The organism is Aureimonas sp. AU12 (genome assembly GCF_001463705.1).
Classification (GTDB): domain Bacteria; phylum Pseudomonadota; class Alphaproteobacteria; order Rhizobiales; family Rhizobiaceae; genus Aureimonas.
The window spans coordinates 55,730-158,282 of sequence record NZ_BBWH01000010.1 but is presented as its reverse complement, the minus strand read 5'-3'; the positions used below and the strand labels follow the sequence as shown (position 1 = coordinate 158,282).

Below are 102,553 nucleotides of genomic sequence, written 5' to 3'. Positions count from 1 at the left end.
CGGCTATTCAGCCGCCCTTTTGCGTCGTGGGGCCCGGGTCGTCGGCATCGACCGCGACCCGACCGCCATTCGCGCCGCCGGCCCGATGCTGGCGGCCCACCCAAAGCTGGCGCTGCACGAGGGCCGGTTCGGCGACCTCGAATCCATCGTCGCGGCGCGCGGGGAGGGGAAGCTCGACGGCGTCGTCCTCGATATCGGCGTGTCCTCGATGCAGATCGACGATGCCGAGCGCGGCTTCTCGTTCCAGAGGGACGGGCCGCTCGACATGCGTATGAGCCGTGACGGGCCGTCGGCGGCCGACGTGGTCAACCGGCTGAAGCTCGGCGATCTCGCGCGCATCCTCAATTTCCTCGGCGAGGAGCGGCAGGCCGGGCGCATCGCCCGCGCCATCGAGGCGCGGCGTGCGGAGCGCCCGTTCGAGCGCACGCTCGATCTCGCCAACCTCGTCGCCAAGACGATCGGGCGCAATCCGAAGGACCGGATCGACCCGGCGACGCGCACCTTCCAGGCGCTTCGCATCTTCGTGAACGATGAACTTGGCCAGCTCGTGCACGCGCTCGTCGCCGCCGAGCGGGTGCTCAAGCCCGGCGGGCGGCTGGCGGTGGTGACGTTCCATTCGCTCGAGGACCGGATCGTCAAGCGCTTCCTGCGCGATCGCTCGGAAGGAGCGACGGGCTCGCGGCATTTACCGGATGTTCAGCATAAGGACCGCACATTCGAGTCTCGCAACAGACCCGTCACGGGCGAGGACGAGGAGATCGCCTCCAACCCCCGCGCGCGATCGGCCAAGCTGCGATCCGCGGTGCGGACGGACGCCCCGGCTCGGGCGGCCGCCGAGGCTGCGGACTTCACCGATCTGCCCTCGTTGGCCGACCTGCCGCCGTCCGGAGTCTGAATGCCCATCTCGAAGACGCTCGACGTCCTCCTCGTCCTCATCATGCTCGCCGGCGCCGCCTGGACCTTCGGCCAGAAGTATCAGGCCGAAGCGGTGGAGACCGAGGTCACGCGGCTCGACCGCAAGATCGCGCTCGAGCGCGAGACCATCCAACTGCTCGAAGCCGACTGGAGCCTGATGAACCAGCCCAACCGGCTGGAGGAGCTGGCGAAGGTCTTCGAGGGCGACCTGCGCCTGCGCCCGACGCAGCCCGAGCAGATCGTCGAGCCCAACGAATTGCCGGCCCCGCCGGTGCAGATCATTCCCGAGCCCGTCGCCCACTCGTCCGACAAGTTCGCCGCCGTCGCTGGAGCCAAGGCCCGATGATCGATCCTCGCAAGCTCCTTCGACGCGCCGCCGCGCCGAAAGCGGCCGAGATGCCCACGGGCTTCCGGCGCCGCAAGGCCGAGGCGCCGCGCAACAAGCCGCGCTTCCTCATCGCCACCGGACTGTTCTGCGCGATCTATCTCCTGATCGGCGGGCGGCTGGTCATGTGGGGCGTGGTGTCCGATCCCAGCGACACCTATCGCGCCTCGGCGCAGGCCGGGCCCGTGACGCGGCCCGACCTCGTCGACCGCAACGGCGAGGTGCTGGCCACCGACATCAAGACCGCCTCGCTCTTCGCCGAGCCCAAGCGCATCGTCGATGCCGACGAGGCGACCGAGTCGCTTCTCACCGTCCTGCCCGACCTCAACCCGAAGGTTCTCTACGCGCGCCTCTCGTCGAAGGCCGGCTTTGCCTGGCTGAAGCGCGAGCTGACGCCGCGCCAGCAGCAGGAGATCCTCGCGCTCGGCATTCCCGGCATCGGCTTCCGCACCGAGAAGCGGCGCTTCTACCCCGGCGGTCCCACGGCCGCCCACATCGTGGGCGCCGTGAACATCGACAACCAGGGCATCGCCGGCATGGAGAAGTATGTCGACGATTCGGGGTTCCGCGACCTCCAGTCGAGCGGCTTCGCTTCGAACGACGCGCTTCAGCCCGTCAAGCTGTCGGTCGACCTGCGCGTCCAGCATGTCCTGCGCGACGAGCTGATGGCCGGCATCCAGCGCTATCAGGCGATCGCCGCCGGCGGCGCGGTGATCGACGTCGAGACCGGCGAGGTCGTCGCCATGGCCTCGGTGCCCGACTACGATCCCAACACGCCCGGCGACGCCCTGAAGAAGGACAACCTCAACCGCATGTCGGCGGGCACGTTCGAGATGGGCTCGACCTTCAAGATCTTCACCACCGCGATGGCGCTGGACTCGGGCAAGGTGAAGATCACCGACGTCTTCGATACCCGCCCCTTCCGCGTCGCCGGCTTCACGATCAAGGAATTCCACGGCAAGGGACGCCCGCTCTCCGTTCCCGAGATCTTCGAATACTCCTCCAACGTCGGCTCGGCGCGCGAGGCCGATCTCGTCGGCATCGACGGGCACAAGGAGTTCCTGACGCGCATGGGCCTCCTGTCGCGCATGAAGACGGAGCTGCCGGAGGTGGCGACACCGACGCAGCCCAAGGTCTGGAAGAAGATCAACTCGATGACGATCGCCTTCGGCCACGGCGTCTCGACGACCCCCCTGCAGACGGTGGTCGCCGCGGCCGCGATCGCCAACGGCGGCTGGTACATTCCCCCGACCTTCCTGCCGCGCACGAAGGAGCAGGCCGACGCGATCAGGACGCGCGTCATCGCCCAGCAGACGTCCGACGAGATGCGCGGCATCTTCCGGCTGAACGGAGAGCAGGGCTCGGGTCGACGCGCCAACGTGCCGGGCTACCATGTCGGCGGCAAGACCGGCACGGCCGAGAAAGTCGAGAACGGTCGCTACTCGAAGGACAAGCGCTTCAACGCCTATATCGGCGCCTTCCCGATCGAGAAGCCGCGCTACGTCGTGGCCGTGATCATCGACGAGCCCAAGCGGTTCGAGAAGGATCCGAATGCGACCGCAGGCTTTAACGCCGGCGTTATGGTCGGCAACGTGGTGCGCCGCGCCGCGACCTTCCTCAACGTGAAGCCGGACTTCGGCGACGTCGGACGCCAGCTTCTCGTCTCCTACTGACGCCAAAATGCTTCATTCGGCCGGCTTGGTGTTCTAAGCACGAGACGATCACGAAAACGAAAGGCCGGCGGCCGACGCCGGCTTTTTCATGCGACGCGGAAGATGCCGAATGAAGCTTTGCGACCTTGCCGAGGGCATAGCCACGGGCGCCGAGGACAGCGCCGTCGAGATTTCCGGGCTGACGTCGGACTCCCGGCAGGTGAAGTCCGGCTTCCTCTTCGCCGCCCTGTCGGGAACGAAGAGCGACGGCGCGGCCTTTGCCGCGCAGGCGCGTGCCAACGGCGCGGTGGCCGTGCTCGGCTCCGGTGTCGAGGGTGAAAGCGGACGGGACCTGCAGGCCGCCGACCCCCGCCGGGCGCTGGCGCTGATGGCGGCTCGCTTCTACGGCGCGCAGCCGGCCCATGTCGTCGCCGTCACCGGCACCAGCGGCAAGACCTCGATCGCCGCCTTCACCCGCCAGATCTGGACCGCCGCCGACAAGGCCGCCGCCTCGATCGGCACCACCGGCGTCGTCTCGCCGACGCGCGACGACTACGGCACGCTGACGACGCCCGAGCCCGTAGCGCTCGCCCGCCTGATGAGCGAACTTGCCGGCGAGGGCGTGACCCATGCCGCGATGGAAGCCTCCAGCCACGGCCTCGAACAGCGTCGGCTCGACGGCGTCGTGCTCAGTGCCGCCGCCTTCATCAATCTTGGCCGCGACCACATGGACTATCACGCCACCGTCGAGGACTACTTCCAGGCCAAGATGCGCCTCTTCGACACCCTCCTGCCGAAGGGCGCTCCGGCGGTGATCTTCGCCGACGATCGCTGGTCGGAGCGTGCCGCAACGATCGCGAAAGCGGCGGGCGCCGAGGTCTTGACGGTCGGGCGCGCGGGCTCGTTCCTGCAGCTCAAGCGGCTGGAACACGAGCGCCATCGCCAGGTCGCCGAGATCGAGGCGGGCGGTCGCATCCACCGCATCGTGCTGCCGCTGGCCGGCGAGTTCCAGATGGCCAATGCGCTCGTCGCCGCCGGGCTGGCTCTCGCGACCGGGATCGACGCCGCCGGGGCGCTCGCGGCGCTCGAAGGCCTGAAGGGCGCGCCAGGACGGCTGGATCTCGCCGCCACCACGGCGGCCGGCGTTCCCGTCTTCGTCGACTACGCCCACAAGCCCGAGGCGCTGGAAAACGTGCTGGCCTCGGTGCGCCCGTTCACCACTGGCCGCGTCATCTGCGTCTTCGGCTGCGGCGGCGACCGCGACACCGGCAAGCGTCCGATCATGGGCGAGATCGCCGGACGCCTCGCCGACGTGGTCATCGTCACCGACGACAACCCGCGCTCCGAAGTCCCCGCGCGCATCCGCGCCGCGATCCTCGAAGCCGTCCCGACCGCCGAGGAGATCGCCGACCGGCGCGAGGCCATCCGCCATGCGGTGGCGATGTCGCAAGCCGGCGACACGGTCATCGTCGCCGGCAAGGGACACGAAAACGGCCAGACGGCGGGCGGCGTCACGCTGCCATTCAGCGACCATGAGGAAGTGCGAGCCGCCGTCGCGGGGGCGGCGCGATGACCGCCCCGCTCTGGACCGGCGAGGCCATCGCCGCGGCGACGGGCGCGCGCCCGATCGGCACGCTGCCGGCCGCTGTCACCGGCGTCTCGATCGACACGCGCTCGCTGCAGCCGGGTGACGCCTTCTTCGCGATCCGCGGCGACCAGTTCGACGGTCATGCCTTTCTGCGCCAGGCCACCGCCGCCGGGGCCTCGCTCCTCGTCGTGTCGAAGGAACGCCTGCCGGCACTCGGCGCGCTCAACATCGCGCTCCTCGTCGTCGACGATGTGCTCGGCGCGTTGGAAAAGCTCGGCGCCGCGGCGCGGGCCCGCACCACGGCGCGCGTCGTCGCCGTCACCGGCAGCGTCGGCAAGACCACGACGAAGGAAGCTTTGCGCCACGCGCTGGAGCCGCAGGGCAGCGTCCATGCCTCCGCCGCCTCGTTCAACAATCACTGGGGCGTACCGCTGTCGCTCTCGCGCCTGCCGGCCGACGCGCGCTTTGCCGTGTTCGAGATCGGCATGAACCATCCCGGCGAGATCCGGCCGCTCGTCAAGCTCGTGCGCCCGCATGTCGCCATCGTCACGCTGATCGCGCCCGCCCATCTCGGCTTCTTCCGCGATCTGCAGGAGATCGCCGAGGCCAAGGCCGAGATCTTCGAGGGCCTCGTGCCCGGCGGCACCGCCGTCCTCAACGCCGACGATCCGCTGGAGCCGCTGCTGCGGGCCATGGCCGAGGCGGAGGGCGTGACGCGCATCACCACCTTCGGCGAAGCCGAGGGGGTGGACTATCGGCTGCAACGCTTCGAGACGGCGGGCGAGGGCTCGGCCTTTGCCGCACGCATCGACGGCACCGACGTGCGCCTGCGCCTACCGTCGGCCGGGCGCCATCTGGTCCAGAACGTCCTCGCGGTGCTCGGCGCCGCCGATCTTGCGGGCGCGGACGTCGTCGCCGCCGCCGAGGCGCTCGGTTCATGGCGCGCCGGCAAGGGGCGTGGCGAGCGCCACCGCCTCGCGCTGCCGGACGGCGGCGAGGCGGTGCTCATCGACGAGAGCTACAACGCCAACCCGACCTCGATGCACGCCGCGCTCTCGCTGCTGGCCGGCGCGTCGCCGGGCGAGGGCGGGCGGCGCATCGCGGTCCTCGGCGACATGCTCGAACTCGGCGCCTTCTCGCGCGATCTCCACGGCGAACTCGCGGAGGCGCTGATGGCCGCGCGCCCCGATCTCGTTCTGTTGGCTGGCGAAGAGATGCGGGTCCTCGACACCGCGCTCGAACGCCTCGTCAGGCACGAATGGCTCGGCTCGGCCGACGAGGTTCGGACAAGCCTGCGCCGCCATCTTCGCGCCGGCGACGTCGTCATGATGAAGGCGTCCAAGAGCATCGGCTTCTCCAAGGTGGTGGACGACCTGATCCGCGAATTCGCCCCGCCCGTTCCGGGTGAGCCTGCCCCACACGCATTTGGGCAGGGAGCCTGAAACCTATGTTCACCTATCTCGCGGCCCTCGCCGAAGACGCCCAGTTCTTCAACGTCTTTCGCTACATCACCTTCCGCACCGGCGGCGCCCTGATCACCTCGTTCATCGCCGTGTTCCTGTTCGGGCCGTCGATCATCTCCAACCTGCGGATCCGCCAGGGCCGCGGCCAGCCGATCCGCGCCGACGGGCCGCAGACCCATTTCAAGAAGGCGGGCACGCCGACGATGGGCGGCCTGATGATCCTGTCGGGCTTCCTCGTCGCGACCCTTCTCTGGGCCGATCTCACCAACATCTATGTCTGGACGGTGCTGGTGGTGACGATGGGCTTCGGCGCCATCGGCTTCTACGACGACTACCTGAAGGTGACGAAGCAGAGCCACATGGGCTTCTCCGGCAAGCTGCGGCTCGCCTTCGAGTTCATCATCGCCGCCGCCGCCGCCGTGATGATGATCTACGCGCAGACCGGCACCTTCGCGACCTCGCTTTCGATTCCGTTCGTCAAGGCGCTGCTCGTCGATCTCGGTTGGTTCTACGCCGTCTTCGCCGCCTTCGTGATCGTCGCCGCCGGCAACGCGGTGAACCTGACCGACGGGCTCGACGGCCTCGCCATCATGCCGATCATGATCGCGGCGGGCGCCTTCGGCCTCATCGCCTATCTCGCCGGCAACACCAACTTCGCCAACTACCTGCAGATCCACTACGTCATCGGCACCGGCGAACTCGCAGTGGTCTGCGGCGCGGTGATCGGCGCGGGGCTCGGCTTCCTCTGGTTCAACGCGCCGCCGGCCGCGATCTTCATGGGCGACACGGGATCGCTGGCGCTCGGCGGCCTCGTCGGCACGATCGCGGTGGCGACGAAGCATGAACTGGTGCTCGCCGTCATCGGCGGTCTCTTCGTCATCGAGGCGCTGTCCGTGATCATCCAGGTGGCTTCGTTCAAGCTCACCGGCAAGCGCGTCTTCCTCATGGCGCCGATCCACCACCACTTCGAGAAGCTCGGCTGGACCGAAAGCCAGGTCGTCGTGCGCTTCTGGATCATCGCGTTGCTTCTGGCCTTCGTCGGCCTTTCCACCCTGAAACTGCGCTGAGGGCGGCCGGATGATCGCAGCGAGCACCTTCAAGGATCGATCCGTCGCCCTGTTCGGCCTCGGCGGCTCGGGCCTTGCGACGGCGCGCGCGCTGCAGGCCGGTGGCGCCCGGCTCGTCGCCTTCGACGACAATCCGAAAAGCGTCGCGGCAGCGGCAGCCGAGGGCCTGCCGACGGGCGATCTGCACGAGATCGACTGGTCGCGCATCGAGACGCTCGTGCTCTCGCCCGGCGTGCCGCTGACGCATCCTAAGCCCCACTGGGCGGCGGATCTGGCGCGCGAGGCCGGCGTGCCGATCATCGGCGACATCGAGATCTTCATGAGGGAGCGCGACGCGGCCGGGCCGCCCCGCGCGCCCTTCGTCGCGATCACCGGCACCAACGGCAAGTCCACCACCACGGCGCTCATCGCCCATTGCCTGCAGCATGCAGGCCGCGACACGCAGCTCGGCGGCAATATCGGCGTCGCGGTGTTGACGCTCGATCCGCTCGCGCCCGAGCGGACCTACGTCGTCGAGTGCTCCTCCTACCAGATCGACCTGACGCCCTCGATCCGCCCGACCGTCGGCATTCTCCTCAACCTGACGCCCGACCATCTCGACCGGCACGGCACGATGGAGAACTATGCCGCGATCAAGGCCCGGCTGCTGAAGGACGCGGGAACCGCGGTGATCGGCGTCGACGACGATCTGTGCGCGGGGATCGCCGACTGGCACGAGAGCGAGGGCAACGTCGTCGTGCGCATCTCGAAGGACAAGGTGCTGGAGACCGGCATCTTCCTCCAGGGCTCGACCATCGTGGTCGCGGAAGAGGGCGCAACGCTCGCCGAGTTTCCGCTCGACGGTATCGGCTCGCTACGCGGGCGCCACAACGGCCAGAACGCGGCCGCCGCGGTCGCGACGCTGCGCGCGCTCGGGCTTGGCGACGCCGAGATCCAGGCCGGCCTCGCCAGCTTTCCCGGCCTCGTGCATCGCATGGAGGAGATCGGGCGCCAGGGCCGGGTCCTCTTCGTCAACGATTCCAAGGCCACCAATGCCGATGCCGCCGCCCCGGCGCTGGCGAGCTTCGAGCGCATCCACTGGATCGCCGGCGGTCTGCCCAAGGAGGGCGGCATCGCCACGCTTGAGCCGCTCTTTTCGCGCATCGCCAAGGCCTACCTGATCGGCGAGGCCGCACCCGCCTTCGCCGCCAGTCTTGGTGAACGAATTCCTTACGAAATATCGGGTACGTTGGACGTCGCGGTCGAGAACGCGGCGCGCGACGCCGCCCGGTCGGGCGAGGAGGAGGTCGTGCTCCTGTCGCCGGCCTGCGCGAGTTTCGACCAGTTTCGCAATTTCGAGGTTCGGGGCGAAAGCTTCCGCCGCGCGGTGGAAGAGCTCCCCGCGATCCAACTGTTCCGCAAGGGGTAGACCATGGCCAGCCGCGCCAAGAAGGGCCTCATCACCGACTGGTGGTGGTCGATCGACCGCTGGTTCCTGGCGGCGTTCCTCGTCCTGATGATCGGGGGCATGGTGCTGTCCTTCGCCGCCAGCCCGCCGGTGGCCGAGAAGATCGGGCTCGAGCCGTTCCACTTCGTCAAGCGGCACGCGCTCTTCCTCTTTCCCTCGATCGTCGCGATGCTGGCGACCTCGCTCCTGTCGCCGCGCGGCATCCGCCGCATGTCCGTGATCATGCTCGGCGGCGCGCTGCTGCTCATGGTGCTGGCGCTGTTCTTCGGCATGGAAGTGAAGGGCGCCCGGCGCTGGATGAGCTTCGGGCCGCTGACGATCCAGCCCTCCGAGTTCATGAAGCCGTCCTTCGTCGTGGTCTGCGCCTGGCTCTTCGCCGAGCGCTCGCGCCGCAAGGACGTGCCCGGCAACCTCTTCTCGATCATGCTGCTCTTCGTGGTCTGCGCGCTGCTGGTGGCGCAGCCCGATCTCGGCCAGACGATCCTCACCACCGGCGTCTGGGGCGGCCTGTTCTTCATGGCCGGCCTGCCCTGGCTCTGGATCGTGGTGCTCGGCGGCATCGGCGTCGCCGGCTTCGGCCTCGCCTACTTCGTCTTCCCGCACGTCGCCTCGCGTATCGACCGCTTCACCACGGGCGAGGGCGACACGTTCCAGACCGACACGGCGAAGGAGGCGATCATGCGCGGCGGCTGGCTCGGCCAGGGGCCGGGCGAGGGCACCGTTAAGCGCCTGCTGCCCGACAGCCACACCGACTTCGCCTATTCGGTCATCGCCGAGGAGTTCGGCATCATCTCCTGCATGGCGCTGACGGCGGTGTTCTGCTTCATCGTCATTCGCGGGCTCAACGTCGCCTTCCAGCAGCGCGACACGTTCTGCCGGCTCGCCATCTCCGGGCTGGTGATGCTCTTCGGCCTGCAGTCGATCATCAACATGGCCGTGAACCTGCAGCTGATGCCCGCCAAGGGCATGACGCTTCCCTTCATCTCCTACGGCGGCTCCTCGATGCTGGCGGTTGCCATCGGTGCCGGCTTCGTGCTGGCGCTCACCCGCAAGCGTCCCGAGAACGCCTCGCAGACCGACCGCCTCGTGGACCGGACCCTCGTGTTCCACGGCGCGCCGGCCGCCGCCCGCTGAAAGCTCCGGTTCGCCCATGAGTTCTCCGATCCTTCTGTGCGCCGGCGGAACCGGCGGCCATCTCTTTCCGGCCGAGGCGCTGGCGCACGAGTTGAAGAGCCGCGGCTTCACGGTTCATCTGGCGACCGACGAGCGGGCTGGGCGCTATGCCGGCGCGTTTCCGGCCGATGCGGTCCACGTCATTCCCTCCGCCACCTTCGGCTCGCACAACCCGCTGAAGGTTTTGAAGGCCGGGCGCACGCTCTGGCGCGGCTACCGGGCTGCGATCGTGCTGATGAAGGAGCTGAAGCCGGCGGCTGTCGTCGGGTTCGGCGGCTATCCGACGATCCCGCCGATGATGGCGGCGGTGCAGCAGCGCCTGCCGACACTCATCCACGAGCAGAACGCGGTGATGGGGCGCGCCAACCGCTTCCTCGCCTCGCGCGTGCGCCGGATCGCCGCCGGAATCCCGCAGATCCATCCCGACCCCGCACTGAGCGCCAAGACCACCGTGACCGGCAACCCGGTGCGCCCCGCCGTGCTGGAGGCCGCGGCAACGCCCTATCATGCGAGCCGGGGCACGGCGCCGTTCAACCTCGTGGTTTTCGGCGGCAGCCAGGGCGCGCAGTTCTTCTCCAAGGCCGTGCCGGCGGCGATCGAGCTGATGTCGCCCGAGCTTCGCGCCCGGTTGCGCGTGACCCAGCAGGCCCGAGCGGAAGACGAGGCGCAGGTTCGCGCCTTTTACGAGACGGCCGGCATTCCCGCCGAGGTCTCGCCCTTCTTTTCCGACATGGCGGCGCGCATCGGTGCGGCGCATCTCGTGGTCAGCCGCTCCGGGGCCTCGACGGTCTCGGAGATCTGCGTCATCGGCCGGCCCTCGATCCTCGTGCCGTACCCCTATGCGCTGGACCACGACCAGGCCGCCAATGCCGCGCGGCTGACGAGCGAGGACGGCGCGACGCTCGCCCGCCAGTCGGAGCTGACGCCGGCCAAGCTCGCCGGCTTCATCCGCGACGTGGCGGAGGATCCGTCCTTTGCCGAGACCACGGCGCAGGTGGCCCGGTCGAACGGCATCCCGGATGCCGCGCGGTTGCTCGCCGACCTCGTGGCGTCTATGCCGGGCGCGGCTTTCACCCGCTGACATTTCCAAAAGTTTGAAGGAGCGCGCCATGAAGATGCCGCCCAATATCGGCCCGGTGCATTTCATCGGCATCGGCGGCATCGGCATGAGCGGCATTGCCGAAGTGCTCGTCAATCTCGGCTACACCGTGCAGGGTTCGGACGCGAGCGAGAACGCCAACGTCACGCGGCTGCGCGAGCTCGGCGTCACCATCCATATCGGCCACGCCGCCGAGAACCTGGGTCTCGCCGAGGTCGTCGTCGTCTCCACCGCGATCAAGCGCTCCAATCCCGAGCTCGCCTCGGCGCGCGAGCGCCTGCTGCCGATCGTGCGGCGCGCCGAGATGCTGGCCGAGCTGATGCGCTTCCGGCAGGCGATCGCCATCGGCGGAACGCACGGCAAGACCACGACGACCTCGATGGTCGCAACGCTGCTCGATGCCGGCGGCATGGACCCGACCGTCGTCAACGGCGGCATCATCAACGCCTACGGCACCAACGCCCGCATGGGCGAGGGCAACTGGATGGTGGTGGAGGCCGACGAGAGCGACGGCACCTTCCTCAAGCTGCCGGCCGATGTCGCCGTCGTCACCAATATCGATCCCGAGCATCTCGACCATTACGGCACCTTCGACAAGGTGCGCTCGGCCTTCCGCGCCTTCGTCGAGAACGTGCCCTTCTACGGGTTCGCGGTAATGTGCCTCGACCATCCGGAGGTGCAGACGCTCGTCTCCGAGATCGAGGACCGCCGCATCATCACCTATGGCGAGAACCTGCAGGCCGACGTACGTTTCCAGAACGTGCGCGCCAAGGGATCGACCTCGACCTTCGACGTGACGATCCGCGACCGCATCACCGGCGAGACCACGACGCTCGATGATCTCGTGCTGCCGATGCCCGGCCGCCACAACGTGTCGAACGCCACCGCCGCGCTCGCCGTCGCCTACCGCATCGGCATTTCCGACGAGGCGATCCGCAAGGGGCTCGGGGGCTTCGGCGGCGTCAAGCGCCGCTTCACCCACACCGGCCAGTCCGGCGGCATCGACATCTACGACGACTACGGCCACCACCCCGTCGAGATCCGCGCCGTCCTGTCGGCAGCGCGCTCGGCCACGGGCGGCCGCGTCGTCGCCGTGGTGCAGCCGCACCGCTACACGCGCCTGCAGAGCCTGTTCGCCGACTTCGCGGCCTGTTTCAACGATGCCGACACGGTGATCCTCGCGCCGGTCTATGCGGCCGGCGAGGAGCCGATCGAGTTCGTCAATTCCGAGATGCTGGTGGAACGCCTGAAGCTCGGCGGCCATCGCGACGCGCGCCTCATCGACGGCCCGGCGGAACTGGCGCCGCTCGTCCATTCGATCGCCCGGCGGGGCGACATGGTCGTGTGCCTCGGGGCCGGCTCGATCACGCATTGGGCCTATGCCCTGCCTGGAGAACTCGACGCGCTGGAGGCGGGCCGGACCTCATGACGCCGGCCGAGCTTCAAGGCCATCTCTCGGACCCCGCGCTCGGCTTTCGCGGCAAGCTGACGCCGGCCGCCGATCTCGCCAAGATCACCTGGTTCCGCACCGGCGGCCCGGCGGACCTCATGGTCCAACCGGCCGACGAGGCGGATCTGGCGGCGGTCCTCTCCGCACTTCCCGCCGAGGTGCCGCTGACCGTGGTCGGCATCGGCTCCAACCTGCTCGTGCGCGAGGGCGGGGTGCGCGGCGTGGTGCTGCGCCTGCCCGCCAAGGGCTTCGGCGAGGTCGAGGCGATCGGCGACGGGCGCATCCGCGCCGGCGCGGCGGCGTCCGACAAGCGCGTCGCGGCGGTCGCGCTGGAGGCGGGCATCGGCGGCTTCCACTTCCTTCATGGCATTCCCGGCTCGATCGGCGGCGCCATTCGCATGAACGGGGGGGCCAATGGCGTCGAAACGGCGGACCGGCTGGTGGAGGCCCGCGCGCTCGACCGCCAGGGCCGCCTCCATGTGCTGAGCCGTGCGGACTTGGGCTATTCCTACCGCCACGCCGATGCGCCGGAGGACCTGATCTTCGTTTCGGCCGTCTTCGAGGGGCCTTTGACCGCCCCGCACGAGATCCGTGCGGCGATGGTCGAGGTGCAACACCACCGCGAGACCGTGCAGCCGGTGCGCGAGAAGACCGGCGGCTCGACCTTCAAGAACCCGGCGGGCACGTCGGCGTGGAAGGAGATCGATCGGGCGGGGTGCCGGGGCCTTCGCATCGGGGGCGCCGAGATGTCGGCGCTCCACTGCAACTTCATGATCAACGCGGCCGACGCCACCGGCCATGATCTCGAACAGCTCGGCGAGACCGTGCGCCAGCGCGTTTTCGAGACCTCCGGCCTTCTCCTCGAATGGGAGATCAAGCGGCTCGGTACCTTCGCGGAGGGCGCGGCGGTGGATCCCTTCACGCCCTGAGGGTGAACCGCGTCACCATTTGAGCCCGTTCTTGTTGGGCCCGAGCTGGCCACCGGGAATGCCCTTCGCCGGCCAGGGCCCGACCGAATGCACGTCGCGCCCCAGCGCGAACACCTCGCCCCGGCGCGGCCGCTCGCGGGGGCCGCGCACCAGCACCTCGACGCGATCGGTATCCTCGACCCCGATGGACGAGCGCGCCGTGACCGCGAGGCCGTGCAGCCCCTCCGCCATGGGGCCGGACGGCGCCGACCAGACGCCGTCGCCCTGCGACACCAACTCGATCGTCGCCCCGCCAATTTCAGCGCGAACCGAGGCCACGTCCCGGCCGAAGACCTTGGCGCGGATCGTGAAGCCGCCGTCCGGCACTTGGCCCCGCGACTGCGGGTCGGTGACGAGCCTGAGATCGGCCGGTGCGGTGATCAGCGTGAAAGGCCAGGGTGTCTCGAGCGGCTTGAAGCGCCAGCTCACGACGTCGCCGTCGAGCGCGCCGAGCGAGAAGCCGGGCCCGCCGGGCTCTTCGATCTCGCCGGTCGAGCGCGTCGCGGCGTAGACGACGCGACCGTCGTTCAAGAGTTCGTTGTAATGGGTGTGGCCGGTGCCCACAAAGCGCACTCCGCCTGCGGCCAGCAGCCCCGCCACCTCGTCCGCCCCGGCATGCAGATCGCCGGGATAGGCATGCATGAAGACGACCGCCGGCTGCCCGGCATCCTGCGCCCCGTCCAGTTCGCGCCGCAGCCAGCGGGTCTGCGCCGCGCCGAGCCGGAAATCCGGCCCGCCGCTGCCGGCCGAGACGATGTCGAAGAACAGGACGCGCGTTCCCGCGACCGTCTCGCCATAGGGGAGGGGACGGTGCGCCAGATGCCGCTCGAACTCTTCCAGCGTGCCGGTCTCGAAGTCATGGTCGCCCGGTAGCGCATGCAGCGGCAGCTTGAGCCGGCGCGCCACCTCGCCAATGCGCCGGAACTGCTCTTCGGTCGCATGATTGGCGTTGTCGCCGGGTAGCACCGCGAGATCGACGAGGCCGGGCAGTTCGGAATTGGCCGCTTCCACCAGCCGCTCGAAGAGATGGAAGCTCGCCCAGTCGTCTTGCTCGCAGGCGTGGAGATCTCCGAACTGCATCCAGCACAGCATCAGGCCCGTCCCTCCATCATCAAGTCCGCGTGAGCGCGGCGGCTTCGAAACATGGGCGTTTGTTCATGGTTCCCTTCGTCGCCCTCGACGCCCGCAAAATCGCCGCGTTTGCGCGTGGACGAAGAAGGTGAATCCCGCCTTTCGGAACGCCCTTACGATTTTCTTTCGCAGGCTTCGTCCGGTTAACCACCGCTTAACCATCGACGGGCGATGAATGGTCTTCGAGTTGGGTCGAGTGGGAATTTGGGTCGATGACCTTGCATGTCGCGGTGTTGTTCGGAGGCGTTTCGACGGAGCGGCCGGTGAGCCTCGCCTCGGGAACAGCCTGTGCCGACGCGCTCGAGGCCGAAGGCTTTCGCGTCACGCGCGTCGATGTCGATCGCGACATCGCGCGGGTGCTGACGGAGCTGGCGCCGGACGTCGCGTTCAACGCGCTGCACGGGCCGTTCGGCGAGGACGGCACGATCCAGGGCATCCTCGAATTCCTTGAGATTCCCTACACCCATTCGGGCGTTCTGGCCTCCGCCCTGTCGATGAACAAGGAAAAGGCCAAGATCATCGCGCGCGCCGCGAAAATCCCGCTGGCCGACTCCAGGCTTGTCGACCGCCGCGTCGCCGGGCGCGCCCACGCCATGCCAACCCCCTACGTCGTCAAGCCGGTGGCGGAAGGCTCGTCCTTCGGCGTCTTCATCGTGCGCGCCGACCACGCCCATCCCCCGCAGGAGCTGATGTCCTCGGACTGGAGCTTCGGCGAGACCGTGATGGTCGAGCGCTACATTCCCGGCCGTGAACTGACCTGCGCCGTGATGGGCGACGTCGCGCTCGAGGTCTGCGAGATCACCTCTAACGACCATGCCTTCTACGATTACGACGCGAAATACGCGCCGGGCGGCTCGAACCACGTGATCCCCGCGGGCATTCCCGCGCCGGTGGCGCGCAAGGTTCAGGAACACGCGCTCGCCGCCCACAAGGCGATGGGCTGCCGTGGCGTCTCGCGCTCGGACTTTCGCTACGACGACAAGTCCGGCGAACTCGTCTGGCTGGAGATCAACACGCAGCCCGGCATGACCGGAACCTCTCTGGTGCCCGACATCGCGCGCGCGGCGGGCCACAGCTTCGGCGAACTCTTGGCTTGGATGGTGAGGGACGCATCATGCCGTCGTTGAACCACCGCCTCGCCATGCCCGATTTCCGCCGCGTCAGCCCGATCGTGCTGCGCCTGCAGCGCGCCGGCCGCAAGGTCGTGTTCTGGGCCCGCAACATCCACCGCGTTCCGCTGCCGCGCTTCGGCTACCTTGCCACGGGGCTCCTGGGCTCGACCGCGCTCTACGGCATGGTGCTGGGCGCACACACGGCCTCGGTGGTCGATTTCGTCGCCGAGCCGCTGGGCCTGTCGATCGACAGCGTCGACGTCACCGGCTTCTCCGAGACGAGCGAGATCGACCTTCTGCAGACGCTCTGGATGACCGGCGCGCAAACGCTGCCGGCGCTCGACGTCGACGCGGCGCGCCAGGCGATCGAGGCGATGCCCTGGATCGAGAGCGCGACGATCGTCAAGGAATACCCCAACCGGGTCCGTATCGCCGTGGTCGAGAAGCAGCCCTTTGCGCTCTGGCAGCGCGACAAGGATCTCTGGATCGTCGATCACGAGGGCAAGGAAATCGTGCCCTACGCCACCACACGCTTCACCGACCTGCCCTTCGTGGTCGGCCCGGGCGCAGCGCGCGAGGCCTCCGACATCCTCGACAAGATGGCGCTCGTCCCCGAGCTCGATACGCGCGTCAAGGCGTATGTGCGTGTCGGCGACCGGCGCTGGGACCTGCGCCTCGACAACGGGGTCGTGGTGCGCCTGCCGGAGCTGGAGCCGATCGAGGCGGCCGCCGCCGTGATGCGTCTCGACCGCGCTGAGGGTCTTCTGTCCCGCGAGATCGTCTCCGTCGACATGCGCATCGAGGACCGGGTCGTGGTCAAGCTGACCGCCGCCGCCAAGGAGCGCCGCGACAAGGCGCTGAAGGAACGGGACAAGATCGTGAAGCAGGCCCGCAAGGAAAACCCCGTATGAGCCTCTTCTCCAAGCCCACCGACGACCTGCCGCGCCTGAAGAAGCCGTCCGACCGGCGCACCCGCACGATCTCCGTGCTCGACGTCGGCTCCTCGAAGGTCACCTGCCTCATCGCCCGGCTGCGGCCGCGGCCCGAGAGCGAGGTCCTGCCCGGCCGCACCCATGTCGCCGAGGTCATCGGCATCGGCCACCAGCGCTCGCGCGGCGTGAAGTCCGGCGTCGTCGTCGATCTCGACGCGGCAGAGAAGTCGATCCGCTTCTGCGTCGACGCCGCCGAGCGCATGGCGGGCCTGACGATCGAGTCGCTCATCGTCTCTGTGGCGGCCGGCCGGCTGAAGACCCATCGCGGTTCGGCCCGCGTGCCCGTCGAGGGCGGCGAGGTGTCCGATCTCGACCTTCGCCAGGTGCTTGACCGCGCCGCCCGGATGCCGCTGCGCGAGGGCCGCATCGCGCTCCACCGCGTGCCGTTCGATCTCGTGCTCGACGGCGAGGGCGGTCTGGAGAACCCGGTCGGCATGACCGGCTCCGAACTCGGCGCCGAGCTGCACATCCTTTCGGCGGAGGAAACCCCGCTGCGCAACCTCGAGACGGCGATCAACCGCGCCCATCTCGTGGTCGAGGCCTTCGTCGCCACGCCCTACGCCTCCGGCCTGTCGACGCTCGTCGACGACGAGGCGATCATGGGCTCGGCCTGCATCGACATGGGCGCGGGATCGACCACGATCTCGATCTTCCAGAACGGCCATTTCGCCTATGCCGACGCCGTGGCGCTCGGCGGCCACCACATCACGATGGATCTGGCGCGCGGCCTGTCGATCCGGCCCGAACAGGCCGAGCGGCTGAAGGTCATGCACGGCAACGCCCTGCCAAGCCTCCTCGCCGACGGCGAGACGGTCTCCGTCGCCCCGCTCGGCGACGAGGGCGGCGACGCGCCGATCCAGGTCTCGCGCTCGCTCATCGCCCGGATCATCCGTCCGCGCGTCGAGGAGACGCTCGAACTCATCCGCGACCGGCTGGCGGCGTCCAACATGGGGCACGTCATCGGCAAGCGGGTGGTGCTGACCGGCGGCGCGAGCCAGCTGGCGGGCCTCAACGACGCGGCGCGCACGCTTCTCAACCGCAACGTCCGGCTCGGACGTCCGGTCGGGGTCGCCGGCCTCTCGGCCTCGAACAAGAGCCCGGCCTTCGCCACGGCGGTCGGTCTCCTCATCTATCCGCAGGTCGCCTCGCTCGAGCACATGCCCGAGCACTCGGTCCTCGACTTCGCCTTCGACCAGCGCACGCGGGTCGGGCGGTTCGGCTCTTGGCTCCGCCAAAGCTTCTAGACAATTTGCGGTGGCAAGGTTCGAGCCACCGCCAGCCACTACGATGCATGCCACGCATCGCTTGAAGATCGATGAAATAGAACGGCCAACGCGGCGAGGCGGCCGGCCTTGAAAGGAAACGACGATGAGCATCACCCTGCAGAAGCCCGACATCACCGAGCTGAAGCCGCGCATCACCGTGTTCGGTGTCGGCGGAGGCGGCTGCAACGCCGTCAACAACATGATCAACGCGGGCCTCGAAGGCGTCGAGTTCGTCATCGCCAACACGGACGCGCAGGCGCTCCGCTCGTCTCGCGCTGAACGTGTGATCCAGATGGGCGTCGCCGTGACGGAAGGCCTGGGCGCCGGCTCGCAGCCGGAAGTCGGCCGCGCCGCCGCCGAAGAGTCGCTCGACGAGATCTGCGACCACCTTCTCGGCTCGCACATGTGCTTCGTCACCGCCGGTATGGGCGGCGGCACCGGCACCGGCGCGGCTCCGGTCGTGGCCCGCGCGGCGCGCGAAAAGGGCATCCTCACGGTCGGCGTCGTCACCAAGCCGTTCCACTTCGAGGGCCAGCGTCGCCTGCGCATCGCCGAGCAGGGCATCGAGGATCTTCAGAAGAACGTCGACACGCTCATCGTCATCCCGAACCAGAACCTGTTCCGGATTGCCAACGACAAGACGACCTTCGCCGACGCCTTCGGCATGGCCGACCAGGTGCTCTATTCGGGCGTCGCCTGCATCACCGACCTGATGGTCAAGGAAGGCCTCATCAACCTCGACTTCGCCGACGTGCGTTCGGTGATGCGCGAGATGGGCAAGGCGATGATGGGCACCGGCGAAGCCTCGGGCGAGGGCCGCGCGATGGCCGCCGCCGAGGCCGCGATCGCCAACCCGCTGCTCGACGAGACCTCGATGAAGGGCGCCAAGGGCCTCCTGATCTCGATCACCGGCGGGCGCGACCTCACCCTCTTCGAGGTGGACGAGGCGGCGACCCGCATCCGCGAGGAAGTCGACCAGGATGCCAACATCATCCTCGGCGCGACCTTCGACGAGAACCTCGAAGGCGTGATCCGCGTCTCCGTCGTGGCGACCGGCATCGATAAGGCCGCCATGGAGGTCTACAACCGCTCGCCCGAAGCCCGCCCGGTCTCCGGCATCCGCAATGCCCCGGTCGAGCAGCCGGTGCAGGTGGCGGCGCCCGTCGCCCCGCCGGTCCAGGCGCAGCCCGCCATGCAGGCGCAGCCCGTGGTTTCGGCTCAGCCGGCCTACGCGGCGATGCCCGACATGGAGGACGACTTCACCGCCGCCCTCGAGGCCGAGATCGCGCAGGTCGCCCCGCGCGCTCCCGCCCCGCGCCAGCCGGTGACGCAGGCCGCCCAGTCCCGCATGCCCCGCGTGGAAGACTTCCCGCCGGTGGTGCAGGCCGAGATCGAGCGTCGCGGTGCGGCTCTCGATGCGTCCGGCGACGAGCGCGGCCCGATGGGTCTGCTGCGCCGCCTGACGACCGGCCTGTCGCGCCGCGAGGAGGACGAGGCCATCCTGGCCGATCCGGTTCGCCCGAACCGCGCTGCGGCCGACCCGCGCCGCGCTGGCGAACCCAACCCCTACGCGCCCCGCCGGCAGGCGGCGGACTCGGCGGCCCGTCCGCAGTCGCTCGGCCGGCCGGCCGGCGAGGAGGATCAGCTGGAGATCCCGGCCTTCCTGCGCCGCCAGTCGAACTGACCTTCACAAAGAGTCCACGATTGGACCGAGGCCCGCCCCCGAAAGGGGCGGGCTTTTTCGTTTAGAGTATTGATTTCGAACGGAAAAATCTTTCCTTAACCGATGTTGCGGTAACACTGGGTAAGAAAGCGTGATTTGGTCACAATCCGTGTGGGACCTACCTTGTCGGCATAATGGAAGCACCCGTGTGCCCTCGGAGTTAAACCTCCGGACCGCCGCGACGCTTCAGCCTCCGAGGATCGCCATCCGGATCAGGGATGCAGCGGTCCGGTGAGCCCGGTGAGTAGGAACGCGTAACGTGGTGACGAGACAGCAGACGATCGGCGCACGCATCGGCTTCGAGGGCGTGGGCGTCCACAGCGGTGCCCTCGTGGAGCTGTCGCTTCATCCGGCCGAGGCCGGCACCGGCATCGTCTTTCACGTCTTCGAGGCGTCTGGCCTCATCCACGAGATCGCGGCTGTCTCCGGCAATGTCTCGTCGACCGATCTTTCCACGATCGTCGGGGACCGTAAAGGGGCCCACGTCGCGACGATCGAACATATCATGGCCGCCCTCTACGCCATGGACGTCGACAATGTCGTCGTGCAGATCGATGGTCGCGAGATCCCCATCATGGACGGCGGCTCCGACGTGTTCGTGCGGGCCATCGAGCAGGCCGGCGTCGTGACGCAGCGCGCTTCGCGCCGGTTCCTGCGCGTTCTCAAGCCGGTCCGCGTCGAGTTGAACGGTGGCTTCGCGGAGTATCGCCCCTACGAGGGCACCCGGTTCGAGGTCGAGATCGAGTTCGCCAATGCCGCGATCGGCCGCCAGCGCTTCGCGGGGGATCTCAGCCCCGCGATGTTCCGCGACGAATTGGCCCGCGCGCGCACCTTCGGCTTCATGAAGGATGTCGAGCGGCTTTGGGCGTCCGGTCACGCGCTCGGCTCCTCGCTCGAGAATTCCGTGGTGATCGGCGACGACGAGACCGTCATCAATCCCGGCGGCCTGCGCTTCGTTGACGAATTCGTCCGCCACAAGACGCTCGACGCCGTGGGCGATCAGGCGCTGGCCGGCGCGCGCGTTCTCGGCTGCTACCGCTCGTTCCGCGGCGGTCATCGCCTCAATGCGATGGCGCTCGAGGCTCTCGTGGCCGACCGGTCGGCGCATGAGTTCATCGAGGCGCCGAGCCGCCGGATGGACCCGATCCGGCAGGTGCCGCTCGTCGCCGCGGCGGCGCCGGCCCTCGGCCCGCAGGTTCTCTGAGAGCGTTCGGCAAGGGGCAACGCCTTAAAAAAGGCTTTAAGAACGGCCCTGAAGCGTTGTCGAAGATCACGCCCTCGGGGTAGAGGGACGGAGCGTGTCGCGACGAGACGTCCGGGATACCAGGGGGAAGCAGTTCGATGGGATACAAGATGCCGCTGTCCGGCCGTCGTCAGGCCGTGTCGATGGCGCTGGCCTTCGCCTCGACCCTCGCCTTGTCCGGCTGCATGTCGTCGAAGGACACCGACATCGACGCTCTCGCCCTCGCGTCTCAGACCGAGCCGGCGGACGTCCTCTATAATCAGGGCCTCGCCAATCTCGAAGGCGGCCGTCTCGGTGAGGCCGCCAAGAAGTTCGAGGCGATCGACAAGCAGCATCCCTATTCGGAGTATGCCCGCAAGGCGCTGGTGATGCGCGCCTTCGCCAGCTACCGCTCGGGCGACTACGACGAGGCCGTCAGCTCGGCCCGGCGCTATCTCGGCACCTATCCCGGCTCCGAGGATTCGGCCTACGCGCAGTACATCATCGGCTTGTCCTACTTCCGCCAGATCCCCGACGTGACGCGCGACCAGACCGACACTGCGCGCGCCGTCCAGGCGATGCAGGAAGTCATCGATCGCTATCCGACGAGCGAATATGTCGAGGACGCGCGCACCAAGGTTCGCGTCGGCAAGGATCAGCTCGCCGGCAAGGAGATGCAGGTCGGTCGCTACTACCTGGAGCGCCGCGAATACATCGCCGCGATCAACCGCTTCAAGAACGTCGTCGACACGTTCCCACAAACCACCCACGTGGAAGAAGCGCTGGCACGTCTCACCGAGGCCTATTACGCGATGGGCCTGACGCAGGAAGCCCAGGCGGCGGCCTCCGTGCTCGGCCAGAACTTCCCGGAATCGCAGTGGTACAAGGACAGCTACGCGCTGCTCCAGTCGAACGGGCTGCAGCCGCGCAGCGCCGGCGCGACGTCGTGGTTCACGAGCGCGGCTCGCCGTATCACCGGCGCCAACGAGCCGCCGGCGGCTTCGGGCACGGCGCAGGTCAGCGGCGAGCTGCAGCCGCCCCGCGCCTGAACCCCGAGGCAAATCCGAAGCGATCGAATCGAAGAGGCCGGCATTGCCGGCCTTTTTCATGTCGCCTCGTCTCCAACCGTGAGGCGCGCTCCGCCGATCACCGAGGGCGAACCTTACGAAACGCTGCGAGCGACCCTATCTTCGCGCCTCGCGATTGCCATTCCCCGCTGCCCGGTCTAGCTCTTCACCTGCATGCTTGTTCACCTTTCGATCCGCGACATCGTTCTCATCGACCGGCTCGACCTCGCGCTGAACGACGGCCTGTCGGTGCTGACGGGCGAGACGGGCGCGGGCAAGTCGATCCTGCTCGACGCCCTGTCGCTGGCGCTGGGCGGGCGGGGCGACGGCGGGCTCGTGCGCCATGGCTCGAAGCAGGGCGAAGTCTCCGCCGTCTTCGACCTGCCGAGCGCCCACCCCGCACGCCGGGCGTTGACTGAAAACGGCTTCGACGACGACGGCGACCTGATCCTTCGCCGCGTCCAGAGCGCGGACGGACGCACGCGGGTCTTCATCAACGACCGGCCTTCCAGCGTCTCGCTGATGAAGGAGATCGGCGCGACGCTCGTCGAGATCCACGGCCAGCACGACGACCGGGCGCTCGTCGACGCCGACGCGCATCGCCAGCTGCTCGACGAGTATGGCGGGCTCACGGGCGAGGCGGCGGCGGTCGCCCGTGCCTTCGAGGGCTGGCGCAAGGCTGAGAGCGAACTCCTGAAGAATCGCAAGCGCGTCGAGGCGGCCGCCCGCGAGGCCGACTATCTGCGAGCCTCCGTCGAGGAACTGAGCGAGCTTCAGCCGGTCGTCGGCGAAGAGGCCGAGCTGGCCGAGACCCGCCAGCGCATGATGCGCTCGGAGAAGATCGCGACCGACGTCAACGACGCGCACGAGGAACTGGCAGGTCACGCCTCGCCCATTCCCGGTCTTGCCGGCCTGTCGCGCCGGCTCGACCGCAAGAAGGACGAACTGCCCGGCCTTCTCGACGAGGCCCTGACCCGGCTCGACACGGCGCTGGACGCGTTGTCGGACGTGCAGATGAGCCTGCAGGCGGCGCTGCGCACGCTGGAGTTCGATCCGCGCGCGCTGGAGCAGACCGAGGAGCGCCTCTTTGCGCTGCGCGCCGCCGGCCGGAAATACAATCTGCCGGTGGACGATCTCGCCGCCCTCACCGAGAAGATGGTCGCCGACCTCTCCGAACTCGATGCGGGCGAGGATCGTCTGGCCAAGCTCGAGATCGAGGTGACCGAGCGCCGTGACGCGTTTGACGCACTGGCTTTGGCGCTCTCGGTCAAGCGCCACGACACCGCGCGGCTTCTGGAAGACGCCGTGATGATCGAACTGCCGGACATGAAGCTGGAGCGCGCCGCCTTCATCGTCGAGATGGCGAGCGACCCGGCAGCTCGAACCGCCGCGGGCATCGACACCGCCGAGTTCTGGGTGCGCACCAACCCCGGCACCCGCGCCGGGCCGATGATGAAGGTCGCGTCCGGCGGCGAACTCTCGCGGTTCCTTTTGGCGCTGAAGGTGGCGCTGGCCGACAAGGGTTCGGCGCCGACGCTCGTCTTCGACGAGATCGACACCGGCGTCGGTGGTGCCGTGGCCGATGCGATCGGTCGGCGGCTGGCGCGGCTCGCGACCCGTGTGCAGGTTCTCTCCGTCACGCATGCGCCGCAGGTTGCCGCCCGCGCGACGACGCATCTCCTCATCTCGAAGGCCGAGGCGGTGCCTGGCGAGGAGCGCCTGTCCACCCGCGTCGCGGCGATCGACGTGCCCGCGCGGCGCGAGGAGATCGCCCGCATGCTAGCCGGCGAGAGCGTGACCGACGAGGCACGTGCGGCCGCGGCGCGGCTGATCGGCGCGGCGAGCTAAGGTCTTTTTCGTCCCTTGGCGAAGACTTGCAGGCGACCCGGCGCTAGAACTCGGGCGACCCCATCTCGAAGAGACCGGCCGCTTCCCATGCCCGAACTGATGCCCGTCGATGCGCTGACCCCCGACGCTGCCGCCGGCGAACTCGAACGCCTCGCCCGCGAGATCGCCGACCATGATCGCCGCTACCATGAGCGTGACGCCCCGACGATCTCGGACGGCGCCTACGATGCGCTGCGTCGGCGCAACGCCGCGATCGAACGGCGGTTTCCCGACCTCATTCGCGCCGATTCGCCCTCGGTGCGCGTCGGCTCAGCGCCTTCCGCCAAGTTCGCCAAGGTCGTCCACGCGCGACCGATGCTCTCGCTCGACAACGCGTTCTCCGACGAGGACGTCGCCGATTTCGCCCGGCGCGTCCGCCGCTTCCTGAAGCTGGCCGACGACGCCCCGCTCGCCATCACCGCCGAGCCGAAGATCGACGGCCTGTCGCTGTCGCTGCGCTACGTCGATGGTGCGCTCGTCTCTGCGGCGACGCGCGGCGATGGCGCGGTGGGCGAGGACGTGACCCGCAACGCACTGACCATCGACGACATCCCGCACCGCCTCAGCCATATCCGGCCGGCGGTCTTCGAGGTCCGCGGCGAGGTCTACATGACCCATGCCGACTTCGCCGCGCTGAACGCCGGGCTTGCCGGGCTCGGCGGCGAGAGCGCAGCGGTCGAGGACGGCGACGAGGGCGAGGCGGAAGCGGGCGAGAGTGGGGGTGGGCCAAAGATCCGCCAGTTCGCCAATCCGCGCAACGCGGCGGCCGGCTCGCTGCGCCAGAAGAACCCGGAGATCACCCGCTCGCGGCCCCTTCGCTTCTTCGCCTATGCCTGGGGCGAGGCCAGCGAGGTGCCCGGCGCGACGCAGACCGACGTCGTCGCAGCGCTCGGCCGCATGGGCTTTCGAACCAACCTCGAAACGGAGGAGGGCGGCGCCCCCCTGATGGCGCGCTTCGACACCGTGGAGGGGCTGGTCGAGCACTACCGTCTGATCGAGCGCCAGCGCGCCAGCCTCGGCTACGATATCGACGGCGTCGTCTACAAGGTCGACGATCTCGCGCTGCAAGACGAGCTCGGCTTTGTCTCGCGTTCGCCGCGCTGGGCGATCGCCCACAAATTCTCGGCCGAGCAGGCAACGACGGTGGTGAGGGCGATCGACATCAATGTCGGCCGCACCGGCAAGCTGGCGCCGCTGGCGCGACTGGAGCCGGTAACCGTCGGCGGCGTCGTCGTCTCCAACGTGACGCTGCACAACGAGGACTACATTGCCGGGCGGGACGCCGACGGCGAGCCGATCCGGGGCGGGCGCGACGTGCGCGTCGGCGACACCGTGCTGATCCAGCGCGCCGGCGACGTGATCCCGCAGGTGGTCGACGTCCTCGAGGACAACCGCGGCCCCGAGCCCTTCCGCTTTCCCGACCATTGCCCGGTCTGCGGCTCGCGCGCGGTGCGAGAGATCAACCCGCGAACCGGACGGCTTGATTCGGTGCGTCGCTGCACGGCAGGCCTGACCTGCCCGGCGCAGGGCAAGGAGGGGCTCAAGCACTTCGTCTCGCGCAACGCCTTCGACATCGAGGGCTTCGGCGAGACCTACATCGAGACCCTTTTCGATGCCGGGCTCGTGCGCCAGCCCGCCGATATCTTCCGGCTGGAGTTCGAGCCCCTGCGTGAAGCCATCGAAGCGCGGCGAGCAGAACTCGCATCGGCGAAGGTCGGGAACGAGGCCGGGGCCGCCCCGTCCAAGGCAGCGAAGAAGGACGGCGACAAGCCGACGCAGGCCATCCACAATCTCCTGGCCGGCATCGAGGCGCGCCGCCGCATCGCGCTCGATCGGTTCATCTTCGCGCTCGGCATTCCCGAGATCGGCGAGACCACGGCCAAGGCGCTGGCGCGGGCCTTCCCGGATATCCCCGCTCTCGTCGAGGCCGGTCTCGCAGCGGCGGCCGACCAGCCGGGCGAGCCCTGGTCGATCTTTCTCTCGATCCCGAAGATCGGCGGCATCACCATGGAGCGGCTCGCCTCGGTGACGCCGGAGGAACTCGCCGATCCCGCATTCGACCCGACGCGGGCCGAGCGCCTGCGGCTCAACAGCGCGCAGCGGCTCTCGCTGCGCGAGCGCTTTCCCGAGACGGCGGATCTTCGCGCGGCGCTGGCCGCCGCCGTCGAGGCCCAGCCGGGGGCGGCCTACGAGACGCTGGCGGGCCTTCCGGATGTCGGGCCGGTCGCCGCGCTCTCGCTCGCACATTTCTTCGGCGAAGGGCACAACCGCGAGGCAGTCGAGGCGCTGCTGGCGGCTGGCGTCGAAACCGAGGCCCTGGCGCGGCCGAAGACCGAGGGCTCGCCCGTCGCCGGCCAGACGGTAGTCTTCACGGGAACGCTGGAGAAGATGACGCGCGTCGAGGCGAAGGCGCGAGCGGAAGCCCTGGGCGCGAAGGTCTCGGGCTCGGTGTCGAAGAAGACCGACCTCGTGGTGGCGGGACCCGGCGCCGGCTCCAAGCTGACGGATGCCGAGAAGCACGGGGTGAAGGTGATCTCGGAGGATGAGTGGCTGGCTCTCGTCGGCGAGGCTTGATGCTGCGATTCCCAGACTCTAGGTTGCCGGCCTGACCGGAGTTCGCCTCGCATGACCGTCGTCGCCATCGATTTCGAGACCGCCAACGCGGCGCGCTCCAGCCCTTGCGCGATCGGTCTCGCCTTCGTCGAGGCGGGCGAGATCACGCGCCGCGAGTACCATCTGATCCGCCCGCGCGACATGCGCTTCGACGCCATGAACATCCGCGTCCACGGCATTCGGCCGCGCGACGTCGCGGGCGCTCCGGAGTTTCCGGAAGTGTTCGAGCGCTATCGCGGTGTGCTCGACGGCGCGCTCGTGGTCGCCCACAATGCCAGCTTCGACATGGGCGTGTTGCGCGAGACGCTGGCGCTCTACGGACTGGCGCAGCCCGCCTTCGCCTCACTCTGCACCGTGTCGGTGGCGCGCCGCCTCTGGCCGGACGAGCCGAGCCGGCGGCTTTCGGCGCTGGCGGCGAAGTTCGGCGTCGGCTTCACCCATCACCATGCCGGCGAGGACGCCTATGCCTGCGCCCGCATCGCGCTCGAAGCCGTGCGCCACACCGGCGCAGCCGACATCCGCGATCTCGCGCGCGCGACGGGCTTGGCCAAGCCCGTCGCGGCGACGCGGGCGCGGGTGAAGGGCGGCATCGCCGAGCGAGCCCTGCAGGCGCGGGCCGCGGTGCCCGTCGACGACGGCATCTGCCGCCTCGTCGTGCGCGGGAGCAAGGGCACGCCTTACGACGTGACGCTGAGCCCGACGCGTCAGGGCGGCTGGCGGCTCGCCTGCTCCTGCGTCGGCGCGCGCTTCCGGCCGGACTGCCGGCATGTGCGCGAGCTGACCGCCGGCGACTTTCGAAACCTTATGAGCGCCGGCGCCAACGAGATCCTGCGTCTGCGCGCTTTCGTGGGCGGTGCGGGCCGCATCGCGCTTCGCGGCTAACGTGTCCGTGATAGTCTGAGGGACGACGCCGCGACTCGCGCGGCCGGATGGTCTAAGCGGGATCCTCTCCATCATGCACCGAGTTCGATTGCGATCCTGCCTTTCCGCCTTGGCGCTTGTAACCGGCGCGACCGGCGTCGCGATAGCCGCCGCGCCGGCGCTGGTCGATGCCACCGATCCCGCCCTCATCGCCGAGTTGATGCGCGGCTACGGCTCAGCCCGGCTCGACACCGCCGAGGACGGCACGCCGATGGTGCGCGGGCGGATCGACGGCGACGGGTTCACGCTGTTCTTCTACGATTGCGACGACGACGGAAAAGCGTGCCAGTCCGTCGGCTTCTCCTCCTTCTTCGACAAGTCGGGTGTCCCGGCGGAGGCCGTCAGCGGCTGGAACGCCGCCAGCCGGTTCGGTCGCGCCTATCTGCGCGACGATGGCAAGCCGGTGCTGGAGATGGACGTCCAGCTCGGCGGCGGCGTCACGGCCGACAATTTCGAGGGCTGGCTCGATCGCTGGGCGGAGATCCTGCAGGACTTCGGCGAGGGCGTCGTCAACCGCGCGGGCGCGGGGATCGAGCGTCCCTGATGGCCGGCCTCGACGCGCCCACGGCGTCGGCGTAGAAGCCGGCGGACGTAAGACGCCGAGACCCCGACGCGCCTTCACGCGCACCGATCCCATCTCCCGCGCATGGTGGCTGGCCTGAACGAGGCCGCGCCGCGCGACTGCCGCAGGCCGAGCCGTCCGTGACCCGATCCTCCGATATCTCGACGGCCGCCTCGCAATGCTTGCCGCTTCTCGTGGCGCTCGTGCCGTTCGGCGCAGTCTACGGCGCCTTCGCCGTCACCAACGGGCTGACGGTCTGGCAGACGCTCGGCTTCTCGCTGACCGTCTATGCCGGCGCGAGCCAGTTCCTGGCGCTGCAGATGATCGGCGCCGGTTCGCCGGTCTGGGCGATCCTCGTGGCGGTCGTCGCGCTCAACGCCCGGCACATCCTCTATTCGGCCTCGGTCGGGCGCCATCTCGTCCGCTTCGGCGGGCCGGCGAAAGCCTTGGCCTTCTTCCTCCTCGTTGATCCCTCCTTCGCCGCCGCCGAGGCGCGGGCGGCCGAAGGCCCGATCAGCCGGACCTACTACTTCACCTTCGCGGTGCTGCTCTATGTCGGCTGGGCGCTGGCGAGCCTCGTCGGCGCGCTGTTCGGCGGGCTGATCGAGGATCCCGCGCGCTTCGGGCTCGACTTCGCCATTCCCGTCTACTTCCTGGCGCAGACAATGGCCTTCCGCCATCGGCCCAACTTCCTGCTCGTCGCTGGCGTCTCGGGTCTCGTCGCCCTCGTGGCGGCGGCGGCGCTCGGCTCGCCCTGGCACGTCACGCTCGGCGGCATCGCCGGCGTCTTCGCCGCGGCGCTGCGCACGCCGACCGCCGAGATACCCGCCGGAGAGGCAGGGGCTGGGGAGGCGAGGGCCAAGGGGGCCAGGATATGAGCGACATCTGGTGGCTGATCCTGGCGGCGGCCGGGCTCACCTATCTCACGCGCATCGGCGGCCATCTGGTGCTCGCCCGCTTCGAGCGCATCCCGCCCAGACTCGACGCTGCGTTGAACGCGGTGCCGGCGGCAGTGCTCACGGCCATCGTCGCGCCGGTGCTGGTGGACGGCGACTGGGCCGAGCGGCTCGTGATCGTCCTCTGCGGTTTCCTCGCCTTCCGTCTTGCGCTGTTGCCGACCGTGGTGATCGGCACCGTGTTGGTGGCGCTCCTGCGGTGGGTCGGGGTCGCATGAAAAAGGCCGCGGCGCTCTGATGAGCGTCGCGGCCTCTGGCCTTACGGAGGGGATGGAAGCGGTCAGGCTTCCTGGATCGCCGAAAGCTTCCACTCGGCGCCGCGCTCGCGCACGAAGGTCCAGACCTCGGTCGATTCCACCGGGCTCGTCTCGTTGCCCTCGACCACGCGGTCGCTGCCCCGGTCGCGCATCGTGTCGATCATCGAGTACCGCATCGCCACCGTCGCGAAGTCGCGCGTGCCTTCGCGCCAGCTTTCGGCGACGTCACCCTGCAGCAGCGAAACGTCGCGCACGTCGTTGCGCACGCCGCGCGCGGTGTTCTGCGCCAGCTCTTCCGAAAGGTAGGACATGACCTCGGGCGTCGTGATCTCGCGAAGCCCCGCGTAATCCTCGCGCGAGAAGGAGGCCTGCAGGCTCTGCAGCTTGCGCTCGAAGATGTCGAGATCGGCCTGGCCGATGCCGACCGCATCCGTACCCGGCTTGCCGCTGACCGCCGGGCCGCTGCCGGAGCCGCCACGCGCCGCGCCCTGTGCCCCGCCCGCCTTGGAACCAAAGCCCTCGAACATCTGGCGGGCATTGGTCATGCCGCCGCCCATGCCAGCGCCATTCGGCGTCGGTGCACGGCCGGCCATGGCCGGGCCGCCGTTCGAGCGACGGCGGAACATGCGCACGAGGAAGACGGCGACGAGCGCGAGAAGCGCGAACTGGACGAGGAAGCCGAGCATGCCGGCAAGGCCGCCGAAGCCGTGGCCCATGAGCATGCCGAACAGGCCGCCGATGAGAAGGCCGCGCATCATCGCGCCGCCAAAGCCGGCGCCGAACATGCCGGACCGCGCGCCCGAGGTGGCGGCGGCGGCGCTATTGGCCTGCGTCGGCGAGGTCATCGAGCGCTGCACGGGCGCGGCGGCCGGCGCCGTGTTCGTCGCAGGAGCCGACTGGTAGGTGCGCGTGCCCCGGCTGCCGAAGCTGCCGCCGCGACGGGCTTCGGCGTGATCCACCACCACGGTCGAAAAGGCCAGCGTCATCGCCGCCAGGGCGACGACGAAGCGGCGGGTTCTCGTGGTCTTCATGTCGGCGATTCCTTGAGGCATGGGATGTCGAACGGTCAGTCTCCATATAGGGATGCCCGCCCGCGAAGTTGAAGGCCCGCGAGCCAAGGATCGTGGCTTCGCCGATCAAGATTTCGCCAGTTCGGCGCGTGCGACCGGACGTCGGATCTTCGCCGACGAGCCGCGGCGTTACCGACGATCGTCTTTTCGCACTGCGATATGGCCGCTATAAGCTAGGCGAACAGTTCCGATCCGCCGGTCGCCCGCACGGCTTGTTCCGCGTCGTCGGCATCCTCTCAGCCCTCCCGCATGGGTCCCGCCGTGACCGCCACGTCTTTCCCCGACACCGCCGCGGCGCCAGCCCTGTCGCGCGCGACCACCATCCTGATGGCGGTCGCCGCCGGGGTGCTCGCCGCCAATCTCTACTATGCCCAGCCGGTGGTGGCCCTGATCGGCGCCGATCTCGGCATGAGCGTCGCTGCCGAGAGCACGATCGTGACGGCCTCGCAGATCGGTTATGCGCTGGGTTTGGTGCTCCTCGTGCCGCTCGGCGACGTCCTCGAGAACCGGCGCCTCATTCTGGCGACGATGAGCGCGGCGGCGATCGGGCTCGTCGGGTTGGCCTTCGCGCCCAACATCGCTGTTCTCTACGCGATGACGCTCGCAGTCGGCATCGCTTCGGCTGCCGCGCAGATGATCGTGCCGCTGGCCGCGAGCTTCGCGCCGCCGGAGCGCAGGGGCAAGGTCGTCGGAGAGGTGATGACGGGCCTTCTCGGCGGCATCCTCATCGCCCGGCCGCTGTCGAGCTTTCTGGCGGGCCTCATGGGGTGGCGCGCCATCTTCGCGGTCTCGGCGGTGGCGGTCGCCGGCCTGACGCTGGCCGGGCTAAGACTCTTCCCCACGCGCCGCCCAGTCCATCGCGCGCGTTACGGCGAGCTGATCGCCTCGCTCGGCCGGCTCTTCGTCACCCAGCCGGTGCTGCGTCGGCGCGCGCTCTATCATGCCGCGATGTTCGCGGCTTTCGGCATCTTCTGGACCGGCGCCCCGATCGTGCTGCTGCGCGAGCCCTTCTCGCTCTCTCCACAATGGGTGGCGCTGTTCACGCTTGGCGGCGTCCTCGGCGTCTTCGCCGCGCCCGTCGCCGGACGCCTCGCAGATGGCGGCCATTCGCGCGCTGGCACGCTTGCCGCCATCGCACTGGCCGCCAGCGCCATGGCCTTGGCTTTTGCGGGGGCTCGCTCCTTCACGGCGCTGCTCATCGCCGGCATTCTCCTCGACCTCGGTGTGCAGGCCAATCTGGTGATCGGCCAGCGCGAGATCTTCCAGCTCGACGACACCATCCGCAACCGCCTGAACGCGGTCTACATGACGACTTTCTTCCTCGGCGGCGCGCTGGGGTCGAGCCTGACGAGCCCGGTGCTCGAACGTTTCGGCTGGCACGGCGTGGCGGCGATGGCCTTCGCTTTTCCAGCCGCGGCGCTGCTCTACTTCCTGGCGGCGGAAGGGCGGCGATGACGTCCTTTGCCGGGCCTCCCGCTTTGCTGTAGGACGCGGCGACGACGAGGAGTGCTGCCGCGATGACCGACGATCCCAAGACCACCGCCGCGCGACGCCGCCGCACATCCGTGCTGCGTCTGGCGCTCTGGTTTCTCGTGGCCGCAATTCTGGCGCTGATCGTCCTCGTCTACGTGTTCGGGCGGCAGGAGACGGCGGTCGTGCGCAATGCCGCCGCCTACGGCTCCTCGTTCCAGCTCGTCAACCAGAACGGCGAGCCGGTGACGGAAGCGGTTCTGCGCGGCCGCCCGACCGCGCTTTTCTTCGGCTTCACCCACTGCCCCGACGTCTGCCCGACGACGCTCTACGAACTCGCCGGCTACCAGTCGGCGCTGAAGGCGGAGGGGCGCGACCTGAATATCGTGTTCGTCACCGTCGATCCCGAGCGCGACACGCCCGAGATCCTCAAGACCTATGTCGGCTCGCTCTCGCCCGACATCACCGCCGTCACCGGCGAACCGGCGCTCGTCCAGAAGATGCTCGACGGTTTCGGCGCCTATGCCAAGAAGGTGCCGCAGGGCGACGACTACACGATGGACCACATCGCCTCGGTCATCCTTCTTGATCGGACGGGAGACTTCAAGGGCACGATCGCCTATGGGGAGGCACCCGCGGCCGCTAAGGCCAAGCTCGAGCGGCTCTCGGCCTCCTGAGCGGGGCCGCGCCCCACCGAACGACGACGAGAGAAAGACGAAGCGCTTGGGTCAGGTCCGTTTCCATGCCCGCGGCCCGCGCCGCGACGCCGCCCCGCTCTACGAGCGCCTCGACGTGCGCTTCGGCGAGGACGGCTCGCCCGTGGCGATCACCGAGATCGACGAGGCCGCCGACATCCACGAGGTCTCCGTCTATTTCGAGGATGCCGACGCGGTGGACGAATGGGCCGTCACCGATGCCTTCGCCGGCTTCGAGGTGGCGCGCGAGGATCTGCCCGAGATCGACTGGATGGCGCAGGTTCTGGCCGAGCTGAAGCCGGTGCGCGCCGGGCGCTTCCTCGTCCACGGCGCGCATGACCGCGAGCGCGTTCGCGCCAACGATCTGTCCATCGAGATCGAGGCGGGGCAGGCCTTCGGCACCGGTCATCACGGCACCACGGCCGGCTGCCTGTCGATGATCGAGACGGTGATCCGCCGTCGCCGCCCGGCGGTGGCGCTCGATCTGGGCACCGGCAGCGCGGTTCTGGCCATCGCCGTCGCCAAGCTGGCGCGCATTCCCGTGCTGGCTACCGACATCGATCCGGTAGCCGTCGCCGTGGCGCGCGAGAACGTGCGGGCGAACGGCGTCCACGACTTCGTCTCGCTGGCGACAGCGACCGGCTTCTCTGCGCCGGCCTTCCGCGAGTTCGCGCCGTTCGACTTCATCGTCGCCAACATCCTTGCGGGACCGCTGATGAAGCTTGCTCCGACGCTGGCCCGGCACCTGACGCCGGACGGCGACGTCATCCTGTCGGGAATTCTGGCCCGGCAGCGCAACGCGGTCCTGGCGGCCTATCGCCAGCAGGGCCTCTTCCATCGCCAAACGCTGCGGCGGGAGGAATGGGTGACGCTGCATCTCCGGCGCAACCGCAATCCGCTCGCCTGATCCCTGCAGGGGCCGGCGCGCTGAGGACACGGCGGCCATCCTGCTCGCGGATGCGCCCATTCCGCGCGCTCGACAGCAAAAAGGCCCGGACGGGGGGGCGTCGGGCCTTCGACATTTCGTACGAACAGCGGCGCGCGACCGGCCTTACGGCTGACGGCGCGCGGGATCGATCAAGCGCGGTGGGGGGCGCCGGCTTCGAACATCGAACCGCGGATGGCGGCGAGGCTCGTCAGCGGATCCATGTCGAGAAAGACCGGACGACCGCTGGCCTGCAGGGAACGGTTCGACGGACGCGAGCGGTCGAGGGTCACCGGACGGCGGAAGGAGACGCCGAGGCGGGTCGGAAGCGTTTCGAGGCGTTCGGTACGGACGGTCATCATGGTAGGCTTTCTGGCATTGCGGGCGAGTTGTCTCCCAACGCCAATATGATGCAGCGCAGCACAAAGAGCTATGCGTCCTTGCGCATAGGTTACCTTCCGAGAATGCAAGGCATCCGCGGGGTCTGCTTCATCTTTTGTTCATCATCGCGGGTCGCGAGGGCTCGCCCGACGGCTAACTGCGGCTGCGTTCGCAGCGATGTTGCACGCAAGCCCCTGCAATTCAGCGCGCGGCCGCGAACAATACAACGAGCGGGGTTTGAGAGCCCGCGATGCGGGCCGGCGGGCGTCAGGCGTTGCCGGTCTCTGCGCCGCCATGGAGCCGGTCGCGCACGAACTTCAGCGAAACGTCCATCGCGTGAAGCGATTCCTCGATGTCGCGCTTCTGTTCAAGCAGGATCTGCCTCTGCTCCTCGAAGCGATCCAGCGCCAGTTCCAGCTGCTTGCGGCGGCCATCAGCCTGATAATAGATCTCGATGATCTGCTTGGCTTCGGTCAGCGAAAAGCCGAGCAGCTTGGCCAGCAGCACCAGACGAAGCCGCATGCGGTCGCGCCGGGAATAGAGCCGCGTCGTCCCCCGGCGCTCGGGACTGAGAAGTCCCCGATCCTCGTAGAATCGCAACGTCCGCAGCGTCACGCCGAATTCGCGGGCAAGATCTCCGATCTTGAAGCTCGTTCTCGACGTGTCCAGCGGGTCGTCGGCAAGACCGAGAAGTTGGTCTATACCAACCTTGAACTCTGTCTCTTCTATGGGATCTGCCGTTTTGAGCTGGGTCATATCATTCTATGTATCTGCGCTTGCGACGACGACTAGGGGGTGTACGTTGCGGAACATCCGGCTGCGACACCTTCGCCCGAAATTGATATTAATTTTTTGATCCCGGACCACAAGGTTTCATTCACGCGAATCCAGCTTCAATCCCGCTTATCTTTCTATCTCCTTAACGCAATGGCGTGGGAGATCGAACCTTCGCTGGGAACAGGCCGGTCGACCGGCCGGGCCGCCGCCTCGGCAGGGCAGGGTGGCGAGAGGAGCGATGAGATGTCTCGGAATGAACCGCACTTGAAGGTACGAGCCGAAACCGACGCGAAATCGTCCGATTCCTCCTTTTCGTCCTTGTCGAAGACCCTCGAAGACCTCGAAGCCCGCCTGTCCAGACTGTCGAGCGCCAAGCGCGACGAGCCGGCCGCGACCGGTGACGAGTCGTCCCTGTCGGAAGCAAGCGAGGCGCCGGGTGAGCGGATGCGGATGATGGCTGCCGAGCGCCGCGCCCGTCGCCCGTCGCTCGCCGACGCCGTCTCCGCCCTGACCGTGGAACGGCAGTTGAGCGCCGACCCGGTGTCGGATCGTCCCGCGCCCCGGACCAGGCCGACCCGCGCGGGTTCGCCGATCGAGCGTCGCATGGGCACGATCGCCGGCGAGGTCGAGCAGATCCAGCTTCAGGGCGCGACGCTCGCCATGGTGAAGGATCTCGCGGAGGAGCTGTCGGCTCTTCGCGCCGATATCCAGGCCCGCGAGACGCCCGACCTCTCGCCGCGCCTCGAAGAACTTCGCCGCTCCTTCGCCGACCTCAAGCAGATGATCGCGGACCGCGAGGGGCCGGATCGGATCGGCGCCGAGATCTTCGAGATCATGGAGGCGCTGACCGAGCTGACCGCCGGCACCGCCGACCAGACCTCGCTCGACGCGCTGCGCACCGAACTCGATTCGGTCGCCGCGATGGTCGGCCAGCTGGCGCGCGAAGAATCCGTCGAAGCCGTGCAGCGGCGCTGGGATGCGTTCGAGACCCGCATCGGCGACCGCATCGAGCTCGACAATCAGGCCAAGCGCGATCTGCGCGTCGAGCTGGAGCGTCTGCGCGGCTCGCTCCGCTCGCTCGCCACCGAGGAGCAGATCCTCGCCGTCCAACAGCGCTGGGAAGAGTTCGAGTCGCGCTATCTCGAGACCGCGCGGATCCAGACCGAGGAGACGCTGACGCGCTTCCTGCGCGACGAACTCGGCGCGCTGCGCACCAAGCTCGACCTCATCGTCGAGCAGAACGCTCCCGAAGCCCTCGATGCCCGCTTCGACGCGATGGCCGAGCGGTTCTCAACCAAGGCTGTGGAAGGCGGCATCGCCCGCCTGTCGGAGCGCATGGGCGAGATCGAGCTGGCGCTCGTCGGCCTGCCCGAGATCCTGCAGATCGACCAGATGGAGGCGCGCATCCAGGCGCTGGCCGAAAGCGTCGAACTGCTGGCCGCCGAAATTCGCGAACCCGATCTCGATCATTTCTCGGTTCTGGAAGAGCGACTCGACGAGATTTCCGCGGCGATCGTCTCGGCCACCGTCCATCGTCAGGTCTCCCTCGACATGGCGCCGATCGAGCGGATCGAGGCGCGCGTCGCCGAGATCGCCTCGCGCGTCGAGCGCCTGTCCGAGGCCGGCGACGCCGATCTCCTGTCGGAACAGATCGCGGTCCTCACCGAGCGCGTCGAGGAACTGGGCGCCCGGCCCGATGCCGATCTCGGTCGCCGCATCGACACGCTTGCCGAGCGCGTCGAGATCCTCTTCGCCAACTCCGAACCCAAAGACACGTCGTCTCGTTTCGAGGCGCGCCTGACGGAACTGGCCGAGCGCATCGAGCTGTCGGCCGGCGCCAAGGGCGTCGATCCCGCCGTCATGATGGCGCTCGAAGCCCAGATCGGCCGTCTCGCCGATCATCTCGCCGGTGCGCCGATCGCGTTCGGCGAAGAGGGCTCGGAGGTCTCCCGCCGCCTCGACGCGCTGGAGCGCCAGCTCGACGAGAACCGCGACTCGATCCTCATGGCCGCCCGCACCGCTGCGGACGAGGCCGTGCGCCGCATGCAGGGCGAGGATGGACGCCGCGAGAACGAGTATGTACGCGAACTCGCGCAGGACCTGCGCAATCTGGAGACCCTCTGCCGCGAAAGCGACGAGCGCGCCTTCGGCGTGTTCGACGCCGTCCATACGACGCTGCACAAGATCGTCGAGCGGCTGACGGCGATCGAGAGCGAGCTGCGCAGCGATGCGGCGAACGAGTCGAAGACGGTCCAGCCGTCGCAGGATTCGGCCGGTCGCATCGACTGGGCCGCCTCCGAGGCCGCACCCGACGCCGAGCCGAAGGGCCTTCGCGCCGCGATCAACCGTCACCTAACGCGTCGCGGCGGCAAGGAGCCGGCCGCCGAGGTGCCGACCCTCGCCGAACGCGTGCATCCGACCGTCGCCGTCATGGCGGATCCCGTCGCCGCGACCCTGCCGAGCGTGGAACCTGCCGCCCTGATCCGTTCGAATGCGCCCCTGCTCATCGACGCACCCTCCATCGACGCCGCCGAGAGCGTCGCGACACGCGAGGCCAATCGTCCGCTCGAGCCCGGCTCCGGCGCGCCCGACATCGCCGCGCTCATCGAGCGCGTGCGCCAGCAGCAGCGCGGCATCGAGCCACCGACGGGCGAGCCGCTGGCCAAGGCCGACTTCATCGCTGCCGCCCGCAAGGCGGCGATGGCGGCCGCCGCCGAAGCCGAGGCGATCCGTGACCGGACCGATGCCGACGCCGATGGCCTGACCACGAAGGATCAGGCCGGCCGTCGTCGCAAGCCGATCCTCATGGCGGTGGGCGCGGTGCTTCTGGCGCTCATGGCCATGCCGCTCGGCCGCGCCTATTTCGGCCCGCAGGACGGCGTCGTCGCCGCGCCGGTCGCCGAAGTCGACGACGGCTCGCAGATCGCCGCCGCAGCTCCGACCCCGGCAATCGAGACGCCCGCTCCGGTGCTCGACACCGAAAGCACCGCGACGATCGTCCCGGCCCCGGCCCCGGCCGAGATGAGCGCTGCGACCGAAGAGGTGGCGCCGCCCGTGGTCGCCGAGGCACCCGCTGCCGAACTGCCGACGGTCGAAGCACCCATCACTGCCACCGCGACGATGCCGGTGACGGCCGAAGTCGCCGCCGAGCCCGCCGTAAACGTTGCCCCGGTTGCCGCAACGGCGCAGGGCACGCTCCTCGCCAGCGCCGAGGCCAAGCTGCCGGAAGCGGCGCGTGGCGCGGTTCCCGCCATGCCCGACGGCATCGGCCCCGCCGCGCTCGGCGAAGCCGTCGCCAAGGGCGAGCCGATGGCGATGTTCGAGGTGGGTCTGCGCCTGATGGAGGGCCGGTCCGCGCCGTCCGATCCGGTCGCCGCGCTTAACTGGTTCGGTCAGTCCGCCTCGCGCGGCTTCGCCCCGGCACAGTACTCGGTCGGCACGCTCTTCGAGAAGGGCAACGGCATCGGCCGCGACACGGGCGCTGCGCGCGACTGGTATCTCCTGGCCGCCGACCAGGGCAACATCCGCGCCATGCACAATCTGGCGGTGCTCTATGCCACCGGCATCGAGGGCAAGTCCGACCCCGAGACGGCGGCGCAGTGGTTCGTGAAGGCTGCCGATCACGGCATGCGCGACAGCCAGTACAATCTCGGCATCCTCTATGCCCGCGGTGCCGGCGTCGAGCAGGACCTGTCGCAGTCCTACCGCTGGTTCCAGATCGTCGGCCAGGCCGGCGACAAGGACGCGCTGGCCAAGATGGAAGAGGTCGGCAAGACCTTGTCGCCGGAGGTGCGCACCCGCATCGACGCCGAGGTCGCCGCCTGGAAGCCGGCCGCCCGCAACGAGGGCGCGAACACGGTGGAGATCCCGCCAGCCTGGTCCGCCAAGGGCGACCAGACCGCCTCGGTCGACATGGGCCGGGCCGTGCGCAACGTGCAGGCGATCCTGATCAAGCTCGGCTACAACCCGGGTCGCCCCGACGGCGTGGTCGGCTCGCAGACCACCACCGCCATCCGCGAGTTCCAGGAGAAGTCGGGCCTGCAGGCCACCGGCAAGATCGACGAGCCGCTGATCCGCGCGCTTCTGGAGCGCAAGGACGCCTGAACGGGGCCCCTCGCGTGAATTGACTTGGGGAAGGGGGCGGGCCAAGACGGTTCCGCCCCTTTTCCGGTGCAGCCATCCCTCTCGCCTCGCGAGACGACGCCCGTGACGCTCTATCTCCCGATCGCCGAGATCTCGGTCAACATCTTCGTCATCGTCGGCATGGGCGCGGCGGTCGGCTTCCTGTCGGGCATGTTCGGCGTCGGCGGCGGGTTTCTGATCACCCCGCTTCTCATCTTCTACAACATTCCCCCGGCGGTCGCCGTCGCCACCGGCGCCAACCAGGTGATCGCCGCCTCCTTCTCCGGGGCGCTGGCGCACTACAAGCGCGGCACGGTCGACCTGAAGCTCGGGGCGATGCTGATCGTCGGCGGCGTTCTGGGCTCGGCCGTCGGCGTCTGGCTCTACACGCTGCTGCGCCGCATCGGGCAGCTCGATCTGGCCGTCTCCATCCTTTACGTCGTCATGCTCGGCACGGTGGGTGCCTTGATGCTCAGCGAGAGCGTCCAGGCGATGCGCCGGGTGAAGGGCGGGGGCTCGGGCGAGGTGCGCCGATCCAGCCACCACAACTGGATCCAGCGCCTGCCGCTGAAGATGCGCTTCAAGCGTTCGAAGCTCTACGTTTCCGCCATTCCGATTCTCGGGCTCGGATTCGTGATCGGCATTCTCGGCTCGGTCATGGGCGTCGGCGGCGGCTTCATCATGGTGCCGGCGATGATCTATCTCCTGCGCGTTCCCACCAGCGTCGTCATCGGCACCTCGCTCGTGCAGATCATGTTCACGGCGGCCTCGACCACGGTGCTGCAGGCGGCGACGAACGGCACGATCGACATCGTGCTGGCCTTTCTCCTGATGATCGGCGGCGTGGTCGGGGCGCAGTTCGGCGCCGAGGCCGGCCGCAAGCTGCGCGGCGAGCAGCTGCGCGCGCTCCTCGCGCTGCTCGTTCTCGCCGTCGCCATCCGCCTCTTCGCCGAACTCGTCGTGGTGCCCGGCGAGATCTTTTCGATCTCGCTGCCGAGCGGTGAAAGCGTGTGAGGGCGCTCCTGGCCCTTGCGGCGCTGGGGCTTCTCCTGGCGCTGCCCGCGAGCGCGCAGGCGCTCGCCGAGCCAACGCCAAGCGGAGCGGAAGAGCCCGTCGACGCGCGGCCGGTGGCCGAATCCTTCGAGATCGGCCTCTCCACCGATACGATCGCGGTCGGCACCAGCTTCGGCGGTGCACGGCTCGTGGTGTTCGGGGCGCTCGACAATGCCGACCAGAAAATCCTGCGGCAGGGGCGCTACGACATCGTCGTCCTGCTGGAGGGCCCCAAGCGCGATCTCGTGGTGCGCGAGAAGAGCCGTTTCTTCGGCGTCTGGATCAATCGCGGATCGGAGCGCTTCCGCGATGTGCCCACCTCCTATTCCCTGGCGAGCACCCGGCCGGTGCGCGACATCGCCCCGCCGCTCGTGCTGCGGCAGATGAGCATCGGCACCGACGACCTCGCCTTCGAGCCGATGCGGGTGCGTCAGGCCGGGGCAGGGAAGGTGGACGAATATGCCGAGGCCCTGCGTCGCCTCAAGACGTCCAGCGGTCTCTTCACCGAGACCGTGGGGTCGATCGAGTTCGTGTCGTCGACGCTGTTTCGCGCCAATCTCGTTCTGCCGGCCGACTTGCCGGTGGGGCGGCACGTGGCGCGTGCGATCCTGTTTCGCGAAGGCGTCTTCGTGCGCGAGAGAAGCGAGGACCTCTGGGTGGTCAAGACCGGCATCGAGAACCAGATCTCGGTCTTCGCGGCGCGCAACGGCATCCTCTACGGACTTCTGGCGGTGGCGGTCGCCATCTTCACCGGCTGGTTCGGCCGGATCATCTTCAAACGGGACTGAACGCATGACAACCGACCATCACGACGCACCGCTCCGCTCGCGGGCCGACCAGCTCGTGCGCGCCACCTGGATCCTGGGGATCGGCGGGCTCATCCCCTTCGTCGTGGGCACCGCGCTCATCCTGTCGAACTCCGAAATCATGGCGCCGCCCGATCTCTGGTTCGCGGTCTCGGCCTATGCCGCGATCATCCTGTCCTTCCTCGGCGGCATCCGCTGGGGCGCGGCGCTGAACGAGAACGGCCGCAAGAGCCCGACCACGGTGGCGCTCTCGGTGCTGCCCTCGATCGCGGCCTGGGTGATCGTCCTGATGCCGGCGCCCTGGACCTTCGTCGGCTTCGCCGTCGCCTTCATCGTGCAGGGCGTCTGGGACGTCACCGCCATCCAGGAAGGCCGCATCGAGACGCCGTGGTTCGCCCGCCAGCGGCTGGTGCTGACGCTCGTCGTGGTCGCCTGCATGGTCGCGCTCGCCTTCGCGACGAACGAAGTCGCGGCCTACTGAGCGTCGAAGCTCACAGACCCTTCACCGCGCGCAGAGCGCGGTGAAGGGGATCGGGTAGATGCGCGAGACGCCGATGACGTAGGCTTTCGCGCACTCGGGCGCGAAGAGCCCCGCGAAGGCCCGGTCGAGAACGTTGAGCCCGCCCGTGGTGACGCCGAAGGAGGGCATCACCATGCGCGTGCCGTCGGTCGCGAAGCACGCGCCGCGCACCGAACGCCCGTTGCCCGAAACCTTCGCCACCGGATGGAGATGGCCCGCGATCTCGCCTGCGCGCGGGTGCGGCGTCGGCTCGTGGCGCAGCAGCCAGGGGCCGATCGCAGCCTCCTCGGTGGTCTCGCCGCCCAAGAGAGCCGGCGGCTCCGGGTCGTGGTTGCCGACGATCCAGATCCAGTCGCGCCCCTTCATCAGGGCGTTCAGCGCCTCGCGGTAGATCGCCGGCATGAAGGCCGCGCCGTGCCGGTCGTGGAAGCTGTCACCCAGGCACACGACACGCCGCGGCTCGTAGCGCCGGATCGCGGATTCGAGCAGCGCCAGCGTGGCGGCGGTGTCGTAGGGCGGCAGCATCATGCCGCGCCGGGCAAAGGCCGCGCCCTTCTCCAGATGCAGGTCGGAAACGACGAGAAGGCTCTCGCCCGGCGAGAACAGGATGCCCGACGGGTCGCAGACGAGCGTGCCGCCGTTCAACTCGGTCTCGACGCCGGCCTGCTCGCCCTGTCGCAGTCGCCGCTGGATCATGTTCATGCGCGTTCGCTCTGAAGTCGTCAGCTGTTCGTCTCTTGTTCCCTGAAGAATCCATCTTCGTGGCGATCGCAAGGCCCTGCGTCATCCCGCCCGGCCGCCCAGGCCATGAAACCATGGCCAGTTGATCTTTACCGGTTTTTAAGCGATGAAGCCCGCGCACAAGGACCCGGGCGACGTCTTTCCCGGGTGGCTATGCCGGGCGCCTATCCCTCGGCCCATCCAGACGACGTTCGACAATTTGCGACCGCACGGCCCGTCGAGGGTGCGTGGGACGTCGTCCAGATACTCGTTGTTTCCTCCCATGTTCTCGACCCAAAACTGGAAAGCCGACTGGTTCGGCAACGTCCGGGGAGATCTTCTCTCCGGGCTCGTGGTGGCGCTCGCCCTGATCCCCGAGGCCATCGCCTTCTCGATCATCGCCGGCGTCGATCCGCAGGTCGGCCTCTACGCCTCCTTCTCGATCGCGGTGCTGATCTCGATCTTCGGCGGGCGCCCTGGCATGATCTCGGCCGCCACCGCCGCGACAGCCGTGCTCATGGTGACGCTCGTTCGCGACCACGGCCTTCAATATCTCTTCGCCGCCACGGTGCTGGCCGGCGCGATCCAGGCCATCGCGGGTTTCGCCCGGCTCGGCGACCTCATGCGCTTCGTCTCGCGCTCGGTGATGACCGGCTTCGTCAACGCGTTGGCGATCCTCATCTTCCTGGCGCAGCTGCCCGAACTCATCGGCGTTCCCGCCATGACCTACGTGCTCGTCGCCGCGGCGCTCGCCATCATCTACCTCTTCCCGTACCTGACGAAGGCGGTGCCGTCCCCGCTCGTGGCCATCGTGGCGGTCACCGCGGCCGCGCTCGTCTTCGGCATCGACGTGCGCAATGTCGGCGACATGGGCCAGTTGCCGTCGAGCGTCCCCACCTTCTTCCTGCCCGACGTGCCCTTCACCTTCGAGACGCTGCGGATCATCGCCCCCTATTCGGTGGGCATCGCCATGGTCGGCCTTCTGGAGTCGCTGATGACCGCGCAGGTCGTCGACGATCTCACCGACACCCCGTCCGACAAGAACCGCGAATGCGTCGGGCAGGGCATCGCCAACTTCGTCACCGGCTTCTTCGGCGGCATGGCGGGCTGCGCCATGATCGGCCAGTCCGGCATCAACATCCGCTCCGGCGGGCGCGGCCGGCTGTCCTGCTTCTTTGCCGGCGTCGCGCTGCTGTTCATGATCGTGGTGCTTGGAGACTGGGTGGCTGTCATCCCGATGCCGGCGCTCGTTGCGATCATGATCATGGTCTCGATCGGCACGTTCGACTGGGGCTCGCTGAAGAGCCTCGTCACCCATCCGCGCCGCTCCTCGGTGGTGATGCTGGCGACTGTGATCATCGTGGTCTGGACCCACAATCTGGCGCTCGGCGTCTTCGCCGGCGTCCTTCTCTCCGGCCTGTTCTTCGCCTCCAAGATCGCCCAGATCTTCGCGGTCTCCTCCACCCGCTCGGTGGACGGTCGCGAGCGGACCTATGTCGTGGAGGGCCAAGTCTTCTTCGCCTCGGCCGGCCAGTTCATCGAGGCCTTCGACACCAGGGAGCCGCTCGCCCGCGTCGTGATCGACGTCTCGCGCGCCCACATCTGGGACCTCACCGGCGTCGGCGCCCTCGACAAGGTGGTGCTGCGCTTCCGCAAGGCCGGCGTGGAAACCGAAGTGATCGGCCTCAACGCGGCGTCCCAGACCACCGTCGACAAGCTGACCATCCAGAACCGGGCGGATGCGCTGGAAATGTCGGCGGGGCATTGATTACAGCATGCTATGAATGTCTACTGCTCGGCCACCTCAGGCGTTTGTTCTTTTGCTTGAGTGGCCGCGTAGGATCTTGCTGTCGACCGTATATTTTCACTGTAATCGTAGATGTGGTCCAGCGTATCTATTCTAAATTTCTTTTCTTCTTTGCCTTCAAATATGCTGATGTATTTAACGGATCTGTTGAACCATAAACGAGCTAGAGGTCGACGATTGTTATTGTCTACGAGAATTGCACAATAGCTGCGTTGATCGCGCATCATGATTCTGCTTGCAGGGATCACCTCTCGCGCAATAGCACGGACGATCATATACCCTTCTTTTTCCTCCTCGGTAGTTACGATCTCCTCCTCGTCGGACGCCTTTGGGGCTTCGACCGGTTCCATCTCGACGACGTTCGTCGTCGCAAGTGCAGACGTGATACGAGACTGAACCATATCTCTGAGCATTTCGCGGAACGCGTTTTTCACCATTGGCCCGAACTGTTCTTTGATCGCCGCTGTGAAGCGACCTTCGTAGACGTCTGCAATCGCCATTCGAATGAAATCTTCGTTCGGCTCGTCCATAAGTTCGCTAATCTTCTTCTTGATACCAGAAGTGTATTTTAGCCGATGTGCTGATTGAAGAACGCCTTCAACATCGAAGCCGTCCTTAACAAATTTTGTGAGCTCCGGGAAAAGAGCGGTATTAAGTTCAGAAAGATCAAATGTTAGGAATGGGCGATCATCAAGTTTGTTAGGGGCTTCAAGGTCGGTGTGAAAGTTGAAGGTTCGACCATTAGTTAGGATCGCAAATTTTGCATCTGTTACAGAAAAATATCGATAAAGCTGAGCAAGATGAACTTTATCTAAATTTGTTGTTAGCGGCTTGCATTCAATAAGTATTCGAATTTGGCCATCGATCTTGATGGCATAATCGACTTTCTCGCCCTTTTTTCCCACGGCATCCGCCGTGAATTCAGGAATGACCTCCGCCGGGTCGAAGACATCGTAGCCCAGTGCGTTCAAAAAGGGCAGAACAACTGACGTCTTGACGGCTTCTTCCGTCAGCATCGCGCTGGAGTGGTTTTTGATCCGCTCGCTTAGCGCGCGAAGTTTTTCTTCCATACTCATGGGCACCTCTCCTCGATTCGGCTTCTAACTGTATGTTTCAACCGGAAGCGGTGGAAGGGCCTGTACTGCGCGTCACAGGCGTAGTGCGCGCGTTCGCTGTTCGCGCCGTCAGCTGGGGCAGAGGGTGCCATATGGGCCGGCGACAACGACCGTCATTGAACCGATATGCTGGTCAGTGCGGATACACCAAGACAAGAGGCAACTCTGTCAGAGATAGTTCGACCTGAAATCCGTCACTTCGCTCAGCGCCTTGATGACCATCTCCTGCTCCATCGCTTCCTCCAGAAGCTCGTCGCGGGCCTCGCCCTCCACACGCTCGCGGCCGGCTTCCAGCATGATGGGCACAGCCAGCGGCGAGATCTCGTCGAGGTCGCGGTGCAGGATGTGGTGCTTGATGCGGGCGAGGAGATCCGAGACGCGGCGCACGTCGAGGAGGCCGGTCGCCGCGTCCGCCCAGGTGGCACGCAGGAGGATGTGGTCGGGCTCGTGGGCGCGCAGGACGTCGTAGACGAGATCCGACGACACCGTCATCTGCCGCCCGGTCTTCTCGCGGCCGGGCTGGTGGCGCAGGACGAGGCCGGCGATGATGGCGCATTGCCGGAAGGTGCGCTTCAACAGCCAGCTGTCGGCCATCCAGGCTTCGAGATCGTCGCCGAGCATGTCCTCGTCGAAGAGTTCGTCAAGCTTCAGGCGCCCGTCCGCGATCATCGCGCCGAGATCGCCGCGCCCCCAGATCGACAGGGCATAGTCGGTGGCGACGAAGCCGAGCGGCTTGGCGCGCAGGCGCTCCAGCCGGCGTGTCAGCAGCATGCCGAGCGTCTGGTGCGCGAGCCGGCCCTCGAACGGATAGGCCACGAGGAAGAAGCGGTTGCCGTTCGGGAAGGTCTCGATGAGGAGATCGTTCGGGCCGGGAATGACGGATTTGCGGCTCTGGATCTCCAGCCACTCGCCGACCTGCGAGGGCAGCGCCCCCCACTTTTCCCGGTCGCCCAGCATCTCGCGCACCTTCTCCGCGAGAAAGGTCGTCAGCGGAAACTTCTGGCCGCCGTAATAGGGGACCTTGGCCTCCTCGCTTTGCGTCTTCGTCACCAGGCACTCCATCTCGTGGATGCCCTCGAACTTCAGCACCTGACCGGAGAAGAGGAAGGTGTCGCCCACGCTGAGCGTCTCGAGGAAGTTCTCCTCGATCTTGCCGAGCACCGGCCCGCCGCGCGAGATTGCCGACTTCGTCTTGGCGCGCACCAGCCGCACGAGCAGCGATTCCGATTCGATGATCGTGCCCGCGTTCATCCGGTAGTTCTGGATTACGGACGGGTGCGTCACCCGCCACGTGCCGTCCTCGGTCAGCCGGATCTTGGCGTAGCGCTCGTAGACGCGCAGCGAGTAGCCGCCCGTCGCCACGAAATCCACCACCGCGTCGAAAGTCTCGCGGTCGAGGGTCTTGTAGGGCGCCGCCGCCGTCACCTCGGCATAGAGGTCGTCGGCGCGGAAGGGGGCGGCGCAGGCCATGCCGAGAACGTGCTGGGCGAGGACGTCGAGGCAGCCCTCGCGCATCGGCGGCGAATCCTGCGCGCCGAGATAGTTGGCGTCGAGCGCCGCCTGGCACTCCATCACCTCGAAGCGGTTGGCCGGCACGAGGATCGCCTTCGAAGGCTCGTCCATCCGGTGGTTGGATCGCCCGATCCGCTGGGCGAGGCGCGAGGCGCCCTTCGGCGCGCCGACATGCACCACGAGATCGACGTCGCCCCAGTCGATGCCGAGATCGAGCGTCGAGGTCGCCACCACGGCGCGCAGCTCGTTGGCCGCCATTGCCGCCTCGACGCGCCGGCGCTGCGACACGTCGAGCGAGCCGTGATGCAGCGCGATCGGCAGCGTCTCCTCGTTGATCCGCCACAGCGCCTGAAACAGGTTCTCGGCCTGGCTTCGCGTGTTGACGAAGAGCAGCGTCGTCTTGTGCGCCTTAATAGCCTCGTAGACCTCCGGCATCGCATAGCGCGACGTGTGCCCCTGCCAAGGCACGCGCTCGCGCGATTTCAGGATGGTGATCTCCGGCTTGGCGCCGCCCTCCACCACGATGAGATCGGCCATCGGGCTGTGGCCCGGGAAGATCTCGCCCGTGTCGGGATCGATGCGCTCGGGCACCTGCGCCACCAGCCATTCGCGCAGCTCGTCGGGGTCCGAGACGGTGGCGGAGAGGCCGATCGTCTGGATGGCAGGGCGCAGCTTGCGCAGCCGCGCGAGGCCGAGCGCCAGAAGGTGGCCGCGCTTGGAGGTGATCAGCGAGTGCAACTCGTCGAAGATGACGTAGCGAAGGTCCGAGAAGAAGGTCTCGGCATCCGTGCCCGAGATCAGAAGCGCCAACTGCTCGGGCGTCGTCAGCAGAATGTCGGGCGGCGTCAGCTTCTGGCGCTGGCGGCGCGACTGCGACGTGTCGCCGGTGCGGGCCTCCATCGTGATCTTCAGCCCCATCTCTTCGACGGGACCGGCGAGGTTGCGCTGGATGTCGGTCGCCAGCGCCTTCAAAGGCGAGATGTAGAGCGTGTGGATGCCCGGCGGGCGCGTGCCCGGCCGGCGCTTGGGCCGGCGCGTCAGGTCGACGAGCGAGGGCAGGAACCCCGCCAGCGTCTTGCCCGCCCCCGTCGGCGCGATCAGCAGCACCGACGCGCCGTTCTCGGCCCGCGCCAGCAGGTCGAGCTGATGCGGCCGCGGCGCCCAGCCCTTGGCCGCGAACCATCGCAGAAACGGCTCCGGCAGGGCGAAGCCGGGAACATCAGTCGGACGGGGCGGGGCGAGCAGGGTCACCCAGGCAAAGGTATGCCCGATCCGCCAAAGGCCAAGAGGCAGCTCCGGCGTGCCGCGTCGTCGCGGCTTGCGTCTATTGCACCGTTGCGGCTCGGATCCTCTCGGTCCCGTCGAGGGTCCAGTTGGGATAGATGGCACGAAGAGAGGTCCCGATCTCGGCGATATCGGCGTCGGTGAGCGGGCGCTGTCGTTCGAAGACGAAGGCCTCGATCGTCGCTCCCAGGCGATAGGGCCCGAGAATCTGGCGATAGGCTGCGCCGAAACCGGTTCCCGTCGCGATGCTCTCGGCCGGCAGCGTGATCACGTGCTGGAACTCGGGCTGCATGTGAATGGTCGGCGGCGTCGTGACGACGGCATATCGCGCACGCAGCGGGGCGAGGCGGAGGCCTTCGACGAGATCGACCTGCGAGACGATGGCAAAGCGATCGGCGGAAGCGGGATCGAGAACACGCAGCAACGCGTCGGACAGAACCTCGCTCGAGGCGAACACGCCGACCTGATCCTTCGCATCCGTCTGCGTCTGCAGGTCGCTTACCAGCCGTCGATACTCGTCGTAATTCTCGAGCTGCAGGGGAAGAATGGGGTGGGCGGGATAGAGGAAGGTCAGCGACGAAAGGGCGGCCCGCGGCCCCGGCAAGAAGGACGCGAGGAAGGCCGAGGCGAAGAACGTGGCGGCGAGCGCTGCCGAAGGCCACGCGAAACTTCGCGCCATCCCCTGGATTGGCACGACAACGCCGTAAGCGATGGCCGGGAACATCCAGAAGAACAGCGGCAACGTGTGCTGGATCGAGGGCGACTGCGTCCGGATGAAGCCGGCATGGGCGAGGACGCCGGCCAGCGTGCAGAACAGGATCGTGGTGTTGCGCGCCATAGCCGCCAGCAGAAGCCCGATGGCGAAGAGTGCGACCAGCGGCGTGCCGAGACGAACCCAGAGGATCCAGAACTGAGTGGGGAATGCGACTTGATACCCGGCATAGATGTCGGCGTAGGAGGTGCGCAGGATCTCCAGCGCCAGCGGGCGCTGGACGACGGCAAGGCACGCGACGATGACGAGCCCGGCGAGGATGTGCAGGAGTGCGGGACGCACGATCGCGGAGACGCTCCGCTCCGGAGAGCGCAGGACGGAGATCAGGCAGAACAGGGCCGACGCCGACAGCAGCCCAAGGCAGGCGAAGGCATACCACCGTCGCAGCAGGAACGCGCACCAGACGAGAAGGCCGATCTGCAAGGCCTGCACGAGCGAGGCCCGCCGCAGAAAATCGGTGCGAAGCAGGATCAGTGTGGCAAGACCGAGCGGAATCAGCGCGACCGAGTCAGGCATGCCCCGCAGCGCCGACGGCCAGATCGGGAAGAAGGCGAGGCTCATGAACAGGAGCAGGCAGGATTCGAGCCGTCCGAGCTCGACCTTCGCCTCGCGCAGGGCCCTGCGCGCCAACAGCCCCATCAGCAGGCTCGCCGGGATAAGGTAGACGACCACGATCGCTGCGACGAAGGGACTGCGTCCTTCCTCGAAGAGAAGCGCGACCGGCAGGATGGGGACGACCGGGGCGGCGTTGTAATTGTCGTAGGCGACGGACGACTGCAGGGCCGTCCAGAACGCGCCGGCATCGCTCGCCAGAAGCCGGGAGAAGCGCCGATAGATGTCGTAATAGCCACCCCAGTCCCAGATGTAGGCGGGATGCTCGATAGAGACGTAGTGCCGGACGAACAGCAGCGCGAGGCCGACCAGCGCGACGCCGAGAAGGGCCTCGACGGGCCGAACCCTAGTGGTCACGGGAGACATCTGTCAGGCGTTCGACGGTGAAGCGAGGGCGCCGCTTGGTCTCGAGGTAGATCTTGCCGAGATACTCGCCGATGACGCCGACCGACAGGATCTGGATGCCGCCGAGCAGCAGCAATGGCAGCAGTGTCGATGCCCAGCCGGGCACCACCGAACTCGGCAACAGAAAACGCTGCAGCACCACATAGAGGCCGGCCGCGACGGACAGTCCGAAGACGATCAGTCCAAGCACAGAGATGGCGCGAAGCGGCACGACGGAGAAGGACGTAATCCCGTCGATCGCCAGTCGCAGCATCTTGCGCATCGTGTATTTCGTCTCGCCCGCGGTGCGTGCCAGTCTGGCATAGGGGACGAGCGCCACCGGAAACCCGATGAGCGGGATGATCCCGCGCAGGAAGAGATTGGCTTCGTCGTAGGCAAGTAGCGCCTTCAGGGCGCGTCGCGACATCAGCCGGAAATCGGCGTGATCCGGCACGATGCGGACGCCAAGGGCCGACAGGATCCGGTAGTAGAGCCGTGCCGTCTCGCGTTTCGCCCACCGATCGCTCCTGCGATCGGACCGGACGCCAAGCGCCAGATCGTTGCCGGCCTCGTAGGCCCGCAGCATGTCGCGGATGACGGCGATGTCGTCCTGCAAATCGGCGTCGAGCGAGATCACGACGTCGGCGTCCGCATGAGCGAGCCCCGCGAGCAGCGCACCCTGATGGCCGAAATTGCGTGAAAGCTTCACGCCTTCCGCTTCGGTGTTCTCTGCGGCGAGAGCAGCGATGATCGGCCAGGTCCGGTCGCGGCTTCCATCGTCAACGAATAGGATCCTGAAGCCGGTAAGGCCGTTCGTCGGATCCTCGACGCATCCGCGCATGTAGGCGAGGATCACAGGCGCCGTCTCGGGAAGCGCATCCTCCTCGTGAAAGCAGGGAATCACGAGGTCTGCGCGATACTCAGTTCGCATGGGTCTCCACCTTGAACACCCGGAACTTCATCCATGCGAAGAACGAGAGATTGTAGACGATCATTCCCGCCAACTGGGTTGCCGCAGGATGCAGCACGCCGTCCAGCGCCATGACGATCGAGAGATTTAGCGCGTAGCACAGCGCGAAGCCGACCAGAAAACTGAGTTTCGTCCGCGTCGAACTCGCGCCAGCCCTGAACGTCAGACGGCGGTTTAGCAGGAAACTGTTGAGAAGGCCGGCGGCGAAGCCAAGCGCGTTCGCCAGCAGTAGGTCGAAGCCCAAAAAGGTCAGTGCGAGAATGACGGCCGCGGTGATCGCAGTATTGAGAACGCCGACGAAGCCATAACGGATAAGCTGCGTCATTGTGCGCACGCTGGAAACTCCTGCTTTCTGCGAGCGAAATCATTTGCCGGGCGCAGTGTCAACAAACGCAAGGGCCGATTCACACGCGAAGGTTGAGTTCAGACCGCCAGATAGCGGTCGGTGCGGTGGTTGATGGCGAGGAAGAGGTTGAGGACGACGGCGCCGATCACGGAATAGAGCACGGCCAGCGGTGAGACGGCGGCAAAGGCGGAGACGAGGACGAGGAGATCAACGCTCATCTGTGTGAGGCCGGCGCGCCAGCCGAAGCGGTCCTGCAGGTAGACGGCGAGGATGCCGACGCCGCCGGCCGACGCGCGGTGGCGGAAGAGGGCGAGCAGGCCGAAGCCGATCATCAGCCCGCCGAGGCAGGTGCCGAGCAGCGGCTGGACGTCGGCAAAGCGCAGAACGTCGCCGGAAAACGCGGTCATGACCGAGAGAAGCGCCACCGCGAAGGCGGTCTTGATCGTGAAGGAGCGGCCCATGCGGCCGATGGCCAAGACGTAGAACGGCAGGTTGAGGACGAAGAAGACCGCGCCGAAATTCCATCCGGTGAGATAATGGACGACGAAGGCGAGGCCCGCCATGCCGCCGGTGAGAAAGCCGAGATGGCCGAGAATGGCGATGCCGACGGCCGTCAGCGTCACGCCCGCGAGGACGCCGAGCGCGTCTTCCCAAGGCGAATGGCGCGTCGCGGTGGCTGCCCAGTTGCCGAAGCGATGGGCCCGGCGCAGCGCCTGGCTTTCGCGCAGCGTCTCGCTTGGCAAAGGAGCCGCCGCTTGGTCGCCCGCTTCGATCCCGGCGCTCGGCATGGCTTTGTTCCTTCTCTCTCGCATCTGCGAAACAATGAGCCGAGCTGCGGACAAGCGCAATCGGCTGGTGCGCAGGGGAGCTATGCCAGGTGAGACAGGCGGCGCGCGACGATGATCGCGCCCAGCACCGGCTCGCCCCGGTCGCGGCGCAGCTCGGCCCGCTGCTCGAGCAGCGGCTCGAAGCCGGCGAGCATCAGCAGGCGGGCGAGTTCGGCAGGCGCGTGGGCGTAGCGCAGCGAGGGGCGCAACGTGAAACCGGCCGCCTCGTCGTCGGCTTCGACCGAGAAGGCGAAGAGCCCGCCGGGGGCGAGCAGGGTCGCGACATGGGCAAAGACCGGCGCGAGGTCGCCGAGATAGGTAAGGACGTCGGCGGCGGCGACGCAGTCGTAGCTGCCCTCGTGCCCCTTGCCGGCGGCGAGCACGTCGCATTCGGTCAGCGTGTCGTAGAGGCGCTTGGAGCGGGCCTTTTCGAGCATGCCGACCGAGAGGTCGATGCCCTCCAGCCGGTCGCATACGGGGCGCAGGCGTTCGCCCATCAGGCCGGTGCCGCAGCCCAGATCCAGCGCGCGGACAAAATGCAAGGGCTCGTCCGCGACTTCGGCGAGTGTCGCGAAGAGGAGATCGGGCACGCGGTAGCCGAGGCGCTCGACGAGCTGCGTCTCGAAGCCGTTGGCATACTGGTCGAACAGGCCGGCGACGAAGGCCGGCGGCGGCGCGGCGGGTGCCTGCGCGAGGCCGAGCGCGGCAAGCTTCAGACCGGCGCCGTAGGGATCGTCCGCATTGCCGGCGGCGACCTGCGCATAGACCGTTCCGGCCTCCTCGCGTGCGCCGGCCTCCTCGAGGAAGCTCGCGAGCCGCATGCGCCCGAGCGTCCAGCCGGGCGCGAGCGCCAGCGCCTGGCGCATCAGGTCGGCGGCTGCGGCGAAGTCGCGCGCCTTTGCATAGGCTTCCGCATAGTCGGCGCGGCGGTCGGCGAGCGGGTCGCCGGAGCGGTGGGGGTCGAGCGGCACGGGGGATCGGTTCCGGAAGGGCGAGAGGCTTATGGCGGCGCGCGAGCGCCGGGCGCAAGCGGTTTCTCCCGGACGGTGCCGGGCCCAAGGGTCGTCGCTGACTGCGCCCGGTTCTTCCAGCCATCGCATGGCGGCCTATCTGCGACGCCATGGCCCGTTTCGAAGATCTCCTGCGACCGACCCCGAAGGGCCTCTACTGCCCGCCCGGCGATTTCTACATCGATCCGGTGAAGCCGGTGGCGCGCGCGCTCGTCACCCACGGCCATGCCGACCACGCGCGCCCCGGCAACGAGGCGGTGATGGCGACGCGCCGGACGCTTGCGATCATGGCCCTGCGCTACGGCGAGGATTTCGCGGTGACGCGCCAGACCGCCGAATGGGGCGAGCGCACCGTGATCAACGGCGTCACCGTCTCCTTCCACCCAGCCGGCCACGTTCTGGGCTCGGCGCAGATCCTCGTCGAATGGGGCGGCATGCGGATCGTCGCGTCCGGCGACTACAAGCGGCGCGAGGACCCGACGGCCGAGCCCTTCGAGCCGGTGCCCTGCGATGTCTTCATCACCGAGGCGACCTTCGCGCTGCCGGTCTTCCGCCACCCGGAATCGCGCGCCGAAATGCGCAAGCTGATCCAGTCCACCCGCCAATTTCCCGAGCGGGCCCATCTCGTGGGCGCCTATGCGCTCGGCAAGGCGCAGCGGGTCATCCGCATGCTGCGCGAGGAGGGCTATGACAGCCCGATCTACATCCACGGCGCGCTGAAGAAGCTCTGCGACTTCTACGAGAGCGAGGGCATCGCGCTCGGCGATCTCAGGCCCGCCACGATCGCGGCCTCGAAGACGGAGGACGGGGCGAAGAAGGCGGATTTTGCCGGCGCCATCGTCGTCGGCCCACCCTCCGCCTTTGCCGACAAATGGGCGCGGCGCTTTCCCGATCCCGTCTCGTGCTTCGCGTCGGGCTGGATGCGCGTACGCCAACGCGCCCGCCAGCGCGGCGTCGAGCTGCCGCTGATCCTCTCCGATCACTGCGACTGGGACGAACTCGTCGAGACCATCGCCGAGATCGCCCCGCAGGAGGTGTGGGTGACGCATGGGCGCGAGGAGGCGCTGGTGCGCTGGTGCGCGCTCAAGGGTGTGCGCGCCCGCCCGCTGCATCTCGTGGGCTACGAGGACGAGGGGGACTGAGCCGATGAAATAGCCCTCCGATCAAGCCGGTTGGTTCGATAGCCAGCCACTGACGTGTTACGTCGATATACAATCGCAACCATTGCGTGCCACGTTCGAATTCCGTCGCGAACGGACAGGTTTGCCGATGACCCATCCTGATAGCAAAACAAGCGCATCTCGCGCGCTCTCGCACGATCGCCGAGTTCTCGAACTGGCCTTCCGGGCCGCCCGCATGGGCGTGTGGGAATGCTCGCTTCCGGGCGAGCGGCTGCTCTGGACCGAGGGCGTGTACCGCCTGTTCGACCTGCCGCGCGACAGGGTGCCCGACCGCCGCCGCATCCTCGAATGCTATTCGGCGGCCAGCCGCGCGGAGTTGGACACGCTGCGCGACGAGGCCATCCGCACTCTCGGCGAATTCGAGCTGGATGCCGAAATCACCACCTTGCTCGGTCGGCGACGCTGGATCCGCATCACCGCCACCGTGGAGGGGCGCGACGGCACGGCGCATCGCATCTTCGGGGTCAAGCGGGACATCACCGACGAACGGGTGCTTCTGGAGCGCCTGCGCTATGTGGCCGAACACGAGCCGCTGACCGGGCTGGCCAACCGCATGTCGTTCCAGGCCCGGCTCGACGGGCTGACGGCACCAGTCGCCGATCAGGGCGGGTTCTCGCTGCTGCTGGTCGATCTCGACGGGTTCAAGGCCGTCAACGACACCCATGGCCATGCGCAGGGAGACCGCGTGCTGAAGGCGGCGGCGGGGCGCATCGCATCGGTCTGCCAGGGGGCTCTTCTCGTGGCGCGGATCGGCGGCGACGAGTTCGCCGTGATCCTCGAAGGCGAGGCGGGTCTGGCCGAGACGCTGGCTGCGGCGACGGTCGCAGCGCTGCGTCAGCCCATCGTCGAAGGTACGGTGATCTGCCGGATCGGGGCGTCCATCGGCGTCGCGCATCATCGGGGCGACGACACGGAGCGGCTGGTCGCGCGAGCCGATGCCGCCCTCTACGCCGCCAAGCTCGCCGGTCGCAACACGTTCCGCGTCGGCGAGGATCAGGAGCCCGCTTCGCCGCTTGGCTTCGCACCGGCGTCGCGCCCGGTCGCGGCCCTGATGAGCGACGAGTTGGTGCCGGCCGCGCCGAGCACATAGCCCGCCAGATGCCCCGCCGCGTAGGCGGCGCCGTCCGCCGAGGCGTGGAAGCCGTCGCGGGCAAAACCCGCCTGCTCGACACGGGGCAATGTCGTGGCGGGCAGGATGCCGCGCTCCAGGCACAAGCGTCGGCCGAGGCGGGCCAGCACCCGATCGCGGTGATGCAGCACCTTCGCCAGACCCGGCGACAGCGCGGGCACGCGCAGCATGTCCACCGGCGGCGACCAGACGATGCGCGCGTCCGGCCAACGGGCGCGCAGGGTATAGAGCAGGCCGCCGAACTCGCGCTTGAAGCGGCGCGCGCCGTGGAAGTTCTTCACGTCGTTTGTGCCCGTGGTCAGCAGGATGTGCGTGTAGGGCTCGCGGACGAGGTTCGGAACGACATGATCGCGCAGGTCCGCCGAGACGGCGGAGTTGAAGCCTGCCGCGCGCCAGAAGACGGGGCGGCCGGTGAGGACATGCAGCCGCTCGGCGAGGCGACAGGCAAGGCCCTCCTCGATCCGCTCGACCCCGACGCCCGCGGCCGAACTGTCGCCGAGGACGAGAAGGCGGATCGCGCCGCCGTCACCCAGGTCGTCGCCGTCGGGCGACCCATGCGTGGCCGTCACGTCCCTTTGCCCGGCACAATGGCCAAAGGCGCCGTGAGCGGGGCCGGCCGGCGGGATCATCCGCTCGATGCGGCGTCGAAGGCCGATCCCCTGCCAGACGTAGACCGGCAGGAGAAGCCAGGAGAGGGCGGCGTCGCGCATCGGTCTTGGCTGTGTCGCGTCAGGCCTTGAGGGCGTCGACGCCCGGCAGCGGCTTGCCTTCCATCCATTCGAGGAAGGCGCCGCCCGCCGTCGAGACATAGGTGAAGTCGCCGGCCACCCCGGCCGCGTTGAGCGCCGCCACCGTGTCGCCGCCGCCGGCGACCGACACGAGATGGCCCGCCTTCGTGCGCGCGGCGGCGTGCTTTGCGGCCGCCATCGTCGCGCGGTCGAACGGCTGGATCTCGAAGGCGCCGAGCGGGCCGTTCCAGACGAGCGTCTTGGCCTTGTCGATCCAGGCGGTGATCGCCGCGACGCTTTCGGTGCCGACGTCGAGGATCATCGCATCGGCCGGCACGGCGTCCACCGGCACCGTCTTGCTCGCGGCGTTGGCCTTGAACTCGCGGGCGATCACCGCGTCGGTCGGCAGGAGGATGGTGCAGCCGGCCTCTTCGGCGTTCGCGAGGATGGTGCGCGCGAGATCGGCGAGATCGTGCTCGCAAAGCGACTTTCCGACATCCTTGCCTTGCGCGGCGAGGAACGTGTTGGCCATGCCGCCGCCGATGACGAGGCAGTCCACCTGCTTCACCAGGTTCTGCAGGAGATCGATCTTCGTCGAGACCTTGGCGCCGCCGACGATGGCGATCACCGGCTTCTCGGGCTTGCCGAGACCCTTTTCCAGCGCCTCCAGTTCGGCCTGCATGGTGAGGCCGGCATAGGAAGGCAGATGGTGGGCGAGCCCCTCCGTCGAGGCGTGGGCGCGGTGTGCCGCCGAGAAGGCGTCGTTGACGTAGACGTCGCCGAGCGAAGCGAGGGCGGCGACGAAGGTCTCGTCATTGGCCTCTTCGCCCGCGTGGAAGCGCGTGTTCTCCAGGAGCAGAACGTCGCCGGCCGCCATGTTGGCGACGATGCCCTCGGCCACCGGGCCGACGCAGTCGGCCGAGAAACCCACGGGACGCCCGAGCTTCTCCGTCAGCACCGCGGCGATCGGCTCCAGCGACTGCGCGGGGTCCACCTTGCCCTTCGGCCGGCCGAAATGGGCGAGCAGGATCGCCTTGCCACCCTGTTCGGTCACGGCCCGGATCGTCGGCAGGATGCGCTCGATGCGCGTCGCGTCGGTGACCGCGCCATCCCTCATCGGCACGTTGAGATCGACGCGCACGAGGACGCGCTTGCCCGAGAGGTCGGCCATGTCGAGCGTCTTGAAGAGGGTCATCGGGGTCTCCATCGGTGCGGCCCGGCCTGTTCGCGGGCTAGAGGCGGCGGAAGAGGGTGGGGTAGTCGAGAACGAGGCCGTCCTCGTCGAGCGGCAGGTCGGCGTCGAACGCGCCGTCCACCGCCTCGTAGCGATAGAGCCGGCCGGGCTCGATGGCACGGTAACGTTGCTGATCGGCGAAGGGCTCGAACGTGTCGAACGGCACGTAGGCCATGCGAAGCTCGGTGGCCGTGCCGAGCGCGGGCCCGAGACGGCGGATCGGCAGCGTGTTGGTGAAGGGCGTGCCGGCGAGATCGATGTCGATGCAGCCGGCGAGATCGGCGCGCTCGGTGCCGTCGGCGGCGAGCCACCGGCCGGGTTCAGGGCTCGTGAGCGCCAGCCGGTCGCCATGCGCGGCTTCGAGGTGAAGCTGCGTGACGCGCCACTCGGCGTCGCAGCGGATGTCGTAGGAGACGCCGTAGGACACCCCGCCGCGCTCGCCGATCACGACGGAGCGCGCCGCGATCCCATCCGGCGTCGCCGTCAGATGCAGGTGCTCCAGCCCCTCGCCGTCGAGCGGCGCCCAGCGGACGTTGCGCGCGGCGAGGGGCCGGAAGAGCATGGCGCTCAGCCGACCTTGTGGAGGGCGATCGCGGTGTCCGACATGCGGTTCGAGAAGCCCCATTCGTTGTCGTACCAGGAGAGGATGCGCACGAACGTGCCGTCGAGCACCTTCGTCTGATCCATGGCGAAGACCGACGAATGCGGGTCGTGATTGAAGTCGTGGGAGACGTTCGGCGCGTCGGTGTAGCCGAGGATGGTCTTCATCGGGCCGTCGGCCGCGGCGCGGATCAGGCCCTGGATCTCCTCGACGCTCGTCGAGCGCTTGGCGACGAACTTGAAGTCCACCACCGAGACGTTCGGGGTCGGCACGCGGATCGAGGATCCGTCGAGCTTGCCCTTCAGTTCCGGCAGCACGAGGCCGATCGCCTTGGCGGCGCCCGTCGAGGTCGGGATCATCGACAGGGCGGCGGCACGAGCCCGGTAGAGGTCCTTGTGCATCGTGTCGAGCGTCGGCTGGTCGCCGGTGTAGGAGTGGATCGTCGTCATGAAGCCGGTGTCGATGCCGATGGCTTCATGCAGGATCTTGGCGACCGGGGCGAGGCAGTTGGTGGTGCAGGAGGCGTTCGAGATGATCGTGTCGCCGGCGGCCAGCGTGTCGTGGTTGACGCCGAAGACGATCGTCTTCTCGCCGTTCGGCGAGGAGGAGAGCGGGCCGGAAATCACGACCTTCTTGGCGCCGGCTTCCAGATGCGCCGAGGCCTTCGCGGGGTCGGTGAAGATGCCCGTGCACTCGAGCGCGACGTCGACGCCGAGCTTGGCCCAGGGCAGGTTCTTCGGATCGCGCTCGGCCGAGACGTGGATCGGGCCGCGGCCGACGTCGATCGTGTCGCCGGACACGACGACGGTTCCCGGGAAGCGGCCGTGGACCGAATCGAAGCGGATGAGGTGGGCGTTGGTCTCGACGGGGCCGAGGTCGTTGATGCCGACGACTTCGATGTCGGTGCGGCCGGACTCGATGATGGCGCGGAGCACGTTCCGGCCGATGCGGCCGAATCCGTTGATGGCGACGCGAACTGCCATGGTCTTCTTCTCCTGGAGGGACGGGTCCGGGATGGGCCGTCCGGAGCCGCGACGGCGGACGGCCGGGCGCGGCAGACTTGCGGGGACGTCCGACCCACGGGGCCCGGCATCCAAGTTCATCCGCTTCATAAAGCGTTCGAGCGCCGGGGAAAGGGGCAAGGCCGGCTTTTCGCGCGCGCGAGCCCTTCGAGCGCGCCGTTATTTGCCGTCGCAGACATCACGGGCTGCCGGCTCCTGTCAATTGCCGGGCGCAGCCGCACGGGGCCAATCGGGACGCGGCGCTTTTCACGCCGCCGCGATGCGGCTAAAGCGGGAGACGAGGTGTCGGCCGCGCCGCGGCGGCGGGCATCGGCCGGGACGAATGGAACGAGAAAGGGCGCTCATGGGAGCCGGGACCCCGCTGCAAGACGCGACCCTTCGCCTGCAGCAGGCGATGGAGCGTCTCGAAGGCGCGGTGGATGCGCGCCTCTCGCGCGACCACATCGTCGTCTCCGCCGAGGAGGAGGTGCAGCGCATGACCGCCGACCGTTCGCGCCTCGCCTCCGAACTCGACACGGCGCTGACGCGAGCCCAGCGCCTCGAGGCGGCCAACCGCGAGGTCTCGCGCCGTCTCGTCACGGCGATGGAAACCATCCGCGACGTTCTCGCCCGCCGCGCCTGACCCTTCGGCCGCGCTCGAACCCGAGCGCCACGCCCGGCGCCCCGTACAGGATTGTTCCCATGCCCCAGATCGTCGTCAGCATCGATGGCAAGACCTATCGCATGGCCTGCGCCGAGGGCGAGGAGGCCCATCTGCAGGGGCTGGCCGCCGAAGTCGACGCGCGGATGACCGAACTGCGCGGCTCCTTCGGCGAGATCGGGGATCTCCGGCTGACGGTGATGGCCGCGATCATGGCGACCGACGAACTCGACGAGCAGCGCCGGCGCGTCGCGGCTCTCGAAGCCGAAATCGCCCAGTTGCAGGACCGGCAGGGCGATGCCTCGCATTTCGCCGCGCAGAGCGACCAGCGCCTGACCGACCATCTCCTCGGCGTCTCCGACGTCATCGAGCGCATCACGCTGAAGCTCGAACGGGGTTGAGCGCCGCTCGCGCCGGGCCACTCTTCGATGATGCGTTCCGCGAGAACCTTGGCGATCTCCTGCGCTGGCGCCGCGACGTGCGTCGCTTTCGCCCCGACCCCCTGCCGCCGGGAACACTCGAACGTCTCGTGGCCACCGCCTCGCTCGCGCCCTCCGTCGGCCTCTGCGAACCCTGGCGCTTCGTCGAGGTGGCGGACGCCAAGCGGCGGGTGGCGGTGCGCGCCTCGTTCGAGCGGGAGAACAGGGCGGCGCTCGGGCAACAGGCGGGCGAGCGCGCCGCGCTCTACGCCGGGTTGAAACTTGCGGGTTTCGACGCCGCGCCCGTGCAGTTCGCCGTGTTCGCCGAGCCGGACCCGGAGCAGGGGCACGGTCTCGGCCGCCGCACGATGGTGGAGACCGCCGCCTATTCGGCGGTCATGGCGGTGCACACGCTGTGGCTCGCGGCGCGTGCGGATGGGATCGGCCTCGGGTGGGTCTCGATCCTCGATCCCGCCGAGATCGGGCAGGCGCTCGACGTGCCCAAGCATTGGACCTTTATCGGCTATTTCTGCCTCGGCTATCCCGTCGCGTCCGCCGACACACCCGAACTGGAGCGCGCCGGCTGGGAGCATCGCCGCCCGGCCGCCGAGCGGTTGATCCGGCGCTGACGGCTCCGGCCCCGCTGCGAGCGTCGGCGCGAAAAGAGCGCGGACGAAGGGCGGATCGTCACTGGCACTCCGGCGCGGCACGGCCTATATCTGGCCTCGACGGGCTGCACGGTGCGACAGGGATAACACATTCCCCGGGGCCTTACGCATCCCCTAGGGAGCTGTCCCTGCTTCGGCCCGTGGGCTGGGGCACACGGCGCCCACCTACTCTGTAGGTTCCCGGGATCAACTTTCTCATCGGCCGAGGTGGCTCGTCACTCCTCCCCATGCGTTCAATATGACAGGGCACCAAAGTCCGTTGCCGCGTCGACGTGCAGCGGCCGGCATGCGCCGTCACGGCACAGACGCGACCATGATCCGCCTTGAGGGTTCCCGAAAGCTGTATTCCGAATTCCTTTTGTATGGGATCCCTCAGGTCGGTCACGAACGCTCTTCGGCGATCGCGGGATCAGGAGGGCTTCGGACATGACGACGGACGGGATCGGCGAACGCAAGGCGGCCTTGCGGCGCGAGGCGAAGGCGCGGCGCGACGCACTCCCCACCGCGCGGCGGATCGAGGCCTCGTTCGCCATGGCCGAACATGCGCTGGCGGTGCTCGCCTTCGACGCCGGCACGGTGATCTCGGCCTATCTGCCGATCGGCTCGGAGGTCGATCCCCGCCCGCTGATGGCTGCGCTGGCCGATCGCCGGGCGCGGCTCGCGGTGCCCGCCATTGTCGCGGGCGACCTTGAGTTTCGCGAGTTGCTGCGCGACGGCGTCCTGGAGCCGCAGGGCTTCGGAACCCATGCGCCGGGCGAGGGGGCAGCAAAGCTCGACCCCGCCATCATGCTCGTGCCGATGCTCGCCTTCGACCGGAAGCGCGCGCGCATCGGCTATGGCAAGGGCTTTTACGACCGCGCCATCGCGCGCCTGTCGCTCATCCATCCCCGGCTTGTGACGGTGGGCCTCGCCTTCGCTGCGCAGGAGGCACCGGCCGTGCCGACCGACGCGCAGGACCGCCGCCTCGATCTCGTGATCACGGAAAGCGAAGTTCTGGCCCCCAGCGCATCGGCTTCTGAGCCGGAGCGGCGCTGACGCGGCGCGAGGGCGAGGCGAAGATCTGCGTCCAGTAGGGCGCGCCGCCCGCCTTCAGCCGCTCGCCGGCAAAACCGATCTCGGTGACGCGGGGGTCAAGGAGGTTGCGCCGGTGCCCCGGCGAGTGGATCCACGCCACCATGGCGGCGTCGTAATCCTTGTAGGATTTGGCGATGTTCTCGGCCACCGTGCCCCAAGCGTAGCCGAACTGGGCGACGCGGCCCGGCAGGGCGCCGGCGACCTCGTGGTCCATCCGGTCGCGCGTCGCCATGGCCGAGGACTGCCACGCCGCCGCCTGCATCAGCTTCTCGTTGACGGTGAGCGGCTTCAACCCGTTCTCGGCGCGAAAGGCGTTGACGGCGGCGAGCGCCGGGCCGCGATCGATCGCCAGCGGAGCAACGAGCGAGGTGTCCACCGGCTTGGAGGCGCAGGCCGAAAGGAGCAGCGCTGCGACGAGAGCGCCGGGCAGGATCTTCGTGGTCACGGGATATTCCTCTGCGCCCATCGGATCGGGCGTCGTCTTTATCGGCCCGGCGCGCTACTTCGCGAGGCAGGGATCATCGTCATCGGAGTCGCATCGTGATCGAGCTCACCACCTGGACCACCCCGAACGGCGAGAAGCCGGTCATCATGCTGGAGGAGTGCGGGCTGGACTACGACTTGCGCCTTCTGGATATCTCCACCGGCAAACAGAAGGAATCCGACTTTCTTGCGATCAACCCGAACGGGCGGATCCCCGCGATCCTCGACCGCGAGGGCGACGAGGAGACGCGGGTCTTCGAGTCCGGTGCCATCCTCGTCCATCTCGCCGAGAAGAGCGGCCGGTTCCTCGCTCGCTCCGGCGCGGCGCGGGCCGAGACCTTCGCCTGGATGTTCTTCCAGGCCGGCGGCACCGGGCCGATGATCGGGCAGATCCACTATTTCAAGAACGCCTCCGAGCGCAGCGACTTCGCCATCCAGCGGTTCGAGAAGGAATCGGCCCGCCTCCTCGGCGTCCTCGACACCCGCCTCAAGGACACCGACTATCTGGCCGGCGACTATTCGATCGCCGACATGATGAACTATTCCTGGGCCGTGTCCGGCCTCAAGGATCTCGACGCCCGCGCGCGCTTTCCCGCGCTGTCGGACTGGGTGGACCGCGTGGGCGAGCGAGAGGCCGTGGTGCGGGCGCTCGCCAAGCTGAAGGCGGCCAAGGCCGCACTCGCGGCATGAGGTTCCTGTTTCTGGGCGACATGGTCGGGCGCACCGGGCGCACCGCGGTGTTCGAGCGCCTGCCGGGCCTCGTCGAAGACTGGCGGCTCGACTTCGTGGTGGTCAACGGCGAGAACGCGGCCGGCGGCTTCGGCATCACCGAAGACATCTTCGAGACGACGGTCGCGGCCGGCGCCGATGTCGTGACCACCGGCAACCACGTCTTCGACCAGCGCGAGGCGCTGACCTTCGCCTCGCGCCACGACCGGTTCCTGCGCCCCGCCAACTACCCGCCGGGCACGCCCGGCCGCGGCTCCGGCCTGTTCGAAGCGAAGAACGGCGCGCGGGTGCTCGTTGCCAACGTCATGGGCCGCGCCTTCATGCATCCCGAACTCGACGACCCCTTCCGCGCCATCGGCGACATCGTCTCGGCCTGCCCGCTCGGCGAGCAGGCCGACGCGGTGATCGTCGACTTCCATGCCGAGGCGACGAGCGAGAAGCAGTGCGTCGGGCACTTCCTCGACGGGCGGGCCTCCGTGGTCGTCGGCACGCACACCCACGTGCCGACGGCCGACCACCAGATCCTGCCCGGCGGCACGGCCTACCAGTCGGATGCCGGCATGTGCGGCGACTACGACAGCTCGCTCGGCATGGAAAAGGAGGAGCCGCTCAACCGCTTCCTCACCCGCGTGCCGCGCGGCCGCTTCGAGGCGGCGCAGGGGCCGGCGACGATCTGCGGTCTGGCGGTCGAGATCTCCGACCGCACCGGGCTGGCCGAAAAGGTCTCGGCCGTTCGCATCGGGCCCCGGCTGGAGCCGGTGGTGCCAAGCTTCTGGTAGGCGCCGGCGGGGCGGCGGAAAGCCGCCCCATTCCCGTGCTCTCCTGTCGCAGCCCACAGGTCGGGCAGAGCCGCGGGCCGGCGAGGGAGGGCAGATGGCGAAGATCCGGTTGCACCTCTTCGCGATCGGCGTCGCGTTTGCTTCCTTTCTCACCTCGGCGCCCCCGATCTATCGGGGCCTCGGCCCGCATCCGGCCTTGCGCACCTCCTCGCTGTTCCAGCTCGACGACGACGAGGAGCGCGAGATCCTCGTCGCGATCGTTGAGGGAGACGACGGCGACGACGACGATCCCTCGGACGACGAGGAGGGCTCGATCGCCTGAACGGCGCTCAAACCCCGTCGAGGAGAATCACGGTCGGGTTGCGCGGCAAGGTGCGCATCGACAGGGTGATCGAGGCCGAGGGGCGGCGCTCGACCGCAAATTCGGGGATCTGCTGCAGAAAGCGCTCGATCGGCGTGCGGAAGCGATGCATCGGCAGCACCACCGACGAGTGCAGGCGCTCGGCGATCTCGCCCATGCCGGACTGGCTCATCGTCCACGACCCGTCCACCGGCACCATCAACACGTCGAGCCGGCCGATCGCTGCGTAGTCCTCTTCGGTCAGCTGGTGGTGCAGGTGGCCGAGATGGCCGATGCAAAGCCCCGCGACCTCGAAGACGAAGATCGAATTGCCGTCGGCCTCGAACGTGCCGAAGCGGTTGATGTCGGTTGGAACGTTGCGCACGAAGACGTCGTCGACCTCCAGCGCATGGCGCGCCGGGCCGCCGGACGGGTTCCAGCCGTGCAGCACATGCGGGATCGCCGGGTCGGGAAAGTCGGTGTAGTGGGTCGAGTGGGCATGGTTCATCGTCACGATGTCCGGCGGGTCGCCCGGCCCGGACAGGCCGGAAAAGTCGGTCGCGATGCGAACGCCGCCGGCGCTCTCGATCAGGTAGGTCGAGTGATGGATATAGGTGATCTCCACCTCGTCGCGGGTCAACGCCGCGTTCCAGACCGGCGGCCGACTGCGATCGGTGAAGGCGGCGAAGCGCGCCTTCGGCAGCGTCTCGGCGATGGCGAGGCAGGTGGAGGGCACCGCCCGTCGGTCCTGCGCCACCGCTGATGTGGTGCCGGACCCGAAGGCCACGAGAACAGCCAAACTTCCCAGACCCAGGGTTCGTCCGAGCATCCGCGTTCCCCTCGCCGTTGCCATGGAAGGCAGACTATCGGGCGGGAACGGGCGGCCAACTCATATTCGCGTCATCGCTTCGCCCGCAGCGCGTCATGGCGCTTGCTGGACGCGCAGGCCCGAAGATTTTATAGGACGGCCATCCCGATTGACGACGAGAAGGTGACGGATGGCCGGTCATAGCCAATTCAAGAACATCATGCATCGCAAGGGCCGGCAGGACGCGGTGCGCTCGAAGATGTTCTCCAAGCTCGCCCGCGAGATCCTGGTGGCGGCCAAGGCCGGCCTGCCCGATCCCGCGATGAACTCGCGCCTGCGCCTCGCCATCGCCAATGCCAAGGCGCAGTCGATGCCCAAGGACAACATCGACCGCGCCATCAAGAAGGCGTCGGGCGCCGACGCCGAGAACTACGACGAGGTCCGCTACGAGGGCTACGGTCCCGGCGGCGTCGCGGTCATCGTCGAGGCGCTGACCGACAACCGCAACCGCACGGCCTCGAACGTGCGCTCCTACTTCACCAAGGCCGGCGGGGCGATGGGCGAGACCGGGTCGGTGTCGTTCATGTTCGACCATGTCGGCGAGATCACCTATCCCGCCAAAGTCGGCGACGCCGACAAGGTGATGGAAGCGGCGATCGAGGCGGGCGCCGACGACGTCCAGTCCGACGAGGACGGTCATCGCATCATCACCGCCTTCGAGGATCTCGGCGAGGTCGCGGCGGCGCTGGAAACGAGCCTCGGCGAGGCCGAGAGCGTCAAGACGATCTGGCGCCCGCAGACGGGCACGCCGGTGGACGAGGACAAGGCGCAGAGCGTGCTGCGCCTCATCGGCAATCTCGACGACGACGACGACGTGCAGAACGTCTATGCCAACTTCGAGGTCGACGAAGAGACGATGGCCAAGCTCTCGGCCGCCTGATCAACCCTTGAACGATCGAAACGATGAAGGCCGCGCCGGATCCTCGGTGCGGCCTTCCTTGCGTCAGCTCTTGGGCGGCGCGGGCGGCGGGGCGGTGCGCTGCGCCTCGGCCGCCGGCACGATCGTCTCGGCGACGAGCCGGTGCAGCTCCTGCACATAGCCGCTGCGGCCCGAGGGCTGGTTCTCGTCCGAAGTGATGGCGACGGTGAGCGCGAGGTCCGGGATGACGTAGATCATCTGGCCGCCATAGCCCCAGCCGTAGACCCCGTCATGGCCGGCGAAGCGGTCGATGAACCAGCCGTAGCCGTAGCGCCCGTCGTGGAAGCGCGAGGTGGTGCGCGGGGTCCAGGAGCGATCGATCCAGTCCTTCGAAAGGATGCGGGTGCCCTCGGTGGACGTGCCGCCGCGCCGGTAAAGCTCGCCGAAGGCGAGCAGCGAGCGCGGCGTCATCGCCATCTGGTTGCCGCCGAGATAGACCCCTTGCGGGTCGCGCTCCCAGTCCGTTATCTCCACCCCCGCCGGGCGCAGCCAGTCGCGTGCCAGCGCCAGCGTCGAGCGCCCGCTTGCCTTCGTCAGGATCGCCGAGAGGAGATGCGTCGAGCCGGTGGAGTAGAGCATTGGCCCGCCGGGATCGCTGGCGAAGGGGCGGGCGAGCGCATCGCGCACCCAGTTGCGCGACGAGATCCAGCCGCCGTAATTGGCGCCCGACGTGCGCTCCAGCCCGGCCTGCATCGACAGGAGGTTGCCGACCGTCACCTGCGCCAGACGCGGGTCTGGGTTGGCGGGGAAGTCCGCTTGCAGGAAGTCGGCGATGGGCTGGTCTGTCCCCTCGATCAGGCCCTTGTCGATGGCGATGCCGACCAGCGCCGAGATCACCGATTTCGAGGCGGACTTGATGTTGGTCGCCGTGCTCGTCCGGTTGCCCCGGAAGCCCTCGTCGATCCGCGTCTCGCCCTCGGTGGCGATCAGCAGCGTTTCCAGCGCGGGAAGCGATCGGGCCCGCTCGACCGACGCCGCGAAGCTTGGAGATACCTGTGGCGAACCTTCGCGCAGCTCGGCCGGCACCGGCGCGGCGGGCGGATCCTGTGCCATGGCTGCGACCGGAAGAAGGAGGAAGCCGGCGGCCAGCGCGGCGAAGAGGCGGGAGAGCGGTCGGTTCATGCAGGCGAAATGGGCCGGCAAACACGGCGGTTCGAGGTCCGTCACCACTTGTTGAAGGCCAGGGTACTTTCGCCCAATCCGTCTTCGTTTCCGCTCCGTTCATGATTTGTCTTTATCGCTGCCTCCCATCAGGGTAAGCGATGGGTGAAGACCAACATGTTGCAGGGGCGGACCATTCGCATCATCGGTATCGATCCGGGCCTGCGCCGCACCGGCTGGGGCGTGGTGGAGACGCTCGGCAACTCGCTGCGCTTCGTCGCGAGCGGCACGGTGACGTCCGACAACACGCTCGACCTCGCCTCGCGCCTGCGCCAGCTCCACGACGGGCTGCAGACGGTGTTCCACAATTTCCAGCCGGAAGAGGCGGCGGTGGAGCAGACCTTCGTCAATAAGGACGCGGTGGCGACGCTGAAGCTCGGCCAGGCCCGCGGCATCGCCATGCTGGTGCCCGCGCTCGCCGGCCTGCCGGTTGCCGAATATGCGCCGAACGCGGTGAAGAAGGCCGTGATCGGCGTCGGCCACGGCGAGAAGAAGCAGATCCACATGATGGTGAAGGTGCTGATGCCGAAGGCGACCTTCGACACGGACGACGCCGCCGACGCGCTGGCCATCGCGATCTGTCATACCCATCACCGGCAGTCGGCGCAGGCTCGCGCCGCCTTCGCCGGCCTCTAGATGTTCTTGACCTGTTCTCTTATCCGTGACAGGTAATACCGAGGAGGTATTACCGATGCGCGTCACCGAGAAGGGCCAGGTCACCATCCCCAAGCCGATCCGCGACAAGCTCGGGATCGGGCCGGGGAGCGAGGTGGAGTTCGTGGAACGCGGCGAGGCGGTGGAGGTCGTGGCCAAGCGGCTGGACGAGACGCCGCAACAGCGCCGCGAGCGGCTTCAACGTCATCTCGACCAGATGCGCGGAACGATCGATCTCGGGGGGATGACGACCGATGAATTCATGGACTCCCTGAGAGGCCCGCGTGACGATCTCGACCCTCGTTGACTCCAACATCATCCTCGATCTCGTCGGCGTCGATGCCGTGCCGGACCAGCGGCTTTGGTCGTCCCGTATGCTGCTGGACGCCGAAGAAGCCGGTCGGATCTGCGTCAACGCGATCGTCTGGGCCGAAGTGACGCAGCGTTTTGCGAACGGCCGGCTCCTCAGGGCGATGCTGCAGCCGTTCGAATGCGTCGAGGAGGACTTTCCCTTCGCGGCCGCCTATCCCGCCGGGCAGGCTCATCGCCTCTACCGCGAGCGCGGCGGAGCACGTGAGCGGACCTTGCCGGACTTTCTCATCGGCGCCCATGCGCTGGTTGCCGGCCATCGCCTGTTGACCCGCGATGCCGGGCGTTACCGCACCTATTTCCCCGACCTCGATATCCTCTCGCCGGAGACGCATCCTTGATCGGCAAGTTGAAGGGCACCGTCGACGAGATCGGCGAGGACCATGTGGTGATCGACGTCCATGGCGTCGGCTACGTCGCCTTCTGCGGCGCGCGCACGCTGGCGGGCCTCGGCAGTGTCGGCGAAGCGGCCGTGCTGCTGATCGAGACCTATGTTCGCGAGGACATGATCCGCCTCTACGGCTTCGCGTCGGCGGCCGAGCGCGACTGGTTCCGCCTCTTGCAGAACGTTCAGGGCGTCGGTGCCAAGGTGGCGCTCGCCGTGGTCGGCATCCTGTCGCCGGGCGACCTCGCCAACGCCGTCGCCCTGCAGGACAAGGCGATGGTGGCGCGCGCGCCGGGCGTCGGGCCGAAGGTCGCCGCCCGTATCGTGGCCGAACTGAAGGACAAGGCGCCGGCCTTTTCGGGCGCCGGATCCGAGGAGAGCTTCGGCCTGAAGCGCGAGATCGGGGAGGGCACGGCGCCCGCGCCGATCGCCGACGCGGTCTCGGCGCTCGTCAATCTCGGCTATTCGCGCGAGCAGGCGGCCGGTGCTGTCGCGACGGCCGTGCGCGAAGGCGGCGAGGACGCGGCCTCGACCACGCTCATCCGGCTGGGCCTGAAGGCGCTCAGCCGATCCTGAACAGCGGCCGCCTCGACACGGGGCGGCCCGAACTGGTAGCGCCCGTGCCATGAGCCAGCCCACCCGCCTTCTGACCCCCGAAAAGCGCGGCGAGGACGTCGATTCGACGCTGCGCCCGCAGCGGCTCGACGATTTCGTCGGCCAGGCGGCGGCGCGCGCCAACCTCAAGATCTTCATCGAGGCGGCCAAGACGCGCGGCGAGGCTCTCGATCACGTGCTCTTCGTCGGCCCGCCCGGCCTTGGCAAGACGACGCTGGCGCAGATCATGGCCAAGGAACTCGGCGTCAACTTCCGCTCGACCTCGGGCCCGGTGATCGCCAAGGCCGGCGACCTCGCGGCGCTGCTGACCAATCTGGAGGAGCGCGACGTCCTCTTCATCGACGAGATCCACCGCCTTTCGCCCGCCGTGGAGGAGATCCTCTATCCCGCGATGGAGGATTTCCAACTCGACCTGATTATCGGTGAGGGGCCGGCGGCGCGCTCGGTGAAGATCGACCTGTCGAAGTTCACGCTGGTGGCGGCGACGACGCGCATCGGCCTTTTGACGACGCCGCTGCGCGACCGCTTCGGCATTCCCGTCAGGCTGAACTTCTACACCGTGCCCGAGCTCGAACACATCGTGAAGCGCGGGGCGCGGCTGATGAGCCTGCCGATGGGCGAGGACGGCGCCCGCGAGATCGCACGCCGGGCGCGCGGCACCCCGCGCATCGCGGGCCGGCTGCTGCGCCGGGTGCGCGACTTCGCCACGATGGCGGATGTCGAGATCGTCGACCGGCGCATCGCCGACGAGGCGTTGACGCGGCTCGAGGTCGACACGCTCGGGCTCGACCAGCTCGACCGGCGCTATCTCGATCTCATCGCGATCAATTTCGGCGGCGGTCCCGTCGGCATCGAGACCATCGCCGCCGCGCTCTCCGAGCCGCGCGACGCGATCGAGGACATCGTCGAGCCCTACCTCCTGCAGCAGGGCTTCATCCAGCGCACCCCGCGCGGCCGCATGCTGACCCAGCACGCCTTCCGCCACATCGGCCTCGCCGTGCCGCCGAGCTATCAGGGCACGCAGGCCAGCCTGTTCACGGCGGAGGACGAGGACGGCTGACGACGCGATGCGCCTATCGGCGAGCCACGAGCCACGAGCCACGAGGCCCACGACGCCGGGGTCAAGCGCTCCCACGCCGCGCGCCCGGTGCCTGCCGATCTTGGACCGACGCCGGCGATGCTGTAGGAGGGCGCCGATGACATCCGACCTTTCAGGCCAACTCACCGATTTCGGCCATGCGCTCCATGTGCGCGTCTATTTCGAGGACACGGACTTTTCCGGCGTCGTCTATCACGCCCGTTACCTGCATTTCCTCGAACGGGGCCGCACGGACTACCTGCGCCTCCACGGCATCGGCCATCGCGAGCTGATGGCGGGCGCGTTCGGCGAGCCGATGGCGTTCGCGGTGCGGCGCATGGAGATCGAGTTCCTGCGACCGGCTGGGATCGACGACGTGCTCGTGGTGGAGACCCGCACGGCGCTGCTGGGCGGCGCGCGCGTCGTGCTCGATCAGCGCATTCTGCGCGACGGCGTCGTGCTCGTCGAAGCCAAGGTGAAGGTCGCGGTGATCTCGCCGGAGGGCAAGCCCCGGCGCATGCCGCAGGCGGTGGCCGACCGGTTGGGGGAGGGGGCATCCGCGCCGAGAGCGAGCGAGCCGCAGCCGATCGCGCCCGAACGGGCGGACTGATCTCGCGCCAAGCTTCGAGGCGGCGATGCCGCACTGCAAAAAAATCGTGTCGCCCGGCTGGCTCTGCCATGCTGGCAACGAATTGTTAACCCTAACGATGCTTGATGAGCGGTGCGGCGGAAGTCCTTGCCGCGCCATTCTTTCACCGGATTGTCCGGCGAAAGGGTGGGACGCCCATAAGTCGGCACGAGGCCGGATCGATGCATCGCCACGTCGGCTCACCAGCCGCGCAGCGGGGTCGGGCCGTGGCTGCACGGCTCGCGAACGGGCCACCAGGATGATCGAGGGACCCGAGGAATGAACGATGTCGCCCAGACTGCGCTTGCCGCCCATGGCAGCGACATGTCGATTCTCGGATTGTTCTGGCAGGCCGGCTTCGTCGTCAAGTTCGTGATGATCGGACTGCTCGCCGCCTCCGTCTGGACCTGGGCGATCATCTTCGACAAGGCGGCGCGCTACGCCCGCTTCCGTCGCCAGCTCAACAATTTCGAGACCAACTTCTGGAGCGGCCAGTCGCTCGAGGAGCTTTACCACACGCTGTCGGATCGCAAGACGTCAGGCATGGGCGCGCTCTTCGTGGCGGCGATGCGCGAGTGGAAGAAGTCCTTCGAGAAGGGCGCCCGCTCGCCGATCGGCCTGCAGACCCGCATCGAGAAGGCCATGGACGTTACCATGGCGCGCGAGATGGACGATCTCGAATCGCGTCTCGGCTTCCTCGCCACGGTCGGTTCGGCCGCCCCCTTCATCGGCCTGTTCGGCACGGTGGTCGGCATCATGACCTCGTTCCAGTCGATCGCCGCGTCGGAGCAGACGAGCCTTGCGGTCGTCGCGCCCGGCATCGCCGAGGCGCTGCTGGCCACCGCCGTCGGCCTCGTCGCCGCCATTCCGGCCGTCATCGCCTACAACAAGCTCTCGGCCGATGCCGGCAAGCTCGGCATGCGGCTCGAAGCCTTCGCCGACGAGTTTTCCTCCATCCTGTCGCGCCAGATCGACGAGAAGTCCGCCGCGCGCTGAAAGCGCGGCTAATTCCGAAACGACGAACACCAAGCGGCCGGACCGGCCATCTGAGGGACTTTCACCATGGGCATGTCGACGGGCGCCGCATCATCCGGCGGTGGATCGCGCCGCCGGCGCGGCAAGCGCCGGGCGCCGATGAGCGAGATCAACATGACGCCGATGGTCGACGTCATGCTGGTGCTGCTCATCATCTTCATGGTGGCCGCTCCGATGATGACCGTGGGCGTGCCGCTCGAACTGCCCAAGACCGCCGCCAAGTCGCTCAGCGCCAAGACCCAGCCGATCACCATCTCGGTCCAGGCCGGCGGCGAGATCTTCCTGCAGGACACGCCCGTGGCCGAGGACGCGATCGTCGCACAGCTGCAGGCGATCGCCGAGGCCGGCTACGAGGAGCGCATCTTCGTGCGCGCCGACGGCAATGCCGGCTACGGCACGGTGATGAAGGTCATGGCCCGCATCTCGGCGGCGGGCTTCCGCAACATCGGCCTTGTCACGGCCCAGGACACTGCGGGAAGCTGACGCGCGCGCCATGAAATCCGTCGGCATCTCCACCGCTCTCCACGCCGCCGTCCTCACCTGGGGACTGTGGTCGCTCGGCTCGCCCGAGCCGCTCGAAATGGGCGGCGAGGCGCTTCCGGTCACCCTGATCTCCGACCTCAGCGAAGCGACGCAGGGCGACGAGAAGGCGCCCGAGGCCCCGATTTCGGCGCCCAAGCCCACCCAGCGGCCGGAAACCGTGCCGACCGACGCCCAGAACGTCGGCGACAACAAGGTCGATCTGCCGACGCCGCCGACGCCCAAGCAGGCGCCGCAGGAGAGCATCAAGACCGCTGCCGCCGAAGCGCCGCCGCCGCCCCCGCCGGCTGCGACCCCGACGCCGCCCGAGCCGACGCCGGCCCCCGTTCCCGAGCCGACGCCTGCGCCCCCCGAGGTCGCGGAAGCCAAGCCCGAGGAACCGACGCCGCCCGAGCCGCCGACCGAAATCGACGAACTGGCCGAGCTTCTCGCCGAGAAGCCGCCGGAAGTTCCCGCGCCGCCGCGCAACGTTCCCACGCCCCAGGCCAAGCCCAAGCCGCCCGAGCCGGTGAAGGTCGCCGAGAAGCCGCCCGAGCCCAAGCCCGAGCCGGTGAAGGAAGCCGTCAAGACGCCCGAGAAGACCAAGACCCCCGACAAGGCGAAATCGACGGAGAAGACGAAGGAAACCAAGACCGCCGACTCGCAGAAGTCCGACGAGAAGACCTTCGAGGACACCGTCGCCGCGCTGCTGAACAAGCAGGACTCGGCCGGCGGCGGTGCCAAGCGCTCGACGCAGACGGCGTCGCTCGGCGCGCAGAAGGCCACCGGCGGTTCGCTCTCGCAGAACGAGATGGATGCACTGCGCGGACAGGTCGAGAAGTGCTGGAACCCGCCGGCCGGCAATGCCGACGCCGGAAACTTCGTGGTCAAGATCTCGATGCAGCTCAGCCCCTCCGGCGAGATCGAGGGCATGCCGCAGATCCTCGACGGCGGGTCCGGCTCCACGGCGCAGCGTGCGGCGGGCGAGGCGGCCGTGCGCGCGGTGCGCCGATGCGCGCCCTACAATCTGCCGGCCGAGAAGTACGACACCTGGTCGAAGGTCACGTTCAACTTCGACCCCAGCCAGATGTTCTGATCCGGCCCGGGCGCCATCGACGCGCCATTCTTTGACCAAGCGGAACGTCCATGGCGTTTCGCTTGGGGAGTCCGCCCCTCGGAGCCCCGTGCCGGCCTTGGTCGCTTGGGGGCTCCGTAGGGTTCCGCCGACCCTTTCGGTCGGTCCGCCCTGATCGCAATGACTGAACGGGTGCCCGGCCGATCCAAAGGCGGGGCGACAAGCCCGACCGACGAACGGGAAGGTCCCGCCATGAAGCGCCATATCCGAACACTCGCCTTCGCACTCGCAGCCACGACGGCAGTGTTTGCCGTCTGCGCCCCGGCCCGCGCCGAGGTCGAGGTCGACGTGACGAAGGGCACCGTCGCGCCGCTGCCGATCGCGCTGCCGTCCTTCCAGTCGCGCGATGCGCTCGGCCAGAAGGTCATCGAGGTGGTGACCGCCGACCTCAAGCGCTCCGGCCTCTTCGCGCCCGTCAACCCGGCCGCCTTCATCCAGAAGGACATCGGCCCCGACGCGACGCCGCGCTTCCAGGACTGGACCGTGATCAACGCACAGGCCCTCGTCACCGGCCGCGTGACCCCCGAGGCGGACGGGCGGCTTCGCGTCGAGTTCCGGCTCTGGGATACCTATGCCGGCCAGCAGCTCGACGGGCAACAGTTCTATGCCAGCCCCGACAACTGGCGCCGCGTCGCCCACATCATCGCCGATGCGATCTACGAGCGGCTGACGGGCGAGAAGGGCTATTTCGATACCCGCATCGTCTATGTCGACGAGACCGGCACGAAGGACAAGCGTCGCAAGCGCCTCGCCATCATGGACCAGGACGGTGCCAACGTGCGCTACCTGACCGAGGGCGGCGACCTCGTGCTGACGCCGCGCTTCTCGCCGAACCGGCAGGAGGTCACCTACATGTCCTTCGGCCAGGGCGAGCCGCGCGTCTACCTCCTGCAACTCGAGACCGGGCAGCGCGAGACCGTCGGCAACTTCCCCGGCATGACCTTCGCGCCGCGCTTCTCGCCGGATGGGCAGAAGGTGGTGATGAGCCTTCAGCAGGAGGGCAACGCCAACATCTACGCGATGGACCTGCGTTCCCGCGCCACCACGCGCCTGACGTCAACCTCGGCGATCGACACCTCGCCCTCCTTCTCGCCGGACGGTTCGAAGATCGTCTTCGAAAGCGATCGCGGCGGGCGCCCGCAGATCTACGTGATGGGTGCCGATGGCTCGGGTCAGCAGCGCATCTCCTTCGGCAACGCGTCCTATTCGACGCCGGTCTGGTCGCCGCGCGGCGATCTCATCGCCTTCACCAAGCAGTCGGGCGGCCAGTTCCAGATCGGCGTGATGAAGCCGGACGGCTCGGGCGAGCGCATCCTGACTTCGGGCTTTCACAACGAGGGACCGACCTGGGCGCCGAACGGGCGCGTCCTGATGTTCTTCCGCGACGCGCAGGGCAGCGGCGGGCCGCAACTCTACTCGATCGACCTTACCGGCCGCAACGAGCAGCGCGTCGCCACCCCGAACTACGGCTCGGATCCCGCCTGGTCGCCCGCCCTCGAGTAGGGCAGGGGGTCGGGAAAGCCGGAACGCCGAGCCCCCGCATTGACCGCTCGTTAACCTTGAACATGGTAAACCGCAGCGGACGAAACATTCACAGTATCGAAGGAGACGGCCATGCGCCGCATCGCAACAGGGGCCCATAGCCGGATCGCACTCGCGCTTATCGCAGCGCTCGCCGTCTCGGGTTGCGCCAAGAAGAACAACGGCTTGCCGGACAACGCGGCGGGCCTCGGCCTTGGCGGTGCCGGCGGCCTCGGCGGAGCCGGTGGCCTCGGCGGCGGCGGTGCCGGCGGTTCGGCCGCGCCGGGCACGACCCAGGACTTCACGGTCAATGTCGGCGACCGCATCTTCTTCGACACGGACTCGACCTCGATCCGCGCCGACGCTCAAGCGACCCTGGCCAAGCAGGCCCAGTGGCTGAACCAGTATTCGCGCTACCAGATCGTCGTGGAAGGCCATGCCGACGAGCGCGGAACGCGCGAGTACAACCTCGCCCTCGGCGCCCGCCGCGCCGCGGCGACGCGCGACTTCCTGGCCTCGCAGGGCGTTCCGGCGAACCGGATGCGCACCATCTCCTACGGCAAGGAGCGGCCGGTGGCCGTTTGCGACGACATCTCCTGCTGGTCGCAGAATCGCCGCGCCGTCACGGTGCTCTCGGGCGCCGGTTCCTGATACATTCCGGCAACAGTTGGAACGACGAAACGGCCCTTCGGGGCCGTTTTGCGTTGCGGCGCACCGGCTTGTGCTAGGGGCGACAAACTTTGGACGCCTTCGGCCTCTTGATGCCGGTGAACGTCGACAGGTCTTCGGAGCCGCCTCTCGTGACGCCCGCGAGGGATGGTGCCCGACCGATCCCCAAGGGATGTTCCGTATGGCCCGAATGCTTCTCCCCCGCCTTGCCGCGCTCTCGCTGGCGACGCTCGTCGCGGCCGGACCTGCCGCAGCCCTTAATCTGCCCTTCGGTCTCGGCGACGAAGCGCCGCGCGCGCGCATCGCCGCCCAGCCCGCCGCGCCCGCACCGGTGCTGATGGCGCAGGCCTCCGATGGGGGCGTGCGCCTGACGCAGATGGAAGAGGAAATGCGGCGGCTGACCGGCAAGGTGGAGGAACTGTCCTTCCTCGTGCTGCAGCTGCAGGAGCAGCTGCGCAAGACGCAGGAAGACAACGAGTTCCGCTTCCAGGATCTGGAAAAGGCGGGCGGCGGATCCTCGTCGGCGACCCCGCAGCGCCGCACCGAAGTGGCCCCGCCGAGCGACGCGCCGGCCGCCGGTGCGGCCCGGGTGGCCTCGGCCGAGCCGCCAGTGGCCACCGACGCGACGCAGACCGGTTCGCTGTCGCTGCCGGCGGCCTCGAAGCCCGCGCCGGCCGCCGCGCCCCCGGCGCAGACCGACGAGATCGCCTCGATCCTCGACACCAGCCTTGCTGAGCAGGCGGGGACGCCGACCGCCGCCGTCCCGGCGCCTGCTGCGGGTTCCGGCAAGGTCGCCTCGATTGCCACGAACGGGCCCGTCGAGATGTACAGCCTGGGCTACAACTACATGCTGGCCGGCGACTACCACCTCGCGGAGACGACCTTCCGCCAGTACACGCAGGCCTATCCGACGTCCGAGGACGCGCCGGACGCGCAGTATTGGCTCGGCGAGAGCCTCTACGCGCAGGCCAAGTATCGTGATGCCGCCGAGGTCTTCCTTAACGCTCAGAAGTCCCATCCCAAGGCCGGCAAGGCGCCCGAGATGATGCTGAAGCTCGGCATGTCGCTCGCCCATCTCGACAATCGCGAGACGGCCTGCGTCACCTATCGCGAAGTCGCCAAGCGGTATCCGCAGATGAGCGCCAACGTGAAGCGCAAACTTCAGGTCGAGGAAAAGTCGGCGAGCTGTTCCTGAGTCGACCGGCCGCTCGCAAGGCCCGCGGCCCCGCCGCCGTCACATGAGCGATCTCGGGTCCCGCGCCGGCGCGCTGCGTCAGGGTTGGCGGACCGGACAGGCGGCGAGGGCGATCGCGCCGGGTCTCCTGCTGGCGGTCTCGGGCGGTCCCGATTCGCTGGCCATGCTGATCGCGGCCGCCGAGTGGCGGACGAGCGATGCGCTAGTGCCGCCGCTGGCGGTCGCGACCGTCGATCATGGCTTGCGACCGGAAAGCTCCGCCGAAGCGCGCTTCGTCGCCGAGATCTGCGGCGAACTCGGCCTGCCGCATCGAACTTTGAACTGGCAGCCCGCGGCCCTTCGGGGCAACCTTGCGGCCGCCGCGCGCGCCGCGCGCTACGGGCTCCTTGCATTGGAAGCCAGGCGCCTTGGCGCCGGCGCGCTCGCAACCGCGCATCACCGCGACGACCAGATCGAAACGCATCTCCTCGCCCGCGAGCGCGGCGCCCTCGGCCCGGCTTCGGCGGGCATGCGCGACTGGCGCGATCTCGAACCCGGCCTCGTTCTGCTGCGCCCGTTTCTCGGCATCGAGCGCGGCGCTCTCGCGAAGGACGTTCGCCGCGCCGGCCTTCGGGCGATCGACGATCCGACCAATCGCGACGTGCGTTACCGGCGGGCCGCCCTTCGGCTGGCGATCGATCGCGGCGAGGTCGATCGGGATGCTGCGCTCGCGGCTCTCGGGTCGGCGGGCCGCGAGCGCGACGCCGCCGATGCCGCTCTCGCGCTTCGTCTGGCGGAGCTTCGGCATGAAGGGCGGCTCGAACTGACCGATGCTGGCGCGATCGTGATCGACCGTTGGCAATCGGCCGACCAGCCCCTGCTGTCTCGCTTCGTGACGGCTGCCGGTGGCGGCGCCGAGGCGCCTGCCACGCAGGCCATCGCCCGCCTCGGGGAGCGGTTGAGTTGCGAGGGCGACGTCTCATCGACTCTGGCAGGTTGCCGGATCGAGCGGCGAGGGGGACGGCTCGAGTGGAACCGCGAGTTCGGCCGCTCGGCGCCGGCCCCCGTGCAACTCGGACTGTTAGCCGTCTGTTTCGACGGCCGTTTCGACATCGACGCCCGGGCGGTTCCCGATCCGGATGTGGGTCCGGTTCTCGCGCTAGGCGCCATCGGCCTTGGAAACTGGCGCGACCGCACCCTGCCGGTTCTCACCGATGATTCGGGACGGGTGCGCGCGGCGCATCGCCACCTTCTCGAACGGTTTCCCGGAGCCGCCGAACTCCCGCTCCGGTGCCGGATCGGCTGGCGGATCGCGGCCAATCTGCCGGTCCGGACACCCTTCGCATTAACCGCGGGGCTCCAAATTGCCGCAAATGGCACGGAGCCTGTTGGCAAGGATTTGGCGGACACCTATCTTCGCTGACAAGTCATGGTCCCTCGTGTCGCAAGACGTGCGGGCGCCGAGGCGCAATCCCAGGACGGATAATGAACCAGAACTTCAGGAATTTCGCCCTCTGGGCGATCATCGCTCTCCTGCTGATTGCGCTGTTCCAGCTGTTTTCGAACGGCTCGCAGACCGCCAATTCGCGCGAAATCCCCTATTCGCAGTTCCTGTCCGACGTCGACGCCGGTCGTGTGCGCTCCGTCACCATCCAGGGCCAGCGGATCTCGGGCAGCTACTCCGACGCATCGAGCCCGTTCCAGACCTACTCGCCCGGCGATCCGCAGATCGTCAGCCGGCTCGAGGGCAAGAACGTCCAGATCAACGCGTCGCCGCCGTCGGACAATTCCAACCCGATCTGGTCGATGCTTCTCTCCTTCGGCCCGATCCTCCTCATCCTCGGCGTCTGGATCTTCCTGATGCGCCAGATGCAGGGCGGCGCGGGCGGCAAGGCGATGGGCTTCGGCAAGTCGAAGGCCAAGCTTCTGACCGAAGCGCACGGCCGCGTTACCTTCGCCGACGTCGCCGGTATCGACGAGGCCAAGCAGGACTTGGAGGAGATCGTCGAGTTCCTGCGCGAGCCGCAGAAGTTCCAGCGTCTCGGCGGCAAGATCCCGCGCGGCGTGCTGCTCATCGGCCCTCCCGGCACCGGTAAGACCCTGACGGCACGCGCCGTCGCGGGTGAGGCCAACGTGCCCTTCTTCACCATCTCGGGCTCAGACTTCGTCGAGATGTTCGTCGGCGTCGGTGCGTCCCGTGTTCGCGACATGTTCGAGCAGGCCAAGAAGAACGCGCCCTGCATCATCTTCATCGACGAAATCGACGCGGTCGGTCGCCATCGCGGCGCCGGCCTCGGCGGTGGCAACGACGAGCGCGAGCAGACGCTGAACCAGCTTCTCGTCGAGATGGACGGGTTCGAGGCGAACGAGGGCATCATCCTCATCGCCGCGACCAACCGGCCCGACGTCCTCGACCCCGCGCTGCTGCGTCCCGGCCGCTTCGACCGTCAGGTCATGGTGCCGAATCCCGATGTCGGAGGCCGCGAGAAGATCCTCAAGGTGCATGTGCGCAACGTGCCGCTGGCGCCCAATGTCGACCTGCGCACCATCGCGCGCGGCACGCCGGGCTTCTCCGGTGCCGATCTCGCCAACCTCGTCAACGAATCCGCGCTGATGGCGGCCCGCCGCTCCAAGCGCCTCGTGACGATGCTGGAATTCGAGGATGCCAAGGACAAGGTCATGATGGGCGCCGAGCGCCGGTCGATGGCAATGACCGAGGACGAGAAGAAGCTGACGGCCTATCACGAGGCCGGTCATGCTCTCGTCGGCATCTACGAGCCCTTCAACGATCCGCTGCACAAGGTGACGATCATCCCGCGCGGCCGCGCGCTCGGCGTCACGATGAACCTGCCGGAGCGCGATCGCTACGGCATGCGCAAGAACGAGATGGAAGCGCGCCTGACGATGATCTTCGGTGGTCGTGCCGCCGAAGAGATCATCTACGGTCTCGACAACGTCACGACCGGCGCCTCCAACGACATTCAGCAGGCCACCAACATGGCCCGCGCGATGGTCATGGAATACGGCATGAGCGACAAGCTTGGTCGCCTGCGCTACCGGCAGAACCAGGAGGAGGTCTTCCTCGGTCATTCCGTGTCGCAGCAGCAGAACATGTCGGAAGAGACCGCGCGTCTGATCGATTCGGAAGTGCGCGGGATCATCGAGGTCGCCGAGAACAAGGCGCGCCGTATCCTCAACGAGCGGATCGACGACCTGCACAAGCTCGCCTACGGCCTGCTCGAGTTCGAGACGCTGTCGGGCGACGAGGTTCGCGATCTCCTTGCCGGCAAGACGCTGGCCCGCGACATGGGCGACGACACGCCGCCCTCGCGTGGCTCCGCCGTGCCGAAGGCCGGTTCAGCCAAGCCGTCCGGCCCTCGCGACGATAAGTCGGAAGGCGGACTGGAGCCTCAGCCGCAGGCGTAAGCCTCTGGCAAAAGCCTATCGATAGAAGGAGGGCGGACCGAAAGGTTCGCCCTTTTCGCGTCAGCGCCCGGCTTCACGCCAGCCAGACGCTGATATTCTTTTTGACTTCCTGTGCGATGCTGCTCCCGGTAGACGCTGGAACATTCGGCCTTCGGGGAACCCGCCATGAGTAAGTCCTATTTCGGCACCGACGGCATTCGTGGCCGGGCCAATCGTCATCCGATGACGCCCGAGATCGCGATGAAGGTCGGGATGGCCGCGGGACTGGCGTTCCGGCGTGGCAACTACCGGCACCGCGTGGTCATCGGCAAGGATACGCGCCTGTCCGGTTACATGATCGAGCCCGCGCTCTGCGCCGGCTTCACCGCTGTCGGCGTCGACGTGCTGATGCTCGGTCCGATGCCGACGCCCGCCGTCGCCATGCTAACGCGCTCGATGCGGGCCGATATCGGCGTGATGATCTCCGCCTCGCACAACCCCTTCGACGACAACGGCATCAAGCTGTTCGGCCCCGACGGCTACAAACTGTCGGACGAGCTGGAGGCCGAGATCAACGGGCTGATCGACGAGGACCTGTCGCGCCGGCTGGCGGACGGCGCCCATCTCGGCCGCGCCCGACGCTACGACGATGGCGGCCGCGACCGCTATGTCGAGTTCGCCAAGCGCACGCTGCCGCGTGAGATGTCTCTGGAGGGCGTGCGCGTCGCCATCGATTGCGCCAACGGCGCGGCCTACAAGGTCGCGCCCGACGTTCTCTGGGAACTGGGGGCCGACGTCGTGGCGATCGGCGTCGATCCCGACGGCACCAACATCAATCTCAGCTGCGGTTCGACGAGCCCGGCGGCTTTGTGCGCCAAGGTTCGCGAAGTGCGCGCTGACATCGGCATCGCCCTCGACGGCGACGCCGATCGCGTGCTGATCGTCGACGAGCACGGCGAGATCGTCGACGGCGACCAGATCATGGCCGTCATCGGCGAGGCCTGGGCCGACGACGGGCGCCTCGCGGCGGGCGGCGTCGTGGCGACCATCATGTCCAATCTCGGCCTCGAACGCTTCCTCAACGAGCGGCAGATCCAGCTCGCGCGCACGAAGGTCGGCGACCGCTACGTCGTCGAGCACATGCGCCAGCATGGCTACAATGTCGGCGGCGAACAGTCCGGCCATATCGTGCTGTCGGACTTCGGCACGACCGGTGACGGACTGGTGTCGGCGCTTCAGGTGCTGGCGGTGGTCCGCAAGGCCGGCGGCACGGTCTCGGAGGTCTGCCGCAAGTTCGAGCCGGTGCCGCAGGTTCTCAAGAACATCCGCTTTGCCGGCGGCGAGCCTCTGGAACTGGCGCGAGTGAAGGAGGCGATCAGCCTCGGGCGCGATCGGCTGGGCGACAGCGGCCGTCTCGTCATCCGGCCCTCCGGCACCGAGCCGCTGATCCGCGTGATGGCCGAGGGCGACGATCCCGTTCTGGTGACGAGCGTGGTCGACGACATCATCGGCGTGCTGCGCCGGGAAGCGGCCTGACCGGGCCCGCTGCCCGCGCCGCAGGTCGGAAGGAGGGTGGAGGTCTTTGTCCACTACCCTTCAGCACATAAACCAAGCGTTAATCATTAATCTTTAGATTTCGACGTGTTGCGGAACTCAAGCCGCTCACCATTACGAATTCTGGAGATCTGACCATGGTTCGGCTTGTCCTCGCCCTGATGGCGTCCGCGACACTCCTGCCGTCCTTCGCGAACGCGGCGGACATTCTCGAGCCCTTGCCGGTGGCCGAGCCCGTTCCCGACGACTACAGCGGCTGGTACATCCGCGCCGACGCGGGCTACGCCTTCTCGTCGGAGACGGACGGCTCGTTCCGCTCGTATGACGCGCATACCAACCAGTACGGCGACGACTTCCGCTATTCCTCGATCAAGCTCGACGACAGCTACAGCGTCGGCGCCGGCGTCGGTTACCGCTTCGCCGAGCATTTCCGCACCGATCTTGCCGTCGACTACTACAATTTCGACGTGAAGGGCTCCAGCGCCTGCGCCTACTCGTATGGTGGCGACTGCCGCTTCAACGATACGTCGGATGCCGACATCTGGACGGCGATGGCCAACGCTTATGTCGACCTGCCCTACTTCGGACCGATCACGCCCTATTTCGGCGCGGGTATCGGCTTCGCCAACGTGTCCTATGGCGACATGAAGAACGAAGTCTGCTCGAACGTCTGCGGCGATCCCAAAAACTACGTCGGCGTGCATCAGGGCGAAGACAGCTGGCGCTTCGCCACCGCGCTTATGGCCGGTGCGAGCATCGACCTGACCCACTCGCTCGCACTCGACGTCGGCTATCGCTACACGCGCATCTACGATGGCGACGCCTTCGAGTTCGATGCGACCGACAAGCTGGCCGGCGCCAGCGGCATCCAGGGCAAGGACAACGGCTTCGATTTGCACACGGTTCGTGCGGGCCTTCGCTACTCCTTCTTCTAAGCCACGACGTTTCATCGTTTTCATGCGAAAGGCCGCCCCTCGGGCGGCCTTTTTCGTTGGGCGAACAGGCAAGTTCGGCCAAGACATCGGACAACCCAAAATGGTGTGAAACTGGTTAACGCAGAGGGTTAAGGAACGTGGTTAACGCTTCGTTAACCACGTGGGCACGAAGGTCTTCGGCAAGAGGTGACGCAACGTCGTGTCGCCCGACCCCTTCCGAAGGCGCTTCCATGTTCGACCGCAATTCCCGCTTCCTGGCTGTTGCCTTCCTTCTCGGCTCCCTCGGTGCAGCCCAGGCTGCCGATATCCTGTCGGCTCCCGAAATCGTCGCCGCGGCGCCGGCATCCCGCTTCTACGTGCGCGGCGACGTCTCCTACGACTTCAGCGCCGATCTCGACGTGACGCAGCGCATCGTCGATCCCACCGGGACGCTCGTATCCGGCTTCTCGCGTCTCGATCTCGACGAGGGCTTCGATGGCGGCGTCGGCATCGGCTATCAGGCGACCGACTGGCTGCGCACCGACGCGACCTTCCACTACTGGAAGGACGAGCTGACCACGACCGCGACGGACTCGCTGATCTGCGCCGGCGATCCCGCCTGCAACGCGCTCGGCGGCGCGGGCGATTTGGAGGCTTACGAGCTGATGGCCAATGTCTATGCCGATCTCGGCACCTTCGCCGGCTTCACCCCCTATGTCGGCGGCGGTCTCGGCGCGGTCCACCTCAGCTACGACGACACCTCGATCTCGCTCGATGCCGGCGGAGGCTGCGACGTCTCCGACCCGTGCGGCGGTCCGGCCGATCCCGTGGGTTCGATCGGGTTCAAGGGCGAGAACTCCTGGCGCTTCGCCTACGCGTTGAACGCGGGCGTCGCCTACAACATGACCCAGTCCCTGGCACTGGATGTCGGCTACCGCTACCTCAACGTCGACGGGGGCGACACCTACTCGTTCGATGGCGCCTCGATCGGCGCGCCCGGCAGCAAGATCCTCGGCGAGGACGACGGCTTCGACCGCCACACGATCCAGCTGGGCCTGCGCTACAAGTTCGGCTGAGCTTTATCTTTGAGGACGATGCCGGAAGGCGGCGGGCGCGAGCCTGCCGCCTTCCGGCATTTCAGGGTCGCTCGTGAACGGAAACCCGGGCAAGGCGTCATCGACATGTCGCTTGACGACAACTCGCAGCGGGCCTAATTGCCGACGCGGGACACGCCTCCCCAACGAGGCGCTGACTATCTGAGAGGATAGATGATGGCGACGACCGAAAAGCCGACCACGCGTCCGGCCAACCCCCGATTCTCGTCCGGCCCCTGCGCCAAGCGCCCGGGCTGGAGCCTCCAGGCGCTCGAAGATGCAGCGCTGGGCCGCTCGCACCGCGCCAAGGTCGGCAAGACCAAGCTCCAGAAGGCGATCGACGACACCGCCTCGATTCTCGGCGTGCCCGCCGACTACCGCGTCGGCATCGTGCCCGCGTCCGACACGGGCGCCGTCGAGATGGCCATGTGGTCGCTCCTCGGTGAGCGGCCGGTCGACATGGTGGCCTGGGAAAGCTTCGGTTCGGGCTGGGTGACGGACGCTGTCAAGCAGCTCAAGCTCCAGGACGCCCGCGTCTTCGAGGCCGGCTACGGCGATATCGTTGATTTCGCCTCGCTCGACTTCGACCACGATGTCGTCTTCACCTGGAACGGCACGACCTCCGGCGTGCGTCTGCCCAATGGCGACGCCATTCCTGCCGATCGCAAGGGCCTGACCATCTGCGACGCGACCTCGGCGGCCTTCGCGCAGGACCTGCCCTGGGACAAGCTCGATGTCGTCACCTTCTCCTGGCAGAAGGTGATGGGCGGCGAGGCTGCGCACGGCATGCTGATCCTCAGCCCGCGCGCCGTCGAGCGCCTCACCACCTATAAGCCGGCCTGGCCGCTGCCGAAGATCTTCCGGCTGACCTCCGGTGGGAAGCTGATCGAGGGCATCTTCAAGGGCGAGACGATCAACACGCCCTCAATGCTCTGCGTCGAGGACTATCTCGATGCGCTCGCCTGGGGCCAGCGGATCGGCGGCCTGCCCGCGCTGAAGAAGCGCGCCGACGACAATCTCGCCGTGATCGAGCGCTTCGTCGAGGCCAATGACTGGATCGGCTTCCTGGCGAAGGACAAGGCGACGCGGTCGAACACGTCGGTCTGCCTGCAGTTCACCGACGCGAGCGTCGTCGCGTTGCCGAAGGACGCGCAGGAGGCCTTCGCCAAGGGCGTTGCCTCGATGCTCGAAAAGGAAGGCGTCGCGCTCGACGTCGGTGCCTATCGCGACGCCCCTCCGGGACTGCGTATCTGGGCCGGCGCCACGGTGGAGGCGTCCGATCTGGAAGCGCTGATGCCGTGGATCGCCTACGCGTTCGCGCAGCAGAAAGCGACGCTGGCGCAAGCCGCGGCCTGACGGCCAAAGGTTCAGTGCAGTCGTCATCCCGGTACGAGGCCGGGATGACGACATTGAACCCCCGGCGCTTTTCCTTTTCCTTCTCTACCGCGTGCCGAGCGTCTGCCGCCGCGGTCTTTCGACAGGATCACTTCCATGGCACCCCGCGTTCTCGTTTCCGACAAGCTCTCCCCGACCGCCGTCCAGATCTTCAAGGATCGCGGCGTCGAGGTCGACTACCTGCCCGATCTCGGCAAGGACAAGGACAAGCTCCTCGAGGTCATCGGCCAGTATGACGGCCTCGCGATCCGCTCCGCCTCGAAGGTCACGGAAAAGATCATCGACGCCGCGACCAAGCTGAAGGTCATCGGCCGCGCCGGCATCGGCGTCGACAACGTCGACATCCCGGCGGCGAGCCGGAAGGGCATCATCGTGATGAACACGCCCTTCGGAAACTCGATCACCACGGCCGAGCATGCCATCGCGATGATGTTCGCCGTGGCCCGCCAGCTTCCCGCCGCCGACGCCTCGACGCAGGCCGGCAAGTGGGAGAAGAATCGCTTCATGGGCGTGGAGATCACCGGCAAGGTGCTCGGCGTCATCGGCTGCGGCAATATCGGCTCGATCGTCGCCTCGCGCGGCGTCGGCCTCAAGATGAAGGTGATCGGCTTCGACCCGTTCCTCTCGGCCGAGCGCGCCGCGCAGCTCGGCATCGAGAAGGTCGAGCTCGACGAACTCTTCCGCCGCGCCGACTTCATCACCCTGCACACGCCGATGACCGACAAGACGCGCGGCATCATCGACGCCAAGGCGATCGCCACGATGAAGAAGGGCGTGCGCATCATCAACTGCGCGCGCGGCGGCCTGATCGTGGAGAAGGATCTCGCCGAGGCCATCAAGTCCGGTCAGGTGGCGGGTGCCGGCATCGACGTGTTCGAGACCGAGCCGGCGACCGACTCGCCGCTCTTCCACCTCGAGAACGTCGTCTGCACGCCGCATCTGGGCGCCTCCACGACGGAAGCGCAGGAGAACGTGGCGCTGCAGGTGGCCGAGCAGATGGCCGACTATCTCGTCAACGGCGCGGTGTCGAACGCGCTCAACATGCCCTCGATCACGGCCGAGGAGGCGCCGCTGCTGACGCCCTACGTCAAGCTTGCGGAGATCCTCGGTTCCTTCGCCGGCCAGCTGACGGAAGACCCGATCGACGCGGTGGAGATCCTCTTCGACGGCGCGCCGGCCCAGATGAACACGCGCGCGCTCGTCTCGGCGGCGCTGGCCGGGCTGATGAAGGCGCAGGTCCAGACCGTCAACATGGTCTCGGCGCCGCTCATGGCCAAGGAGCGTGGCATCGCCGTCTCCGAGGTGCGGCGCGACAAGTCGGGCGTCTTCGACGGCTACCTCAAGGTGACGGTGACCACCAAGAAGCAGACGCGCTCGGTGGCGGGCACCTGCTTCTCGGACGGCAAGCCGCGCTTCATCCAGATCAAGGGCATCAACATGGAGGCCGATGTCGGCCGCTACATGCTCTACACCGCCAACAAGGACGTGCCCGGCGTCATCGGCGAACTCGGCATGACCTTCGGCAAGGCCGGCATCAACATCGCCAACTTCCATCTCGGCCGCGACGAGCAGGGCGGCAGCGCCATCGCGCTGCTCTATCTCGACGAGCCGTTGAGCGACGCCTTCATCGCGCAGGTCGAGGCGCTGAACGGCATCGGGCAGGCGAAGCTGCTGACGTTCGAGGTCTGAGACTGCATAAGCATTGAAGAGGAGGGGCGGTCCGCAAGGGCCGCCTTTTTTCGTATGGAGGGATGGTTCGGGGAGGACATCGAGTCGCTCGCTGTTCAGGGGTAGGCCTGACCACAAGCCGAAGCTCAGCGTGACAACGACCTTTCCTCCATCGTCATCCCGGCCCCAGAGCCGGGATCCATGCCGCGGCGCTCGTCGCTCGTCCTTGGTGTCAAAGGTCAAACGCGGCGGCATGGATCCCGGGTCAAGCCCGGATGACGACCCGTTTGGTGTGTGAGGGGGAGGAGCCGGGCGGACGCAACCCCCTGTGACCTCCGCGACGGGGTCCCCCCGTCCCCTCACCCTCGCGTCTCCACCTCCACCGGCGTCGCCGGCTGATCGGCCACCCGCGCCCGCTGCTTGCCGCGTTCCGCGATGGTGATACCCCCGAGGACGAGCGCGAGCGCCACGACGTGATAGGTAAAGAGCGGCTCGCCGAGGATGGCCACCGCGAGGATCGTGCCGAAGATCGGGACGAGGTTGACGAAGAGGTTGGCGCGGTTGGCGCCGATCATCTCGATGCCCTTGATGTAGAGACTCTGCGACAGGATCGAGGGCAGGAGCACGCTGAACGCGACCACCCCCCAGCCCTGCGCATCCGGCCAGCGCTGGGCGCCGATCACCCACTCGCCGATGGCGACGGGAAGCGACGTGAGCGTGGCCGTCAGCGAGATCAGGAAGATTGAACTCAGCCAGTGGATCGCCGGCTTGCGCGACAGCATGATCGTGTAGGCGCCGAAGAAGAGGACGGCGACCAGCATCAGCGCGTCGCCGTGGTTGAGATCGAGGGCGGCGAGCGTCGTCAGGTCGCCGTGCCCAGCGGTGAGCAGGACGCCGAGGAGCGTCAGCGAGAACCCGGCGACCTGCAATCCCGTCACCTTCGCCCGGAACACCAGGAACATGCCGACGAAGACCACGAGCGGCATCGAGGATTGCACGATCGTCGAGTGGATCGCGCTCGTGTAATTCATCGCCACGTAGAAGAGCGAGTTGAAGCCGGTGAAGCCAAGAAGCCCGAGCATCACAAAATAGCCGAGGCGGGGCCGAACGAGCGGCCAGTCGCGCCGGAGGACGGGCAGGGCGAAGGGGGCGAGGAGAGCGCTGGCGATCGCCCAGCGCAGCACGGTCAGCATCATCGGCGAGACGTGGCCGACCGCCAGCTTGCCCGCCACCGAGTTGGCGCCCCAGATGAAGGCCGTCAGGCCGAGAAGGACGTAAGGGTGGCGGAGTGTCTGCAGCATGCGGGCTGCATAGGCCGGATCGGCGCGCCCGCGCAATGTGAGCCGCCAGCCCGCGCACCGGCACCCTGTGAATCGGGCCCTCCCTCCCTCGCATCCCGGACGGGCTTTCACTATAGTCCGGCCGATTTGGACCGGGAGTCGGCGCCAGCCGAGGCATTGGCATGCCCGAAACACCCGAACAGCGAGGGCCGAGGGCCCTTCCGAGGAGACAGAATGGCTAACGTCGTCGTCGTCGGTTCCCAGTGGGGTGACGAGGGGAAGGGCAAGATCGTCGATTGGCTCTCGGAGCGAGCCGACGTCGTGGTGCGTTTCCAGGGCGGGCACAATGCCGGCCACACGCTGGTGGTCGATGGCGTGTCCTACAAGCTGTCGCTGCTGCCTTCGGGCGTGGTGCGCCAGGGCAAGCTCTCGGTGATCGGCAATGGCGTCGTCTTCGACCCGCACGCCTTCGTCTCCGAGAAGAAGCGGCTGGAAGCGCAGGGCGTCCAGATCGGCCCCGAGACGCTGCGCATCGCCGACAACGCCTCGCTCATCCTGTCGCTGCATCGCGAACTCGACGCGATCCGCGAGAACGCCGCCGAGGGCACCAAGATCGGCACGACGCGCCGCGGCATCGGCCCGGCCTACGAGGACAAGGTCGGCCGGCGTGCCATCCGCGTCATGGATCTCGTCGAGACCGATCTCCTGCCCGAGCGCATCGAGCGCCTGCTGGCGCACCACAATCCGCTGCGGCGCGGCCTCGGCCAGCCCGAAGTGGACGCGGCCGCGATTCTCGAGGAGTTGACCTCCGTCGCCTCCGAGATCGCACCCTATATCGATCGCGTCTGGCGCCTGCTCGACGAGCGCCGCAAGGCCGGCGCTCGCATCCTGTTCGAAGGCGCGCAGGGAACGCTGCTCGACATCGACCACGGCACCTATCCCTTCGTCACCTCGTCCAACACCGTGGCGGGGCAGGCGGCGGCGGGCTCGGGCCTCGGCCCATCGAGCCTCGGCTTCGTGCTCGGCATCACCAAGGCCTACACGACGCGCGTCGGCGAGGGGCCGTTCCCGACCGAACAGGACAACGAGGTCGGCGAGTTCCTGGGCACGCAGGGTCACGAATTCGGCACGGTGACCGGCCGCAAGCGTCGCTGCGGCTGGTTCGACGCGGTGCTGGTGCGCCAGGCCGTCGCGATCAACGGCATTCACGGACTGGCGCTGACCAAGCTCGACGTGCTCGACGGCATGGACGAGATCAAGATCGCGGTCGCCTACGAACTCGACGGTGAGCGGATCGACTACTTCCCGGCGAGCCTGGGCGCACAGCAGCGTGTGGTGCCGATCTACGAGAGCTTCGAGGGCTGGAAGGGCACCACGAAGGGCGCGCGCTCCTGGGCCGACCTTCCGGCGCAGGCGGTCAAATACGTGCGCCAGATCGAGGAACTGGTCGGCGCGCCGGTGACGCTCCTCTCCACCTCTCCGGAGCGTGACGACACGATCCTTGTCCGCGATCCGTTTCAGGATTAAGGAAAACTTGATATAAGGTGCTCTGAGCGGTTGGAATGTCGAAGGACGCGCCGGACCGCCCTTCGCCTTCCCGATGCGCTTCTGCGCCGACGACTGCTTTCGCAGGCCGTGGGTGCAGGGCGGCGGCTGCCCTTCCGGGTGGTCGTCGGCATGTCGGGGACGAAGGGCGTCTGCGCAGGTGATGCCGGGGCCGGCGGCATCGTCGCGAGACATCGAACGCAGCGTGTCCCAGTCCTTCGAGTGAGTGCAGCAATTCATGGCGAATCTGACCGCCGTTCTCCGCAAGACGATCGACGGCTTGCCCAGCGCGACACCGCAACTGCGGGCCAAGGTCTACGAGAAGGCGCGCTCGGCGATCAATCGCCAGATCCAGGCGGCCAATCCTCCGCTCGAGGATCACATCGTCGAGGCGCGCCTGCGTGTCCTCGAAGACGCGATCCGCGAGACCGAAGCCCACTACGACCCGGCCTCCGTCGATCCCGCGCAGGAGCCGGCGGATGCGGCGACCGTCGCCTCGGCGCCGTTCGTCGGCGAGCGGCGTGAGCCGGAGGCCGAGCCGGTTCGCCCGGTGCAGCCCGTTGTGGAGCGTCCCGCGCCGCCCCCGGTTGCAGCGGAACGTCCTGCGCCGCCGCCCTTTCCCCGCACCACGCCCACCACGAAGCCTCCCGCCAATCCGGCGCGGCCCGTCGTGCGCGGCGACGAGAACCGTTCGGAACCCGCGTCGATCGCCTCGCAGGCCTCGCTTCGGCCCCAACGCGTCGATGCCGATCCCGAGGCCCGCGTCGGCGAGATCGGTCCGCACGAGGTGGATATGCCGGTTGCCGACACGCCGGCGTCGCGTCGCGCCATGGCGCTGCGGCCGGCTTCGCCGCCCTTCTCGTCGCTCGACGATCGCGTCTCGCAACGGCCGGAAGCACAGGGCCAGGACCGCCCGGCCATCCCGACCGCCGATGTCTCGGCGCCGCGCTACCCCGTACGGCGCGAGCGCAAGAGCCGGACGCCTCTCGCCGCGGGGCTGACGCTGCTGCTCGTGGCCGGCCTCGGCACTGCCGGCTGGTTCTACGGCGACGAGATCCGCACGGCGCTGTCCGGCGGCAGCGACGTCGCGTCGCTCCCCGCCACCACCACGCCGCCCACCACCGATGCCGGCGAGACGGCGGATCCCGCGGCCACCGACGCGCCCGCCGCCACCGCGACGCCGCCGAGCGGCACCGCCACGGACCAGGCGGTTCCCGCGACGGCGCCGGCCGCGGGCGGTGTCCAGCCCCGCCGCTTCACCCAGCGCCTGCTGCCGGACGGGACCGAGGTCGATGCCGGTCCGGGTGCGGGCGCGGCCAATGCCTTCGAGGAGGGCACCGACGTCGCCACCGCCTCGGTCTCGCCGCCGCCGGTCGAGACCGCGCCCATCGTGGCGCCGGAAACGGTGACCGTCGTGCCGCCCGTCGTCGCCTCGACGCCGCCGGCCGCAACGCCGGGCACCGTGCCGGTCGGGCAAAGGGCCGTGTTCTACGAGGAGCGCTCGGCGACGCGCGAGGGCTCGCAGGAGGTCGGCAACGTCGTCTGGAGCGTGATCAGCGAGCCGCCGGCCGAAGGTCAGCCCGCGGAGCCGGCGATCCGCGCCGTCGCCGACGTGCCGAACGACAATCTGAAGATGACGCTGACGATCCGTCGCAACGCCGACACGACGCTGCCGGCCAGCCACGTCATCGAGATCATGTTCGACACGCCCGCCGATTTCGCCGGCGGCCAGATCGAGAACGTGCAGCGGCTGGCCCTGAAGCCGACCGAGCAGGCGCGCGGCGAACCATTGATCGGCGTCGCCGGCAAGATCTCGGACGGCTTCTTCATCATCGCCCTCAACGACCTCAAGCAGGCCGTCGACAGCAATCTCGGCCTGCTCGGGCGCGAGGAATGGATCGACATCCCCATCGCCTATTCGACGGGACAGCGGGCGTTGATGTCGATCGAGAAGGGCATTCCCGGCGATCGCGTCTTCAAGCAGGCGCTCGACGCCTGGGCCGCGAAGACCTGAGGCGATGCGAGTGCGGGCGGACGGCGCCGAGCCGCCCGCCCGGTGCTTGAGGGACACCAGATTCGGTGCGGTGGCTGCGTCGCGGTGCGATCACTGACGGGCGGATCGATGCGCGATCGTTCGATCGTGCCTTTGCATGACTGTAGCGCAGCGCCAGAACTGAACGGTCAGCGGTATCCGAGATCGCGTCTCTTCGTCAGATGAACAAGGCGGTCGCGATCAAGGGCGGTCGATGGCGCGGAGTTTAGAAGGGCGGCGACCTGCCGCCTGTCAGGACGGCGCGAAGATCGCGGCGATGTCGGCTTCGGTCAGCCGGCGGATCGCGCCCGGCTCGAGATCGGCCGGCAGGGCGAGGCCGCCGACGGACTCGCGGTGCAGGGTCTCGACGTGATTGCCGGTGGCGGCGAACATCCGGCGGACCTGATGGTAGCGCCCCTCATGCACCTGCAGCAGCGCCTCCTGGGGGCCGATCATCTCCAGTTCTGCCGGGGCGAGGGGCTTGTCCTCGCCCTCCAGCATCAACGTACCCGCAGCGAACAGCTCGGCCTCGCGACCGCTCATCGGCCGGGCGAGGTGGGCGCGGTAGCGCTTGGCGACGTGGCGGCTCGGCGAGATGATGCGGTGGAGGAGCGCGCCGTCGTCGGTCATCAGCAGGAGGCCGGACGTCTCCTTGTCCAGCCGCCCCACCGTCGAAATGGCGGGGTCGCGCCGGCGCCACCGCGAGGGCAGGAGATCGTAGACCAGCGGTCCCGCCTCCTTGTGCGAACAGGTGACGCCGAGCGGCTTGTTCAGCATCAGGATGAAGCCCGGCAGCGGATCGAGCGCCTCGCCGTCGACCACGAGGCGCGTTTCGAGATCGGGCGTCAGCGCGATGCGGTCGTCGGCACGGGGCACGGGCGCGCCGTCCAGCCGGATGCGGCCGTTCTTGGCGAGGAGCTGGATCTCGCGCCGCGAGGCGTACCCCATGTTGGCGAGCAGCTTGTCGAGGCGCGACGTCGGGGTCTTCGTCATTTGCGGGCTTCGAAGATCTTGTAGCCGGCCTCTTCCACACGCGTCTCGACGCTGCGGAAGGCCGTGCGCAGCGCTGCCTCGTAGGGCATGTGCCGGTTGGCGACGAGAAGCAGCGTGCCGGAGCGGCGCAGCATCCGGGCAGCGCTGGCGATGAAAGCCTGGCCGAGGCCGCGATCCTCGATCCCTTCGGCGTGGAAGGGCGGGTTCGTCACCACGAAATCGAGTTCGGTCAGCTTCGTCTCGCGCGCGTCGGCCCAGTTGAAGCGCGCGCGCGGGTCGGTGACGTTCAGCTTCGCCGCGTCCACCGCGCGGCGGTCGATCTCGATGAGCGTCAACGCCTCGACCTTCGGGGAGGCGAGCACGGCGCGTGAGAGGATGCCGAGCCCCGCGCCGAGATCCGCCCCATGGCCGGCAAAGGCCGGAAGATGACGCACGAGCAGCGCCGAGCCGGGGTCGATCCGGTTCCACGAGAAGATGCCGGGCTGCGACTGCAGGCCGATCTTCTCGACCAGGACGGGCGATCCCTCGGCGATGGCCTCGTCGAGACCCTGTGGTGTCGGCGGCCGGGTGACGGTGCAGAGGCGCTGGCGGGCCTTGAAGCGCTCCGCCACCTCGCAGCCGAACCCTTCCAGCTCGCCGCGAAGGCGCCCGCCACCCTTGTCCTTGGCACCCAGCACCGTGAGCGTGCCGCCGGGCCTCAGCGCGCGCAGCGCATGCGCCAGCACGAAGCGGCGTTCGATCGAGCCGGGGGGGGCGGCAACGACGAGGTCGTCGAGCGCGCCATCGGGCAGCGCCTCGATCGCCTGCGACCCCGGCCGTAGTGGCGAGAGCTGCGCGGCGTCGGGCGGCACGTCCACGAGGTCGAGGGGCGGGGCGCCGTAGACGGCGGTGCGGGGCGGTTCTGGGAGATCGTTGTTCGTCACGGGCCGAGCCATAGCAGCTTTGCCGCGCCGATAAAGTCTTCGAACGCAAGGTCGGGTGATCGCGCCGCGCTTCCCGTCAAACGGTCTGTCCAGCGACAGGGCAGCGAACCACAGGCAGGTCTACACGCCGCTCTCAACTAAACGCGAGACGTGTTGAGCGCGCGCGAGCGGCATCCACTTGAACTGTCATGAATGGCGCGCAAGGCGCCACGCACCAACCGACGAGGCCCTCGCATGCGACGCTCTTCCTCTACCCTCGCGATCCTTCTCGCCACGACGCTGATCGGCGCCGGCGGCGCGATGGCGCAGGCCACCGGCAACGAAGCCGACCGACTCAGCCATGTCGACGGCAACCTGCCGGACGCTGGCGGCGGCGCGGGCCAGCCCGCCGAGACGGCGGCGCCCAACGCGCCGGACCAGCGCCCGGCCTTCGCCGGTCAGACACGCGCTCCGCAGCCGGCCGAACTGACGAAGGTCGCCGTCGAGACGGTCGCCAGCGGCCTGCCGCACCTCTGGGCGATGGAGTTTCTCCCGGACGGGCGCATGCTCGTCACGGCGAAGGGCGGCCAGATGATGATCGTCTCGCCGGACGGCGAGCAGCGCGTCGAAGTATCTGAGGTGCCGAAGGTGGTCTCCGGCGGACAGGGCGGACTGCTCGACGTGGCGCTCGGCCCGAACTTCGCGAGCGACGGGCTGATCTACTTCACCTTCTCCGAGCCGCGCGAGGGCGGCGTCAACGGCACGTCGGTCGCCAGCGCGAAGCTCGCTGCGACCGGCGACACCGCCGCGCTCGAAGACCTGAAGGTCATCTTCCAGCAGACGCCCGGCTATGACGGCGACAAGCATTTCGGTTCGCGGCTGGTCTTCGCGCCCGACGGCAAGCTCTTCGTCACGGTCGGCGAGCGGTCTGACACCCCGATCCGCGATCAGGCGCAAGATCTCGACAGCGGACTCGGAAAGATCTTCCGCATCAACGCTGACGGCACAATTCCGGCCGACAATCCCTATGTCGGGCAGTCGGGTGCGCAGGATGCCATCTGGTCCTACGGCCATCGCAATTTGCAGTCGGCCACGCTCGATGGGGATGGACGCCTTTGGACGGTGGAGCACGGTGCCCGCGGTGGCGACGAGTTGAACCGTCCCGAGCCCGGTAAGAACTATGGGTGGCCCGTGATCACCTACGGCATCGCCTATGGGGGCACGCCGATCGGAGAGGGCATCACGGCCAAGGACGGAATGGAGCAGCCGGCCTATTACTGGGATCCGGTGATCGGCCCCTCCGGCATGGCCGTCTACCAAGGCGCGGAATTTCCGGGCTGGGCCGGCAACGTGCTGGTCGGCGGGCTGGTGACACAGGGGCTGGTGGTCCTGAAGATGGACGGCGACAAGGTCGTCAATGAGGAGCGTATCCCGCTCGAGGCTCGCATCCGCGACGTGAAGGTCGGACCCGATGGCGCCGTCTTTGCCGTGACCGAGCAGCGCGGCGGCGGCGACTCGACGATCCTGCGGATTCGCAAGGGCGCATGAGCGCCTTCGCGAACGGATGGTGAAGAGTCGATCCTGAAGCCCTTCGCGGGCTTCAGGGCCGGCGGTTGCGCCGGGTTTCCGTCGGCGTGCAGCCGAACCGCTCGCGGTAGCGGCGGGAAAAGTCGCTCATGTGAAGGAAGCCAGCGCCGTAGGCGATCTGCGAAACCGCGCGCGCATCCCCCGCCAGATGAAGCTGGGCGTGGGCGAGATCCAACCGCTCTGCGAGGATGAAGGACAACGGCGACTGGTCGAGCTCCCGGCGAAACGCCATCTGGAGCGCTCGGACGCTGACACCGGCGGCCGCAGCGACGTCGGCCACCGTGATCGGCGTCGTCAGGTTCGCCGCGATGAATTCGCGCGCGCGCCCCAGCGTCCCTGCGGAGGATGCGTCGGCGGTGACCACGTCGTCCCCGACGCGCGGCCAGTGCGTCAGCAGTTGCTGGATGAGAAGTTCCTGCAGGAGCGGGAAATCCAGCCCATGCTGCTGCGGCCGCATCATGATCGCCTCGTGCAGGATGCGGACGCTGCGCACGAACGCTTTCAGGGGCCGCGACGTCAGTTCGATCACCGGAACGAACTTGATCCGGCCGTTCGGGCTCTCGCCGGTCAGCGCCTCGTATTGGCGATCGAGAAGCTCGCGCTCGATGAAGAGCCCCCACGTCTTGAACTGGGGCGACACGTCGATCCATTCGAGATCGGGAAGATGATAGATCGAGCCGGTGCCCGGCGAACTCGTTGCCTCGACGGAAGCGCCGCATCGGACGGCGGTCCCGGAGGTGGTGAAGGAGAGACCGTAGACATCGAGGCTTCCCGTCGGCTCGGCCCGAAATCCGGTCTGCGTGCTCATCGTCAGCGCCGTCATCTGGCCGATCTTGCGCAGGCTGTCGACGAATGTCACCCGTCCCTCGTCGATCGATCGCAAGGCGAGGGGAAAGGCCGTCCGGTCGTTGAGGGCCGGCAAGGCTCGGTGCGTCTCGACGATCGAGAGAGGCAAAACGGAGGAAGCCGGCTCAAAGGCCGGTATGCGTGCCGGGTTGGGTGCGAACTGAGGCATGATCAGCCAAACTTCTCATCTCCTGCACCGGCTTGTCAGACCGGTTGATCTTCGGGAGCCGGGCCCCCCAATGCCCCCGGGTCACAAGCGAGAGTCGTCCGTCCAGAAACGTCGATCATCATCGCAGCCTTGCTGCTCGACGGCAATCGGACCATCGATCGTGCCGGGATCCTACTTTCGGACAATCCTGACGCGCACCAATCCGTAACCGACACGAACGATCCGTTCAATCTCACAATTCTGACTTTTTTATCTGGTGTGATGAAAAAGTTCAGTTTGCGACCGTAATGCGATCAAAGTGCGAAGGCCACCGGCTCGTTCCTCTGGGGGTGCCGCATCGTCGACATGGCGATGCCATAAATGCGTTCGAGCACCGTCGAGGTCACCACCTCATCGACGCTTCCGCGTGCCACAAGCCGCCCGCCCTTGAGCGCGACGATCTCGTCGCAGAAGCGCGCGGCCATGTTGATGTCGTGGAGGACGATGACGACACCGACGCCCTTGCGCCGGCTGACATCGCGCACGAGGGTGAGAACGTCGATCTGGTGGGCGATGTCGAGCGCCGAGATCGGCTCGTCGAGAAGGAGGCAGCCGGCATCCTGCGCCATCAGCATCGCCAGCCAGACGCGCTGCCGCTCGCCCCCTGAGAGCGCTTCCACCGGACGGTCGGCGAACTCGCCCGTGCCGGTAAGCGCCAGGGCCTCCTCGACCTTCGCACGGTCGTCGGCTCCGAAGCGCCCGAAGGGCCCGTGCCAGGGATAGCGCCCGAGATCGACGAGTTCGCGCACTCGCATGCCGGGCGCCGGCGGCGTCGACTGGGGGAGATAGGCGACTGCGCGGGCAAATTCGCGCTCGCTCCAAGCCCCGAGGTCCTGCCCGGCGAAGGAAACCGTTCCGCTCGTCGGACGGGTCTGGCGCGCCAGAAGCTTGAGCAGTGTTGATTTGCCGGATCCGTTGTGGCCGACGAGCGCGACGATGCGGCCGGGCGGCAGATCGATCGTCAGCGGGTGCAGGAGCGTGCGACCCTCGACCGCGAAGCTGACATCCGCCAACCGGAACGCGGCGGCGGCGACGGGGGAAGCAGCGGGGCGGATGATGGTCGTCTGGGTCGGTCGGGGCTGGGCTGGCATGAGGTGGGGCTCGCGAGGACAAGGCGGGGCGGCAGTGTTCGGACAGGGCATCAGCCGGCGCCGCGCCGCGTGGCCAGAAGCAGCATGAGGCAGGGCGCGCCGATGAGCGCGGCGACGAGGCCCGTCGGTAGCTGCCACGGGTAGGCGACGACGCGGGCCAGCCAGTCGGCGGCGATCATCAGGCCGCCCCCGACCAGCGCCGAGCCAATGAGCGCCGACCCCGCACGGTCCAGCCCGATCATTCGCACGGCATGGGGCGCCATCAGTCCGACGAAGGTCAGGGGACCGACGACGGGAGTGGCGGCGGCCGTCAGCGCTGCCGCGAGCACGAAGAGGCAGAACCGGGCGCGCCCGAGGGGCACGCCGAGTGCGACGCTTGCGGGCGCGCCCAGCGGCAGGATCTCCAGCCAGCGCACGACGAGCAGCGCAAGCGCCAGGAACAGCACGGCGCCGCCAAGGGCCGCGAGGGCGGCGGGTGCCGTCAGGCTGCTGGTCGAGCCCGCCATCCAGGCGAACAGCATGAGCGCGCGCGGGTCGCCGGTCGCGCTGAGAAGGCCGACGACGGCGTCGAGCAGGGCGTTGAGTGCGATGCCGGCGAGCAGCACCCGTTCGGGCTGGAACCAGGAGCGCCGGCCGAGCGCCAGCACGGCGCCGATCACCGCAAGGCTGCCGAGCGTCGCGGCGATGCCGATCACCGCCGCGTTCGGCGTCGCGATCACGAAGAGCGAGAGTGCGGCGGCGAAGGCCGCTCCGGCGCTGACGCCGAGGACTTCGGGGCTCGCCATCTCGTTGCCGGTGAGGCGCTGCAGCAGGAACCCGGCGATGCCGAGCATCGCGCCGGCGGCAAAGGCGCCGAGCATGCGCGGCCAGCGCCAGGGCAGCATCTCGGGGAGGCTGGCCGACGACAGAACGGCCCAGTGCCCGTCGAGGGGATCGCGACCGATGACGAGCACCAGCAACGTCAACGCAAGGACGCCGCCCGCCGCCAGAGCCAGCCGGCGGGCCGGGTTGCTGCGGGCGGCTTCCTTGGAGGACACCGGATCGGCGGCCAAGGGCGGGCGTTCGCCGCGCGTCAGCCTCGGCAGGAGAAGAAGGAGGAGCGGCGATCCGAACAGCGCCGTCACCGCCCCGGTCGGCAGGAACTCGTCGCTGACACCGGAGGCGAGTTGCACGGCGACGTCTGTGAGAAGCAGCAGGAGCGCGCCGAGCACCGTGGAGAGCGCCAGCCGATGGCCGAAGCGGCGGGCGCCCGCAAGGCGCGCCAGCACCGGTGCGACGAGGCCGATGAAGCCGACGACGCCGACTGCGCTCGTCACGAAGGCGGCCAGGAGCACGGCGACACCGACGCCGAGCGCCCGCAAGCGTCCGGCGTTCAGCCCGCGTGCGCGCGCTGAGGCTTCGTCGAGATCAAGGACGCCGAGCGGGCGCACGAGCGCCACCACCGGCCCGACGAGAAGCGCCAGCCGCATGAGGAGCGACAGAGCGGGGTCCCAGCTCTGCTGCGACAGCGAGCCGCTACCCCAGATGAAGAGCGAGACGAGATAGCGTTCGTTGAGAAGGGTGAGGAGGGCCGAGAGCGCACCGGCATAGAGCGAGACGACGAGGCCGGCGAGGATGAGCGAGACGGCCGCGAAGTGGCGTCGGCGAACGAGCGCGAAGACGAGAAGCGTCGAGATGGCCGAACCCGCCAGCGTCACGAGATCGCGGCCCCAGCCGAAGAGCGCAGGTGCCAGCAAAGTGGCGAGCGCCAGCGCCAGCCGGCCGCCGGCGTCGATGCCGAGCGTGGTGGGTGAGGCCAGCGGATTGCGCAGGACCTGCTGCAGGATCGCGCCGGACGCCGCCAGCGCTCCGCCGCAAAGGATCGCCATGGCCAGACGCGGCAGGGTGGAATGAAGAAGCCGCATCCGCTCGGCGTCATAGCCGTCCGCCACCCCGCCGGCCGACCAGAGTTCGGCGAGCGGCCTGGCCAGAAGCGGCACGCAGGCGCCGATCGCCAGGAGTGCGAGAAGGACCACGAGGACGGAGGGCGCGCGTGCGATGGACACGGGGCTCATGCGTCAGAGCCGCGCTCGAGATCGGCGGCCAGCAGACGTGCGAAGCGCAGCGCCGAGGGAAGGGCGCCGAACATCAGCGCCGGCGCGATGGTGGAAACGGCTTCCGCGCGAACGAAGGGCAGGGCGGTCCACAAAGGCGAGCGGGCCAGCACCGGCCAGATGTCCGGCGCCACGGGCTCGATGGCGACGAAGCGCGCGTCGGGCATGGCGCCGAGCGCCTCGATGCCGACGGTCGAGAAGCCCCAGTAGTTGACGACCTCGCTCCAGGCATTCCGAAGCCCGAGCCGGGAGAGCACGTTGCCGTAGAGGCCGCTGGTGCCGTAGATCCGCACATGGCGCGGGTCCATGAAGCTCGCCAGCAGCAGGGGCTTGGCGCGATGCGTCGCGAGCCTTGCCGCAAGGGCGTCCATCTCGGTGTCGAAGGCGGCGAGGAAGCGGATCGCTTCGTCCGTGCGGCCGAGGCGGACGCCAAGCGTCATCGTCACGTCGCGGGCCCGCGCCATGGGCTCGACGCCCTCGCTGAAGAGCGTCAGCCGCTCGACCGGGGCGATGCGGGCGAGCGCCGGTTCGACCATCGCGACGTAGTCGGTCGTGAGGATCAGGTCGGGACGCAGGGCCGCGAGGCGCTCGAAATTGGGCTCCTGCGCGGCGCCGAGGTCCTGAACGCTGGGCGGGAGCGGCGGCTCGACCACCCAGGTTCCCCAATCTGCGGCTGCCGCGAGCGCGACCGGCACGGCGCCGATCGCCAGCATCGTCTCGGCCAGACCATAGTCGAGCGAGGCGACGCGGGCCGGAACAGTGGCACGTGCGATCGATGAGGGACCGAGCGCCGCTGCGGCCATTCCGGCGAGGATGGTCCGGCGGGAGATGCGCCGATCGTTCAAGAGCCTGAGCGCAGATAGGTGACAAACATATTCATGTTTTCTCCTACCGTGCAGGGTTGCGACCGGCAAGCTCTGTCATGCGGAGGCACGGGGTCGCTTGGCGTTCGGCGAGTGAGCGGGCAACCGACAGCCGTTACGGACGAGTTGGAGTCAGACTGCACCGTTCGGGTTCGACGGCTGCGGTCTCACTTTGGGGCTTCGACCAAGCGGACCGGCCCCCGCCGCGTGACGTCGAGATCACGCGGCAAGGCTCTGCAGCCTCAGTACCCGGTGCCGGGATCGACCAGGTTCGTCAGCACTTCGCCCCGGCGATGCGCGGCGATCTGGCGGACGATGATCGGGGCGAGGGCGGCCGGGTCGGACGAGGCAGCGGCATGCGGAGTGACGAAGACGCGGGGGTGCCGCCAGAGCGGGCTGTCCGCAGGCAGCGGCTCGCGCTCGAAGACGTCGAGCGAGGCTTCCATCAGGCGGCCGTCGTTGAGTGCGCGCAGGATCGCCGAATCCTTCTGCAGTCCGCCGCGACCGGCCTGGACGAGGATCGGCGTGCCCAGCGGCGTCTCGCGCTTCAGCCGGGTGAGGAAGCCGTCGTCGATCATGCCCGCCGTCTCGGCGGTGAGCGGCAGCAGCACCACGAGAATGTCGCTCGAGGCGAGGATCTCGGTCAGCCCGTCCTCGCCGTGCAGGCAGCGGATGCCGTCCAGCGCCTTCGGCGTGCGGCTCCAGCCGGAGACCGGGAAGCCCATGACGCGCAGCTTCTCGGCGGCGTCGCGCCCGAGTTCGCCGAGGCCGAGAATACCGACGGAAACGTCGGCTGCCGCGGGCTGCAGCCGCTCGTTCCAGATGCGCGCGGTCTGCTGCGCGCGGTAGGTCATGCCGCGACGCAGATGGTCGAGCACCCGCCACACCACGTATTCGCTCATCCGCTTCGTCAGGTCGTCGGCGACGATGCGCACGATCGGCACGTCCGGCAGCGTCCGGTCGGCGAGGATGTGATCGACGCCGGCCCCGAGCGAGAAGATCGCCTGGAGGTTCGGCAGGTTGGCGAGAACGCCCGGCGGCTGCTTCCAGACCACGGCGTAGCGGATGGCCTCGTCGGCCGCGCTGGCCGGGCGCAGGACGATCTGCTCGTTCGGCGACGCCTTCAGCAGCGCCTCGCGCCAGCGCGTCGGGTCGAAGCCTGTCACGGAAAGAAGAATGGTCACGTCGGGGGCCTGCCTTGCCGTCTCAATCGATGGGTCGAATCGAATCCGCCAGCAATCTAGCGCGGGTTCGGCCGTGACGCGCAAACCAATGCGTCGCGCCGACGAGAAATCCGTTGGCGATCTGGCCATCGTCCACCGCTGCGATCAGTGCATCCACCGGCGCGCGGATGGCAAGAATGTCCTCCGCCTCGTCCTCCTTGCCGCCCCGCCCGTCGAGGCTGGAGACGTCGACGAGCGCCAGGAAGACGATGGCCACTTCGTCGGTGAGGCCGGGCGTCGTCAGGATCGTGTAGCAATGGCTGATCGCCAGCGTGTCGAGCCCGGTTTCCTCTTCGAGTTCGCGCGCAGCGCCGGCCATGGCGTCCTCGCCCTCGTCGATGCCGCCGGCCGGCAGTTCGAGCGGCGCGGCATGGGGCGTGGCGAGCGCGGCGCCGATGCGGAACTGGCGGATCACCACGATCTCGTCGCGCACGGGATCGTAGGGAATGACGACGGCGCAGCGCCCGCCGCGCACGATCTCGCGCCGAACATGCGAGGGCAGGTCGCGGCCGAGCGGCGCATGGTCGAGCGTGACGACGTCGAGCGGCCGGAACCCGTCGAAGGCCCGGCGCTCCTCGGCGATCGTGAAGTCGAGCGTCTGGTCCTCGAGCCGGTGGCGGAAGAGATCGATCATGCCGGGGCCTCGCCGGGCGTGTCGATGGGGGAGGCCTCGATGCGGAAGGCCGCCGCCATCAGCGCTTTCGTGTAGTCGGTCTGCGGCCGCTCGAAGATTTCTTCGCTCGAACCGCGCTCGACCACGCGGCCGCCGCGCATCACGATCACCTCGTTGGCGAGCGCGCGCACCACCTTCAGATCGTGGCTGATGAAGAGATAGGCGAGGTCGTGCTTCTTCTGGAGATCGCGCAGGAGATCGACGACCTGCGCCTGCACGCTCATGTCGAGCGCCGAGGTCGGCTCGTCCAGCATCACGAAGCGCGGGTTGAGCACCATGGCGCGGGCGATGGCGATGCGCTGGCGCTGGCCGCCCGAAAATTCGTGCGGGTAGCGAAAGCGCGTGGCGGGATCGAGCCCGACCTCGTTGAGCGCCGTGACGACGCGGGCATCTCGCGCGTCGGCATCGAGCCCCTTCTCGTGCACCCGCAAGCCCTCGGCGATGATCTCGCCGACCGGCATGCGCGGAGACAGGGAGCCGAACGGATCCTGGAACACGATCTGGATGCGCTCGCGCAAGGGGCGCATCGCCTGGAAGGACCGGTCGTCGATGCGCTGGTTCTCGAAGCGGATCTCGCCCTTCGAGGCGATCATCCGGCAAAGCGCGAGACCTAGCGTCGTCTTGCCGGAGCCTGATTCGCCGACAACCCCGACCGTCTGGCCGGCGCGCACGGTGACGTCGATGCCGTCGACGGCCTTCACGTGATCGGTGACGCGGCGCATGAAGCCGGTGCGCACCGGGAACCAGACCTTCACGTCGCGGCCCTCCATCACCGTCGCGGCGTTGGCGTTGGCGGCGGGCGGGCGGCCCTTCGGCTCGGCGGCGAGGAGATGCTTGGTGTAGTCGTGCTGCGGGTTGGCGAAGATATCGGCGGTCGGCCCGGTCTCGACGATCTCGCCGCGATACATCACGCAGACCCTGTCGGCGATGCGCCGGACGATGCCGAGATCATGGGTGATGAACAGCATCCCCATGTGGCGCTCGGTCTGCAGCGCCTTGAGGAGTTCGAGGATCTGCGCCTGGACGGTCACGTCGAGAGCGGTGGTGGGCTCGTCGGCGATGAGGAGATCGGGCTCGTTGGCGAGCGCCATGGCGATCATCACGCGTTGGCGTTGGCCGCCCGAAAGCTGGTGCGGATAGGCCGACAGCCGCTTTTCGGGATCGCGGATGCCGACCTGATGCAGGAGTTCGAGGGTTCGGGCGCGCGTCTCGCGTTCGCGCAGGCCCCGGTGGATCTTCATCACCTCGCCGATCTGCCGCTCGATCGTGTGGAGCGGGTTGAGCGAGGACATCGGCTCCTGGAAGATCATCGAGATCTTGTTGCCGCGCACGCCGCG

The 102,553-nt window shown here is 68.1% G+C and carries 92 protein-coding genes, 1 other RNA gene and 1 other annotated feature (1 of these 94 only partly in view); of the genes, 64 read left to right on the top strand and 29 right to left on the bottom strand.

All coding sequences use genetic code 11. From position 1 onward, the window contains the following. The 11 genes from rsmH to murB all read left to right on the top strand — a co-directional run. The coding region (gene rsmH / locus AUL33_RS05050; RefSeq protein ID WP_062204631.1) for a 16S rRNA (cytosine(1402)-N(4))-methyltransferase RsmH at positions 1-895 on the top strand (895 nt) is incomplete at its 5' end. Further along, entirely contained in the window at positions 896-1,261 is a 366-nt protein-coding gene (locus tag AUL33_RS05045; RefSeq protein ID WP_244491984.1) for a hypothetical protein, read from the top strand. Then, a complete protein-coding gene (locus tag AUL33_RS05040) occupies positions 1,258-2,973 on the top strand; it encodes a penicillin-binding protein 2 (RefSeq protein WP_062204602.1) in 1,716 nt (571 codons plus the stop codon). The genes AUL33_RS05045 and AUL33_RS05040 overlap by 4 nt, the downstream gene beginning before the upstream one ends. Positions 2,974-3,082: 109 nt before the next feature. Beyond that, the gene (locus AUL33_RS05035) at positions 3,083-4,525 is read left to right on the top strand and encodes a UDP-N-acetylmuramoyl-L-alanyl-D-glutamate--2,6-diaminopimelate ligase (RefSeq protein WP_062204600.1); all 1,443 of its coding nucleotides are present in this window, start codon (positions 3,083-3,085) and stop codon (positions 4,523-4,525) included. Further along, positions 4,522-5,982, top strand: coding sequence for a UDP-N-acetylmuramoylalanyl-D-glutamyl-2,6-diaminopimelate--D-alanyl-D-alanine ligase (locus AUL33_RS05030; protein ID WP_062204597.1), 1,461 nt, complete (start codon positions 4,522-4,524; stop codon positions 5,980-5,982). Before AUL33_RS05035 ends, AUL33_RS05030 begins: the two co-directional genes overlap by 4 nt. A gap of 5 nt (positions 5,983-5,987) precedes the next feature. Next, positions 5,988-7,070, top strand: a complete 1,083-nt coding sequence (gene mraY, locus AUL33_RS05025; protein WP_062204593.1) for a phospho-N-acetylmuramoyl-pentapeptide-transferase — start codon at positions 5,988-5,990, stop codon at positions 7,068-7,070. A 10-nt stretch (positions 7,071-7,080) separates the two neighbouring features. Next, complete coding sequence (gene murD, locus AUL33_RS05020) at positions 7,081-8,478, top strand: UDP-N-acetylmuramoyl-L-alanine--D-glutamate ligase (protein WP_062204589.1); 1,398 nt, start codon at positions 7,081-7,083, stop codon at positions 8,476-8,478. Between the two features lie 3 nt (positions 8,479-8,481). Then, the gene (gene ftsW / locus AUL33_RS05015; RefSeq protein ID WP_062204586.1) at positions 8,482-9,651 is read left to right on the top strand and encodes a putative lipid II flippase FtsW; all 1,170 of its coding nucleotides are present in this window, start codon (positions 8,482-8,484) and stop codon (positions 9,649-9,651) included. A gap of 16 nt (positions 9,652-9,667) precedes the next feature. Continuing rightward, positions 9,668-10,771 carry an undecaprenyldiphospho-muramoylpentapeptide beta-N-acetylglucosaminyltransferase gene (gene murG / locus AUL33_RS05010; protein ID WP_062204582.1) on the top strand — a complete coding sequence of 368 codons (1,104 nt, stop codon included), beginning with the start codon at positions 9,668-9,670 and terminating at the stop codon, positions 10,769-10,771. 28 nt (positions 10,772-10,799) lie between these two features. After that, complete coding sequence (gene murC / locus AUL33_RS05005; protein ID WP_062204580.1) at positions 10,800-12,218, top strand: UDP-N-acetylmuramate--L-alanine ligase; 1,419 nt, start codon at positions 10,800-10,802, stop codon at positions 12,216-12,218. Continuing rightward, entirely contained in the window at positions 12,215-13,168 is a 954-nt protein-coding gene (gene murB / locus AUL33_RS05000) for a UDP-N-acetylmuramate dehydrogenase (protein ID WP_062204577.1), read from the top strand. Before murC ends, murB begins: the two co-directional genes overlap by 4 nt. A gap of 12 nt (positions 13,169-13,180) precedes the next feature. Here the strand turns inward: murB and AUL33_RS04995 are convergent, their stop codons facing one another. After that, on the bottom strand, positions 13,181-14,299 hold the full coding sequence (locus AUL33_RS04995; RefSeq protein WP_062204574.1) for a metallophosphoesterase: 1,119 nt from the start codon (positions 14,297-14,299) through the stop codon (positions 13,181-13,183). A gap of 251 nt (positions 14,300-14,550) precedes the next feature. On the opposite strand from AUL33_RS04995, the gene AUL33_RS04990 reads away from it, so the two are divergent. The 12 genes from AUL33_RS04990 (at position 14,551) to AUL33_RS04935 (ending at position 28,876) form a co-directional block, all read left to right on the top strand. Then, positions 14,551-15,465: a D-alanine--D-alanine ligase gene (locus tag AUL33_RS04990; protein WP_062204571.1), complete on the top strand. Its 915-nt coding sequence runs from the start codon at positions 14,551-14,553 to the stop codon at positions 15,463-15,465. Beyond that, entirely contained in the window at positions 15,453-16,361 is a 909-nt protein-coding gene (locus AUL33_RS04985) for a cell division protein FtsQ/DivIB (protein ID WP_062204568.1), read from the top strand. Before AUL33_RS04990 ends, AUL33_RS04985 begins: the two co-directional genes overlap by 13 nt. Next, on the top strand, positions 16,358-17,686 hold the full coding sequence (gene ftsA / locus AUL33_RS04980; RefSeq protein WP_062204566.1) for a cell division protein FtsA: 1,329 nt from the start codon (positions 16,358-16,360) through the stop codon (positions 17,684-17,686). The genes AUL33_RS04985 and ftsA overlap by 4 nt, the downstream gene beginning before the upstream one ends. Before the next feature lie 124 nt (positions 17,687-17,810). Further along, positions 17,811-19,391 carry a cell division protein FtsZ gene (ftsZ, locus tag AUL33_RS04975; protein WP_062204564.1) on the top strand — a complete coding sequence of 527 codons (1,581 nt, stop codon included), beginning with the start codon at positions 17,811-17,813 and terminating at the stop codon, positions 19,389-19,391. Between the two features lie 298 nt (positions 19,392-19,689). Beyond that, the gene (lpxC, locus tag AUL33_RS04970) at positions 19,690-20,634 is read left to right on the top strand and encodes a UDP-3-O-acyl-N-acetylglucosamine deacetylase (RefSeq protein WP_062204560.1); all 945 of its coding nucleotides are present in this window, start codon (positions 19,690-19,692) and stop codon (positions 20,632-20,634) included. A gap of 137 nt (positions 20,635-20,771) precedes the next feature. Continuing rightward, the gene (locus tag AUL33_RS04965; RefSeq protein WP_062204557.1) at positions 20,772-21,701 is read left to right on the top strand and encodes an outer membrane protein assembly factor BamD; all 930 of its coding nucleotides are present in this window, start codon (positions 20,772-20,774) and stop codon (positions 21,699-21,701) included. 192 nt (positions 21,702-21,893) lie between these two features. Beyond that, entirely contained in the window at positions 21,894-23,567 is a 1,674-nt protein-coding gene (recN, locus tag AUL33_RS04960) for a DNA repair protein RecN (protein ID WP_062204554.1), read from the top strand. A gap of 87 nt (positions 23,568-23,654) precedes the next feature. Further along, positions 23,655-26,180 carry an NAD-dependent DNA ligase LigA gene (gene ligA, locus AUL33_RS04955; RefSeq protein WP_062204552.1) on the top strand — a complete coding sequence of 842 codons (2,526 nt, stop codon included), beginning with the start codon at positions 23,655-23,657 and terminating at the stop codon, positions 26,178-26,180. A 51-nt stretch (positions 26,181-26,231) separates the two neighbouring features. After that, positions 26,232-27,101, top strand: a complete 870-nt coding sequence (locus AUL33_RS21500; protein ID WP_082652322.1) for a 3'-5' exonuclease — start codon at positions 26,232-26,234, stop codon at positions 27,099-27,101. A gap of 73 nt (positions 27,102-27,174) precedes the next feature. Continuing rightward, positions 27,175-27,684, top strand: a complete 510-nt coding sequence (locus AUL33_RS04945) for a YbjN domain-containing protein (RefSeq protein ID WP_082652321.1) — start codon at positions 27,175-27,177, stop codon at positions 27,682-27,684. Between the two features lie 158 nt (positions 27,685-27,842). After that, entirely contained in the window at positions 27,843-28,580 is a 738-nt protein-coding gene (locus AUL33_RS04940) for an AzlC family ABC transporter permease (protein ID WP_156419285.1), read from the top strand. After that, the gene (locus tag AUL33_RS04935) at positions 28,577-28,876 is read left to right on the top strand and encodes an AzlD family protein (protein ID WP_062204543.1); all 300 of its coding nucleotides are present in this window, start codon (positions 28,577-28,579) and stop codon (positions 28,874-28,876) included. Before AUL33_RS04940 ends, AUL33_RS04935 begins: the two co-directional genes overlap by 4 nt. A gap of 62 nt (positions 28,877-28,938) precedes the next feature. On the opposite strand, the gene AUL33_RS04930 is transcribed toward AUL33_RS04935, so the two are convergent. Next, positions 28,939-29,946, bottom strand: coding sequence for a transporter (locus tag AUL33_RS04930; protein ID WP_062204541.1), 1,008 nt, complete (start codon positions 29,944-29,946; stop codon positions 28,939-28,941). A 300-nt stretch (positions 29,947-30,246) separates the two neighbouring features. On the opposite strand from AUL33_RS04930, the gene AUL33_RS04925 reads away from it, so the two are divergent. The 3 genes from AUL33_RS04925 to AUL33_RS04915 all read left to right on the top strand — a co-directional run bounded on the left by AUL33_RS04925 (position 30,247) and on the right by AUL33_RS04915 (position 33,057). Beyond that, complete coding sequence (locus AUL33_RS04925) at positions 30,247-31,440, top strand: MFS transporter (protein WP_244491982.1); 1,194 nt, start codon at positions 30,247-30,249, stop codon at positions 31,438-31,440. A 62-nt stretch (positions 31,441-31,502) separates the two neighbouring features. Next, positions 31,503-32,132: an SCO family protein gene (locus tag AUL33_RS04920; RefSeq protein WP_062204534.1), complete on the top strand. Its 630-nt coding sequence runs from the start codon at positions 31,503-31,505 to the stop codon at positions 32,130-32,132. Between the two features lie 46 nt (positions 32,133-32,178). Next, positions 32,179-33,057: a 50S ribosomal protein L11 methyltransferase gene (locus AUL33_RS04915; RefSeq protein WP_062204531.1), complete on the top strand. Its 879-nt coding sequence runs from the start codon at positions 32,179-32,181 to the stop codon at positions 33,055-33,057. Between the two features lie 170 nt (positions 33,058-33,227). Here AUL33_RS04915 and AUL33_RS04910 read toward each other — a convergent pair whose 3' ends face one another. Together AUL33_RS04910 and AUL33_RS04905 are read right to left on the bottom strand one after the other, a co-directional pair. Then, complete coding sequence (locus AUL33_RS04910; protein WP_156419284.1) at positions 33,228-33,434, bottom strand: hypothetical protein; 207 nt, start codon at positions 33,432-33,434, stop codon at positions 33,228-33,230. A gap of 289 nt (positions 33,435-33,723) precedes the next feature. Then, complete coding sequence (locus AUL33_RS04905) at positions 33,724-34,212, bottom strand: MerR family DNA-binding transcriptional regulator (RefSeq protein ID WP_062204525.1); 489 nt, start codon at positions 34,210-34,212, stop codon at positions 33,724-33,726. A 339-nt stretch (positions 34,213-34,551) separates the two neighbouring features. Here AUL33_RS04905 and AUL33_RS04900 point away from each other — a divergent pair, with 339 nt between their 5' ends. The 4 genes from AUL33_RS04900 (at position 34,552) to AUL33_RS04885 (ending at position 40,695) form a co-directional block, all read left to right on the top strand. Next, positions 34,552-38,337, top strand: coding sequence for a peptidoglycan-binding protein (locus tag AUL33_RS04900; protein WP_062204521.1), 3,786 nt, complete (start codon positions 34,552-34,554; stop codon positions 38,335-38,337). A gap of 102 nt (positions 38,338-38,439) precedes the next feature. Continuing rightward, the gene (locus AUL33_RS04895) at positions 38,440-39,369 is read left to right on the top strand and encodes a sulfite exporter TauE/SafE family protein (RefSeq protein WP_062204518.1); all 930 of its coding nucleotides are present in this window, start codon (positions 38,440-38,442) and stop codon (positions 39,367-39,369) included. Next, complete coding sequence (locus AUL33_RS04890; RefSeq protein WP_062204515.1) at positions 39,366-40,196, top strand: TIGR02186 family protein; 831 nt, start codon at positions 39,366-39,368, stop codon at positions 40,194-40,196. Before AUL33_RS04895 ends, AUL33_RS04890 begins: the two co-directional genes overlap by 4 nt. Positions 40,197-40,200: 4 nt before the next feature. Then, positions 40,201-40,695, top strand: a complete 495-nt coding sequence (locus tag AUL33_RS04885) for a DUF3429 domain-containing protein (RefSeq protein WP_062204512.1) — start codon at positions 40,201-40,203, stop codon at positions 40,693-40,695. A 21-nt stretch (positions 40,696-40,716) separates the two neighbouring features. Here the strand turns inward: AUL33_RS04885 and pdeM are convergent, their stop codons facing one another. After that, complete coding sequence (gene pdeM, locus AUL33_RS04880) at positions 40,717-41,430, bottom strand: ligase-associated DNA damage response endonuclease PdeM (protein ID WP_374754406.1); 714 nt, start codon at positions 41,428-41,430, stop codon at positions 40,717-40,719. Positions 41,431-41,595: 165 nt separating this feature from the next. After that, positions 41,596-41,656: a sequence feature (sul1 is cis-regulatory element that is thought to sense ions involved in sulfur or methionine metabolism; They are found in Alphaproteobacteria), on the top strand. A gap of 81 nt (positions 41,657-41,737) precedes the next feature. Between pdeM and AUL33_RS04875 the strand changes: the two genes are divergently transcribed. Then, positions 41,738-43,222 carry a SulP family inorganic anion transporter gene (locus AUL33_RS04875; RefSeq protein WP_062204507.1) on the top strand — a complete coding sequence of 495 codons (1,485 nt, stop codon included), beginning with the start codon at positions 41,738-41,740 and terminating at the stop codon, positions 43,220-43,222. A gap of 20 nt (positions 43,223-43,242) precedes the next feature. Here AUL33_RS04875 and AUL33_RS04870 read toward each other — a convergent pair whose 3' ends face one another. From AUL33_RS04870 to AUL33_RS04840, 7 genes are all read right to left on the bottom strand, one after another. Next, positions 43,243-44,337 (bottom strand): type I restriction endonuclease, encoded by a 1,095-nt coding sequence (locus AUL33_RS04870; RefSeq protein ID WP_062204504.1) that lies wholly within the window; start codon positions 44,335-44,337, stop codon positions 43,243-43,245. A 207-nt stretch (positions 44,338-44,544) separates the two neighbouring features. Beyond that, positions 44,545-47,139, bottom strand: coding sequence for a ligase-associated DNA damage response DEXH box helicase (locus tag AUL33_RS04865; protein ID WP_244491980.1), 2,595 nt, complete (start codon positions 47,137-47,139; stop codon positions 44,545-44,547). Between the two features lie 73 nt (positions 47,140-47,212). Then, the gene (locus AUL33_RS04860; protein WP_062204501.1) at positions 47,213-48,913 is read right to left on the bottom strand and encodes a hypothetical protein; all 1,701 of its coding nucleotides are present in this window, start codon (positions 48,911-48,913) and stop codon (positions 47,213-47,215) included. Then, positions 48,903-49,871 carry a glycosyltransferase family 2 protein gene (locus AUL33_RS04855; protein ID WP_062204498.1) on the bottom strand — a complete coding sequence of 323 codons (969 nt, stop codon included), beginning with the start codon at positions 49,869-49,871 and terminating at the stop codon, positions 48,903-48,905. The genes AUL33_RS04860 and AUL33_RS04855 overlap by 11 nt, the downstream gene beginning before the upstream one ends. Further along, positions 49,861-50,235 (bottom strand): GtrA family protein, encoded by a 375-nt coding sequence (locus AUL33_RS04850; protein WP_062204495.1) that lies wholly within the window; start codon positions 50,233-50,235, stop codon positions 49,861-49,863. Before AUL33_RS04850 ends, AUL33_RS04855 begins: the two co-directional genes overlap by 11 nt. A gap of 98 nt (positions 50,236-50,333) precedes the next feature. Then, positions 50,334-51,044: a YitT family protein gene (locus AUL33_RS04845; protein ID WP_082652319.1), complete on the bottom strand. Its 711-nt coding sequence runs from the start codon at positions 51,042-51,044 to the stop codon at positions 50,334-50,336. 80 nt (positions 51,045-51,124) lie between these two features. After that, the gene (locus tag AUL33_RS04840; RefSeq protein WP_062204493.1) at positions 51,125-52,054 is read right to left on the bottom strand and encodes a class I SAM-dependent methyltransferase; all 930 of its coding nucleotides are present in this window, start codon (positions 52,052-52,054) and stop codon (positions 51,125-51,127) included. Positions 52,055-52,203: 149 nt separating this feature from the next. On the opposite strand from AUL33_RS04840, the gene AUL33_RS04835 reads away from it, so the two are divergent. After that, positions 52,204-53,235 (top strand): ligase-associated DNA damage response exonuclease, encoded by a 1,032-nt coding sequence (locus AUL33_RS04835; protein ID WP_062204491.1) that lies wholly within the window; start codon positions 52,204-52,206, stop codon positions 53,233-53,235. A 127-nt stretch (positions 53,236-53,362) separates the two neighbouring features. Continuing rightward, entirely contained in the window at positions 53,363-54,364 is a 1,002-nt protein-coding gene (locus AUL33_RS04830; protein WP_082652317.1) for a GGDEF domain-containing protein, read from the top strand. Here AUL33_RS04830 and AUL33_RS04825 read toward each other — a convergent pair. Genes AUL33_RS04825 through gap form a run of 4 tightly spaced genes read right to left on the bottom strand, consistent with a single transcriptional unit; the run spans position 54,268 to position 57,949 of the window. Further along, the gene (locus AUL33_RS04825) at positions 54,268-55,113 is read right to left on the bottom strand and encodes an SGNH/GDSL hydrolase family protein (RefSeq protein WP_082652316.1); all 846 of its coding nucleotides are present in this window, start codon (positions 55,111-55,113) and stop codon (positions 54,268-54,270) included. The two genes, AUL33_RS04830 and AUL33_RS04825, sit on opposite strands and share 97 nt — an antisense overlap. 19 nt (positions 55,114-55,132) lie before the next feature. Continuing rightward, positions 55,133-56,326, bottom strand: a complete 1,194-nt coding sequence (gene pgk, locus AUL33_RS04820; RefSeq protein WP_062204618.1) for a phosphoglycerate kinase — start codon at positions 56,324-56,326, stop codon at positions 55,133-55,135. A gap of 37 nt (positions 56,327-56,363) precedes the next feature. Further along, complete coding sequence (locus AUL33_RS04815) at positions 56,364-56,927, bottom strand: putative glycolipid-binding domain-containing protein (RefSeq protein WP_062204487.1); 564 nt, start codon at positions 56,925-56,927, stop codon at positions 56,364-56,366. Positions 56,928-56,932: 5 nt separating this feature from the next. Next, entirely contained in the window at positions 56,933-57,949 is a 1,017-nt protein-coding gene (gap, locus tag AUL33_RS04810) for a type I glyceraldehyde-3-phosphate dehydrogenase (RefSeq protein WP_062204484.1), read from the bottom strand. Between the two features lie 382 nt (positions 57,950-58,331). On the opposite strand from gap, the gene AUL33_RS04805 reads away from it, so the two are divergent. The 5 genes from AUL33_RS04805 to AUL33_RS04785 all read left to right on the top strand — a co-directional run bounded on the left by AUL33_RS04805 (position 58,332) and on the right by AUL33_RS04785 (position 60,750). Next, positions 58,332-58,610 (top strand): DUF4164 domain-containing protein, encoded by a 279-nt coding sequence (locus AUL33_RS04805; protein ID WP_062204481.1) that lies wholly within the window; start codon positions 58,332-58,334, stop codon positions 58,608-58,610. 59 nt (positions 58,611-58,669) lie between these two features. Beyond that, positions 58,670-59,029, top strand: coding sequence for a cell division protein ZapA (locus AUL33_RS04800; RefSeq protein WP_062204479.1), 360 nt, complete (start codon positions 58,670-58,672; stop codon positions 59,027-59,029). Further along, positions 59,026-59,676, top strand: a complete 651-nt coding sequence (bluB, locus tag AUL33_RS04795; protein WP_062204477.1) for a 5,6-dimethylbenzimidazole synthase — start codon at positions 59,026-59,028, stop codon at positions 59,674-59,676. Before AUL33_RS04800 ends, bluB begins: the two co-directional genes overlap by 4 nt. A 98-nt stretch (positions 59,677-59,774) precedes the next feature. Continuing rightward, a non-coding RNA gene (ssrS, locus tag AUL33_RS04790) (6S RNA) lies at positions 59,775-59,933 on the top strand. A 208-nt stretch (positions 59,934-60,141) separates the two neighbouring features. Next, positions 60,142-60,750 (top strand): 5-formyltetrahydrofolate cyclo-ligase, encoded by a 609-nt coding sequence (locus tag AUL33_RS04785; protein WP_062204474.1) that lies wholly within the window; start codon positions 60,142-60,144, stop codon positions 60,748-60,750. On the opposite strand, the gene AUL33_RS04780 is transcribed toward AUL33_RS04785, so the two are convergent. After that, complete coding sequence (locus tag AUL33_RS04780; RefSeq protein ID WP_192843137.1) at positions 60,692-61,234, bottom strand: CAP domain-containing protein; 543 nt, start codon at positions 61,232-61,234, stop codon at positions 60,692-60,694. The two genes, AUL33_RS04785 and AUL33_RS04780, sit on opposite strands and share 59 nt — an antisense overlap. A 95-nt stretch (positions 61,235-61,329) precedes the next feature. Here AUL33_RS04780 and AUL33_RS04775 point away from each other — a divergent pair, with 95 nt between their 5' ends. The 3 genes from AUL33_RS04775 to AUL33_RS04765 all read left to right on the top strand — a co-directional run bounded on the left by AUL33_RS04775 (position 61,330) and on the right by AUL33_RS04765 (position 63,102). Beyond that, positions 61,330-61,962 carry a glutathione binding-like protein gene (locus AUL33_RS04775; protein WP_062204467.1) on the top strand — a complete coding sequence of 211 codons (633 nt, stop codon included), beginning with the start codon at positions 61,330-61,332 and terminating at the stop codon, positions 61,960-61,962. Next, entirely contained in the window at positions 61,959-62,780 is an 822-nt protein-coding gene (locus tag AUL33_RS04770; RefSeq protein ID WP_062204464.1) for a TIGR00282 family metallophosphoesterase, read from the top strand. The genes AUL33_RS04775 and AUL33_RS04770 overlap by 4 nt, the downstream gene beginning before the upstream one ends. A gap of 94 nt (positions 62,781-62,874) precedes the next feature. Continuing rightward, on the top strand, positions 62,875-63,102 hold the full coding sequence (locus tag AUL33_RS04765) for a hypothetical protein (RefSeq protein ID WP_062204461.1): 228 nt from the start codon (positions 62,875-62,877) through the stop codon (positions 63,100-63,102). Between the two features lie 7 nt (positions 63,103-63,109). Here the strand turns inward: AUL33_RS04765 and AUL33_RS04760 are convergent, their stop codons facing one another. Next, entirely contained in the window at positions 63,110-63,949 is an 840-nt protein-coding gene (locus tag AUL33_RS04760) for an MBL fold metallo-hydrolase (RefSeq protein ID WP_062204458.1), read from the bottom strand. A 169-nt stretch (positions 63,950-64,118) separates the two neighbouring features. On the opposite strand from AUL33_RS04760, the gene AUL33_RS04755 reads away from it, so the two are divergent. Beyond that, positions 64,119-64,868 carry a YebC/PmpR family DNA-binding transcriptional regulator gene (locus AUL33_RS04755; RefSeq protein WP_062204455.1) on the top strand — a complete coding sequence of 250 codons (750 nt, stop codon included), beginning with the start codon at positions 64,119-64,121 and terminating at the stop codon, positions 64,866-64,868. A gap of 63 nt (positions 64,869-64,931) precedes the next feature. On the opposite strand, the gene AUL33_RS04750 is transcribed toward AUL33_RS04755, so the two are convergent. Continuing rightward, positions 64,932-66,029, bottom strand: coding sequence for a serine hydrolase (locus AUL33_RS04750; protein ID WP_062204617.1), 1,098 nt, complete (start codon positions 66,027-66,029; stop codon positions 64,932-64,934). A 156-nt stretch (positions 66,030-66,185) separates the two neighbouring features. Here AUL33_RS04750 and ruvC point away from each other — a divergent pair, with 156 nt between their 5' ends. The 19 genes from ruvC to serA all read left to right on the top strand — a co-directional run bounded on the left by ruvC (position 66,186) and on the right by serA (position 85,901). After that, a complete protein-coding gene (ruvC, locus tag AUL33_RS04745; RefSeq protein WP_062204452.1) occupies positions 66,186-66,704 on the top strand; it encodes a crossover junction endodeoxyribonuclease RuvC in 519 nt (172 codons plus the stop codon). A 55-nt stretch (positions 66,705-66,759) separates the two neighbouring features. After that, complete coding sequence (locus AUL33_RS04740; protein ID WP_062204448.1) at positions 66,760-67,029, top strand: AbrB/MazE/SpoVT family DNA-binding domain-containing protein; 270 nt, start codon at positions 66,760-66,762, stop codon at positions 67,027-67,029. Next, on the top strand, positions 67,007-67,432 hold the full coding sequence (locus tag AUL33_RS04735) for a type II toxin-antitoxin system VapC family toxin (RefSeq protein ID WP_062204445.1): 426 nt from the start codon (positions 67,007-67,009) through the stop codon (positions 67,430-67,432). The genes AUL33_RS04740 and AUL33_RS04735 overlap by 23 nt, the downstream gene beginning before the upstream one ends. Beyond that, the gene (ruvA, locus tag AUL33_RS04730) at positions 67,429-68,052 is read left to right on the top strand and encodes a Holliday junction branch migration protein RuvA (RefSeq protein WP_062204444.1); all 624 of its coding nucleotides are present in this window, start codon (positions 67,429-67,431) and stop codon (positions 68,050-68,052) included. The genes AUL33_RS04735 and ruvA overlap by 4 nt, the downstream gene beginning before the upstream one ends. 49 nt (positions 68,053-68,101) lie before the next feature. Beyond that, on the top strand, positions 68,102-69,151 hold the full coding sequence (gene ruvB / locus AUL33_RS04725; protein WP_062204441.1) for a Holliday junction branch migration DNA helicase RuvB: 1,050 nt from the start codon (positions 68,102-68,104) through the stop codon (positions 69,149-69,151). 136 nt (positions 69,152-69,287) lie between these two features. Further along, positions 69,288-69,779, top strand: coding sequence for a tol-pal system-associated acyl-CoA thioesterase (ybgC, locus tag AUL33_RS04720; RefSeq protein WP_062204438.1), 492 nt, complete (start codon positions 69,288-69,290; stop codon positions 69,777-69,779). A gap of 297 nt (positions 69,780-70,076) precedes the next feature. Next, positions 70,077-70,793: a protein TolQ gene (tolQ, locus tag AUL33_RS04715; protein WP_062204435.1), complete on the top strand. Its 717-nt coding sequence runs from the start codon at positions 70,077-70,079 to the stop codon at positions 70,791-70,793. 66 nt (positions 70,794-70,859) lie between these two features. Then, the gene (tolR, locus tag AUL33_RS04710) at positions 70,860-71,315 is read left to right on the top strand and encodes a protein TolR (protein ID WP_062204431.1); all 456 of its coding nucleotides are present in this window, start codon (positions 70,860-70,862) and stop codon (positions 71,313-71,315) included. 10 nt (positions 71,316-71,325) lie between these two features. Then, the gene (locus AUL33_RS04705; protein ID WP_062204428.1) at positions 71,326-72,447 is read left to right on the top strand and encodes a cell envelope integrity protein TolA; all 1,122 of its coding nucleotides are present in this window, start codon (positions 71,326-71,328) and stop codon (positions 72,445-72,447) included. Between the two features lie 231 nt (positions 72,448-72,678). Further along, positions 72,679-73,989, top strand: coding sequence for a Tol-Pal system beta propeller repeat protein TolB (gene tolB, locus AUL33_RS04700; protein WP_062204425.1), 1,311 nt, complete (start codon positions 72,679-72,681; stop codon positions 73,987-73,989). A gap of 111 nt (positions 73,990-74,100) precedes the next feature. Beyond that, positions 74,101-74,658: a peptidoglycan-associated lipoprotein Pal gene (pal, locus tag AUL33_RS04695; protein WP_062204422.1), complete on the top strand. Its 558-nt coding sequence runs from the start codon at positions 74,101-74,103 to the stop codon at positions 74,656-74,658. A 199-nt stretch (positions 74,659-74,857) separates the two neighbouring features. After that, the gene (ybgF, locus tag AUL33_RS04690) at positions 74,858-75,871 is read left to right on the top strand and encodes a tol-pal system protein YbgF (protein ID WP_156419282.1); all 1,014 of its coding nucleotides are present in this window, start codon (positions 74,858-74,860) and stop codon (positions 75,869-75,871) included. 43 nt (positions 75,872-75,914) lie between these two features. Further along, entirely contained in the window at positions 75,915-77,273 is a 1,359-nt protein-coding gene (gene tilS / locus AUL33_RS04685) for a tRNA lysidine(34) synthetase TilS (RefSeq protein ID WP_062204416.1), read from the top strand. Positions 77,274-77,335: 62 nt separating this feature from the next. Further along, the gene (ftsH, locus tag AUL33_RS04680) at positions 77,336-79,276 is read left to right on the top strand and encodes an ATP-dependent zinc metalloprotease FtsH (RefSeq protein ID WP_062204413.1); all 1,941 of its coding nucleotides are present in this window, start codon (positions 77,336-77,338) and stop codon (positions 79,274-79,276) included. A gap of 165 nt (positions 79,277-79,441) precedes the next feature. Beyond that, positions 79,442-80,791 carry a phosphoglucosamine mutase gene (gene glmM / locus AUL33_RS04675; protein ID WP_062204412.1) on the top strand — a complete coding sequence of 450 codons (1,350 nt, stop codon included), beginning with the start codon at positions 79,442-79,444 and terminating at the stop codon, positions 80,789-80,791. 155 nt (positions 80,792-80,946) lie between these two features. Continuing rightward, a complete protein-coding gene (locus AUL33_RS04670) occupies positions 80,947-81,744 on the top strand; it encodes an outer membrane protein (protein WP_062204409.1) in 798 nt (265 codons plus the stop codon). 230 nt (positions 81,745-81,974) lie between these two features. Beyond that, entirely contained in the window at positions 81,975-82,799 is an 825-nt protein-coding gene (locus tag AUL33_RS04665) for an outer membrane protein (protein ID WP_062204407.1), read from the top strand. Between the two features lie 195 nt (positions 82,800-82,994). Then, positions 82,995-84,173, top strand: a complete 1,179-nt coding sequence (locus AUL33_RS04660; protein WP_062204404.1) for a phosphoserine transaminase — start codon at positions 82,995-82,997, stop codon at positions 84,171-84,173. A 135-nt stretch (positions 84,174-84,308) separates the two neighbouring features. Further along, positions 84,309-85,901: a phosphoglycerate dehydrogenase gene (gene serA / locus AUL33_RS04655; protein WP_062204401.1), complete on the top strand. Its 1,593-nt coding sequence runs from the start codon at positions 84,309-84,311 to the stop codon at positions 85,899-85,901. A gap of 338 nt (positions 85,902-86,239) precedes the next feature. On the opposite strand, the gene AUL33_RS04650 is transcribed toward serA, so the two are convergent. Beyond that, positions 86,240-87,181, bottom strand: a complete 942-nt coding sequence (locus AUL33_RS04650) for a DMT family transporter (protein ID WP_062204399.1) — start codon at positions 87,179-87,181, stop codon at positions 86,240-86,242. A 213-nt stretch (positions 87,182-87,394) separates the two neighbouring features. On the opposite strand from AUL33_RS04650, the gene AUL33_RS04645 reads away from it, so the two are divergent. Together AUL33_RS04645 and AUL33_RS04640 are read left to right on the top strand one after the other, a co-directional pair. Then, positions 87,395-88,687 carry an adenylosuccinate synthase gene (locus AUL33_RS04645; protein ID WP_062204397.1) on the top strand — a complete coding sequence of 431 codons (1,293 nt, stop codon included), beginning with the start codon at positions 87,395-87,397 and terminating at the stop codon, positions 88,685-88,687. A 256-nt stretch (positions 88,688-88,943) separates the two neighbouring features. Beyond that, entirely contained in the window at positions 88,944-90,719 is a 1,776-nt protein-coding gene (locus AUL33_RS04640) for a hypothetical protein (protein ID WP_156419281.1), read from the top strand. Between the two features lie 270 nt (positions 90,720-90,989). Here AUL33_RS04640 and AUL33_RS04635 read toward each other — a convergent pair whose 3' ends face one another. Both AUL33_RS04635 and AUL33_RS04630 read right to left on the bottom strand, forming a co-directional pair. Next, positions 90,990-91,730 (bottom strand): pseudouridine synthase, encoded by a 741-nt coding sequence (locus AUL33_RS04635; protein ID WP_062204391.1) that lies wholly within the window; start codon positions 91,728-91,730, stop codon positions 90,990-90,992. After that, positions 91,727-92,665: a class I SAM-dependent methyltransferase gene (locus AUL33_RS04630; protein WP_062204388.1), complete on the bottom strand. Its 939-nt coding sequence runs from the start codon at positions 92,663-92,665 to the stop codon at positions 91,727-91,729. Before AUL33_RS04630 ends, AUL33_RS04635 begins: the two co-directional genes overlap by 4 nt. A gap of 288 nt (positions 92,666-92,953) precedes the next feature. Between AUL33_RS04630 and AUL33_RS04625 the strand changes: the two genes are divergently transcribed. After that, complete coding sequence (locus AUL33_RS04625; RefSeq protein ID WP_374754405.1) at positions 92,954-94,180, top strand: PQQ-dependent sugar dehydrogenase; 1,227 nt, start codon at positions 92,954-92,956, stop codon at positions 94,178-94,180. Between the two features lie 52 nt (positions 94,181-94,232). Here the strand turns inward: AUL33_RS04625 and AUL33_RS04620 are convergent, their stop codons facing one another. From AUL33_RS04620 to AUL33_RS04590, 7 genes are all read right to left on the bottom strand, one after another. Continuing rightward, a complete protein-coding gene (locus AUL33_RS04620; protein ID WP_062204383.1) occupies positions 94,233-95,141 on the bottom strand; it encodes a helix-turn-helix transcriptional regulator in 909 nt (302 codons plus the stop codon). 386 nt (positions 95,142-95,527) lie between these two features. Continuing rightward, positions 95,528-96,364: an ABC transporter ATP-binding protein gene (locus AUL33_RS04615; RefSeq protein WP_062204380.1), complete on the bottom strand. Its 837-nt coding sequence runs from the start codon at positions 96,362-96,364 to the stop codon at positions 95,528-95,530. 50 nt (positions 96,365-96,414) lie between these two features. Then, positions 96,415-98,418 carry a Fe(3+)-hydroxamate ABC transporter permease FhuB gene (fhuB, locus tag AUL33_RS04610; protein WP_062204376.1) on the bottom strand — a complete coding sequence of 668 codons (2,004 nt, stop codon included), beginning with the start codon at positions 98,416-98,418 and terminating at the stop codon, positions 96,415-96,417. Beyond that, positions 98,415-99,302: an ABC transporter substrate-binding protein gene (locus AUL33_RS04605; protein ID WP_244491977.1), complete on the bottom strand. Its 888-nt coding sequence runs from the start codon at positions 99,300-99,302 to the stop codon at positions 98,415-98,417. Before AUL33_RS04605 ends, fhuB begins: the two co-directional genes overlap by 4 nt. A 260-nt stretch (positions 99,303-99,562) precedes the next feature. After that, the gene (locus AUL33_RS04600) at positions 99,563-100,504 is read right to left on the bottom strand and encodes a glyoxylate/hydroxypyruvate reductase A (protein WP_062204368.1); all 942 of its coding nucleotides are present in this window, start codon (positions 100,502-100,504) and stop codon (positions 99,563-99,565) included. A gap of 22 nt (positions 100,505-100,526) precedes the next feature. After that, on the bottom strand, positions 100,527-101,177 hold the full coding sequence (locus AUL33_RS04595) for an NUDIX domain-containing protein (protein WP_062204364.1): 651 nt from the start codon (positions 101,175-101,177) through the stop codon (positions 100,527-100,529). Beyond that, on the bottom strand, positions 101,174-102,553 hold the 3' portion of the coding sequence (locus AUL33_RS04590; protein WP_062204360.1) for an ABC transporter ATP-binding protein. It continues 288 nt past the right edge of the window; only the last 1,380 of its 1,668 coding nucleotides appear in the window; its start codon lies beyond the right edge, outside the window — the gene reads right to left on this strand; it ends in the stop codon at positions 101,174-101,176. The genes AUL33_RS04595 and AUL33_RS04590 overlap by 4 nt, the downstream gene beginning before the upstream one ends.

What these genes read in the sequence shown, in the direction of transcription:
- AUL33_RS04800 (WP_062204479.1), top strand. Translation starts at nt 58,670, where the DNA reads ATGCCCCAGATCGTCGTCAGCATCGATGGCAAGACCTATCGCATGGCC.
- AUL33_RS04665 (WP_062204407.1), top strand. Translation starts at nt 81,975, where the DNA reads ATGTTCGACCGCAATTCCCGCTTCCTGGCTGTTGCCTTCCTTCTCGGC.
- ftsZ (WP_062204564.1), top strand. Translation starts at nt 17,811, where the DNA reads ATGAGCATCACCCTGCAGAAGCCCGACATCACCGAGCTGAAGCCGCGC.
- ftsH (WP_062204413.1), top strand. Translation starts at nt 77,336, where the DNA reads ATGAACCAGAACTTCAGGAATTTCGCCCTCTGGGCGATCATCGCTCTC.
- AUL33_RS04750 (WP_062204617.1), bottom strand. Translation starts at nt 66,029, where the DNA reads ATGAACCGACCGCTCTCCCGCCTCTTCGCCGCGCTGGCCGCCGGCTTC.
- AUL33_RS04905 (WP_062204525.1), bottom strand. Translation starts at nt 34,212, where the DNA reads ATGACCCAGCTCAAAACGGCAGATCCCATAGAAGAGACAGAGTTCAAG.
- AUL33_RS04595 (WP_062204364.1), bottom strand. Translation starts at nt 101,177, where the DNA reads ATGATCGATCTCTTCCGCCACCGGCTCGAGGACCAGACGCTCGACTTC.
- serA (WP_062204401.1), top strand. Translation starts at nt 84,309, where the DNA reads ATGGCACCCCGCGTTCTCGTTTCCGACAAGCTCTCCCCGACCGCCGTC.
- AUL33_RS04920 (WP_062204534.1), top strand. Translation starts at nt 31,503, where the DNA reads ATGACCGACGATCCCAAGACCACCGCCGCGCGACGCCGCCGCACATCC.
- AUL33_RS04945 (WP_082652321.1), top strand. Translation starts at nt 27,175, where the DNA reads ATGCACCGAGTTCGATTGCGATCCTGCCTTTCCGCCTTGGCGCTTGTA.
- mraY (WP_062204593.1), top strand. Translation starts at nt 5,988, where the DNA reads ATGTTCACCTATCTCGCGGCCCTCGCCGAAGACGCCCAGTTCTTCAAC.
- AUL33_RS04910 (WP_156419284.1), bottom strand. Translation starts at nt 33,434, where the DNA reads ATGACCGTCCGTACCGAACGCCTCGAAACGCTTCCGACCCGCCTCGGC.
- murC (WP_062204580.1), top strand. Translation starts at nt 10,800, where the DNA reads ATGAAGATGCCGCCCAATATCGGCCCGGTGCATTTCATCGGCATCGGC.
- AUL33_RS21500 (WP_082652322.1), top strand. Translation starts at nt 26,232, where the DNA reads ATGACCGTCGTCGCCATCGATTTCGAGACCGCCAACGCGGCGCGCTCC.
- AUL33_RS04870 (WP_062204504.1), bottom strand. Translation starts at nt 44,337, where the DNA reads ATGAGTATGGAAGAAAAACTTCGCGCGCTAAGCGAGCGGATCAAAAAC.
- murB (WP_062204577.1), top strand. Translation starts at nt 12,215, where the DNA reads ATGACGCCGGCCGAGCTTCAAGGCCATCTCTCGGACCCCGCGCTCGGC.
- AUL33_RS04985 (WP_062204568.1), top strand. Translation starts at nt 15,453, where the DNA reads ATGCCGTCGTTGAACCACCGCCTCGCCATGCCCGATTTCCGCCGCGTC.
- AUL33_RS04875 (WP_062204507.1), top strand. Translation starts at nt 41,738, where the DNA reads ATGTTCTCGACCCAAAACTGGAAAGCCGACTGGTTCGGCAACGTCCGG.
- fhuB (WP_062204376.1), bottom strand. Translation starts at nt 98,418, where the DNA reads ATGAGCCCCGTGTCCATCGCACGCGCGCCCTCCGTCCTCGTGGTCCTT.
- AUL33_RS04650 (WP_062204399.1), bottom strand. Translation starts at nt 87,181, where the DNA reads ATGCTGCAGACACTCCGCCACCCTTACGTCCTTCTCGGCCTGACGGCC.
- AUL33_RS04705 (WP_062204428.1), top strand. Translation starts at nt 71,326, where the DNA reads ATGAAATCCGTCGGCATCTCCACCGCTCTCCACGCCGCCGTCCTCACC.
- murG (WP_062204582.1), top strand. Translation starts at nt 9,668, where the DNA reads ATGAGTTCTCCGATCCTTCTGTGCGCCGGCGGAACCGGCGGCCATCTC.
- recN (WP_062204554.1), top strand. Translation starts at nt 21,894, where the DNA reads ATGCTTGTTCACCTTTCGATCCGCGACATCGTTCTCATCGACCGGCTC.
- tilS (WP_062204416.1), top strand. Translation starts at nt 75,915, where the DNA reads ATGAGCGATCTCGGGTCCCGCGCCGGCGCGCTGCGTCAGGGTTGGCGG.
- AUL33_RS04770 (WP_062204464.1), top strand. Translation starts at nt 61,959, where the DNA reads ATGAGGTTCCTGTTTCTGGGCGACATGGTCGGGCGCACCGGGCGCACC.
- AUL33_RS04885 (WP_062204512.1), top strand. Translation starts at nt 40,201, where the DNA reads ATGACAACCGACCATCACGACGCACCGCTCCGCTCGCGGGCCGACCAG.
- ruvC (WP_062204452.1), top strand. Translation starts at nt 66,186, where the DNA reads ATGTTGCAGGGGCGGACCATTCGCATCATCGGTATCGATCCGGGCCTG.
- AUL33_RS04850 (WP_062204495.1), bottom strand. Translation starts at nt 50,235, where the DNA reads ATGACGCAGCTTATCCGTTATGGCTTCGTCGGCGTTCTCAATACTGCG.
- AUL33_RS04760 (WP_062204458.1), bottom strand. Translation starts at nt 63,949, where the DNA reads ATGCTCGGACGAACCCTGGGTCTGGGAAGTTTGGCTGTTCTCGTGGCC.
- AUL33_RS04935 (WP_062204543.1), top strand. Translation starts at nt 28,577, where the DNA reads ATGAGCGACATCTGGTGGCTGATCCTGGCGGCGGCCGGGCTCACCTAT.
- ftsW (WP_062204586.1), top strand. Translation starts at nt 8,482, where the DNA reads ATGGCCAGCCGCGCCAAGAAGGGCCTCATCACCGACTGGTGGTGGTCG.
- AUL33_RS04830 (WP_082652317.1), top strand. Translation starts at nt 53,363, where the DNA reads ATGACCCATCCTGATAGCAAAACAAGCGCATCTCGCGCGCTCTCGCAC.
- ruvB (WP_062204441.1), top strand. Translation starts at nt 68,102, where the DNA reads ATGAGCCAGCCCACCCGCCTTCTGACCCCCGAAAAGCGCGGCGAGGAC.
- AUL33_RS04825 (WP_082652316.1), bottom strand. Translation starts at nt 55,113, where the DNA reads ATGCGCGACGCCGCCCTCTCCTGGCTTCTCCTGCCGGTCTACGTCTGG.
- ybgC (WP_062204438.1), top strand. Translation starts at nt 69,288, where the DNA reads ATGACATCCGACCTTTCAGGCCAACTCACCGATTTCGGCCATGCGCTC.
- AUL33_RS04630 (WP_062204388.1), bottom strand. Translation starts at nt 92,665, where the DNA reads ATGGCTCGGCCCGTGACGAACAACGATCTCCCAGAACCGCCCCGCACC.
- pdeM (WP_374754406.1), bottom strand. Translation starts at nt 41,430, where the DNA reads ATGATCCAGCGGCGACTGCGACAGGGCGAGCAGGCCGGCGTCGAGACC.
- AUL33_RS04855 (WP_062204498.1), bottom strand. Translation starts at nt 49,871, where the DNA reads ATGCGAACTGAGTATCGCGCAGACCTCGTGATTCCCTGCTTTCACGAG.
- pal (WP_062204422.1), top strand. Translation starts at nt 74,101, where the DNA reads ATGCGCCGCATCGCAACAGGGGCCCATAGCCGGATCGCACTCGCGCTT.
- AUL33_RS04845 (WP_082652319.1), bottom strand. Translation starts at nt 51,044, where the DNA reads ATGCCGAGCGCCGGGATCGAAGCGGGCGACCAAGCGGCGGCTCCTTTG.
- AUL33_RS05030 (WP_062204597.1), top strand. Translation starts at nt 4,522, where the DNA reads ATGACCGCCCCGCTCTGGACCGGCGAGGCCATCGCCGCGGCGACGGGC.
- AUL33_RS04645 (WP_062204397.1), top strand. Translation starts at nt 87,395, where the DNA reads ATGGCTAACGTCGTCGTCGTCGGTTCCCAGTGGGGTGACGAGGGGAAG.
- AUL33_RS04615 (WP_062204380.1), bottom strand. Translation starts at nt 96,364, where the DNA reads ATGCCAGCCCAGCCCCGACCGACCCAGACGACCATCATCCGCCCCGCT.
- tolQ (WP_062204435.1), top strand. Translation starts at nt 70,077, where the DNA reads ATGAACGATGTCGCCCAGACTGCGCTTGCCGCCCATGGCAGCGACATG.
- tolB (WP_062204425.1), top strand. Translation starts at nt 72,679, where the DNA reads ATGAAGCGCCATATCCGAACACTCGCCTTCGCACTCGCAGCCACGACG.
- ligA (WP_062204552.1), top strand. Translation starts at nt 23,655, where the DNA reads ATGCCCGAACTGATGCCCGTCGATGCGCTGACCCCCGACGCTGCCGCC.
- AUL33_RS05045 (WP_244491984.1), top strand. Translation starts at nt 896, where the DNA reads ATGCCCATCTCGAAGACGCTCGACGTCCTCCTCGTCCTCATCATGCTC.
- AUL33_RS05040 (WP_062204602.1), top strand. Translation starts at nt 1,258, where the DNA reads ATGATCGATCCTCGCAAGCTCCTTCGACGCGCCGCCGCGCCGAAAGCG.
- AUL33_RS05035 (WP_062204600.1), top strand. Translation starts at nt 3,083, where the DNA reads ATGAAGCTTTGCGACCTTGCCGAGGGCATAGCCACGGGCGCCGAGGAC.
- AUL33_RS04965 (WP_062204557.1), top strand. Translation starts at nt 20,772, where the DNA reads ATGGGATACAAGATGCCGCTGTCCGGCCGTCGTCAGGCCGTGTCGATG.
- AUL33_RS04785 (WP_062204474.1), top strand. Translation starts at nt 60,142, where the DNA reads ATGACGACGGACGGGATCGGCGAACGCAAGGCGGCCTTGCGGCGCGAG.
- AUL33_RS04765 (WP_062204461.1), top strand. Translation starts at nt 62,875, where the DNA reads ATGGCGAAGATCCGGTTGCACCTCTTCGCGATCGGCGTCGCGTTTGCT.
- tolR (WP_062204431.1), top strand. Translation starts at nt 70,860, where the DNA reads ATGGGCATGTCGACGGGCGCCGCATCATCCGGCGGTGGATCGCGCCGC.
- AUL33_RS04805 (WP_062204481.1), top strand. Translation starts at nt 58,332, where the DNA reads ATGGGAGCCGGGACCCCGCTGCAAGACGCGACCCTTCGCCTGCAGCAG.
- glmM (WP_062204412.1), top strand. Translation starts at nt 79,442, where the DNA reads ATGAGTAAGTCCTATTTCGGCACCGACGGCATTCGTGGCCGGGCCAAT.
- AUL33_RS04670 (WP_062204409.1), top strand. Translation starts at nt 80,947, where the DNA reads ATGGTTCGGCTTGTCCTCGCCCTGATGGCGTCCGCGACACTCCTGCCG.
- AUL33_RS04640 (WP_156419281.1), top strand. Translation starts at nt 88,944, where the DNA reads ATGGCGAATCTGACCGCCGTTCTCCGCAAGACGATCGACGGCTTGCCC.
- pgk (WP_062204618.1), bottom strand. Translation starts at nt 56,326, where the DNA reads ATGACCCTCTTCAAGACGCTCGACATGGCCGACCTCTCGGGCAAGCGC.
- gap (WP_062204484.1), bottom strand. Translation starts at nt 57,949, where the DNA reads ATGGCAGTTCGCGTCGCCATCAACGGATTCGGCCGCATCGGCCGGAAC.
- AUL33_RS04815 (WP_062204487.1), bottom strand. Translation starts at nt 56,927, where the DNA reads ATGCTCTTCCGGCCCCTCGCCGCGCGCAACGTCCGCTGGGCGCCGCTC.
- AUL33_RS04990 (WP_062204571.1), top strand. Translation starts at nt 14,551, where the DNA reads ATGACCTTGCATGTCGCGGTGTTGTTCGGAGGCGTTTCGACGGAGCGG.
- ybgF (WP_156419282.1), top strand. Translation starts at nt 74,858, where the DNA reads ATGGCCCGAATGCTTCTCCCCCGCCTTGCCGCGCTCTCGCTGGCGACG.
- AUL33_RS04755 (WP_062204455.1), top strand. Translation starts at nt 64,119, where the DNA reads ATGGCCGGTCATAGCCAATTCAAGAACATCATGCATCGCAAGGGCCGG.
- AUL33_RS04635 (WP_062204391.1), bottom strand. Translation starts at nt 91,730, where the DNA reads ATGACGAAGACCCCGACGTCGCGCCTCGACAAGCTGCTCGCCAACATG.
- AUL33_RS04660 (WP_062204404.1), top strand. Translation starts at nt 82,995, where the DNA reads ATGGCGACGACCGAAAAGCCGACCACGCGTCCGGCCAACCCCCGATTC.
- AUL33_RS04625 (WP_374754405.1), top strand. Translation starts at nt 92,954, where the DNA reads ATGGCGCAGGCCACCGGCAACGAAGCCGACCGACTCAGCCATGTCGAC.
- AUL33_RS04930 (WP_062204541.1), bottom strand. Translation starts at nt 29,946, where the DNA reads ATGAAGACCACGAGAACCCGCCGCTTCGTCGTCGCCCTGGCGGCGATG.
- ftsA (WP_062204566.1), top strand. Translation starts at nt 16,358, where the DNA reads ATGAGCCTCTTCTCCAAGCCCACCGACGACCTGCCGCGCCTGAAGAAG.
- AUL33_RS04740 (WP_062204448.1), top strand. Translation starts at nt 66,760, where the DNA reads ATGCGCGTCACCGAGAAGGGCCAGGTCACCATCCCCAAGCCGATCCGC.
- murD (WP_062204589.1), top strand. Translation starts at nt 7,081, where the DNA reads ATGATCGCAGCGAGCACCTTCAAGGATCGATCCGTCGCCCTGTTCGGC.
- AUL33_RS04995 (WP_062204574.1), bottom strand. Translation starts at nt 14,299, where the DNA reads ATGCTGTGCTGGATGCAGTTCGGAGATCTCCACGCCTGCGAGCAAGAC.
- AUL33_RS04835 (WP_062204491.1), top strand. Translation starts at nt 52,204, where the DNA reads ATGGCCCGTTTCGAAGATCTCCTGCGACCGACCCCGAAGGGCCTCTAC.